General features: G+C 72.9%; 92 protein-coding genes, 1 tRNA gene and 3 pseudogenes (1 of these 96 running past the window's edge). 54 read left to right on the forward strand and 42 right to left on the reverse strand.

Translation table 11 applies throughout. From position 1 onward, the window contains the following. From ACZ7L6_RS35335 to ACZ7L6_RS35390, 12 genes are all read left to right on the forward strand, one after another. Positions 1–10,862, forward strand: a 10,862-nt coding sequence (locus ACZ7L6_RS35335; protein ID WP_471931167.1) for an amino acid adenylation domain-containing protein, incomplete at its 5' end; no start/stop codon positions are given. Between the two features lie 49 nt (positions 10,863–10,911). Continuing rightward, positions 10,912–17,685 (forward strand): condensation domain-containing protein, encoded by a 6,774-nt coding sequence (locus ACZ7L6_RS35340; protein WP_471931169.1) that lies wholly within the window; start codon positions 10,912–10,914, stop codon positions 17,683–17,685. Between the two features lies 1 nt (position 17,686). Beyond that, positions 17,687–17,893, forward strand: a complete 207-nt coding sequence (locus tag ACZ7L6_RS35345) for an MbtH family protein (RefSeq protein WP_471931171.1) — start codon at positions 17,687–17,689, stop codon at positions 17,891–17,893. A 6-nt stretch (positions 17,894–17,899) separates the two neighbouring features. Continuing rightward, positions 17,900–19,219, forward strand: a complete 1,320-nt coding sequence (locus ACZ7L6_RS35350) for a cation:proton antiporter (protein ID WP_471931173.1) — start codon at positions 17,900–17,902, stop codon at positions 19,217–19,219. A 45-nt stretch (positions 19,220–19,264) separates the two neighbouring features. After that, complete coding sequence (locus ACZ7L6_RS35355) at positions 19,265–20,782, forward strand: tryptophan 7-halogenase (RefSeq protein ID WP_471931175.1); 1,518 nt, start codon at positions 19,265–19,267, stop codon at positions 20,780–20,782. Positions 20,783–20,794: 12 nt separating this feature from the next. Then, the gene (locus ACZ7L6_RS35360; protein ID WP_471931177.1) at positions 20,795–21,964 is read left to right on the forward strand and encodes a cytochrome P450; all 1,170 of its coding nucleotides are present in this window, start codon (positions 20,795–20,797) and stop codon (positions 21,962–21,964) included. Positions 21,965–21,972: 8 nt separating this feature from the next. Beyond that, the gene (locus ACZ7L6_RS35365) at positions 21,973–23,235 is read left to right on the forward strand and encodes a cytochrome P450 (protein WP_471931179.1); all 1,263 of its coding nucleotides are present in this window, start codon (positions 21,973–21,975) and stop codon (positions 23,233–23,235) included. 15 nt (positions 23,236–23,250) lie between these two features. Further along, the gene (locus ACZ7L6_RS35370; RefSeq protein ID WP_471931181.1) at positions 23,251–23,508 is read left to right on the forward strand and encodes a ferredoxin; all 258 of its coding nucleotides are present in this window, start codon (positions 23,251–23,253) and stop codon (positions 23,506–23,508) included. Further along, a complete protein-coding gene (locus ACZ7L6_RS35375; RefSeq protein ID WP_471931183.1) occupies positions 23,508–23,786 on the forward strand; it encodes a phosphopantetheine-binding protein in 279 nt (92 codons plus the stop codon). Before ACZ7L6_RS35370 ends, ACZ7L6_RS35375 begins: the two co-directional genes overlap by 1 nt. A gap of 9 nt (positions 23,787–23,795) precedes the next feature. Beyond that, the gene (locus ACZ7L6_RS35380; protein WP_471931185.1) at positions 23,796–25,163 is read left to right on the forward strand and encodes an AMP-binding protein; all 1,368 of its coding nucleotides are present in this window, start codon (positions 23,796–23,798) and stop codon (positions 25,161–25,163) included. A 31-nt stretch (positions 25,164–25,194) separates the two neighbouring features. Next, the gene (locus ACZ7L6_RS35385) at positions 25,195–26,031 is read left to right on the forward strand and encodes a phosphosulfolactate synthase (RefSeq protein WP_471931187.1); all 837 of its coding nucleotides are present in this window, start codon (positions 25,195–25,197) and stop codon (positions 26,029–26,031) included. Beyond that, positions 26,028–26,432, forward strand: a complete 405-nt coding sequence (locus ACZ7L6_RS35390; RefSeq protein ID WP_471931189.1) for a VOC family protein — start codon at positions 26,028–26,030, stop codon at positions 26,430–26,432. Before ACZ7L6_RS35385 ends, ACZ7L6_RS35390 begins: the two co-directional genes overlap by 4 nt. 19 nt (positions 26,433–26,451) lie before the next feature. Here ACZ7L6_RS35390 and ACZ7L6_RS35395 read toward each other — a convergent pair whose 3' ends face one another. Further along, the gene (locus ACZ7L6_RS35395) at positions 26,452–27,516 is read right to left on the reverse strand and encodes an alpha-hydroxy acid oxidase (RefSeq protein ID WP_471931435.1); all 1,065 of its coding nucleotides are present in this window, start codon (positions 27,514–27,516) and stop codon (positions 26,452–26,454) included. Between the two features lie 82 nt (positions 27,517–27,598). Continuing rightward, the gene (gene hppD, locus ACZ7L6_RS35400) at positions 27,599–28,681 is read right to left on the reverse strand and encodes a 4-hydroxyphenylpyruvate dioxygenase (RefSeq protein ID WP_471931191.1); all 1,083 of its coding nucleotides are present in this window, start codon (positions 28,679–28,681) and stop codon (positions 27,599–27,601) included. A gap of 202 nt (positions 28,682–28,883) precedes the next feature. Here hppD and ACZ7L6_RS35405 point away from each other — a divergent pair, with 202 nt between their 5' ends. From ACZ7L6_RS35405 to ACZ7L6_RS35435, 7 genes are all read left to right on the forward strand, one after another. After that, positions 28,884–30,359 carry an aminotransferase-like domain-containing protein gene (locus ACZ7L6_RS35405; protein WP_471931193.1) on the forward strand — a complete coding sequence of 492 codons (1,476 nt, stop codon included), beginning with the start codon at positions 28,884–28,886 and terminating at the stop codon, positions 30,357–30,359. Continuing rightward, on the forward strand, positions 30,356–31,261 hold the full coding sequence (locus ACZ7L6_RS35410) for a prephenate dehydrogenase (RefSeq protein ID WP_471931195.1): 906 nt from the start codon (positions 30,356–30,358) through the stop codon (positions 31,259–31,261). The genes ACZ7L6_RS35405 and ACZ7L6_RS35410 overlap by 4 nt, the downstream gene beginning before the upstream one ends. A 986-nt stretch (positions 31,262–32,247) precedes the next feature. After that, positions 32,248–32,814, forward strand: coding sequence for a hypothetical protein (locus ACZ7L6_RS35415; RefSeq protein ID WP_471931197.1), 567 nt, complete (start codon positions 32,248–32,250; stop codon positions 32,812–32,814). Next, a complete protein-coding gene (locus tag ACZ7L6_RS35420) occupies positions 32,811–34,226 on the forward strand; it encodes a peptidoglycan-binding protein (protein WP_471931199.1) in 1,416 nt (471 codons plus the stop codon). The genes ACZ7L6_RS35415 and ACZ7L6_RS35420 overlap by 4 nt, the downstream gene beginning before the upstream one ends. Further along, a complete protein-coding gene (locus ACZ7L6_RS35425; protein ID WP_471931201.1) occupies positions 34,223–34,966 on the forward strand; it encodes an ABC transporter ATP-binding protein in 744 nt (247 codons plus the stop codon). The genes ACZ7L6_RS35420 and ACZ7L6_RS35425 overlap by 4 nt, the downstream gene beginning before the upstream one ends. Beyond that, positions 34,963–36,210 (forward strand): ABC transporter permease, encoded by a 1,248-nt coding sequence (locus tag ACZ7L6_RS35430; RefSeq protein ID WP_471931203.1) that lies wholly within the window; start codon positions 34,963–34,965, stop codon positions 36,208–36,210. Before ACZ7L6_RS35425 ends, ACZ7L6_RS35430 begins: the two co-directional genes overlap by 4 nt. A 157-nt stretch (positions 36,211–36,367) precedes the next feature. Further along, positions 36,368–36,859, forward strand: a complete 492-nt coding sequence (locus ACZ7L6_RS35435; protein ID WP_471931205.1) for a PPOX class F420-dependent oxidoreductase — start codon at positions 36,368–36,370, stop codon at positions 36,857–36,859. Here the strand turns inward: ACZ7L6_RS35435 and ACZ7L6_RS35440 are convergent. Then, positions 36,850–37,590 (reverse strand): peptidyl-tRNA hydrolase, encoded by a 741-nt coding sequence (locus ACZ7L6_RS35440; protein ID WP_471931437.1) that lies wholly within the window; start codon positions 37,588–37,590, stop codon positions 36,850–36,852. The two genes, ACZ7L6_RS35435 and ACZ7L6_RS35440, sit on opposite strands and share 10 nt — an antisense overlap. 126 nt (positions 37,591–37,716) lie before the next feature. On the opposite strand from ACZ7L6_RS35440, the gene ACZ7L6_RS35445 reads away from it, so the two are divergent. After that, positions 37,717–38,640, forward strand: a complete 924-nt coding sequence (locus ACZ7L6_RS35445; protein ID WP_471931207.1) for an ABC transporter ATP-binding protein — start codon at positions 37,717–37,719, stop codon at positions 38,638–38,640. A 5-nt stretch (positions 38,641–38,645) separates the two neighbouring features. After that, on the forward strand, positions 38,646–39,317 hold the full coding sequence (locus ACZ7L6_RS35450; RefSeq protein WP_471931439.1) for an ABC transporter: 672 nt from the start codon (positions 38,646–38,648) through the stop codon (positions 39,315–39,317). A gap of 42 nt (positions 39,318–39,359) precedes the next feature. Here the strand turns inward: ACZ7L6_RS35450 and ACZ7L6_RS35455 are convergent, their stop codons facing one another. The 9 genes from ACZ7L6_RS35455 to zapE all read right to left on the reverse strand — a co-directional run bounded on the left by ACZ7L6_RS35455 (position 39,360) and on the right by zapE (position 48,395). After that, positions 39,360–39,539, reverse strand: a complete 180-nt coding sequence (locus ACZ7L6_RS35455; RefSeq protein ID WP_433049549.1) for a hypothetical protein — start codon at positions 39,537–39,539, stop codon at positions 39,360–39,362. Between the two features lie 18 nt (positions 39,540–39,557). Continuing rightward, entirely contained in the window at positions 39,558–40,430 is an 873-nt protein-coding gene (locus tag ACZ7L6_RS35460) for a polysaccharide deacetylase family protein (RefSeq protein WP_471931209.1), read from the reverse strand. Between the two features lie 91 nt (positions 40,431–40,521). Continuing rightward, entirely contained in the window at positions 40,522–42,009 is a 1,488-nt protein-coding gene (locus ACZ7L6_RS35465; RefSeq protein WP_471931211.1) for a serine/threonine-protein kinase, read from the reverse strand. A gap of 64 nt (positions 42,010–42,073) precedes the next feature. Then, on the reverse strand, positions 42,074–43,462 hold the full coding sequence (locus tag ACZ7L6_RS35470; RefSeq protein ID WP_471931213.1) for a PhoX family protein: 1,389 nt from the start codon (positions 43,460–43,462) through the stop codon (positions 42,074–42,076). 90 nt (positions 43,463–43,552) lie between these two features. After that, complete coding sequence (locus ACZ7L6_RS35475; RefSeq protein WP_471931215.1) at positions 43,553–44,407, reverse strand: slipin family protein; 855 nt, start codon at positions 44,405–44,407, stop codon at positions 43,553–43,555. A 149-nt stretch (positions 44,408–44,556) separates the two neighbouring features. Further along, positions 44,557–46,014 carry a SulP family inorganic anion transporter gene (locus ACZ7L6_RS35480; protein ID WP_471931217.1) on the reverse strand — a complete coding sequence of 486 codons (1,458 nt, stop codon included), beginning with the start codon at positions 46,012–46,014 and terminating at the stop codon, positions 44,557–44,559. A gap of 14 nt (positions 46,015–46,028) precedes the next feature. Continuing rightward, a complete protein-coding gene (locus tag ACZ7L6_RS35485; RefSeq protein WP_471931219.1) occupies positions 46,029–46,610 on the reverse strand; it encodes a carbonic anhydrase in 582 nt (193 codons plus the stop codon). A 75-nt stretch (positions 46,611–46,685) separates the two neighbouring features. Next, positions 46,686–47,090, reverse strand: a complete 405-nt coding sequence (locus ACZ7L6_RS35490) for a hypothetical protein (RefSeq protein ID WP_471931221.1) — start codon at positions 47,088–47,090, stop codon at positions 46,686–46,688. A gap of 192 nt (positions 47,091–47,282) precedes the next feature. Then, a complete protein-coding gene (gene zapE, locus ACZ7L6_RS35495) occupies positions 47,283–48,395 on the reverse strand; it encodes a cell division protein ZapE (protein ID WP_471931223.1) in 1,113 nt (370 codons plus the stop codon). Positions 48,396–49,131: 736 nt separating this feature from the next. On the opposite strand from zapE, the gene ACZ7L6_RS35500 reads away from it, so the two are divergent. From ACZ7L6_RS35500 to ACZ7L6_RS35520, 5 genes are all read left to right on the forward strand, one after another. Next, a complete protein-coding gene (locus ACZ7L6_RS35500; protein WP_471931441.1) occupies positions 49,132–49,773 on the forward strand; it encodes a pyrimidine reductase family protein in 642 nt (213 codons plus the stop codon). Positions 49,774–49,891: 118 nt separating this feature from the next. Further along, on the forward strand, positions 49,892–50,365 hold the full coding sequence (locus ACZ7L6_RS35505) for an indole-3-glycerol phosphate synthase (RefSeq protein WP_471931225.1): 474 nt from the start codon (positions 49,892–49,894) through the stop codon (positions 50,363–50,365). 185 nt (positions 50,366–50,550) lie between these two features. Continuing rightward, a complete protein-coding gene (murC, locus tag ACZ7L6_RS35510) occupies positions 50,551–51,942 on the forward strand; it encodes a UDP-N-acetylmuramate--L-alanine ligase (RefSeq protein WP_471931227.1) in 1,392 nt (463 codons plus the stop codon). Between the two features lie 13 nt (positions 51,943–51,955). Further along, positions 51,956–52,363, forward strand: a complete 408-nt coding sequence (gene msrB / locus ACZ7L6_RS35515; RefSeq protein ID WP_433049585.1) for a peptide-methionine (R)-S-oxide reductase MsrB — start codon at positions 51,956–51,958, stop codon at positions 52,361–52,363. A 141-nt stretch (positions 52,364–52,504) separates the two neighbouring features. Continuing rightward, the gene (locus tag ACZ7L6_RS35520) at positions 52,505–53,254 is read left to right on the forward strand and encodes a PP2C family protein-serine/threonine phosphatase (RefSeq protein WP_471931229.1); all 750 of its coding nucleotides are present in this window, start codon (positions 52,505–52,507) and stop codon (positions 53,252–53,254) included. Between the two features lie 28 nt (positions 53,255–53,282). Here ACZ7L6_RS35520 and ACZ7L6_RS35525 read toward each other — a convergent pair whose 3' ends face one another. The 4 genes from ACZ7L6_RS35525 to ACZ7L6_RS35540 form a co-directional block, all read right to left on the reverse strand. After that, a complete protein-coding gene (locus ACZ7L6_RS35525) occupies positions 53,283–53,912 on the reverse strand; it encodes a protein-L-isoaspartate O-methyltransferase family protein (RefSeq protein ID WP_471931231.1) in 630 nt (209 codons plus the stop codon). A 120-nt stretch (positions 53,913–54,032) separates the two neighbouring features. After that, the gene (locus ACZ7L6_RS35530; protein WP_471931233.1) at positions 54,033–55,091 is read right to left on the reverse strand and encodes a lysylphosphatidylglycerol synthase transmembrane domain-containing protein; all 1,059 of its coding nucleotides are present in this window, start codon (positions 55,089–55,091) and stop codon (positions 54,033–54,035) included. 221 nt (positions 55,092–55,312) lie between these two features. Then, positions 55,313–57,631 (reverse strand): hypothetical protein, encoded by a 2,319-nt coding sequence (locus tag ACZ7L6_RS35535; protein WP_471931235.1) that lies wholly within the window; start codon positions 57,629–57,631, stop codon positions 55,313–55,315. Positions 57,632–57,634: 3 nt separating this feature from the next. Continuing rightward, a tRNA-Pro gene (locus tag ACZ7L6_RS35540) sits at positions 57,635–57,706 on the reverse strand. A gap of 361 nt (positions 57,707–58,067) precedes the next feature. Here ACZ7L6_RS35540 and ACZ7L6_RS35545 point away from each other — a divergent pair. Further along, positions 58,068–59,558 (forward strand): glycoside hydrolase family 3 N-terminal domain-containing protein, encoded by a 1,491-nt coding sequence (locus ACZ7L6_RS35545; RefSeq protein WP_471931237.1) that lies wholly within the window; start codon positions 58,068–58,070, stop codon positions 59,556–59,558. 10 nt (positions 59,559–59,568) lie between these two features. On the opposite strand, the pseudogene ACZ7L6_RS35550 reads toward ACZ7L6_RS35545, so the two are convergent. Then, positions 59,569–60,788: pseudogene (locus ACZ7L6_RS35550) on the reverse strand (glycoside hydrolase 5 family protein). A gap of 136 nt (positions 60,789–60,924) precedes the next feature. Here ACZ7L6_RS35550 and ACZ7L6_RS35555 point away from each other — a divergent pair. Beyond that, positions 60,925–62,076: a BadF/BadG/BcrA/BcrD ATPase family protein gene (locus tag ACZ7L6_RS35555; RefSeq protein WP_471931239.1), complete on the forward strand. Its 1,152-nt coding sequence runs from the start codon at positions 60,925–60,927 to the stop codon at positions 62,074–62,076. Between the two features lie 80 nt (positions 62,077–62,156). On the opposite strand, the gene ACZ7L6_RS35560 is transcribed toward ACZ7L6_RS35555, so the two are convergent. Next, positions 62,157–63,041, reverse strand: coding sequence for a MurR/RpiR family transcriptional regulator (locus tag ACZ7L6_RS35560; RefSeq protein WP_471931241.1), 885 nt, complete (start codon positions 63,039–63,041; stop codon positions 62,157–62,159). A 160-nt stretch (positions 63,042–63,201) separates the two neighbouring features. On the opposite strand from ACZ7L6_RS35560, the gene ACZ7L6_RS35565 reads away from it, so the two are divergent. Next, positions 63,202–63,966: a sugar isomerase domain-containing protein gene (locus ACZ7L6_RS35565; RefSeq protein WP_471931243.1), complete on the forward strand. Its 765-nt coding sequence runs from the start codon at positions 63,202–63,204 to the stop codon at positions 63,964–63,966. Here ACZ7L6_RS35565 and ACZ7L6_RS35570 read toward each other — a convergent pair whose 3' ends face one another. Then, positions 63,967–64,515, reverse strand: coding sequence for a YncE family protein (locus tag ACZ7L6_RS35570; RefSeq protein ID WP_471931245.1), 549 nt, complete (start codon positions 64,513–64,515; stop codon positions 63,967–63,969). Positions 64,516–64,670: 155 nt separating this feature from the next. Between ACZ7L6_RS35570 and ACZ7L6_RS35575 the strand changes: the two genes are divergently transcribed. Next, positions 64,671–65,252 (forward strand): Rv1733c family protein, encoded by a 582-nt coding sequence (locus tag ACZ7L6_RS35575; protein ID WP_471931247.1) that lies wholly within the window; start codon positions 64,671–64,673, stop codon positions 65,250–65,252. A 57-nt stretch (positions 65,253–65,309) separates the two neighbouring features. Here ACZ7L6_RS35575 and ACZ7L6_RS35580 read toward each other — a convergent pair whose 3' ends face one another. Further along, entirely contained in the window at positions 65,310–66,059 is a 750-nt protein-coding gene (locus ACZ7L6_RS35580; RefSeq protein WP_471931249.1) for a DUF4142 domain-containing protein, read from the reverse strand. A gap of 315 nt (positions 66,060–66,374) precedes the next feature. Between ACZ7L6_RS35580 and ACZ7L6_RS35585 the strand changes: the two genes are divergently transcribed. Beyond that, positions 66,375–69,515: a SpoIIE family protein phosphatase gene (locus tag ACZ7L6_RS35585; protein ID WP_471931251.1), complete on the forward strand. Its 3,141-nt coding sequence runs from the start codon at positions 66,375–66,377 to the stop codon at positions 69,513–69,515. A 62-nt stretch (positions 69,516–69,577) separates the two neighbouring features. Here ACZ7L6_RS35585 and ACZ7L6_RS35590 read toward each other — a convergent pair. Continuing rightward, positions 69,578–70,870 (reverse strand): annotated as a pseudogene (locus ACZ7L6_RS35590) (alpha/beta hydrolase); the annotation flags it as partial. A gap of 329 nt (positions 70,871–71,199) precedes the next feature. Here ACZ7L6_RS35590 and ACZ7L6_RS35595 point away from each other — a divergent pair. The 10 genes from ACZ7L6_RS35595 (at position 71,200) to ACZ7L6_RS35640 (ending at position 82,613) form a co-directional block, all read left to right on the forward strand. Then, positions 71,200–72,456, forward strand: coding sequence for an ATP-grasp domain-containing protein (locus ACZ7L6_RS35595; protein ID WP_471931253.1), 1,257 nt, complete (start codon positions 71,200–71,202; stop codon positions 72,454–72,456). Next, complete coding sequence (locus ACZ7L6_RS35600; protein WP_471931255.1) at positions 72,453–73,298, forward strand: hypothetical protein; 846 nt, start codon at positions 72,453–72,455, stop codon at positions 73,296–73,298. The genes ACZ7L6_RS35595 and ACZ7L6_RS35600 overlap by 4 nt, the downstream gene beginning before the upstream one ends. Beyond that, positions 73,295–74,383, forward strand: a complete 1,089-nt coding sequence (locus ACZ7L6_RS35605; protein WP_471931257.1) for a PLP-dependent cysteine synthase family protein — start codon at positions 73,295–73,297, stop codon at positions 74,381–74,383. The genes ACZ7L6_RS35600 and ACZ7L6_RS35605 overlap by 4 nt, the downstream gene beginning before the upstream one ends. Continuing rightward, positions 74,380–75,417: a dipeptide epimerase gene (locus ACZ7L6_RS35610; RefSeq protein ID WP_471931259.1), complete on the forward strand. Its 1,038-nt coding sequence runs from the start codon at positions 74,380–74,382 to the stop codon at positions 75,415–75,417. The genes ACZ7L6_RS35605 and ACZ7L6_RS35610 overlap by 4 nt, the downstream gene beginning before the upstream one ends. After that, positions 75,401–76,666: an MFS transporter gene (locus ACZ7L6_RS35615; RefSeq protein WP_471931261.1), complete on the forward strand. Its 1,266-nt coding sequence runs from the start codon at positions 75,401–75,403 to the stop codon at positions 76,664–76,666. The genes ACZ7L6_RS35610 and ACZ7L6_RS35615 overlap by 17 nt, the downstream gene beginning before the upstream one ends. A 182-nt stretch (positions 76,667–76,848) precedes the next feature. Continuing rightward, positions 76,849–77,700 carry a class I SAM-dependent DNA methyltransferase gene (locus tag ACZ7L6_RS35620; protein WP_471931263.1) on the forward strand — a complete coding sequence of 284 codons (852 nt, stop codon included), beginning with the start codon at positions 76,849–76,851 and terminating at the stop codon, positions 77,698–77,700. Positions 77,701–77,723: 23 nt separating this feature from the next. After that, complete coding sequence (locus tag ACZ7L6_RS35625) at positions 77,724–79,289, forward strand: ABC transporter substrate-binding protein (protein WP_471931265.1); 1,566 nt, start codon at positions 77,724–77,726, stop codon at positions 79,287–79,289. After that, positions 79,286–80,239: an ABC transporter permease gene (locus ACZ7L6_RS35630; RefSeq protein WP_471931267.1), complete on the forward strand. Its 954-nt coding sequence runs from the start codon at positions 79,286–79,288 to the stop codon at positions 80,237–80,239. Before ACZ7L6_RS35625 ends, ACZ7L6_RS35630 begins: the two co-directional genes overlap by 4 nt. After that, positions 80,236–81,066 carry an ABC transporter permease gene (locus ACZ7L6_RS35635; protein WP_471931269.1) on the forward strand — a complete coding sequence of 277 codons (831 nt, stop codon included), beginning with the start codon at positions 80,236–80,238 and terminating at the stop codon, positions 81,064–81,066. The genes ACZ7L6_RS35630 and ACZ7L6_RS35635 overlap by 4 nt, the downstream gene beginning before the upstream one ends. Next, entirely contained in the window at positions 81,063–82,613 is a 1,551-nt protein-coding gene (locus tag ACZ7L6_RS35640; RefSeq protein ID WP_471931271.1) for an ABC transporter ATP-binding protein, read from the forward strand. Before ACZ7L6_RS35635 ends, ACZ7L6_RS35640 begins: the two co-directional genes overlap by 4 nt. A gap of 130 nt (positions 82,614–82,743) precedes the next feature. Here the strand turns inward: ACZ7L6_RS35640 and ACZ7L6_RS35645 are convergent, their stop codons facing one another. Both ACZ7L6_RS35645 and ACZ7L6_RS35650 read right to left on the reverse strand, forming a co-directional pair. Beyond that, positions 82,744–83,451, reverse strand: a complete 708-nt coding sequence (locus tag ACZ7L6_RS35645) for a DUF2470 domain-containing protein (protein WP_471931273.1) — start codon at positions 83,449–83,451, stop codon at positions 82,744–82,746. A gap of 50 nt (positions 83,452–83,501) precedes the next feature. Next, entirely contained in the window at positions 83,502–84,818 is a 1,317-nt protein-coding gene (locus tag ACZ7L6_RS35650; protein WP_471931275.1) for a hypothetical protein, read from the reverse strand. Between the two features lie 113 nt (positions 84,819–84,931). Here ACZ7L6_RS35650 and ACZ7L6_RS35655 point away from each other — a divergent pair, with 113 nt between their 5' ends. Beyond that, the gene (locus ACZ7L6_RS35655; RefSeq protein ID WP_471931277.1) at positions 84,932–86,158 is read left to right on the forward strand and encodes a molybdopterin-dependent oxidoreductase; all 1,227 of its coding nucleotides are present in this window, start codon (positions 84,932–84,934) and stop codon (positions 86,156–86,158) included. Then, entirely contained in the window at positions 86,158–86,607 is a 450-nt protein-coding gene (locus ACZ7L6_RS35660) for a hypothetical protein (protein WP_471931279.1), read from the forward strand. The genes ACZ7L6_RS35655 and ACZ7L6_RS35660 overlap by 1 nt, the downstream gene beginning before the upstream one ends. Positions 86,608–86,627: 20 nt before the next feature. Here the strand turns inward: ACZ7L6_RS35660 and ACZ7L6_RS35665 are convergent, their stop codons facing one another. Genes ACZ7L6_RS35665 through ACZ7L6_RS35680 form a run of 4 tightly spaced genes read right to left on the reverse strand, consistent with a single transcriptional unit; the run spans position 86,628 to position 89,384 of the window. After that, the gene (locus ACZ7L6_RS35665; protein ID WP_471931281.1) at positions 86,628–87,368 is read right to left on the reverse strand and encodes an FAD:protein FMN transferase; all 741 of its coding nucleotides are present in this window, start codon (positions 87,366–87,368) and stop codon (positions 86,628–86,630) included. Positions 87,369–87,373: 5 nt separating this feature from the next. Further along, entirely contained in the window at positions 87,374–87,607 is a 234-nt protein-coding gene (locus tag ACZ7L6_RS35670) for an FMN-binding protein (protein ID WP_471931283.1), read from the reverse strand. A gap of 18 nt (positions 87,608–87,625) precedes the next feature. Continuing rightward, positions 87,626–88,078: an FMN-binding protein gene (locus ACZ7L6_RS35675; RefSeq protein ID WP_471931285.1), complete on the reverse strand. Its 453-nt coding sequence runs from the start codon at positions 88,076–88,078 to the stop codon at positions 87,626–87,628. A 19-nt stretch (positions 88,079–88,097) separates the two neighbouring features. Then, positions 88,098–89,384: a ferredoxin reductase family protein gene (locus ACZ7L6_RS35680; protein ID WP_471931443.1), complete on the reverse strand. Its 1,287-nt coding sequence runs from the start codon at positions 89,382–89,384 to the stop codon at positions 88,098–88,100. Between the two features lie 206 nt (positions 89,385–89,590). Between ACZ7L6_RS35680 and ACZ7L6_RS35685 the strand changes: the two genes are divergently transcribed. The 3 genes from ACZ7L6_RS35685 (at position 89,591) to ACZ7L6_RS35695 (ending at position 93,007) form a co-directional block, all read left to right on the forward strand. After that, a complete protein-coding gene (locus ACZ7L6_RS35685) occupies positions 89,591–90,298 on the forward strand; it encodes a response regulator transcription factor (protein ID WP_471931287.1) in 708 nt (235 codons plus the stop codon). Next, positions 90,295–91,758, forward strand: a complete 1,464-nt coding sequence (locus tag ACZ7L6_RS35690; protein WP_471931289.1) for a sensor histidine kinase — start codon at positions 90,295–90,297, stop codon at positions 91,756–91,758. Before ACZ7L6_RS35685 ends, ACZ7L6_RS35690 begins: the two co-directional genes overlap by 4 nt. 238 nt (positions 91,759–91,996) lie before the next feature. Beyond that, the gene (locus ACZ7L6_RS35695; RefSeq protein WP_471931291.1) at positions 91,997–93,007 is read left to right on the forward strand and encodes an NAD-dependent epimerase/dehydratase family protein; all 1,011 of its coding nucleotides are present in this window, start codon (positions 91,997–91,999) and stop codon (positions 93,005–93,007) included. A gap of 29 nt (positions 93,008–93,036) precedes the next feature. Here the strand turns inward: ACZ7L6_RS35695 and ACZ7L6_RS35700 are convergent, their stop codons facing one another. After that, positions 93,037–94,149 carry a sensor histidine kinase gene (locus ACZ7L6_RS35700; RefSeq protein WP_471931445.1) on the reverse strand — a complete coding sequence of 371 codons (1,113 nt, stop codon included), beginning with the start codon at positions 94,147–94,149 and terminating at the stop codon, positions 93,037–93,039. Positions 94,150–94,154: 5 nt separating this feature from the next. Continuing rightward, entirely contained in the window at positions 94,155–94,877 is a 723-nt protein-coding gene (locus ACZ7L6_RS35705; protein ID WP_471931293.1) for a response regulator transcription factor, read from the reverse strand. 103 nt (positions 94,878–94,980) lie between these two features. Between ACZ7L6_RS35705 and ACZ7L6_RS35710 the strand changes: the two genes are divergently transcribed. The 6 genes from ACZ7L6_RS35710 (at position 94,981) to ACZ7L6_RS35735 (ending at position 99,668) form a co-directional block, all read left to right on the forward strand. Continuing rightward, entirely contained in the window at positions 94,981–95,718 is a 738-nt protein-coding gene (locus ACZ7L6_RS35710; protein WP_471931295.1) for a glycosyltransferase family 2 protein, read from the forward strand. Next, positions 95,715–96,326 carry a TIGR04282 family arsenosugar biosynthesis glycosyltransferase gene (locus ACZ7L6_RS35715; RefSeq protein WP_471931297.1) on the forward strand — a complete coding sequence of 204 codons (612 nt, stop codon included), beginning with the start codon at positions 95,715–95,717 and terminating at the stop codon, positions 96,324–96,326. The genes ACZ7L6_RS35710 and ACZ7L6_RS35715 overlap by 4 nt, the downstream gene beginning before the upstream one ends. After that, positions 96,323–97,057: a methyltransferase domain-containing protein gene (locus tag ACZ7L6_RS35720; protein WP_471931299.1), complete on the forward strand. Its 735-nt coding sequence runs from the start codon at positions 96,323–96,325 to the stop codon at positions 97,055–97,057. The genes ACZ7L6_RS35715 and ACZ7L6_RS35720 overlap by 4 nt, the downstream gene beginning before the upstream one ends. Positions 97,058–97,132: 75 nt before the next feature. Beyond that, positions 97,133–98,290 (forward strand): ABC transporter ATP-binding protein, encoded by a 1,158-nt coding sequence (locus ACZ7L6_RS35725; RefSeq protein ID WP_471931301.1) that lies wholly within the window; start codon positions 97,133–97,135, stop codon positions 98,288–98,290. Next, positions 98,287–99,000: an ABC transporter permease gene (locus ACZ7L6_RS35730; RefSeq protein ID WP_471931303.1), complete on the forward strand. Its 714-nt coding sequence runs from the start codon at positions 98,287–98,289 to the stop codon at positions 98,998–99,000. The genes ACZ7L6_RS35725 and ACZ7L6_RS35730 overlap by 4 nt, the downstream gene beginning before the upstream one ends. Next, complete coding sequence (locus ACZ7L6_RS35735) at positions 98,997–99,668, forward strand: ABC transporter permease (RefSeq protein ID WP_471931305.1); 672 nt, start codon at positions 98,997–98,999, stop codon at positions 99,666–99,668. The genes ACZ7L6_RS35730 and ACZ7L6_RS35735 overlap by 4 nt, the downstream gene beginning before the upstream one ends. Positions 99,669–99,960: 292 nt before the next feature. Here ACZ7L6_RS35735 and ACZ7L6_RS35740 read toward each other — a convergent pair whose 3' ends face one another. Genes ACZ7L6_RS35740 through ACZ7L6_RS35755 form a run of 4 tightly spaced genes read right to left on the reverse strand, consistent with a single transcriptional unit; the run spans position 99,961 to position 104,390 of the window. Beyond that, the gene (locus tag ACZ7L6_RS35740; RefSeq protein ID WP_471931307.1) at positions 99,961–100,536 is read right to left on the reverse strand and encodes a GTP-binding protein; all 576 of its coding nucleotides are present in this window, start codon (positions 100,534–100,536) and stop codon (positions 99,961–99,963) included. Beyond that, positions 100,523–100,945, reverse strand: coding sequence for a DUF742 domain-containing protein (locus ACZ7L6_RS35745; protein ID WP_471931309.1), 423 nt, complete (start codon positions 100,943–100,945; stop codon positions 100,523–100,525). Before ACZ7L6_RS35745 ends, ACZ7L6_RS35740 begins: the two co-directional genes overlap by 14 nt. Positions 100,946–100,959: 14 nt before the next feature. Next, positions 100,960–101,436: a roadblock/LC7 domain-containing protein gene (locus tag ACZ7L6_RS35750; protein WP_471931311.1), complete on the reverse strand. Its 477-nt coding sequence runs from the start codon at positions 101,434–101,436 to the stop codon at positions 100,960–100,962. Beyond that, entirely contained in the window at positions 101,433–104,390 is a 2,958-nt protein-coding gene (locus tag ACZ7L6_RS35755; protein WP_471931313.1) for a sensor histidine kinase, read from the reverse strand. Before ACZ7L6_RS35755 ends, ACZ7L6_RS35750 begins: the two co-directional genes overlap by 4 nt. 302 nt (positions 104,391–104,692) lie before the next feature. Here ACZ7L6_RS35755 and ACZ7L6_RS35760 point away from each other — a divergent pair, with 302 nt between their 5' ends. Next, the gene (locus ACZ7L6_RS35760; protein ID WP_471931315.1) at positions 104,693–105,649 is read left to right on the forward strand and encodes an ABC transporter substrate-binding protein; all 957 of its coding nucleotides are present in this window, start codon (positions 104,693–104,695) and stop codon (positions 105,647–105,649) included. A 73-nt stretch (positions 105,650–105,722) separates the two neighbouring features. Here the strand turns inward: ACZ7L6_RS35760 and ACZ7L6_RS35765 are convergent, their stop codons facing one another. From ACZ7L6_RS35765 to ACZ7L6_RS35795, 7 genes and pseudogenes are all read right to left on the reverse strand, one after another. Next, complete coding sequence (locus ACZ7L6_RS35765) at positions 105,723–107,111, reverse strand: glycoside hydrolase family 43 protein (protein ID WP_471931317.1); 1,389 nt, start codon at positions 107,109–107,111, stop codon at positions 105,723–105,725. Between the two features lie 183 nt (positions 107,112–107,294). Further along, a complete protein-coding gene (locus tag ACZ7L6_RS35770) occupies positions 107,295–107,879 on the reverse strand; it encodes a GTP-binding protein (protein ID WP_471931319.1) in 585 nt (194 codons plus the stop codon). Further along, on the reverse strand, positions 107,866–108,246 hold the full coding sequence (locus ACZ7L6_RS35775) for a DUF742 domain-containing protein (protein WP_471931321.1): 381 nt from the start codon (positions 108,244–108,246) through the stop codon (positions 107,866–107,868). The genes ACZ7L6_RS35770 and ACZ7L6_RS35775 overlap by 14 nt, the downstream gene beginning before the upstream one ends. Further along, a complete protein-coding gene (locus ACZ7L6_RS35780; RefSeq protein WP_147997842.1) occupies positions 108,227–108,646 on the reverse strand; it encodes a roadblock/LC7 domain-containing protein in 420 nt (139 codons plus the stop codon). Before ACZ7L6_RS35780 ends, ACZ7L6_RS35775 begins: the two co-directional genes overlap by 20 nt. A 524-nt stretch (positions 108,647–109,170) precedes the next feature. After that, a pseudogene (locus tag ACZ7L6_RS35785) lies at positions 109,171–111,447 on the reverse strand (sensor histidine kinase); the annotation flags it as partial. A 218-nt stretch (positions 111,448–111,665) separates the two neighbouring features. Beyond that, positions 111,666–112,661 carry a substrate-binding domain-containing protein gene (locus ACZ7L6_RS35790; RefSeq protein WP_471931323.1) on the reverse strand — a complete coding sequence of 332 codons (996 nt, stop codon included), beginning with the start codon at positions 112,659–112,661 and terminating at the stop codon, positions 111,666–111,668. Positions 112,662–112,903: 242 nt separating this feature from the next. Beyond that, on the reverse strand, positions 112,904–113,707 hold the full coding sequence (locus tag ACZ7L6_RS35795; RefSeq protein ID WP_471931325.1) for an SAM-dependent methyltransferase: 804 nt from the start codon (positions 113,705–113,707) through the stop codon (positions 112,904–112,906). A 123-nt stretch (positions 113,708–113,830) separates the two neighbouring features. Between ACZ7L6_RS35795 and ACZ7L6_RS35800 the strand changes: the two genes are divergently transcribed. Further along, positions 113,831–114,286, forward strand: a complete 456-nt coding sequence (locus tag ACZ7L6_RS35800) for a terpene synthase family protein (protein ID WP_471931327.1) — start codon at positions 113,831–113,833, stop codon at positions 114,284–114,286. A 14-nt stretch (positions 114,287–114,300) separates the two neighbouring features. On the opposite strand, the gene ACZ7L6_RS35805 is transcribed toward ACZ7L6_RS35800, so the two are convergent. Next, positions 114,301–114,708, reverse strand: a complete 408-nt coding sequence (locus ACZ7L6_RS35805; protein WP_471931329.1) for a DUF6114 domain-containing protein — start codon at positions 114,706–114,708, stop codon at positions 114,301–114,303. Beyond that, positions 114,708–115,343, reverse strand: the 3' portion of a protein-coding gene (locus ACZ7L6_RS35810) for a DUF6230 family protein (RefSeq protein WP_471931331.1). 24 nt of this gene lie beyond the right edge of the window; 636 of the gene's 660 nt are visible here — the last part of the coding sequence; its start codon lies off the right edge, out of view; its stop codon occupies positions 114,708–114,710. Before ACZ7L6_RS35810 ends, ACZ7L6_RS35805 begins: the two co-directional genes overlap by 1 nt.

The raw sequence follows: 115,343 nt of genomic DNA on the forward strand, positions 1-115,343 counted from the left end.
TGGTGGGTGCGCCGCCCGACCTGGGGGTGGAGGTACTGGCGGCCGGTGTGGGCGCCGTACTGGACACGCACGCGGTGTTGCGGGCGCGGGTGGGCCCGGGGGCCACCCTGGTGGTGGGCGAGCCCGGCTCAGTGGATCCGCGGGCACTGGTCGTGCGCGCGGACGCAAGGGATGCGTCGACCGGTGATCTGGACGAGATTGCAGGTCAGGCCGCACGCGAGGCGGTGCGGCGGCTGGATCCTTCGGCCGGGGTGATGGTGCAGGCGGTGTGGGTGGACGCCGGGCCTTCCCGCGTGGGCCGGTTGGTGCTGGTCGGACACCACCTGGTCGTCGACGGAGTGTCTTGGCGGATCCTGCTGCCGGACCTGCAGGCCGCCTGCGAGGCCGTAGCCGCGGGCCGGAAGCCCGAACTCGACCCCGTAGCAACGTCGTTCAAGCAGTGGGCCGACCTCCTGACCGAGCAGGCCGCCCAGGACAGCCGAGTCGCGGAGTCGGACGCCTGGGCAGAACTGTCGCGGGTCCCCGATGTCCTGCTGGGTGAGCGGGAGTTGGACCCGGCGGTGGACACGGCCGGGACCATGACGCACCGGTCGTGGACCGTCCCCGCGCAGGACGCGGCCCGGTTGGTGAATGCGGCGCCGGCGCTCTTCCACTGCGGTGTGCACGAGGTGCTGCTGGCGGGACTGGCCGGAGCACTGGCGTGCCGGCGGCCGGAGACGGCGGGCGGCGTCCTGGTCGACGTGGAGGGGCACGGCCGTGAGCCTGTCGCCGGTACGGATCTGTCGCGCACGGTCGGCTGGTTCACCAGCAGCCGTCCGGTGCGGTTGGACGTCACCGGCGTGGATCTGGACGAGGTTCTGGAGGGTGGCGCGGCAGCCGGCCTGCTGCTGAAGGCGGTCAAGGAGCAGGTGCGGTCGGTGCCCGGGGGCGACGGCTTGGGGTATGGGCTGCTGCGGTACCTCAACCCGCAGACGAGTACGGTCCTGTCCGAACTCCCCGCCGCGCAGATCGGCTTCAACTACCTGGGCCGCTTCACCACGGGCGCCTCCACCGAGGAGGTGACCCCCTGGCAGCTGAGCGGGCAGACCGCGATCGGCGGCTCGATCGCAACGCGGACGCCCGCCCAGCACACCCTGGAAGCCAACGCGACCGTCCAGGACCGCGCCGACGGACCGGAGTTGACCGTCACGCTCAGCTGGCCGGTCGGCCTGCTCGACGAGGCGGCGGCGCAGGAGCTGGGCGAGACCTGGGCGCGCGTGCTGAGCGCCCTGGCCGCGCACACGACCAGCCCTGCGGCAGGCGGCCACACCCCCTCCGACTTCCCCCTCGTCCCCCTCACCCGGCACAGCGTGGCGGAACTGGAAGCCCGGGTGCCCGACCTGGCCGACATCTGGCCGCTGTCACCGCTGCACGAAGGCATGCTCTTCCACGCCGCCTTCGACGACGAGGGACCGGACGTCTACCAGACACAGCGCCTGCTGGCCCTCGACGGTCCGCTCGACGCGGCACGCCTGCGCGCGTCGTGGGAGGCGGTCCTTGCCCGGCATCCCGCCCTGCGGGCCGGTTTCCACGAGTCGGCCTCCGGCGGGGCGGTCCAGGTCGTCGCGCGGAACGTGGAAGTCCCGTGGCATGAGGCCGACCTCTCCGGCCTTCCGGAGCCCGAGGCCCTGGCCGAGGCCGAGCGGTTGGCCCGCAGCGACCTGACGCGGCGCTTCGACCTGACGCGGCCCCCGCTTCTGCGTCTGCTGCTGGTCCGTCTGGGCGACAGGCGGCATCGGCTCGCCATCACCTGTCACCACATCCTGCTGGACGGCTGGTCGATGCCGGTCGTCCTCAACGAGGTGTCCGCCGTCTACGCGGACGGCCGTGACACCCCGACCCTGAAGCGGGCGGCTTCCTACCGGGACTACCTGGTGTGGCTCGGCCGCCAGGACAAGGAGGCCGCGCGCGCCGCGTGGCAGCGGGAACTGGCCGGCGCGGACGAGCCGACGCTGGTCGCCCCCGCCGCCGCGGGCAGCTCGCCGGTGACGTCGGACGTCATCTGGGAGGAGTGGTCCCGGGAGCGGACCGCGGAGCTCACCGAGTGGGCGCGCTCGCGGGGCCTGACCGTGAACACCGTGGTGCAGGGCGCCTGGTCGCTGGTGCTGGCCCGGCTGGCCGGCCGTACCGATGTCGTCTTCGGCGGCACGGTGGCGGGCCGACCGGCGGAGCTGCCGGGCGTCGAGTCGATGGTCGGCCTGTTCATCAACACCCTTCCCGTGCGCGTACGACTCGACGCCGACCAGCCCGTGGTGCGGATGCTCACCGACCTCCAGGAACGGCAGGCGGCACTGATCGCCCACCAGCACCTCGGCCTGCCGGGGATCCAGCAACTCGCCGGGCCCGGCGCGACGTTCGACACCATGCTCATGTTCGAGAACTACCCGCGCGGTTCCGTCGCGCTCTCCGGTCCCGGCCGAACGCCCGGCCCGGGGGCGGCCGACGAGGTGACGATCACCCGGCTGCACACCGTGGCGGGCACCCACTACCCCCTGGCGGTGGGTGTCGTCCCCACCGACCGGCTCCGCGTGGTGGTGACCTACCGACCGGACCTGTTCGACCGGGAGCAGGCCGGCCTGATCGCCCGGCGCGTGGTGTGGGTCCTGGAGGAGATGCTGCGCAACCCGCTCGCGCCGCTGGGCCGGGTGGGTGTGCTGGGGGCGGCGGAGCGTGCCGCCGTACTGGGCGGATCGAGTGCGGCGGCGAGCGGGGCCTTGAACGGTTCCGTGCCTTCCGCGTCTTCCCTGCCTTCCGTGCCGGAGATGATCGCCGAGCGGGTGCGGGTGGCGCCGGGCGCGGTGGCGCTGAAGGAGGGCAACCGGGCGCTGTCGTACGGGGAGTTGTGGGCGGCGTCGGGGCGTGTGGCCTCGTACCTGGCGGGCGCGGGCGTGCGCCGCGGTGACCGTGTCGCGGTGGTGATGGAGCGGTCCGTCGAGGTGGCGGTGGTGCTGCTCGGGGTGTGGCGTGCGGGGGCCGCCTACGTTCCCGTGGACGCCGGCTCTCCGGCCGAGCGGATCTCGCTGGTGATGGCGGATTGCGCTCCGGCGGTGGTCGTGTGCTCGGAGGCGACGCGTGCGGTGGTGACCGACGGCACCGGCGTGCGGGTCGTGGTCGTGGACGAGCCCGGCGTCGTGGGCGAGTTGGCCGCCTGCGGGGATGCGCCGGTGGTGCGCGTCGGGCCGGCCGATGTGGCGTACGTGATGTACACGTCGGGGTCGACGGGGATCCCGAAGGGCGTGGCGGTGCCGCACGGGAGTGCCGCCGCGCTGGTCGGCGAGTCTGAGTGGCACGTGGGCACCGACGACACGGTGCTCATGTACGCGCCGCACGCCTTCGACGCCTCCATGTACGAGTTGTGGGTGCCGTTGGCCGCGGGCGGCCGGGTGATGATCGCCGAGCCCGGCATCCTGGACGGCCGGCAGATGCAGGCGTACGTCGCCGACGGCGTGACGGCCGCCTTCGTCACGGCGGGCCTGTTCCGGGCCCTGGCCGAGGAGGCGCCGGAGTGCTTCGCGGGCCTGCGCGAGGTGCTGAGCGGCGGCGACGTGGTGCCCGCCGCGGCGGTCGCCCGCGTGCGGCAGGCCTGCCCGGACGTGGCGGTCCGCAACTGCTACGGGCCGACCGAGGTGACCATGTGCGTGACCTGGCACCAGGTGCGCCCCGACGAGCCGCTGGGCTCCGTGCTGCCCATCGGCGGACCCATGCCGGGCCGCCGTACGTATGTGCTGGATCCCTTCCTCCAACCGGTGCCGCCGGGTGTGACCGGCGAGCTCTACGCAGGCGGTGAGGGGCTGGCCCTGGGGTACTGGGCGCAGCCGGGTCTGACGGCGGAGCGGTTCGTGGCGTGCCCGTTCGTGCCGGGTGAGCGGATGTACCGGACGGGTGATCTGGTCCGGTGGACCGATGGCGGCACGCTGGAGTTCGTCGGCCGTGCGGACGCGCAGGTGAAGATCCGTGGGTTCCGGGTGGAGCTGGGCGAGGTGGAGGCGGCCCTGGCCGCGCATCCCTCGGTGGCCCAGGCCGTGGTGACGGCGCGGACCGACCACACGGGAGAGCTCCGCCTGACCGGATACGTCATCCCGGACGGCCCGAACGCCGTGGACCCCGACCAGGTGCGCGCGCACGCCGCCACCCGGCTGCCCGACTACATGGTCCCCACCGCCGTCCTCGCGCTCGACGCCTTCCCCGTGACAAGGAACGGGAAGCTCGACCGCGCGGCCCTGCCCGCCCCCGAAGCCGCCGAGAAGGGCACCGGACGCGAACCGCGGACGGAGGCGGAGGCGGTTCTGTGCCGGGTGTTCGCGGAGTTGCTGGGGTTGGAGCGGGTCGGGATCGATGACAGCTTCTTCGAGCTGGGCGGCGACTCGATCATGTCGATGCAGCTGGTGGCCCGGGCCCGGCGCGCGGGTCTGGTGCTGAAAGTGCAGGACGTCTTCGCCCAGGCGACCCCGGCAGGGCTCGCGGCACTGGCGGGCACGGCGAGCGACGACGCCGTCGCGGTCGAGTCCGACGCGGGTGTGGGTGTTGTGCCGTGGACGCCGGTGATGCGGGCGTTGGGGGAGCATGCCGCGTCCCCCGAGTTCGCGCAGTGGGCAGTGGTGGGTGCGCCGGCCGGGCTGGGGGTGGAGGTGCTCGCCGCCGGCCTGGGCGCCGTACTCGAGGTGCATGCGGTGTTGCGGGCGCGGGTGGGCGAGGGGGCCACCCTGGTGGTGGGCGAGCCCGGCTCAACAGATGCGCGGGCGCTGGTCGTGCAGGTGGATGCACGGGATGCGTCGGCCGGTGATCTGGACGAGGTTGCGGGCCGGGCGGCACGCGAGGCGGTGCGGCGGCTGGATCCGTCGGCCGGGGTGATGGTGCAGGCGGTGTGGGTGGACGCCGGGCCCGCGGGTGTGGGCCGGTTGGTGCTGGTCGTACATCACCTGGTCGTGGACGGGGTGTCGTGGCGGATCCTGCTGCCGGACCTGCAGGTCGCCTGCGAAGCCGCAGCCGCGGGCCGGAAGCCCGAACTCGACCCCGTAGCAACGTCGTTCCGGGGCTGGGCCGAGCTGTTGACGGAACGGGCGGCTGATCCGGCACTGACCGGTCAACCGGACGCGTGGGCCGAGCTGATGGATGTCCCCGAAGTGGCTCTCGGCGAGCGGGAGTTGGACGCTGCGCGCGACACCGCTGCCACCATGACGCAACGGTCCTGGACCCTTCCTGCACGGGCAGCCGCCCAGCTGGTGAACACCGCGCCGGCGCTCTTCCACTGCGGTGTGCACGAGGTGTTGCTCGCCGCGCTGGCGGGTGCGGTCGTGCGGTGGCGTCCGGAGACGGCGGGCGGGGTGCTCGTCGACGTGGAGGGGCACGGTCGTGAGCCTGTTGCGGGTACGGATCTGTCGCGCACGGTCGGCTGGTTCACCAGCAGCCATCCGGTGCGGCTGGATGTCACGGGCGTGGACCTGGATGAGGTACTGGACGGTGGTGCGGCGGCCGGTGCTCTGCTGAAGGCGGTCAAGGAGCAGGTGCGGTCGGTGCCCGGGGGCGACGGCTTGGGGTATGGGCTGCTGCGGTACCTCAACCCGCAGACGGGCGCGGTCCTGTCCGAACTCCCCGCCGCGCAGATCGGCTTCAACTACCTGGGCCGCTTCAGCACGGTCGCCTCCACCGAGGAGGTGACCCCCTGGCAGCTGACCGGGCAGACCGCGATCGGCGGCTCCGCCGGCCCGGACATGCCTGCGCTGCACACGCTGGAAGCGGCCGCGACCGTCCAGGACACCCCGGACGGCCCGGCCCTGACCGTCATGCTCAGCTGGCCGACGACGCTCCTGGACGAGACGGCGGCGGAGGGTCTGGGCCGGATCTGGCGGGAGACCCTCTTGGGCCTCGCGACCCACGTATCGCCATCGGCGAGCGCACAGCTGGGTGACCCGGCGGTCGGCGCCCCGGCGGTCGGCGGGCACACCCCCTCCGACTTCCCGCTCCTCAGCCTGACCCAGCGGAGCGTGGAGGCACTGGAGGCCCGGGTGCCCGGCCTGGTGGACGTCTGGCCGCTGTCGCCGCTCCAGCAGGGGCTGCTGTTCCACGCGGCCTACGACGACCAGGGCCCCGACCTCTACGAAGGGCAGCGGATCCTGGCCCTGGACGGGCCCCTGGACGTGGAGCGGCTGCGCGCCTCCTGGCAGGCCCTGCTGCACCGCCATCCGATCCTGCGGGCGAGCTTCCACCAACAGGACTCCGGCGGGGCGGTCCAGGTCGTCGCCCGGGACGTGGAACTCCCTTGGCACGAGGTCGACTTGACCGGACTGTCCGAAGCCGAGGCGCAGGGCGGGCTCGACCGGCTGGTGCGGGACGAGCGGTCACGCCGCCTCGACGTGACGCAGGCCCCGCTGCTGCGCCTGACCCTCGTCCGGCTCGGCGAACGTCGGCACGTCCAGATCGTCACCAACCACCACATCGTCACCGACGGCTGGTCCCTGCCGGTCCTCATCGGCGAGGTGTCCGCGATCTACGCGGCGGGAGGTGACGCCCGGGCACTGCCTCCGGCGACGTCGTACCGGGAGTACCTGGCCTGGCTCGGCACGCAGGACAAGGAGGCGGCGCGGGAGGCCTGGCGGACCGAGTTCGCCGGCGCGGACGGGCCGACGCTCGTGGCACCGGAGGAACAGGGCAGGGTGCCCACGGTTCCGGCTCGGGTGGCTTTCGAGTTCACCGAGGAACTCACCGCCGCGGTGGCCGAGTTGGCGCGCGATCGCGGGCTGACCGTGAACACCGTGGTGCAGGGCGCCTGGGCCCTGCTCCTCGCCCGGCTCGCCGGACGGACCGACGTGGTGTTCGGCGCGACGGTCGCGGGGCGGCCGGCCGAGCTGCCGCGCGTGGAGTCCATGATCGGGCTCTTCATCAACACGCTGCCGGTACGGGTACGGCTGGGCGGTGACCAGTCGGTCGTCGAACTCCTCGAGGACCTCCAGCGGCGGCAGGTCGCGCTGATGGCGCACCAGCACATCGGGATGCCCGAGATCAGGCAGCTCGCCGGTCCGGGCGCGGTCTTCGACGCGCTCTTCGTGTACGAGAACTATCCCCGCCCCCGCCTGGCCGAGCCCTCGCCCGACACTCTGGTCATCCGCCCCGGAGGCAGGCCGGAGGACACCGGCCACTATCCGCTCACGCTGATCGCGGTGCCGGGGGACCGGCTGCACGGCGAACTCATCTACCGGCCCGAGGCGTTCGGGCACGACTGGGCGGAGCAGGTGACCGCCTCGCTCGGGCACGTCCTCGAACAGCTGACGGCGAATCCGCAGGCGCCCGTCGCGCATGTCGGCGTGTTGGACCCGGCCCGGCGCGAGCTGGTGGTGGACACGTGGAGCGGCACGCGTGAGCCGGTCGAGGCCGCCCCGCTGCCGGAACTGTTCCGGCGTCAGGTACGGCGCTCCCCGGACGCGGTGGCGTTGGTGTCGCGCGGCGACGCGACGGCTGCCGGTTCCGCGACGGCCGTCCCAGGTGCTGCGGGTGACCTCGATGCCGGCCACCGGACCCTGACGTACACGGAGCTCGAGACGGCCGCCGGTCGCCTGGCCCGCCACCTCGTCGACGCGGGCGTGGGGCCGGAGGTCCGCGTCGCCGTGCTGGTGCCGCGCTCGGAGGCGATGGTCGTGTCCGTGCTCGCCGTGTCCATGGCGGGCGGGACCTTCGTCCCGGTCGATGCCGGGTATCCGGCGGACCGGGTGGCGTTCCTGCTGCGGGACGCCGACCCGGCGGTCGTGGTGTGCACGCGGCAGACCCGGGGCGCGGTGCCCGACGGGTTCCGGGGACGGATCGTCGTCCTCGACGACCCGCTCGTCACCGCGGACGTGGCCCGCCGTGCGGGCGGCCCCCTCGACGACGGGGAGCGGCGCGCGGCCCTGCGCCCGGAGAACGCCGCGTACGTGATCTACACCTCCGGGTCGACCGGCACCCCCAAGGGCGTGGTCGTCACCCACACGGGACTCGCCCACCTCGCCCGGGCGCAGATCGAGCGGTTCGCGGTGCGACCGGACGCACGGGTCCTGCAGTTCGCTTCCCTGAGCTTCGACGCGGCCCTCTCCGAACTGTGCATGGCCCTGCTGTCCGGCGCCTCGCTCGTGGTGCCGGACCAGGACGGGCTGCCGCCGCGGGTGACGCTCGCCGAGGCCGTGCGGGAGTGGGGCGCCACCCATGTCACGGTGCCCCCCAGCGTGCTCGCCACCGAGGAGCGCCTGCCCGCCTCCCTCAGGACGCTGGTGGTGGCAGGCGAGGCCTGCCCGCCGGCGCTCGTGGACCGGTGGGCCGCCGACCGGCGGATGGTGAACGCGTACGGCCCCACGGAGGTGACCGTCTGCGCGGCGATGAGCCGACCCCTCGCCCCCGGCGCCGGCACCGTCCCCATCGGCAGCCCCCCGGCGAACGTACGCGTCTACGTCCTGGACGCCTTTCTCCAGCCGCTGCCCCCCGGAGCGGTCGGTGAACTGTACGTCGCCGGTCCGGGGCTGGCCCGCGGGTACGGCGGACGGCCCGGACCGACCGCCGAGCGCTTCGTCGCCTGCCCCTTCGCGCCCGGCACACGCATGTACCGCACCGGGGACCTCGCCCGCTGGACCGACAGCGGCGAACTGGTCTTCGTGGGCCGCGCGGACGGCCAGGTGAAGGTGCGCGGCCACCGCATCGAACCCGCGGAGGTGGAGAGCGCCCTGACCGCGCACCCCGCCGTCGCGCAGGCCGCGGTGGTGGCCCGCGAGGACCGCCCGGGCGAACAGCGTCTCGTCGCGTACGTCGTCACGCGGGCGCCCGGGGCGGAAGGCGAGGCCTTCGACGCCGAGGCGGGTGGTGCCGGGCACGGTTCCGAGCCGGGCAGGAGCGCGCAGAGTTCCGAGCCGCGCGGTAGCGGGCCGGGCGTGTCGTGGACCGATGAACTGGCAGCCGCCGTACGGGACTTCGCCGCCGCGATGCTGCCGGAGTACATGCTGCCGACCGCCTTCGTGCCGCTCGGCGACCTGCCCCGCACCGCGAACGGGAAGCTCGACCGTGCCGCGCTGCCCGCCCCCGACTTCGCCGGGAGGGCACGGGGACGCGAGCCGCGTACGCCCGCCGAGACGATCCTGTGTGAATTGTTCGCCGACGTCCTCGGCCTGGACCGGGTCGGGGCCGACGACAGCTTCTTCGAGCTGGGGGGCGACTCCATCTCGTCGATGCAGGTGTCCTCCCGCGCCCGGCAGGCCGGACTGGTGGTGACGCCACGGCAGGTCTTCGAGGAGAAGACCCCCGAACGCCTCGCCGTTGTCGCCGCCGCGACCGGCCCGGCCGGACCCGACGCCGAGGACGTCGCCGTCGGCGAGGTGCCCTGGACCCCGGTGATGCGGGAACTCGGCGAGCGGGTCGTCAGCCCCGGATTCGTCCAATGGGTGGTCCTCGGGGCCCCGCCGGACCTCACACGCGAGGTCCTTGTGGCCGGTACCGGCGCCCTGCTGACCACACACGCCATGCTGCGGGCCCGGGTCGCCGAGGGCGGCCGGCTCATGGTCGGCGAGGCCGGGTCCGTGGACGCGGAGGCACTCGTCGTCCGTGTCGACGCACGGGACGCGGCCGCCGACGACCTCTCCCTGGCCGCGGGCGACCTCTCCCCGGCCGCCGACGACCTCGACGCGATCGCGGTCCGTGCGGCACGCGAGGCCGTGGGGCGGCTCGATCCCGCCGCCGGAGTGATGCTGCAGGCGGTGTGGGTGGACGCAGGGCCCGAGCGGAGCGGACGCGTCGTACTCGCCGTCCATCACCTGGCGGTCGACGGCGTGTCCTGGCGGGTGCTCGTGCCCGACCTCGCTCAAGCGTGCCGGGCCGCCGCGGCCGGACGGGAACCCGAACTCGACCCGCCGGTCACCTCGTTCCGGCGCTGGGCGACCCTGCTGGCCGAGCAGGCCCTCGCACCCGAAAGGACCGCGGAACTGCCGCAGTGGACGCGGCTCCTCGACGTCGCCGAACCCCTCATCGGGTCGCGCGCCCTGGACCCGGCGGTCGACACGGCGGCGACCGTGCACCACGCCTCGTGGACTGTGCCCGCGCCGCAGGCGGCCACCCTGACCGCCACCACACCCGTCCTGTTCCACTGCGGTGTGCACGAGGTGCTGCTCGCCGGCCTCGCGGCGGCCGTGGCGTCCGGCCGGGCGGGCGGCGAGCGCCTCCTGCTGGTCGACGTCGAGGGCCACGGCCGGGAACCGGTCGACGGCGTGGACCTGTCCCGCACGGTGGGCTGGTTCACCCGTACCCACCCCGTGCGCCTCGACATCAGCGGCATCGACCTGAACGACGCCCGGACCGGAGGCCCGTCGAGCGGAGCCCTGCTGAAGGCGGTGAAGGAGCAGGCACGGGCCGTGCCCGGCGACGGGCTCGGCCACGGACTGCTGCGGCACCTCAACCCGCACACCGGACCGGCCCTGGCCGCCCTGCCGGCGCCGCAGATCGGCTTCAACTACCTCGGCCGCTTCACCGCGGGAAACCGTCAAGGAGCGCCCACAGACTGGCAGTTGACCGGTGCGATCGGCGGCGGTGCCGATCCGGACATGCCGTCCACGCACACGCTGGAGGCCGGCGCCGTCGTGGTGGACACTGCTGACGGACCCGAGCTCACCCTGTCCCTCGGCTGGCCCTCCGGCGTGCTCGACGACGCCGCCGCCCGACGGCTCGGGCAGGCCTGGCTGGACATGCTCCGCGGCCTTGCCGCCCACACCGCCGGCCCCGCCGCCGGCGGGCACACCCCGTCCGACTTCCCCCTCCTGGACCTGGCACAGAGCCAGATCGAGGAACTCGAAGCCGGGTTCGCCGACGACCAGACGTAGCCGGCCGACGGCCCTGGACCAGAACCCCGCCCTGCCGAGGAGAGAAGCGATGACCCGATCCGCAGTCGAGGACGTGTGGCCGCTGTCGCCGCTGCAGGAAGGCCTGCTCTTCCACGCCGCCTTCGACGACCAGGGGCCCGACGTCTACACCGTGCAGTCGGCTCTCGCCGTCGACGGACCCCTGGACGAAGCACGCCTTCGCGCGTCCTGGACGGCGCTGCTCGACCGGCACGCCGCGCTGCGCGCCTGCTTCCGGCAGGTCAGCGGAGCGCAGACGGTGCAGGTCATCGCGCGGACCGTGACCCTGCCCTGGCGCACCGAGGACGTGTCACACCTGCCCGAGCCGCAGGCCCGCGCCGCCGCGGAGCGCCTCGCCGAGCGCGAGCGGGCCGAGCGCTTCGACCTGGCGACCGCGCCCCTGCTGCGGGTCCTGCTCGTCCGGCTAGCCGAGCACCGCCACCGCCTGGTGATCACCAGCCACCACATCCTCATGGACGGCTGGTCCGCACCCGTGCTGATCGGCGAACTCGCCGCCCTGTACGCGAACGGGGGCGACGCCTCGCTGCTGCCCCGTACGACGTCGTACCGGGACTACCTGCTGTGGCTGGGCAAGCAGGACAAGGAAGCGGCCCGGACCGCATGGCGGGAGGAGCTGGCCGGGGCCGACGAGCCGACTCTGGTCGCGCCGGTCGCCCCCGACCGCCGGCCCGTCTTCCCCGACCACCTCGACCGCGACCTGCCGGACGTGCTCGCCGGCGCGCTGACCGAGCTGGCCCGTACCCGTGAACTGACCGTCAACACCCTGGTGCAGGGCGCGTGGGCCCTGATCCTCGCCCGCCTGGCCGGGCGCACGGACGTCGTGTTCGGCGCCACGGCGGCCGGGCGTCCCGCGGAGCTGCCCGGCGTGGAGACGATGGTGGGGCTGCTCATCAACACCCTGCCGGTGCGGGTGCGGCTCGACGGCGGCCAACCGGCGGTCGACCTGCTGCGGGACCTGCAGGAGCGACAGTCCGCGCTGATGAGCCACCAGCACCTCGGCCTGCTGGAGGTGCAGCAACTCGCCGGTCCGGGCGCGATGTTCGACACGCTCGTGATCTACGAGAACTTCCCCCGGCAGTCCGCCGGACGCGCGGGCCGGGCCGCCGTCGCGCCCGACACCCCGGTGATCCGGCCCGAGGGCTTCGCCCGTGAGGCGGCGCACTACCCGCTGACCCTCGTCGTCGCGCCCGGCGAACGCACCCGGTTCAGGCTCGAGTACCGGCCCGACCTCTTCGACCGGGCCGCCGCCGAGTCCCTCCTCACTTCCCTCGTGGGGATCCTGGAGCAGCTGGTGGCCGACCCGGCCGCGCCGGTGGGCCGCATCCGGGTCACCGCACCGGCCCTGCCCGACGCGAGTGCCGAGCCCGTCGTGACGCCGGTCCGTACGGTGCCCGAGCTGATCGCCGAGCGCGTCGCCGCCGCCCCGGACGCCGTGGCGCTCGTGGCAGAGGAACAGACTCTGACGTACGGCGAGTTGTGGGCGTCCGCAGGACGGCTCGCGGCGTATCTGGCGGACGTGGGCGTGGCCCGGGGCGACCGCGTCGCGGTGGTGCTGGAACGGTCCGCGGACGTGGTGGTGGCCCTGCTCGCCCTGTGGCGGGCCGGCGCCGTCCAGGTACCGGTGGATCCCGGGAACCCGACCGAGCGGGTGGCAGCGGTCCTCGCGGACTGCGGAGCCTCTGCGGTGCTGTGCACGGGTGCGACACGCGCGGTGGTGCCGGAGAGCGCGACGGGCGTCGTGGCGCTCGACGACCCGGGGGTGCGGGCCGACGTGCTTGCGCACGGGGCTGGTCCGGTGGTCCGGGGTGGTGGGCTTGCGGATGGGGCTGATCCGGGGGTGCGGGGTGGCGTGCTCGCGGATGCGGCTGGTCCGGTGGTGCGGGAAGGCGCGCTCGCGGACGGGGCCGATCCGGTGGTGCGGGAAGGCGCGCTTGCGGACGGGGCCGATCCGGTGGTGCGGGAAGGCGCGCTTGCGGACGGGGCCGATCCGGTGGTGCGGGAAGGCGTGCTCGCGGACGGGGCCGATCCGGTGGTGCGCGATGGCGTGCTTGCGGACGGGGCCGATCCGGTGGTGCGCGATGGCGTGCTTGCGGACGGGGCCGACCCGGCCGGGCAGGCCGACCTGCCCGAGCCGGGGACCGCCCCGGCCGCCCTCCCCGTCACCGCGCACGACGTGGCGTACGTGATGTACACCTCCGGCTCGACCGGGGAGCCCAAGGGCGTCGCGGTCCCGCACGGGAGCGTGGCCGCGCTGGTCGGGGAGCCCGGCTGGCGTCTCGCGCCGGACGACGCGGTGTTGCTGCACGCCCCGCACGCCTTCGACGCCTTCCTGTTCGAGGCGTGGGTGCCGCTCACCGTGGGCGCCCGCGTGGTCGTCGCCGGTCCCGGTGTGGTCGATGCCCAGGAGGTGCGCCGGTACGTGGCCGGCGGCGTCACGACGCTGCACCTCACCGCCGGCACCTTCCGGGTGCTCGCCGCCGAGACTCCCGGGTGCTTCTCCGGGCTGAGGGAAGTCCTGACCGGCGGCGACGTGGTGCCCGTCGACGCGGTGGCGCGGGTGCGCGCCGAGTGCCCCGAGGTGGCGGTACGGCATCTGTACGGGCCCACGGAGACCACCCTGTGCTTCACCTGGCACACCGTGCGGCCCGGGGACGAGGACCTCGCCGTGCTGCCGGTGGGCCGTCCGCTGCCCGGCCGCCGGGCGTACGTGCTGGACGCCTTCCTCCAGCCGGTGCCGCCCGGGGCGACCGGCGAGCTGTACCTGGCGGGCGCGGCACTGGCCCACGGCTACTGGGATGCGCCCGGGCGGACCGCGGAGCGGTTCGTGGCGTGCCCGTCCCTGCCCGGCGGACGGATGTACCGCACGGGTGACTTGGCCCGCTGGACGGACGACGGCGAGCTGGAGTTCGCGGGCCGCGCGGACGCGCAGGTGAAGATCCGGGGCTTCCGCGTGGAACTCGGCGAGGTCGAGGCCGCCCTGACCGCACACGCGGCCGTCGCCCAGGCCGTGGCCGTCGCCCGCGACGACGGTCCCGGCGGCCGGCGCCTCGTCGGCTACGTGGTCCCCGCCGCCGGGGAGGCCGTCGATCCCGACCGGTTACGTGAGTACGTCGCGCGGCGCCTGCCCGACTACATGGTTCCGGCCGCCGTCCTCGCCCTGGGCGCCCTCCCGGTCACCCGCAACGGCAAGGTCGACCGCAAGGCGCTGCCCGCCCCGGACTTCGCCGCCCGCACCACCGGACGCGGGCCGCGCACGGCCGCCGAGGAGCGGCTGTGCCGTCTCTTCGCCGAGGTGCTCGACCTGGAACGCGTGGGCTCCGAGGACAACTTCTTCGAGCTGGGCGGGGACTCCGGCCTCGCCATGCGGCTCGCGGGCCGGATCCGTGAGGAGTTCGAGGCCGAACTGCCCATCCGGCAGTTCTTCGGCTCGCCCACCCCCGCCGGGGTCGCCCGCCTCCTCGCCACCCGGGCCCGCCCCGTCCTCGCCGCCGCGGGACCCGACGCGGACGGGGCGGACGCGCCCGTCACCGCGGGCCAGCTGCAGACCTGGCTGACGTCCGCGCTCGACGACGAGGCGGGCGTGGACCGCATCCCGGTGGCCCTGCGGCTCACCGGCGAACTGGACGAGCAGGCGCTGCGCTCGGCCCTGACCGACCTCGCGGCCCGCCACGCCGTCCTGCGCACGGTCTTCCCGGGCACCCGGAGCACAGACCTGCGTCAGCGGATCCTGACCGTGGAGGAAGCGCTGGCCGCCGACCCGCTTCCCGAAGAGGCGGTCGACGAGAAGGAGTTGACCGGCGTCCTCACCGAACGCACGCGCCGCCCCTTCGACCTCTCCCGCCGAACCCCCTGGACGCGGTACCTGTTCGCCCTGTCGGACAGCGACCACGTGCTGCTCCTCGTCGTGCACCGGATTGCTGCCGACGAGGCCTCCGTTGAAGTCCTGCTGCGCGACCTGGCCACCGCCTACACCGCCCGCCGTGAGGGCCGCGTGCCCGAACGGGCCCCGCTGCCCGCGCAGTTCGCCGACTACGCCCGCTGGGAGCGGGAGCTGCTCCAGGGCGAGCAGGCCAGGGAGAGCCTGGCGGGCGACCAGCTCGACTACTGGAAGAACACCCTCGCCGGCATCGACGTCGAACTCCCGCTGCCCGCCGACCGCCCGCGCCCGCAGGTCGCCTCCCACCGGACGGGCGCCGTCCCGCTGCGCCTCGACGCCGACCTGCACGCCCGCCTCGCCGACCTGGCCGAATCCGCCGGCGCGACGCCGTTCACCGTGCTGCACGCCGCGCTCGTGGCCCTGCTCGCCCGGCTCGGCGCCGGCGACGACATCACCGTCGGCACGCTGACCCCGCGCCGCGACGACCCGGCCCTCGAAGGCGTCGTCGGTCCCTTCGCAGGCCCCCTCGCCCTGCGCGGCGACGCCTCGGGGAACCCCACCTTCACGGACCTGCTCGCCCGGGCCCGGGAGACGTACCAGGAGGCGGCCGCGCACCGGGACGTGCCGTTCGAGCGGCTGGTGGACGTGCTCGGCCTGCCGCCCTCCCTGTCCCGCCACCCCGTCTTCCAGGTCATGCTCGACGTACGGGACGACATCGCCGACGCCTGGGACCCCTGGGAGCTGCCCGGTCTGCGCACCGTCCGCCTGGAGACGGGCCCACGGGCCACCGAGACCGACCTCTCCCTCGATCTCGCGGAACGCTATCTGGCCGACGGCGACTTCGGCGGCATCGACGGCCAGGTCCGCTACGCCACCGACCTGTTCGACGAACCCACCGTCACGGCGTTCGCGCACCGCCTGACCCGCGTCCTGGAACAGGCCGCCGCCGACCCGGAGGTACGGCTGAGCGGGCTGGACGTCTTCCTGGACGAGGACGAGCGCCGACGGGCGGTCGACCTCGGCAACGCGACCGCGGCGCCGCTCCCCGAGACCACCGTGGTGGAGCTGTTCGCCGCGCAGGCCGCGCGCACCCCGGCCGCCCTGGCCGTCCTCGACCAGCGGATCCCCGGCATGTACGAGGCGTCCATGACGTACGAGACGCTGGACGCCCTCTCCGACGAGGTGGCCCGGCGTCTGGTGGCGGCCGGCGCGGGCCCCGAGCGCGTCGTCGTCGTGGCGATACCGCCCACTCTGATGCTGGTGATCGCGCTGCTCGGAGTCCTCAAGTCGGGGGCCGCCTGCCGCTTCACCGACCCGGCCCGCCCCTGGGAGGGCGACGACCGCAACCGGCCCGCCGCCCTGCTGTGCGACGCCGCCGGACCCGTACCGGAGGACGCCGACGTCCCCGTCGTACTGATGGACGACCCGGTGACGGGCGGGACGGACGAGGACCGGCCGCCTTCCGACGAAGCGGACTTCCTGTCCCCTCAAGGAAGTTGGGCGGACCCGAGCGGCGCCGAACGGCTCCTGCGCCCCGACCACCCCGCCGTGGTGTTCGACAGCGCGACGCACCCCGGTGCCGCGGCGGTCGTCTCCCACCGCGCCCTGGTCAACCAACTGGCGCACCGAGCGCGGACCGCATCGGACGCGGACCTGCTGCGGCTGGACAGCAGCGCCCCGGCCGCCGACCTCGTGACACCGCTGCTCGCGACGCTGTGCTCAGGAGGCCAGGTGACCCTGGGCACGGCACAGGCGACACCGCCCGGCGCCGGCCAGGGCGCAGCGGAGTTGGGCGGCCTCTGGCTGGAGGACGACGGCGGCACCGGGACGGACGCGAGCGGCGAGCAGCCCTCCACAGGACGCCAGGTAGCCAACACCCGCGCCTACGTCCTGGACGACTTCCTGCACCCGGTACCCCCCGGCGCCCTCGGCGACCTCTACCTCGCGGGCCCCTCACTCGCCCGTGGCTACCTCGGCCGCCCGACCCTGACCGGCGAGCGATTCGTCGCCAGCCCCTTCGGCGCTCCGGGCGAGCGGATGTTCCGTACCGGGCACCGGGCGCGCCGGGACCCGGCGGGCGGGCTCACCCTGCGGGCCGGAACCGACCCCACCACGCGACGCGGTCGCGCGGGCCGGGGCCCCGGCACCGCCCGCGGTGACCTGAACGTCCTGCTGCCGCTGCGCCCCGAGGGCAGCCGCCCGCCCCTGTTCTGCATCCACCCCGGCATGGGGCTCAGCTGGGGGTACGCCGCCCTCCTGCCGTACCTCCCCGGCGACGTACCGGTGTACGGCATCCAGGCCCGCGGCCTCGCCCGCCCCGAGTCACTGCCCGGCAGCATCGAGGAGATGGCCGCCGACTACGCGGGCGAGATCCGTGCCGTACAGCCCACCGGCCCCTACCAGTTGCTCGGCTGGTCCATCGGCGGCACCCTCGCCCAGGCCGTGGCGGCCCGGCTGGAGGAGCTGGGCGAAGAGGTGGCGCTGCTGGCCCTGCTCGACGCCTACCCCAGCAGCTCCGCCCGGTCCCGGATGCGCGGCGAGGAGGGCGGACCGGAGGACGGCTACGCCGTGCTGCGGCAGGACGAGGGCGGCATCGCCGACCTCTACCGCTCGACCGGCCTGAGCGAGCAGTCCCTCGCCAACCTGGAGAAGGTGCTGCGCAACATGGCCGGCTTCACGCCCGACCACACCCCGCGCACCTTCGGCGGCGACCTGCTGCTCTTCGTCGCCACCGAGGACCGCCCCGAGGACCTGCCGTTGACGGACGCGGTCGCCGCCTGGCGGCCCTTCGTCGGCGGACGGATCGAGTCGCACGAGATCGCCGTAAACCACTACGACATGCTTCAGCCCGCGCCCTTGGCGCAGATCGTGCGCGTCGTCACGGAAAAACTCAGGAAGGACTCATGAAATGACCAATCCCTTCGACAACGAGAACGGCACATTCGTCGTCCTGGTGAACGACGAGGGCCAGTACTCGCTCTGGCCGAATTTCGCGGAAATACCCGAGGGATGGACCGTCGCCCACGGCGAGGCCGGCCGCCGGGAATGCCTTGAGTTCATCGAGGAGAACTGGACCGACATGCGGCCCAAGAGCCTGGTCGAGGAAATGCGCTGAGCGCGCATGGACACCGAGTCCATCGCGGCCGTCGCCATCGGTGACGTCGCTCTCATCGTCGTCGCCTCGCGGCTCCTCGGCGGCCTGGCGCGCCGCTTGGGGCAGCCCGTGGTCATCGGGCAGATCGTCGCCGGGATCGCCCTCGGGCCCACGCTGCTCGGGCGGCTGCCCGGCGACCTGACCGACCGTCTCTTCCCGCCGGAGGTCCTGCCGTACCTCACCGTCCTGTCCCAGGTCGCCATCGTGCTCTTCATGTTCGTGGTGGGGTACGAGATGGACCCACGGCAGCTGCGCCGGGGCGGCAGAGCCTCGGCGGCGGTGGCGCTGTGCGCGTTCCTGGTCCCGGCAGGCCTCGGGGCCGGGCTGGCGGGAGGCTTCCCGGGGCTCTTCGCCGCGGTCCGGCCGGACGACGCGGCCGGCCGGCCGTTCGTGCTGTTCATGGCGGTCGCCCTGTCCGTCACCGCGCTGCCCGTGCTCGCCGCCATCGTCCGTGAGCGCGGCCTGGCGGGCACCCCGGCGGGCAGCGTGGCCACCGCCGCCGCCGGACTCATGGACGTGGTGGCCTGGCTCCTGCTCGCCGTCGCACTGGTCGGCACCGGCCACGCCACCCGGCTCGCCTGGCCGATGACGCTGCTGCTGAGCGCGGTGTTCGTGGCGGCGCTCTTCCTCGTCGTACGGCCGCTGCTGGCGCGGTGGCTGGAACGGTCGGGCACGCTGCAGGCCAACCAGCGCACACTCGCCCTGGCCCTCGCCCTCGGCAGCGGCTGGGCCACCGCGGAACTCGGCCTGCACGCCGTCTTCGGCGGTCTGCTCGCCGGCATCGCGATGCCCCGCAGGGACGGCGTGCCCGACGCCGACGTGCTCAGGCCCATGGAGGAGAGCGCCGGCCTGCTGCTGCCGCTGTTCTTCGTCACGACGGGCCTGTCCTTCAACATCGGCTCCGTCGACGGCGACGGCGGCGCCCTGCTGGCCATCGTCCTCGCCGTGGCCGTCCTCGGCAAAGTCCTGCCGGCCTACGGCGCGGCACGGATCAGCGGCATGGACCGGCACGCGTCGGCGCTCGTCGCCACCCTGGTGAACACCCGCGGCCTGACGGAACTGATCGTTCTCAACGTCGCACTGGACGCCGGGATCATCGGCGGGGAACTCTTCACCCTTCTCGTGCTGATGGCACTGGTGACCACGTTCCTCACCGGGCCGCTGATTTCGCTCGTCGAGCGGTCCCGGCGTCGGGCCGCCGCACCGGAAATGGACACGCTTGACGGTCGGACACCGCCATTACGAGACTCGCAGAAGCAGTCGGAATTCCACGGCCGGGAGGGGTGAATCCCCGGTGCGGGAAAAAGCCAACAATGCTGAAGGGGGATGACCTTGCCGGAATCCGAGGAATTCGACGTCGTGGTCGTGGGCGGAGGGCCCGCCGGATCGACCCTGGCCGCGCTGGTGGCCATGCAGGGACACCGGGTGCTGGTGCTGGAGAAGGAGTTCTTCCCCCGCCACCAGATCGGCGAGTCGCTGCTGCCGTCCACCGTGCACGGCGTGTGCCGGATGACCGGGGTCGCGGAGGAGCTGGCGAAGGCGGGCTTCCCGCGCAAGCGCGGCGGCACCTTCCGCTGGGGCTCCAACCCGGAGCCGTGGACCTTCTCCTTCTCCGTCTCCCCGCGCATGTCCGGGCCGACGTCCTACGCGTACCAGGTGGAGCGCTCCCGCTTCGACGAGATCCTTCTCAACAACGCCCGCCGCGTGGGCGCCGACGTCCGCGAGGGCTGCGCCGTCGTCGACGTCGTCGCCGACGACGAGCGGGTCCGCGGCGTGCGGTACACCGACGCCGACGGTGTCGAACGCCGGGCGCTCGCCGCGTTCGTCGTGGACGCCTCCGGCAACAAGAGCCGCGTGTACCAGCGGGTGGGCGGCACCCGCGAGTACTCGGAGTTCTTCCGCAGCCTCGCCCTGTACGGCTACTTCGAGGGCGGCAAGCGGCTGCCCGAACCCAACTCCGGCAACATCCTGTCCGTCGCGTTCCCGAGCGGCTGGTTCTGGTACATCCCGCTCAGCGACACCCTCACCAGCGTCGGCGCCGTCGTACGCCGGGAGATGGCGGAGAAGATCCAGGGCGACCGGCACAAGGCGCTCATGGCGCTGGTCGACGAGTGCCCGCTCATCGCCGAGTACCTCTCGGACGCCCGGCGGGTGACGAGCGGACCGTACGGCGAACTGCGGGTCCGCAAGGACTACTCGTACCACCACACGACGTTCTACCGCCCCGGCATGGTGCTGGTCGGCGACGCCGCCTGCTTCGTCGACCCGGTGTTCTCCTCCGGCGTCCACCTCGCGACGTACAGCGCGCTGCTCGCGGCCCGCTCCATCAACAGCGTGCTCGCCGGACTGGTCGACGAACCGCGCGCCATGCGGGAGTTCGAGGCCCGCTACCGGCGTGAGTACGGCGTCTTCTACGAGTTCCTGCTGTCCTTCTACGAGATGCACCACGACGAGGACTCCTACTTCTGGCAGGCCAAGAAGGTCACCCGTACCGACCGGCCCGAACTGCAGTCCTTCGTCGAACTCATCGGCGGGGTCTCCTCGGGCGACCAGGTCCTCACCGACGCCGACGTCGTCGCCAAGCGCCTCGCGGCGGGCTCCGCGGAGTTCGCCGACGCGGTCGGCACGCTCGCCGGCGACGCCGACGACAGCATGGTGCCGCTGATGAAGTCGTCGGTCGTGCGCGAGGTGATGCAGGAGAGCGGCCAGGTCCAGATGCGCGCCCTGCTCGGCGCCGACGCCGAACCGGAGGCTCCCCTGTTCAGCGGGGGGCTGGTGCCGTCCGCTGACGGGATGTTCTGGCAGGAGACGGGCCGGGCGGCGCGCACCGCCGACGGCGCGGGCGAGTGAGGGGATGCGGGCATGGCGCGGCCGACCGACCTCTCGATGCACAACCGGCGTGACCGTCTCGACCCGCTGCCCGAGCTCACCCGGCTGAGCGCGCGGGCGCCGCTGACCCGGACCGGCCTCACCGACGACCCGTCGGCCGGCACCGGCTGGCTGGTCACCGGGCACGACGAGGTACGCGCGGTCCTGGGCGACACGGAACGGTTCAGCACCCAGTTGCCCGGCGACAGCGGGCGGCCCGCGCAGGTGGGCAACCTCGTGCAGTACGACCCGCCCGAGCACACCCGGCTGCGGCAACTGCTCGCCCCCGAGTTCACCGTTCGGCGGATGCGGGGCCTCGAACCCGCCGTGGACCGGATCGTCGAGGACTGTCTGGACTCCCTGGAGAAGGCCGGGCGGCCCGCCGACTTCATGCGCCACGTCGCCTGGTCCGTGCCGGGCCTGGTGATGTGCGAACTCTTCGGCGTGCCGCGCGACGACCGGGCCGACCTGGCGCGGCTGCTCAAGGTGGGCCGCCCCGCGTTCCGCGGCCGGCGCACCCAGGTGACCGCGGGAGGCGCCTACCTGGCGTACATGGCCCGGCTCGTGGCGCGCAAACGCCGCGACCCCGGCGACGACCTCCTCGGCAGGGTGGTGCGCGAGCACGGCGCGGAGGTCAGCGACGAGGAGCTCGTCGGGCTCGGCGCGTTCGTCATGGGCTCGGGGGTCGAGAACGTGGCGGCGATGCTGGGGCTCGGCGTCCTCGCCCTCCTGGAACACCCGGGCCAGCTCGAACAGCTCCGCGCCCGGCCGGAGCTGACCGACCACGCGGTGGAGGAGCTGATCCGCTACCTCTCGGTGATCCCGACCGCCACCCCCCGCACGGCACGCGAGGACGTGACCCTCGGCGGCCAGGTGATCAAGGCCGGTGACCGGGTGGCCTGTTCCCTGATCGCGGCCAACCGCGGCACCCCGGAGGGCACCGCGGACGGCCTCGACATCACCCGGGACGCCACCTCCCACGTGGCGCTCGGCCACGGCATCCACTACTGCATCGGCGCCTCCCTCGTCCGCATGGAACTGCGCAGCGCCTATCCGGCGGTGCTGCGCCGCTTCCCCGCGCTGCAACTGGCCGTCGACCCGGAGGAGATCCAGTTCCGGCCACAGGCCCCGTACGGCGTGGAAACACTGCCCGTCACCTGGTAGGAGGAGCCATGTCCCAGGCAGCCACGCCCGGCGCGGACACACCGGCCGCGCCCCGGGCGGCCGGCCGCGGCGCGGCGGAGCCCCAGCTCGTCTACGCGCGCCGGGACCGGTTCGCCCCGGCGGCCGCCCTGCGAGAAGTCGCCGCCCGTGGCCCCGTCGTACGGGTCGAGGTCGGGCCGGGCACCGACGGGAAGTCCGTGTGGCTGGTCACCGGCTACGCCGAGGTCCGCCAGGTCCTCGGCGACCATGTGCGCTTCTCCACCCGCCGCCGCTTCGGTTCGAGGACCGCGACCGGCCGTGCCGCCGGCGTCCGGCCCGACCCGATGATCGGCCAGCTCATGGACTACGACCCGCCCGAGCACACCCGGCTCCGGCAGATCCTGACCCCGGAGTTCACCCTCCGCAGGATCCGCAGGCTCCGGCCGCGCATCGACACGATCGTCGGTGAACGCCTCGAGGCCCTGGCGGCGCCCGGCCCGCCGGCCGACCTGGTGCCGGCGTTCGCCCTGCCCGTACCCGGCGCCGTGCTGTGCGAGCTCATCGGGGTGCCCCGCGACGACCGCGACGAGTTCCTGCGCCGCGCCCACGGCTTCCTCGCCGCCGGCCAGGGACGCGGCCGGCGAGCAGCGGTGGGCGAACTCCTCTCCCGCTACATCGCCGCGATGGTGGCACGGCAGCGCCGCGATCCCGACGACGGCTTCCTCGGCATGCTGGTGCGCGACCACGGCGACGACGTCACCGACAAGGAACTGCGCGGAGTGTGCGTCCTGTTGGTGCTGGCCAGCCTCGACAACCTCTCCGGCATGCTGGGCCTCGGGACGCTGCTGCTGCTCGAACACCCCGAGCAGCTGGCGGCCGTCCGCGACGACCCCGGCGCGGTGGACCGCGCGGTCGACGAACTGCTCCGCCATCTCACGGTGCCGCATGCACCGACCCCCCGTATCGCCCGCGAGGACGTGACCGTCGGCGGGCAGCTCATCAAGGAAGGCGAGTACGTCCTGTGCTCGCTGCCGATGGCCAACCGGGACCCCGCCCTGCTGTCCGAGCCAGACCGCTTCGACATCACCCGGCAACCCACCGCCCACGTCACCTTCGGGCACGGCATCCACCACTGCCTGGGCGCGCCCCTCGCCCGCATGCTGCTCGGCGTCGGCTACCCGGCCCTGTTCGGGCGCTTCCCGGGGCTACGGCTCGCCGAGCCCGCGGACACGGTGCCGTTCCGGGTGCACGCGCTCGCCCACGGCGTGGACCGGCTGCCGGTCACCTGGTGAGAGGAGATGAGGGACATGAGCGAGACGGAGACCCGAACGGTGGGGCCGCGCGTCGAGGTCGACCGCAACCGGTGTGTGGGCTCCGGCATGTGCCTGGCCCATGTCCCCGCCGTCTTCGACCAGTCGGACCGGGACGGCAGGGTCCTGCTCGTCGACCCCGCCCCCCGGGCCGGCCTGGTGCCGGCGGTGCGGGCGGCCGCCGACCGCTGCCCGTCCGGAGCGATCACCCTGCACGGGCCCGGTCGGCCGGGCCACGACCTGGAGGAGGAGTGATGGAGCGAGGAGCCCCGGCTGCGCAGGCGGCGACCCTGACGGCCGTACGGGACGTCGTGGCGCCACTGTGGTGCGAGGCCCTGCAGGTGCCCGAAGTGGCCGACGAGGACGACTTCTTCGCCCTCGGCGGTCACTCGCTGGCGGCCCTGCACGTGATGACCACGATCGAGCAGACGTACCAGGTGGAGCTGGGTGGCGTGCGCGACATCTGGGAGAACCCGACCTTCGGTGAGTTCGTCGCGGCGGTCGCGGCGCTCGTCACCGGCCCCACCGAGTAGGCCCCGGCCGTGCGGGCGGAAGACAGGGCGGGCGAGAGCACTTTGGGACTGCTGCCGGCATTGCGCGAGGGCCGGGCCCGCATCGACGTGGCCGGGCAGCGCCTCGAAGGGGACGAACTCACGGGCGCCGTCGGCGCGCTCGCCCGGTCCGTGGCCGGCGCCCGCAGAGTGGCGGTCGTGGCCCGCCCGAGCGTCGCCACCGTTGCCGCCGTCGCCGGAGTCCTGACGGCCGGGGCCACCGCGGTCCCGCTGCACCCGGCGGCCGGCGCGCACGAACGCGCGCACGTCCTGCGCGACGCCCGGGTCGACCTCGTCCTGGACGAGCCCGCCCTGACCGGCCGCGCCGCGCTGCCACCCGAACCGCCCCCGGACGGGACACCCGCGCTCATCCTGTACACCTCCGGTTCCACCGGACCGCCCAAGGGCGTCGTCGTACCGCGCCGCGCGATCGCCGCGAGCCTCGACGCCCTCGCCGCGCTCTGGCAGTGGACCCCGGACGACGTACTCGCCCATGCGCTGCCGCTGTCCCACGTCCACGGCCTCGTCTTCGGCGGCCTCGGCCCCCTGCGCATCGGCTCCCCGCTCGTGCACACCGGCCGCTACCTCGTCCCCGTGCCGCACGCCACGATCTACTTCGGCGTGCCGGCCCTGTGGGGGTCCATGGGCGCGGCCGACCTGACGGAGCTGCGTCCGGCGCGGCTGCTCGTGTCCGGAGCGGACCGGCTGCCCCGCGCGGTGGCCGAGCGCGTCCTGCGGCTGTCCGGGCACCGGATCCTCAACCGGTACGCCATGACGGAGACCCTCGTCATCGCCTCCCCGAGCCTGGCGGACCTGCGCATGGACCCGCCGGCGGGCTCGGTGGGACACCCGGTCCCGGGAATGCAGGTGCGACTGGGCGACATGGATGACGCGGACGGGACGGGCGCGGGCGGCGAGGTCCACGTGCGCGGCAGCGGGCTGTTCTCCGGCTATCTGGGGCGCGGCCCCGCGGTCGACGACGACGGCTGGTTCGGCACCGGAGACCTCGGCGAGTGGCTGCCGGACGGATCGCTGCGGCTGCTCGGCCGCAAGGACACCGACCTGATCAAGAGCGGCGGCTACCGGGTCGGCGCGGGCGAGGTCGAGGACGCCCTCCTCGCCCATCCGGCCGTGCTGGAGGCGGCGGTGGTCGGTGTGCCCGACGACCGGCTCGGGCAGCGCGTCGCCGCGTGGATCGTGGCGGACGACCCGGACCGCGCCGGCCTCGTCTCCTTCCTCGCCGGCCGCCTCGCCCCGTACAAGCTGCCGCAGGAGATCCATGTGGTCGAGGCCCTCCCACGCACCGCGCTGGGCAAGGTCCACAAGGGCTGGCTCGCGGCGGAACCCCCACCCAGGTAAGTCCGAGACCACACAAGGGAGTTGGCAGGTCATGCCGCAGTCCTTCACACCCCGGTCCTGTACGCCGCAGTCGTTCACCCCGCCGGCCGCGCACCGTCCGCTCGAGCTGCCGGTGCGCGAGCCCAAGCCCCGCACCCGCGGGCGGACGATGGTCATCGACCCCGGGGCGCCACTGCGCTGGTTCGAGGACGTCGTGGAGAGCGCCGGAGACCTCATCGACCTGGTCAAGTTCGGCTGGGGAACGGCGCTCGTCACCGCGGGCCTCAAACACAAGACGGAGGTGCTGCGCGAGCACGGCATCTCCTACATGTTCGGTGGCACCCTCTTCGAGAAGTACGTGCTGCGGGGCCGGTTCGAGGACTACCGCGGCCTGTGTCTGGAACACGGCTGCGACCGCGTGGAGGTGTCCGACGGCACCATCGATCTCGCCCCCGAGGACAAGTCCCGGTTCATCACCCGGCTCGCCGCGGACTTCGAGGTGATCTCCGAGGTGGGGTTCAAGGACCCGCACCGCTCCGAGCTGTTCGCGCCGAGCCAGTGGATCGCCGGGATACGGCGCGACCTGGACGCGGGGGCACGCTCGGTGATCCTGGAGGCGCGCGAGAGCGGCACGAGCGGCATCTGCCGGGCCGACGGAGAGCTGCGGTTCGGGCTCGTCGAGGACGTACTCGACGCCGGTGTGCCCACGGAGCTGCTCATCTTCGAGGCGCCCACGAAAACGCTGCAGACCTATTTCGTGAAACGGGTCGGCGGCGACGTGAATCTCGGAAACATCGCCCTGTCCGACGTCATCGCCGTGGAAACCCTGCGGCTCGGCCTGCGCGCCGACACGCTGCTGGACACCGGGGAATTGGAGGTGAACCCGTGAGGAATTCCGCAGACGCGTTCCACATCGCCGTTCCGGCCCACGATCTGGACGCCGCCGCGCGGTTCTACAATCAGCTGCTCGGCTGTCCGGTCGCCCGCCGCTATGCCGACCGCGTCACCTTCGACTTCTTCGGCGACCAACTGGTCTGCCATTACTCACCGGACGAACCGGTCCCGGCCCGCCCGCAGCTGTATCCACGGCATTTCGGGGTGACGTTCAGAGAGTCCGCCGACTTCGACGCGCTGCTGCGCCTGGTCGAGGTGCGGAAGGTGCCGGTCTTCCAGGAGGTGCGGTCCCGGTTCCAGGGAACCGTGGAGGAGCACCGCACGCTGGTCCTGGTGGACCCGACCGGCAACCTCCTGGAGTTCAAGCACTACACCGACCCGCGGATGATGTACTGACCGCGGAGGACGTACCGGCTCACGGCAGCCGCACCGCCCGCAGCTCCCGCGCACCGGCCACCGACGCACACCCGGCGAGCCCCAGCGCGTCGCGCAGCTCCTCGGCCAGCAGGCCGAGCACCCGCCGTACCCCGGCCTCCCCGCCCGCGGCGAGCCCCCACACCGGCGGGCGGCCCACCAGCACCCCCGACGCGCCCAGGGCCAGCGCCTTGAGCACGTCCGTGCCGCTGCGGACCCCGCCGTCCACCAGTACCTCGCAGGATCCCCCGACCGCCTCGGCCACCGAGGGCAGCGCCTCGACACCGGGCAGCGCGCCGTCGAGCTGGCGCCCGCCGTGGTTGGACACCACCACGGCGTCGACACCGAGGCGGGCCGCCCGCAGCGCGTCGTCCGGCGCGAGGATCCCCTTCAGGACGATCGGAAGCCGCGTCACCGACCGCACGTCCTCGACGCACGACCAGGTCAGCCCGGGGGAGAAGGCCTCCGCAGTGTGCGCGGCCACCGCCGAACCGTCCCCGGCGCTCCGGTGGGCCGTCGAGGGCGCGCCGGAGGCCAGATGCGCGGCGCGCACATGGCCCGGCAGGGCGAACCGGTTGCGCACATCGCGCTGCCGGCGCCCCATCCACGGCACGTCCACCGTGAGCACCAGCGCCTCGCAGCCCGCGTCCTCGGCACGGCGGGCCAGGTCCAGGGAGCGTCCGCGCTCGCGCAGCCAGTACAGCTGGAACCACACCCGCCCCCCGGCCGCCGTCACCTCCTCCACGGGCACGCTGCTCAGCGTCGCGACCGTGAAGGGCACACCCGCATCCCGGGCGGCCCGGCCGGTGGCCGGTTCCCCGTCGGGGTGCACCAGCCGCTGGTAGGCGACCGGCGCGACCACCACCGGCATCCGCGCCGGCCGCCCCAGCAGAGTCGTGTCCGTCGTGCACCCGGAGACGTCCCGCAGTACCCGTGGCGTGACGAAGACCCGGTCGAAGGCCGCGCGGTTGGCCGCGAGGGTCAGCTCGCGGCCACTGCCGCCGGCGACGAAGTCCCACACCTCGCGGGGCAGTACGGCCGCCGCGGCCCGCTCGACGTCGTCCAGGTCGTGCCACTCCCGCGGGCCGGGCGAGGCGTCGAGGGCGCGGGACGTCCCCGGCCGCGGTGCCTCGCCCGGCCCGCCCCGGTCAGTGGTCGGCACGCCGTCCCGCCCGTTCCAGTTCCACGGCCTCGTACAGGGCCTTGATGTTGGAGCTGCCGAAGGTCTGCGCGCCCTGGCGCTCGATGACCTCGTGGAAGAGGGTGCGGCGCGGGTGCGTCGAGGCGGTGAAGACCTGGAACAGCTGGCCGCCGTGGTCCTCGTCGACCAGGAGGTTCGTCGTCCGCAGGTCCTCGAGGGTGTGCGCCTTGAGGCCGATCCGCTCGGCCAGCAGGTCGTAGTACGTCCCCGGAGTGCTGAGGAACTTCACGCCGCGCGCCGAGAGCTCCCGCACCGAGCGGACGGCGTCGTCGCTGGAGAACGCCAGGTGCTGGACGCCCGGCCCGTGATGGCTCTTCAGGAACTCGTCGATCTGCCCGGGCTGTGCCTCGGGGTCGGGCTCGATGAGCGTCAGGGTGACCGCCTCGGAGACGGCGCTCTGCACGACCTTGGACTCCATCGCCTGGGCGCCGACGACGATGCGCTCCCGGTAGATCTCCCGGAAGCCGAGGGCCCGTTGGTAGAAGCGGGCGGTCGTGTCGAGCTCGCCCGCGTCGAGGCACACCGCGAGGTGGTCGATCTCCAGGAGCCCCACCTCGCCGCCGGACGTGTCCGGTGCGCCCGGGACCGGCACGAACCCGGCCGGTAGTCCCGGACCTTCACCGGGGGCCCGTTCGACGAGCGTGTGCACCACGTCGCCGAAGCCCGAGACGGCGGCGGTGACGCGCGGCCCGGCGCCTTCGTGCCGGGTGGGCCGGCGCACCGGCTCCGCACCGCGCGCCACCGCCGCGGCGAAGGCCGCGGACACGTCGGCGGTGCGCAGGGCGATGTCGGCGACGCCGTCGCCGTGCGTGGCGACGTACGCCGACGCGGGGTGCTGTGCCGAGGTCGCGGCGGTGAGCACGAGCGTCGTGCGTCCCTGGCGCAGGGCGATGCCGCGGTGGCCGGCGAAGGAGCCGGTGCCGACGACCGTGAAGGCATAGCCGTCGACCCAGGCGGACGCCGCCCGGTCGAGGTCGTCGACATACAACTCGACGTAATCGATGGCGAGATCGGTCAGTAAATCCGTCATGAGAGTCCTCGTGCGCGGAGAGGGTGCGGATTCGAATTTCTCGGACCACCGCCCGAATACGCCCCGCGGACTTGGCTGTTCCATTTCCGTGGGTGTCTTTACCGTCGGACGGCGAGGTCGAATACTTCTGATGCGGCCCCGATCGTACGGAGGTCGGCCGATTACCGCAGCTGTCAAAAATTCCCGATGAAGGACCCAGGTGATGGAAGTCCTGAAATCCGAGATCGTCCGGGCCGAGTTGTCCGCGGCCACCCTGCACGCCTCGCTCGGCGATGCGTCGATGGAGTCCATGACCCTGCTCAACGAGGTCGCGGGCACCTATCCGAACGCGATCTCCTTCGCGGCGGGCCGCCCCTACGAGGGCTTCTACGACGTGTCCCAGATCCACGAATACCTGCGGATCTTCTGCCGGTATCTGAGCACCGAACGAGGGATGAGCGAAACGGAGGTCGCCCGTACGCTCTTCCAGTACGGCGACACCAAAGGGATCATCTCCGACCTCGTGGCGCGCAGCCTCGCCGCGGACGAGGGCATCGACGCCGACCCGGCGTCCGTGGTCGTCACCGTCGGCTGCCAGGAGGCGATGTTCCTGGTCCTGCGCGCGCTGCGGGCGAGCGACCGGGACCTGGTGCTCGCGCCGAGCCCGACCTACGTCGGCCTGACCGGGGCCGCGCTCCTCGCCGACCTGCCCGTCCTGCCCGTGCGGACCGGCCCGGACGGCATCGACCTCGACGACCTCGCCGACCGGCTGCGCGAGGCGCGTGCCGCGGGCCACCGCGTGCGCGCCTGCTACGTCACGCCCGACTTCGCCAACCCGGTCGGAGTGAGCATGTCGCTCGCCGACCGCCACCGGCTCCTCGAACTCGCCGCCACCGAGGACCTGTTACTCCTGGAGGACAACGCCTACGGGCTGCTGAACAGTGCCGCCGAACGACCCCCCACTCTGAAGGCGCTCGACCGGCACGAACGCGTCGTCTACCTGGGTTCGTTCGCCAAGACCGGCATGCCGGGCGCCCGCGTGGGCTACGTCGTGGCCGCGCAGCGGGTCAGCGGAGCGAGCGGTGGCGATTCGCTGCTCGCCGACGAGCTGTCGAAGATCAAGAGCATGCTCACGGTCAACACGGCGCCCATCGCCCAAGCGGTCGTCGGCGGCAAGCTGTTGGCCCACGGCTGCAGCATGGCCGAGGCCAACCGCCGCGAGGCGGAGGTCTACGACCGCAACCTGCGGCAGGTCCTCGACGGCCTCGCCCGCCGCTTCGGCGGACGCACCGGCATCTCCTGGAATGCCCCGACAGGCGGCTTCTTCGTCGTGCTCACCGTCCCCTTCACCGTCGACGACGACCTGCTCGCCCACGCGGCCCGCCGGCACGGCGTGCTCTTCACGCCCATGCACCACTTCTACGGCTCCACGGCCGGCCACCGGCAACTGCGCCTGTCCATCAGTACGTTGACGCCCGACCGGATCGAGGAGGGGCTGGACCGGCTGGCCGCGCTGATAGGCGAGCGGCTCGCCGAGCACGACGGTGCCGAGAGGACCGAGCACGAAGGTGCGGGGGCGGCCGCGCACGAAGGTGCAAGGAGGGCCGAGCACGAAGGTGCAGGGACGGCCGAGCCTCCACATGCAGGGACGGCCGAGCACGAAGGTGCGGGAGTGACCCTCCCGAGTGGTGCGCCGTGACCATCCGCACGCTGGCAGTCGTCGGCACCGGCCTCATCGGCACCTCCGTGGCGCTCGCGGCGAGCAGACACCGCGTGACCGTCTACCTCGCGGACCGGGACGAGTCCGCCCTGCGCGCCGCGGCGGCCCGCGGCGCAGGCCGGCCCGAACTCCCTCCCCATCCCGTCGACCTGGCGGTCCTCGCGGTGCCGCCCAGCCAGATCGCCCCGGTCCTCGCGCAGGAACAGGCACGCGGCCTCGCGCTCAGCTACACCGACGTGGCGAGTGTGAAGGCCCGCCCAGAACGCGAGATCCTCGCCACCGCCCCCGACCCGTCCTCCTACGTCGGCGGCCACCCCATGGCCGGCCGCGAGCGGTCGGGCCCCCTCGCGGCCCGCGCGGAGCTGTTCCGGGACCGCCCCTGGGTGCTCACCCCCACGCGGTTCACCACCAAACCCGCCTTCGACCGGGCCCTCGGGCTGATCGCGCTGTGCGGCGGCATACCCAGGGTGATGCGGGCCCGCGCGCACGACGACGCGGTCGCCCTGACCTCCCACGCCCCGCACCTGCTGGCCAGCCTGATGGCGGCGCGACTGCGGGACGGCCCGGTGCCGGCGGCCCGTCTCGCCGGTCAGGGACTGCGCGACGTCACCCGGATCGCCCGCGGCGACTCCCGGCTGTGGGGCGACATCGTGGAGTCCAACGCCGCGGCGGTCGCCGACGTCCTCACCCGACTCCAAGAGGAGTTGGCCGGCGTGCTGGCCGCCCTGTACGACCTCGCCGAGCCGGGCGACAACGACCCGGGCGGCCCGGGCCCGGAGACCCTCGGCAAGAGCAGGCACACCCTCGTGGACCTGCTGGAGCGGGGCATCGCCGGGGTGGGAGAGCTGTCCGACGACCGGGCCGACAGCAGGGACCACTGACAGCACCGGGCACCTACCTCACGGCTGCCGGGTGAGAGCGTCCACACGGCCGGGATGGCTTTGCGTCGGCACGCTTGCCGGCCGGCCATGACCGGTAGGGCGGCATCGCGGGCTTGGCGCCGACGCCCCTCCCGGCCGGGGGAGCTGCGAGCCGGTAACCGGCCCGGGGCAACAGGCTCGCCGTGCCTGGCTGCGAGGCGCCGCCGGGGGGGCCGTTGGCGTGCCGGGGCGGGCGGCGGGGACCGCACCGCCGCGTCTCCTCACTCGCGCCCATCGCGCCGCCGGTCGGCCCTGCTGGGGAGGTCTGAGACGCGGGGTTGGCGCCGACGAGCCTGTCGGCCGGGGGAGCTGAGTGCTCTTGGTCGGCGCGGGGCAACAGGCTCGCCGTGCCTGGCTGCGAGGCGCCGCCGCGGGGGCCCGTTGGCGTGCCCGGGCGGGCGTCGGGGTCCGTGCCGCCGGGCCTCCTCACTCGCGCCCACCGCGCGGCCGGTCGGCCCCGCGCGGGGGGTTGGGGGCGCGGGGTTGGCGCCGACGAGCCTGTCGGCCGGGGGAGCTGAGTGCTCTTGGTCGGCGCGGGGCAACAGGCTCGCCGTGCCTGGCTGCGAGGCGCCGCCGCGGGGGCCGTTGGCGTGCCCGGGCGGCCGTCGGGGACCGCACCGCCGCGCCGCCACACTCGCCCCCCGCCTGCTGGGCCCCACAGGGCGGAGTCGCGGGCCCAGCGCCAACGACCCTGCCGGCCAGGGGGGTGCCCGTAGCCGCCGCGAGGCTACGGCGTGCCCGGGCGGTCGCCGCAAGCCGCCGCATCGCCCGGGCCGCCGGACTCCCGGCCCGCCCGCGCCACCCCCACCGCCCCACCCCGACCGGCCCGCAGAAGCCGACGACGCCCGCCCCCGGCCCTATCGGTGTGCACGTCTGCGTCAGGAGCCTGTATCCGAGGCGTTTGTTGTGTCCGCGCTGTGACCGGCGCCCGCGTAGAACTTGGCCCCATGTCCACTACTCACAAGCGAACTGCTTCCACCGTGCTCGCGATATCCGCGCTGCTCACCGGCGCGCTCCTGGCAGGCTGCTCCGACGAGGGCTCGTCGACGAACGAGGCGAAGGCGCCCGCCGGCGCCGAGGCGTCACCGACCAGCCCCGAGGACCAGGCACTGGCCTTCTCGAAGTGCATGCGGGACAACGGCGTGGCCGCCTTCCCCGACCCGGAGCCCGGCGGCGGCCTGGCGCTCAGCCCCGACAGCGGCATCGACCCCAACTCGGCCGATTTCCAGCAGGCGTTACAGGCCTGCCGCGACAAGATGCCGCAGGGCCAGGTCGGCGGCGGCGGGGGAGGCGGCGGCGCGCTCGACTCCACGAAGGTCGCCGCCTGGGCGAAGTGCATGCGGGAGAACGGCCTGCCGAACCTCCCCGACCCGGAGATCAACGGCGGCAACATGAGCATCGACTTCGGGGGCAGCGGCATCAACCCCGGCGGCGAGGAGTTCCAGAAGGCGAGGATGGCCTGCCAGGGCAAGTGGCCCGGCGGTGGCCTCACCGGCAGCGGTGGTGGCCAGTGACCGCACCCGACGAGACCCGCGAGCGGGAACACGAGGCGGACAGCGAGGCCCCGCGCCCGTCCGGCGACGCCTCCGGCCCGCCCGGCCCAGCGGGCAACGGCGGCGCCCCGGACTCCACCGTGGCGCTGGAACTGCGCAAGCCGGGCGAGGTGTCGCCGTCGCGCGCCGGGGACCTGGAGGCGAGGGCCACGCCGGACGTGGTCGCCCGCCCCGGTGCGGAGCTCGACACCGCCGTACCGGAAACTGCCCCCGCACGGACGGGCGGTGACGACGGCTCGGCGCCGACGGTCTCCCGCCGGCGCCGCCCCTGGCGCACCGCGGGACTGGTCGCCCTCGCGATCGCGGTGGTCGCCGGAGCCGGTGCCGCGAGCGCCGGGGTCCTCGGCGGAGACGGCGGCGGCACGGACGTAGCCGCCCCCGACGCCCCGCCGAGCACCACGGAGGTGAAGCGCACGACGCTCACCCGCAGCGAGACCGTGGACGGCACCCTGGGCCATGGCGACGTGTCGGCCGTACAGGCTCCGCCCGGCGCGCAGGGCGGCGGCGGGGGAGTCGTCACGTGGGTGCCCGCCGACGGTGATGTCATCGAGCGGGGCGATGCCGTCTACCGGGTCGCGGAGCAGGAGGTGCCGCTCCTGTACGGCTCGATCCCCCTCTACCGCCAGCTGCAGGAGGGCAGCGAGGGCGCGGACGTACGGATGCTGGAGAAGAACCTCGCCGCGCTCGGCCACACGGGCTTCACCGTCGACGACGAGTACACCTCCGGCACGGCCGACGCCGTACGCGACTGGCAGGACGAACTGGGCCGCGAGGAGACCGGAACGGTACGGCCCGGCGACGCCGTGATCGCCGAAGGCGCCCGGCGCGTCGCCGACGTGCGGGCGGTGCCCGGTGCGCCGCTCAGCGGTGCCGTGCTGACCTGGTCCGGCACCGAGCGCGTCGTGAGCGTCGACCTCGACGCCCAGTACGAGGACCTGGTCCACAAGGGCACCAAGGCGACGATCACCCTGCCCGACGACACCACCGTGCAGGCCGAGGTCACCGAGGTCGGCACCCCGACCACCGGGCAGGACGCCAAGCAGTCCGGTGGCGGCTCGGGCAACGGCGGCTCCGGCAGCTCCGACAAGGCCACGCTGCCCGTCGAGCTGAAGGTGGCCGAGCAGAAGAAGCTCGGCAGCTACCAGGCCGCCTCCGTCGACGTCTCCCTCAAGGCGGAGACCCATGAGAACGTCCTCGTGGTGCCCATCAACGCCCTGGTGGCACGCCAGGGCGGAGGCTACGCCGTGGACGTCGTCCGGCCCGACGGCGAGGTGCGGCGCACACCGGTCGAGGTCGGCATGTTCGCGGACAGCATGGTCGAGATCTCCGGCAAGGGCCTCACCGACGGCACGGTCGTGGGGGTGCCCAGGTGACCGGGACACCGGGCCCGGTGGTCGAACTCGCCGGGGTCTCCAAGACGTACGGCGACGTCCGTGCCCTGAAGGACGCCGACCTCGTCATCCACCGCGGCGAACTGCTCGCCGTCGTGGGCCCGTCCGGCTCCGGCAAGTCCACGATGCTCAACATCATGGGCACCCTCGACAGACCCTCCGCCGGCACCGTCCGGATCGACGGGTACGACGTGGCCCGCCTCTCCGACCGGGAGCTGTCCGCACTGCGCGCCCAGACGATCGGGTTCGTCTTCCAGCAGTTCCATCTCGCGCCCGGCGTACCGGCGCTGGACTCCGTCGCGGACGGCCTGCTCTACAGCGGCCGTTCCCGCGGCGAGCGGCGCCGGCTGGCCGAACGCGCGCTGCGCAGGGTGGGGCTCGGCCATCGCCTCTACCACGAGCCGCACCAGCTCTCCGGCGGCGAGAAGCAGCGGGTGGCCATCGCCCGCGCGGTGCTCGGCGACCCACCGCTGCTGCTCGCCGACGAGCCCACCGGCGCCCTCGACTCGCGCTCCGGCGCCGTGGTGCTCGACCTGCTCCATGAACTGCACCGGGCGGGCACCACGGTCGTCGTGATCACCCACGACCGGGACATCGCCGCCTCACTGCCGCGCGAGGTGCGGATCAAGGACGGCGGCATCGAGTACGACACCGCGCGCGCGGGCACCGGCGAACGCACCGGAACGCCCGCGACCGCGGTCCTGCAGGAGGCCACACGATGAGCCTGACGACGCAGCGCCCGCCGCAGGCCGGGCCGGACTCCTCCGCGCGCCCCCGCCCCAAGCCCGCCCGGCTCGGCCCCGCCGACGTCCTGCGGGTCGGCGGATCCGGGCTGCGGTCGAGGCCGCTGCGGGTGTTCCTGTCGGCGCTCGGCATCGCGATCGGCATCGCCGCCATGGTCGGAGTGGTCGGCATCTCCACCTCGAGCACGGAGGACCTCGACCGGCGGCTGGCGGCGCTGGGCACCAATCTGCTCACGGTCACCGCGGGACAGTCGTTCACGGGCGGCACCGCCCATCTGCCGGACGAGTCCGTCGACATGATCGGCAACATCGACGGAGTGACGGCGGTGTCCGCCATCGGCAGGACCGACGCCAAGGTCTACCGCAACGACCACGTCCCCAAGCAGGAGACCGGCGGGCTCACGGTGTCCGCGGCCCGCACGGACCTGCCGCGCAGCGCGGGCGTCGAGGTCGTCGACGGCCGCTGGCTGAACGCCGCCAACACGCGGTACCCCGCCGTCGTCCTCGGTCCCAAGGCCGCCGAGCAACTCGGCGTCTTCCGGGCCGGCTTCGACACCAGGGTGTGGCTCGGCGACCAGTGGTTCACCGTCGTGGGCCTGCTCGCTCCCAACGACCTGGTGCCCGAGCTGGACTCCGCCGCGCTGGTCGGCTGGCCGGTCGCGGAGCAGGAACTGGGCTTCGACGGCTATCCGACGACCGTCTACACCCGCACCGAGGAATCGGCCGTGACCGACGTCCAGTCCGTCCTCGGCCCCACCGCCAACCCGGAGAACCCCAGCGAGGCCAACGTGTCGCGGCCCTCGGACGCCCTGGAGGCCAAGCAGGCCACCGACGACACGCTCAGCGGCCTGCTCCTCGGGCTCGGCGCGGTCGCCCTGCTCGTCGGCGGGGTGGGCGTGGCCAACACGATGGTGATCTCCGTGCTGGAGCGCCGCTCCGAGATCGGCCTGCGCCGTTCCCTCGGCGCGACGCGCGGGCAGATCCGCACCCAGTTCCTGTGCGAGGCCCTGCTGTTGTCCGCGCTCGGCGGGCTCGGCGGCGTCGTCCTCGGCATCGCCGTCACCTCCGGATACGCCGCCTACCAGGGCTGGCCGTCGGTCGTGCCGACCTGGGCGATGGCGGGCGGCGTCGGCGCGACCCTCGTCATCGGCGGCCTCGCCGGCTTCTACCCCGCCGTCCGCGCCGCCCGGCTGCCACCCACGGAGGCGCTGGCGACCACCTGACCCCTGCCCCGGTACCGCGGTGCCCCCGCCGCCTCCATCCCCCGTCGGCGGCGAGGGCACCGCCCGGCCATGCCCGCGTACCGCTCGGCCGCCCCTCACCTGCACAGGCCTGTTCGCGTCCCACCTGGACAGCAGCTCGCTCCCGTACGCTCGCCGCATGACAGAGCCCTCAGAAAAGGCCGGCGACGAAGCCCTCTTCCACCTGCTCGGTCAGCAACGGATCGGCACGCTCGTGACCCTCAAGCGTGACGGCCGCCCCCAGTTGTCGAACGTCGGTTACGCCTACGACCCGGCGGCGCGCCTCATCCGGCTCATGGTCACCTACAACCGTGCCAAGACCCGCAACCTGCGCCGCGATCCGCGCGCCAGCTTCTTCGTCACCACTCCCAACGGCTACGCCTACATGATCGCCGAGGGCGAGGCGGAGCTCACCCCCATCACGACGGACCCGCATGACGCCGTCGCCGACGAACTCGTCGAGGTCTTCCGGGGATTCCGGGGCGAACACCCCGACTGGGAGGGCTTCCGAGGCGCCATGGTCGCCGAACGGCGCCTGGTCGTCAGGCTTCCCGTGGACCGCGTGTACGGGGCGGCCGGCCGCCGCCTGAGCGGCCCCCGGGGCAGTTCCGCGCAGCTGGCTCAGCGGTAGGTCAGGGGGCGTCGTGCCTCCGACGGCAGCGATTTCACCCGGTGATGCCCCTCGACCACCAGAGTCGTCCCGGGCGCGATCTCCGTGAACCCGGCATCACGCACCAACGGCAGCCCGGCGGCGGTAAGTTCACGCCAGCGCGCCGGATCCGCGGTCCGCACGGCCAACGCAAACCCCGCCTCACGCCAGGCGCTCCGCTCCTCGTCCGACAACTCCCACCAGGCGATCTGCGCCGCGTGCCCCGCCTGAGCCATCGCCTTGCCTGCCGACATGTCGAGATGGGGGTTCACCCAGAGCACGGGAGCCGACGGATCGGCGTCCCCGGCCGGCTCCGGATCCTCCAGATGGGTCCCCGACACCTGCAGCTTCGCCAGCTCCTTGGGCCACCCGTCCAACGGCACGGGCGGAAACACCCGCACCTCGGCCGACTCACCGGTGACGGTGATCCCCGGCAACCCCTCCGCCCGCCGCCACTCGGCCCCCCGAGCCCGCCGCACGACCTTGCGGATACGGGCGTCCTCCCAGTCCCGTACGGCCTGCGCCCACTCACCGTCGCCGAGGGACCGCTCGTCGCTGAGCATGATCAGTACAGCGCGGGCGGCGGTCTCCAGAGCATCGGTGCGGGCCGGCGGAGCGTCCCGCTCGATACGCACGACGAGCGGCAGGACGAACTGCGGCGCGTGATCGCGTGTATGGGGCTCGGACCGGAAAGGGCTGTCGTTCACGGAAATCGGATCACTGTTCACGCCGTCCAGTCTGCCAACTCAGGGGCGCGGGACCGCGTCGATGTGCGGCTCCGCCGCGTGGGCGCGACCAGCCCCACCGGCCCGCAGCCGCAATAGGACAAGATGTCCCCCATGCAACGCGATCTTCGTCTGGACAACGTAGGCCGCCGCTACGGCCTACGCGGCCCATGGGTCTTACGCGGCGTCCACCTCACCGTGCCCCCCGGCACACTCACCCGCATCGAGGGAGAGAACGGCACCGGCAAATCCACCCTCCTGCGCCTCCTGGCCCGCATAGACGCCCCCACCGAAGGCGAGATCACCGGCCGCCTCCGAACCGCTTACGTCCCCGAACGCTTCCCCACAGCCCTCCCCTTCACCGCCCTCGGCTACCTGACCCACCTCGGCACGGTCCACGGCCTGTCCCGGCCGGCGGCCATCCGCGCCGCAGGCGAGTGCCTGGACCGCTTCGGCGCCGCCGCCTACGCCCGCACCCCCATGGCGCAGCTCTCCAAGGGCAGCAGCCAGAAGGTCGCCGTCGCACAGGCCCTGCTCGCCGACCCGGAGCTGCTGGTCCTGGACGAGGCGTGGACCGGCCTGGACGCCGCCGCCCGCACCGAGTTGGAGCGTGCCGTCGCCGAACGGACCGTCGCCGGCACCGCGGTGGTCTTCGTCGACCACGACCCGCGCCGCCTCGCCGGGGCACCCGACGCGACGTACACGGTGCTCGACGGCGCACTCGACCTCCGTACCGACCAAGGGACTCCACGACCCACCGGCCCGCACACGACCGTCGTCGTCCAGGGCCCGAGCGGCGCGAGCCTCCCCGCCGAGGCGACCCGCGTCGCCACGACAGCGGACGAGACCACCCCCGGCACCCACCGCCTCACCGTCCCCGCCTCACACTCCGACGTCCTGCTGCGCGCCCTGCTGACCGCCCACCCGCCCTGGCACGTGGTGAGCGTGAGCCAGGAGACACCCATCCCTCCCGACTCCTCCGAACCCACCCAAGCCCCCGAAGCCCCCGAGGCCCCCGAAGCGGAGAGCCGCCGATGACATCGATGACCGCCCTCCTCCGCTACCAGGCCGCCCTGCTGGTCCGCTCGCAGCGCTGGCTGCCGCCGTTCATCCTGTACGCGGCCTTCCTTGCCATCGGCGTGCAGGGCGGCCAGCCCATCCTCGACTCGCTGGGCTTCACGGCCGCGGCCCTGCTGCCCGTGGCCGCGTGGCTGGTGCGGATCTGCGTCACCAACGAGCCGCCCGCCGCCCGCAGCTGCGTCGCCGCGGCGGTCGGCCCGGGGCGGGCGCACCTCGCCGCGCTGCTGGTGGCACTGGCCGCCGCGACAGCCCTGGGCACGGTCGCGACCGTGGCCGTGACGCTGATCAGCGACCCGGCGAGCGCGGACCACGAGACGCGCGTACCGCGGCTTCCGGCGGGCTCGGCCGGGCTGCTCGCCACACTGGCCTGCGCCCTGCTCGGTACGGCCGTCGGCGCGCTCACCACCTGGCCGGTGCTGCGCTCGACCGGTCGCGCCGTCCCGGCCATGCTGCTCGCGGCGCTGCTGTCGGTGGTGGTGACCGGCTCCCCGGCCCATGCGGCGGTCAGCGGCCTGGTCACGGGCTCCCGCTCGGGCACGGTCCCCCTGCCCGTACTGCCCCTGGCGGCGGCAGCCCTGCTCACCGCGGCGGCGATCGCCGCGGCCTGCGCGCTCACGTCCCGCAGATCACCCTGAACACCGGGGCAGAAGAAACCGCGGGTCAGCCGGAACAGCGGGTCACCCCGAACAGGCCGTACGCTGCGCCTCCTGCCACTCGCACACCGGGCAGAGCGTGATCCCCTTGTACGACTCCGGGTACTCCGTGGGCTCCCGGCACAGCACGCACTCCGCATACGGCGGCCCGTCCGCCTTGGGCGGCTTCACCACGTCGGCGATCGTGCAGTAGTCCTCGCTCATACCCCCAGCGTAGGCCGCTCAGGCCCGGCCGCCTGCGGCCCCGATCAGCTCGGACACCTTCACGAACCGGAAGCCCTTCTCGCGCAGCTCGGGCACGATCCTCCGGACGGCCCGCTCGGTCGTCGGAGCGGCACTGCGCGTGCAGTGCATGACGACCACGGACCCCGCCCGCACCCCGTCCAGCACCTCCCGGGCGACCGCGCCGGCGTCCGTCGCGAACGCGTCCGCGCTCACCACGTCCCACTGCACGGCCGTGACGCCGACCGGGGTCAGCGCCTTCAGGGCGCGCCGGTCGTAGCAGCCGCCGGGAAACCGGAAGTACGGCATCGGATCCCGCACCCCCACCTTCCGGAACGCGGCGTACGCCCGCTCCACATCCGCCCGCATCCGTTGCTCCGGGAGGGTGGGCAGCCCGTAGCAGTCGTCGGTGAAGGCGTAGTGGCTGTAGGAGTGGTTGGCGACCTCGAACAGCGGGTCCCGCCCGATGGCCCGGGCCTGCCGGGGGTACTCCTCCGCCCACCGCCCCGTCATGAACACCGTCGCCGGCACCTCCAACGCCCGCAGCGCCGCGACGAGCCCCGGATTGTCGAACCGCTCGCCACGGGCGGCCCGCACGCCCTGGTCCGCGGTCATGTCGGCGTCGAAGGTGAGCGCGACGGCCTTGCCCCCCGTCCGGGGACCGTGCTCGAAGACGGGCGTCAGACCGGCGGGTCCCGGTGCGAGGGTCGGGGGCCTGGTGGCGGGCGACCCGGGCGAGGCGGCGGAGGCCGAGGGCGCCGGCCGAGGAGCCCGCGTCACCCCGGGCTCCTCGGGCCCCGCACAGGCGGCGAGCGCGCTGAGCGCCGCGACCAGGACAAAGACAGCGGTGACGATCCGTACACGAGTGATCACCGCATGAAGGTATGGGTGTCTTCAGGGCATTCCGGCACGTCGCCGGGTGTGCCGGGCCCGTGTCACCCGCCCGGCGGCGGGGGCGGACCTCTCAGTCGGAGCGGGTGCAGCGGCCCGTCGGAGCGGTGGCCGGCGGGCGGCACTGGAAGGCGAAGTCGGCCGGGTCCGTGCTCAGATAGCGGCCGATGCAGGTGTTCGGCGTGGTGCGGCCGTGCTCGGCGCAGAAGTCGAGGGCGGCGCGGCCGTCGGGGAAGGGGCCGGGGGCGTAGAACACCCAGTAGCCACCGCGCAGGGACGCGTAGTCGTCGCTGCGCAGGACGACGGCCTCCGGCACGGACCGGCGGATGACGGCAAGACGACGGTCCCGGGCGGTGGTTCCCGAAGAGACGGGTTCGGAGTGGAGTTGAGCGATCCAGCGGCCGGCCGGCACGCCGGTGGGTGTGTGGGCGGCCGTCGAGCCGGGCGTCGGTGAAGGGGACGACTCCTGGTCCGTCGGACCGGGCGCCGAACTCGTGGCCGGCGGGTTCGTCGGGGCGTCGGACTTGTCGTCTCCGTCCGTGTCTCCGGCGCGCAGCATGAGGGCCAGGGACGTGGCCGCGGCGATCACCACGGCCGCGGTCGTGGCCACCACGAGTGGTGTACGGCGTCGGGGGTCCCGCACCCGCTGCGGAACCGTAGGACGCGGGGTGGCCGACTGGGCGGGGACCGTTGGTGGCGCCGGCATCGGGTGCGGTGCGCCGGCCGTCAGCGTCGGCTGGGCCCAGTGCGGTGTCGCCCCTGTCTCCACCGCCGCCAGCATGGCGTCGAGCCGAGCGGCGTCCGGGCGTGCTGCCGGGTCCCGCACCAACAGGGCGTCGAGCACCGGCGTCAGCGGGCCCGAGCGGGTGGGTGGCGGGAGCGGGTCGTCGAGAACGGCGGCCAGAGTGGCGAGGGTGGTGGGGCGGCGCAGGGGGCTGACGCCCTCGACGCAGACGTACAGGACCACGCCCAGCGACCAGAGGTCGGCGGCCGGGTGGTCGTCGCCGTACCCCCGGATGCGCTCCGGGGCCATGTACTCGGGCGAGCCGACGAGCTCGCCGGTGGCCGTGAGGCCCGTCGTGTCCTGGAGGGCGGCGATGCCGAAGTCGGTGAGGACGGCGGTGCCGTCGGGGCGCAGGAGGATGTTGGCGGGTTTGACGTCCCGGTGCTGGATGCCCGCCGCGTGCGCGGCCCGCAGCGCGGCGAGCACCTGGCGGCCGGTGCGGGCCGCCTCCGCCGGAGTCAACGGGCCCTCGCCCAGCCGCTGTTGCAGCGAGACGCCCGGCACCAGTTCCATGACGATCCATGGATGAGGGTCGGCGTCCACGATCTGGTGGACCGTCACCACATGGGGATGGCTGAGCCGGGCCAGCGCCCGTGCCTCCCGCAGCACCCGCTCGCGCATCACACCGACCGTGTCCGCGTCGGACCGCACCGCCTTGAGCGCGACCTCGCGTTGCAGCACCGTGTCCCGGGCCCGCCACACGGTGCCCATTCCGCCGCTGCCGAGCCGTTCGACCAGCTCGAACCGGCCGTCGACGAGGTCCCCCGGTGCGTTCATGCGGCACAGGTTAGAGGACGTGCCGGAGCGGAGGCCTCCGCGCGCCGGCCCGGGACAGGGGTTGCTACCTGCGCCAGGGCCCCGTCACCGCGAACGTCGTACCCGGCGTGTAGCAGTTGACGTACATCGTCTCGCCGTCGGGCGAGAAGGTCACCCCGGCGAACTCGCCCCACTCCGGCTCCTGCGGGGTCCCCAGGTTCTGGGCGTTGCGGGCCATCGCGTACACATCGCCGCGCCGGGTCACGCCGTAGACGTGCTGGGTGCCGTTGCCGTCCTCGCACACCATCAGGCCGCCGCTGGGGGCGAGGCAGATGTTGTCCGGGGACTCGCCGGGGAGCTGGACGTCCGTGTCGGGGCCAAAGACGATCACCAGGGTGAGGCGGCGTGCGCCGGGCTCGTAGCGCCAGATCTGGCCGTAGTGGTCCGCCGCCGAGCCCTCCGCGCTGTGGGCGAAGGAGGAGACGAAGTAGACGCTGCGGCCACCCCAGTAGCAGCCCTCCAGCTTCTGCGCGTGCGTGATGCCCTTCGGGCCGAAGTCCTGGAGGCGCACGGGGGTCTGGGCGGCGAGCGGATCGGGTACGTCCACCCACTCGATGTGCTCGAAACTGGCGCCCGGCTCCTGGATCGAGGAGAGGTCGGGCACGCCCGGCACGCGCATCGCCTGGAGGCGGCCGCCCGCGCGCAGGGAACCGAGGCCGCCGAGCGGCGCGTGGGGGAGGAAGCGGTAGAAGAGGCCGAAGGGCTTCAGGAAGGCGTCCTCGGTCTCGTAGACGATGCCGTTTCTCGGGTCCACCGCGATCGCCTCGTGCTGGAAGCGGCCCATCGCGGTCAGCGGCACCGCGCCGGAGCGCTGCGGGTTCTCCGGGTCGACCTCGAAGATGAAGCCGTGGTCCTTGGTGTAGCCGTTGGTGCCGGCCTTGTCCTCGGTCTCCTCGCAGGTCAGCCAGGTGCCCCAAGGTGTCGGTCCGCCCGCGCAGTTGACGGCCGTACCGGCGATGGCGACGCGCTCGGACAGGACACGGCCCCGTGAGTCCAGCGTCAGCGCCGTACAGCCGCCCTTGCCCGCCGGGTCGTAGGTGAGTCCGGCGACGGTCGGGACGGGGAGCTTCGCGGTGTTGCGGTTCTCGTGGTTGCGTACCAGGTGGACACGGCCTTTTCTCCCGGCGAGGGCGGTCATGCCGTCGTGGTTCGAGGGGACCAGGCCCTCCCCGGAGCGCAGCCGGTCGCCCTCGCGGGAGAGGACCTGGTAGCGGAAACCTTTCGGCAGGTCGAGCAGGCCCTTCGGGTCGGGAATGAGGGGGCCGTATCCGGTGTGGCCCAGGCTCTGTGCGGCGGCGGTGCCCGCGAAGAGTTCGGTGAGGTTTCCGGCGAAGGCGATCGAGACGCCCAACGCGCCGGTACGGGCCAGGACCTGACGGCGTGTCGTGCGGTCATCGGTCATGTTCTCGGACATGGGGCAACCTTCCTGCTGGCGGACAGGAACTGTGACCCCGCCGTGTCTATCACTTGGGGCGAGTCGCGGGAACCACGCGCGTAGCACGTGTCACTTCTCCGCGGTGTTCTCGGTGGAGTCCGCGGCGCTCCCGGTCGCGAGTCCGGTGTGCTCCGGGGACGGTTCGACGGCCCGGTAGTCGGGATGCTGCGCGCCCTTCTCCAGGAACCGCAGCAGCTCCACCGGGATCGGCAGCACCAGCGTGGAGTTCTTCTCCGCCGCCACCGCCATCACCGTCTGCAGCAGGCGCAGCTGGAGGGCGGAGGGCGCGTCGGCCATCTGGTGCGCGGCCTCGGCCAGCTTCTTGGAGGCCTGCAGTTCGGCGTCGGCGTTGATGACCCGGGCCCGCCGCTCGCGGTCGGCCTCCGCCTGCCGGGCCATGGAACGCTTCATCGACTCCGGCAGGGACACGTCCTTGATCTCGACGCGGTCGATCTGCACGCCCCAGCCGACCGCCGGGCTGTCGATCATCAGCTCCAGGCCCTGGTTGAGCTTCTCGCGGTTGGACAGCAGATCGTCCAGATCGCTCTTGCCGATGATCGAGCGCAGTGACGTCTGCGCCATCTGGGAGACCGCGAAGCGGTAGTCCTCGACGTTGATGATCGCGGCCGACGCGTCCACGACCTTGAAGTACACGACCGCGTCGACCCGCACGGTCACGTTGTCGCGGGTGATGCCTTCCTGGGCGGGGACGGGCATCGTCACGATCTGCATGTTGACCTTGTGGAGCCGGTCCACGGCGGGCACGATCAGGGTGAATCCCGGCTGGCGTACCTGCCCTCGCAGACGTCCGAGCCGGAGGATCACGCCGCGTTCGTACTGCTTGACGACCCGTGCGGCAGCCGCGAGATACACGAGCCCCGCCACGCCGACACCGACAGCAGCCCCCAGCAGCTCCTCGACCATGACGACCTCCTCGCCGAGAGGCCCGTTGCGTATGCTCCTGTAACGATATGCCCGGTGTCTGGTCCGGGGCCACGCCGGCCCCGGACCAGGTCATACACCGTCCGTCATGCGCCTTCCGGTGTCATGGGCCGTCCGATGTCGTACGCCCGTCAGGGCGCCGTGACCCGCACCGGCTCGGTGCCCGCGGAGCTGTGCCGCTCGGCCCAGCTCTCCAGGGCCGTACGGCAGGCGTGGTCGAGGTGGTGCAGTCCGGACAGGTCCAGCTCCACCGGGCGGTCCTGGGGCAGGGCCTCCAGGCTGTCGAGGATCTTCGGCAGCCTGAGGAAGGTCGCGTTGCCCGACAGGTACGCCTGGATCGGACCGGCGCCCTTGTCGATGACCTCCAGCTTCACGTGCGAGGCCTCCCAGGCGGTCTTGGCCACCGACAGGGCCAGACCGATGAGCACGCCCTCGAACATGTTCACCGCGACGATCGCGACGGCGGTGACGACGAGGATCAGCGCCTCGCCCTTGTGGGCCCGCCACAGCGCCGAGATCTGCTGGAACGGGATCAGCTTCCAGCCCGCGTGCACCAGGATGCCGGCGAGCGCGGGGATCGGGATCAGCGCCAGAGCCCACGGCATCGCGACGGCGAACAGCAGCAGCCACACACCGTGCAGCACCCGGGAGGCCTTGGTCTTCGCGCCCGCGTTGACGTTGGCGGAGCTGCGCACGATCACCGCGGTCATCGGCAGCGCGCCGAGCGCACCGCACACCGTGTTGCCCACGCCCTGGGCGATCATCTCCTTGTTGTACTCGGTGCGCGGACCGTCGTGCAGCCGGTCCACGGCCGCCGCGCTGAACAGGCTCTCCGCGGAGGCGATCAGCGCGAAGGCGATGATCGTGCCCCAGATCGCCGGGTCGGCCAGCTCACCGAGCGCCTCGGCACCGGGCGGCTGGACGACGCCGAGCAGGCCCTCCACCTGGACGGTGGCGACCGGCAGACCGAAGGCGAGGGAGACGACCGTGGCCAGGACCACCGCCGCGAGGGCGCCGGGCACGGACTGCACGGCCTTCGGCATCTTCTTCCACAGCACGATCACGGCGATGGTGCCCGCGCCGATCGCGAGGGAGGTCAGCGCCTCGGTGCTGCCGAGCGCGTCGGCGAACGCCCCGGGCAGACCCACGAGCTTGCCGATACCGGTCTCGGGTGCCTTCAGGCCCGCCGCCGCGTAGATCTGGCCGGCGATGATCACCAGACCGATACCGCAGAGCATGCCCTCCACGACGGAGACGGATATCGCCCGGAACCAGCGGCCTATCCCGGAAAAGCCCATGGCCAGCTGGAGCAGACCGGCGCACAGCACGATCACCCCGAGCGTGGCCACCCCGAACTCGCTGACGGCCTCGAAGACCAGCACCGTCAGACCGGCGGCCGGCCCCGACACCTGAAGGCTGCTGCCGCGCATGAGCCCGGTGACGAGGCCGCCCACGATGCCGGTGACCAGGCCGAGTTCGGCCGGGACACCGGAGGCGACGGCCACGCCGACGCACAGCGGCACGGCGACCAGGAAGACGACTATGGAGGCGAGGAAGTCCTGCCTCAGATAAGGGAACTTGGACAGCATGGTCGTCAGTCCCCTCAGAGCGTCTCGAACGTGTCGGACTGCGGGCGGTGCGTGCGCACGATGCCGGTGTGGACCTCGTAGTACCAGCCGTGCAGCCGGAGTTCACCCGACTCCAGGCGCTTGTCGATGCACGGGTACGACCGCAGTCGCAGCAACTGGGCGAGGACGTGGTTCTGGACGCCCTCGGCGACGGTCGGGTCGGCCGTGTCGGAGCACTTGGGCTCGTCGGCGGCGTTCGTCAGCCAGTCGCGCACGGCCGGTACGGCGGTCAGGTCGTCGCCGCGCACCAGCGCGCCGATGGCACCGCAGTGGGAGTGGCCGCAGACCACGATGTCGCTGACGCCGAGAACTTCCACGGCGTACTCGATGGTGGCCGCCTCGCTGGTGGGGTGCTCGGAGGCGTACGGCGGGACGATGTTGCCCGCGGTGCGCAGCTCGAAGAGCTCGCCGGGGCGGGCGCCCGTGATGAGGGCCGGGACGACCCGGGAGTCGGAGCAGGTGATGAACAGGACCTGCGGGGACTGCCCTTCGGCCAGTTTGGCGAACTCCTCAGGGCGCTGTCCGAAGGTACGGGCGTTGTCGATGAGGGGCTGCATGTGTGGTGACTCCTCCTGGCGCGCGGCTGTGGCGCGTCGGGGTTTACATGACAGGTGGGGGGACTGCTCTGCTTCTCAGCAGCGGAAGACCTGAAGCGCGGCCGGGGTGCGGGACGCCGAGGATCTCGACGTGCGCTGGTGCGAGGTGCCGGATCCGGCCGGTTCGTGCTCGGACACGGGGTCCCGGGTGAGCAGGGGCCGGTGGGGCGCCTCGGGCCCGGAGTCGGCGACGCGCTGACGGTCACGGGTACGCAGTGGACCGGTCGGGTCCCCGTCGCCCGACGGTATGAGGTGACGTGACGTCAGGACTTCGTCGCGCAACGCCTTCCCGGAGAGTTTGATTCCGGGCTGGGCCTTGGCCTCTGCCTGACTGACCGTGTGCGCGTGTGCGAAGGACGCGGCGGGTGCGAAGAACTGGAGGGCGAGCAGGACGGCGGCGAGGAGCGAAACCACGGTCCGGGCCGTCGTACCTCGGAACATGAGCCTCCCTCCAGTCAGTCCACACCTCTTGCGCGAGCCAACACTTGGTCAACCGTTGGTCAAGAAACACATTAGCCCGGCAAAGTTGTTTGCAGGGTTAACTTAACGTTTCGAGCTGAAGAGAGCCTGAAATGCGAGGGTGAGATGGCTTGAACTCCCCCTTGACATGGGGGAGTTGACAAGCTCGAGGCGTCAGGCGGTGACGAGGCCCTTGGCGTCGCGGGCCAGGGCGGTGAGGCGCGAGATGGCGCGGAAGTACTTCTTGCGGTAGCCGCCCTTCAGCATCTCCTCGCTGAAGAGCTTGTCGAAGGGCAGCCCCGAGGCCAGGACGGGGACTTCACGGTCGTAGAGCCGGTCCGCGAGCACGACGAGCCGCAGGGCGGTGGACTGGTCCGGAACGGGCTGTACGTCGGTGAGGCACACGGCCTTCAGGCCGTCGGTCAGCGCGCCGTAGCGGCTGGGGTGGACGCGGGCCAGGTGGTCCAGCAGGTGCGGGAAGTCGTCGAGCGAGGCGCCCTCGGTGGCGTACGCCGCCTTCGTCACCTGTTCGTCGGAGAACGGCGCCGGCGCCTCGGGCAGGCCGCGGTGGCGGTAGTCCTCGCCGTCGATGCGCAGCGGGTGGAAGTGTGCCGACAGGCCCTGGATCTCGCGCAGGAAGTCGGCCGCCGCGAAGCGGCCCTCGCCGAGCTTGCCGGGGAGGGTGTTGGAGGTGGCGGCGAGCGCGACGCCCGCGTCGACGAGCTTGCCGAGCAGGGTGGAGACGAGGACGGTGTCGCCCGGGTCGTCCAACTCGAACTCGTCGATGCACAGCAGCCGGTGGCCGGAGAGCGTCTGCACCGTCTGCTGGAAGCCGAGGGCGCCGACGAGGTTCGTCAGCTCCACGAACGTGCCGAAGGCCTTGAGGGACGGCTCGGCCGGGGTGGCGTGCCAGAGGGAGGCGAGCAGATGGGTCTTGCCGACGCCGTAGCCGCCGTCGAGGTACACGCCGCGGCGGCCCACCGGGGCCTTGGGTGCCTTGCTCCTGCCGAACCCGAGGAAGCCGCGCCTGCCCGTCTTGCCGGCGCCGCTGGCGTGCGCACCGCCGAGCCCGCCCGCGAAGCCCTCCAGGACGCGGACCGCCTCGGTCTGGCTCGGCTGGTTCGGGTCCGGGATGTACGTGCTGAAGCGGACCGAGTCGAAGCGCGGCGGCGGCACCATCTCGGCGACCAGCCGGTCCGCGGGGACGTGCGGCTCGCGGGCGCACAGGGACACCGGGCTCGCTTCGGCTATCGGGCTCGGCTGGGACGCGGCGGAGGAGGACGACACGGTTCACCATGCTAAGCGCCGTGCCACACTCCATGACATGCGACGCCTGTTCCCTGTGACCGATGAAACAGCAGCGAGGGCCTCCGGCGGTTCCGCCGGGGACGACGGGGTTGGAGCTGCCGAAGGGGGGCTTGGGACCGGTGGGTCCGGTGGTGGGCCTTCCAGGGCCGGGGCCATTCCGGGAGCCGGTGGGGCGGCGGAGGGGGGCGCTGATCAAGGGCCCGCTGCGCCGGTGGCCGGTGAACCCGGCGGGGAGTCCGCGCGTGAGGATTCCGGCGACGCCTCCGGGTCCGGTGCGCCCGGCGGCGCACGTGATGAAGCAGGCGCGGGAATCCGCGGGGCGGGCCCCGGCGCCGGAGACACCGGGCGGACGGTCGGCCGTCGGGAGGGGGCCGGGGGTGCTGGGACGGCCCCGGCAGGCGGTGGCCCGAGCGCCGACGCCGCTTCCCCCGCACTCGGCGCTGCCCCGGCGGGCGGGGCGGCCGCAGGTGGTGGGCCGGCGGCCGCCGGGGAAGGGGCCGCGCCCCCTGGATCCGGTGCTTCCGGCTTCGAGACGACCGGGCTTCCGACCTTCGGCGCGTCCGGCATCGGCGGGGACCGCCGGGAGGCCGTCGCGGCGAAAGCCCTGCCCGGGGCCGATCTGGTCGACCGGGAGTGGAGCCTTGACGAGCTCGCCGCCGCCTATGCCTACCCGGAGCCGGGGTCCGGCGGTCGGCAGCCCTGGTTGCGGGCCAACATGGTGTCCACGCTGGACGGGGCCGCCCAGCACGACGGGCGTTCGCAGCCCATCTCCTGCGCGGCCGACATGCGGATCTTCGGGACGCTGCGGGGGCTGGCGGACGTCGTGATCGTCGGCGCCGAAACGGTACGCCTGGAGGGGTACCGCCCGGCACGCACGCGTGCCGAGTTCGCGCAGGCGCGTGAGGCGGCCGGACAAGGGCCCGCGCCGGCCATCGCGGTGGTGAGCGCGAGCCTGGAGCTGGACTACAGCCTTCCGCTCTTCACCTCGCCGGCCGTCCCCACCCTGATCCTCACGGGCGCCGCCGCGGCACCGGACCGGATCGCGGCCGCCGAGAAGGCCGGCGCACAGGTGGTGATCGCCGGTGACGGCGTCGGTGTGGACCCCGTCCGTGCCGTCCAGGCACTCGCCGAGCTCGGCCACACCCGGCTGCTGACCGAGGGCGGACCACGGCTGCTCGGGCAGCTGGTGGCCGCCGGAGTGCTCGACGAGCTCTGCCTGACGATCTCCCCGATGCTCACCGCCGGTGACGCCCAGCGCATCGCCGGAGGGCCCTCGTTGGCGGTTCCGAAACGGTTCGAGCTGGTGTCCCTGCTGGAGGAGGGCGGTTTCCTGTTCGGGCGGTACCGGCGGTCGTGAGGACGCTGGTCCGGTAAACGGCGGAATCAGCCGTTCCGCTTGGCTTCCGCCGGGCACACTGGATCTCGCAGCCCCCGTGCGCGCACGGGGCAGGATGGTTTCCGCAGAAGGGGCTCCCGTGTTCACAAGCGTTCTGATGATCGAGAAGGCCCTGACGTCCGCCGACGTGGAGTTCGTCACCACCTTGCACGGGGACGAGCAGGTCGCCTTCCATGTGTTGCTCCAGCCGCGGGGCGAGCAGGCCGACAGGCTGTTGCGAGCCATCGACGACATCGCGCTGGGCGAGCTGGACGAGGCGGTGCGGGAAGGGAAGACGCCGGAGGGGGAGGAAGCGCTGACTACGGGGCAGCGGGCGCTCGAGGTGTCCCTCACGGCGCTTCGTGCCTCCGGCGGTTCGGCGGAGGGGCGGCTTGTCGAGGATCACCCGCTGGATGTGCTGAGGGGTGTGGTGGAGGAGGTCGGGGCCGATGAGGTCATCGTGCTGACCGATCCTCATTACGTGGAGGAGTTCTTCCACCGGGACTGGGCGTCGAGGGCTCGGCACAAGGTGGGGGTGCCGGTGCTGAAGCTCTTCTCGCACAGCAGGGCGTAGGGGGCTTTCGGGGGAGCGCCGTAGGGGCTGGTGAGATCTCCCGGCTGCGGGTGGTCTGTGGTTGCTCGCGCAGTTCCCCGCGCCCCTGAGTCGGCACAGTGCCCCGCGCCCCATTGCTCAACGTCCGCCGGAGTACCCAATAGGCTGGGGCCTCATCGTCGTATCGCAATCCTGGGAGAACACGCATGGCACCCGGCATTCCCACCGCCATGGACCGACCGCACTTCATCGGCATCGGCGGGGCCGGAATGTCGGGGATCGCGAAGATTCTGGCGCAGCGTGGGGCGAAGGTGGCGGGCAGTGATGCCAAGGAGTCCGCGACCGCCGAGGCGCTGCGGGCGCTCGGGGCTAGCGTGCACATCGGGCACGCGGCCGAGCATCTCGCGGCCGATGCCACGTGTGTCGTCGTCTCGTCGGCGATCCGGGCCGACAACCCGGAGCTGGCGCGGGCGGCCGAGCTGGGGATCCCCGTCGTCCACCGGTCGGACGCACTCGCCCGGCTGATGGACGGGCTGCGCCCGATCGCCGTCGCCGGTACGCACGGCAAGACGACCACGACGTCGATGCTGGCGGTCTCCCTGACCGAGCTGGGCCTGAAGCCGTCGTATGCCATCGGCGGTGACCTCGACGCCCCCGGTTCCAACGCCCTGCACGGCGAGGGCGACATCTTCGTCGCCGAGGCGGACGAATCGGACCGCAGCTTCCACAAGTACGCGCCCGAGGTCGCGATCGTCCTGAACGTCGAGCTCGACCACCACGCCAACTACGCGTCGATGGACGAGATCTACGAGTCCTTCGTGACGTTCACCGACCGCATCACCGAGGGCGGCACCCTGGTGATCTCGGCGGACCAGGAGGGGGCTCGGGAGCTGACCCGGCGGGTCGCGGCCTGTGACGTGGAGGTGGTGACGTACGGCGAGGCGGAGGACGCCGACGTGCGCGTCCTGTCCGTGGTGGCGCAGGGGCTGAAGAGCCAGGTCACCGTCGTTCTGGACGGCCAGGAGCTCACGTTCACGGTCTCGGTCCCCGGCCGCCACTACGCCCTCAACGCCGTGGCCGCTCTCGCCGCCGGCGCGGCGCTCGGCGTCCCGGCCGCCGAGCTGGCCCAGGCGCTGGCGGCCTACACCGGCGTCAAGCGGCGCCTCCAGCTGAAGGGCGAGGCCGCGGGCGTCCAGGTGATCGACTCCTACGCCCACCACCCGACCGAGATGAGCGCCGACCTGGAGGCCATGCGCGCGGCCGCCGGTGACGCCCGGATCCTGGTCGTCTACCAGCCCCACCTCTTCTCCCGCACGCAGGAACTGGGCAAGGAGATGGGCGAGGCCCTCGCGCTCGCGGATTCGTCGCTGGTCCTGGACATCTATCCCGCCCGCGAGGACCCGATCCCCGGCGTCACCAGCGACCTGATCATCGAGGCGGCCCGGGCGGCGGGCGCCGAGGTGACCGCCGTGCACGACACGTCCGAGGTGCCCTCGCTGATCGCGGGAATGGCGAAGCCCGGTGATCTCGTTCTCACCATGGGCGCGGGCGATGTCACCGACCTCGGCCCGCTCATCCTGGACCGCCTGTCGAAGTGAGGGGCAAGGACTCATGTCGTACGACGTCGAAAAGCCGGACGAGCAGTGGCGCACGGAGCTGACCCCGGCCGAGTACGCCGTCCTCCGCGAGGCCGCAACGGAGCCCGCCTTCACCGGTGAGTACACCAACACCAAGACGAAGGGCGTCTACTCCTGCCGTGCCTGCGGTGCCGAACTCTTCACCTCCACCACCAAGTTCGAGTCCCACTGCGGCTGGCCCTCCTTCTACGACCCGAAGGACACCGACGCGGTGGAGCTCGTCGAGGACCGCTCGCACGGCATGGTGCGCACCGAGGTGCGGTGTGCCCGGTGCGGGTCGCATCTCGGGCACGTGTTCGAGGGTGAGGGGTATCCGACGCCGACCGATCAGCGCTACTGCATCAACAGCATCTCGCTGCGGCTGACGCCGGACGAGGGCTGACGCGGGACGAGGGCCGAGGGGGAGGGGCTCCGCGGGAGTGGGGTCCGGCCCCGTTGGCACGCCGGATGCCGGTGTTCCTAGACTCGTAGGGGAGCTCCGACCCTCGGCGGTCTGCCCGGTGCGGGAAGGCGGTGGCGCTGCATGCCGTACGTCGCTGTGAGTGCGATCAGTCATCCCGGCCTGCTGCGCGAGCGCAACGAGGACAGCCTCGTCGCCGGCCCCTGGACGCTGTGCGCCACCGTCACCGAGAATCCGCAGACCCTGATCTTCCCGCTCGGCACGCCTTTGGCCGTCGCGGTCGCGGACGGGCTCGGCGGGCATCCCGGCGGCGATGTGGCCAGCGCCCTCGTCGTCCGCCGGATCGCGGCGCTCGGTCCCGCGCTGAGCAGCGAGGTCGCCGTCCGTGACGCCCTGAACCTGTGCAACCGTGCCGTGTACCAGGCGGCCGGCGGGGAGCAGGGAGGCGACCTCGCCGGCATGGGCTCGACGGTCGCCGGCGTCGTCGTACAGCCCGACTCGCTGCTGGTGTTCAACGTGGGCGACAGCCGGGTCTTCGCCGCCTCGCGCGGCGACGGGCTGCGCCAGCTCAGCGTCGACGACAGCCCGCCGCACCCGGCCGGGCAGACCACGTCCCTGGTCACCCAGTGCCTGGGCGGCTCGCTCGCCTACCGTGCCGTCGAGCCCCATGTCTCGACCGAGTCCATGGAGCCGGGCGAGCGGTACCTGATCTGCTCGGACGGGCTGACGGACCCGGTTCCGACGGACGTACTGGACAAGGTGCTGCGGGAGCACGACGACGGTCGCGCGGCCTTCGAGCTGTGGAAGGCGGCCATCGAGGCGGGCGGGCCCGACAACATCACGGTGGCGGTCGTACGCGTCGCCGACGAGTGACCCCCGGTCGTGGAAGTGAGCCTGTCTCTCAAGGTGGATCGTCTTCGTCCTGCGGATATCCGTGCCGGCCGTGCAGCCGGACGAAGCGGGCCGCCGTCAGCGTCCGCCACGGCTCCAGGCCCGACTCGGTGCGCAGGAAGCAGACGACCCGCTCGTGTCCGCCCGGGCCGATCGGCTGCACCAGGCGGCCCGACGGTCGTACCTGCCCGACCAGCGGGGCGGGCACCTCGGGGAACGCGGCCGACACGACGACCGCGTCGTACGGCGCCCGGTCCGGCACTCCGCCGCTGCCGTCGCCGACCCGCAGCTCGACGTTCCGTACGAGCTGTCGCGTGAGGTTGGCGCGGGCCCGGCGGGCGATGTCCGGCCGTATCTCGATGCTGACCACGTCGGCGGCCAGGCGGGCGAGCAGCGCGGTCTGGAAACCGAGACCGGTGCCGATCTCCAGGACGTGCTCGCCGCCGTTCAGAGCAAGGCTCTCGATCATCATCGCGGACAGCGACGGCTGTGTGGTGACCTGCCCCTGCCCGATGGCCACCGGCACGTCACGGTAGGCGTCGGCGGCCTGATCGGCCGGCACGAAGGCCGCCCGCGGCGTGGTCCGTACGGCTTCGAGCAGCCGTTCGTCCAGGATCCCGGCGGTTCTGAGGGCCCGCACGAGGTCCTCTGGATCCCTGGGTACGGAGGTCAGGGGGCTCACGGGGCTCACGGGCGGATCACCACCGATGCTGCAGGCCGAGGCGGCCGTGACCTCATCGTAGATCGGGCATGGGACCGGTCAGAGGATCTTGCGCTGGACCAGGACCGACAGCACGAGCGCGCCCGGCAGCGCGGGCAGCCAGACCGTCAGGACGCGGTAGCCGATGACGGTGGCCGCGGCGAGGCCGATCGGGGCGCCGAAGGTGACCATCGTGAAGACGAGGGCCGCGTCCACGGGGCCGATGCCGCCGGGTGCGGGCACGGCGCCCACCGCGGTGCTCGCCAGGAGGAGCGCGAGGGTCACCTGCGTCCAGGACAGCGGCAGGCCGAGGGCGAAACCGACCGAGGCGATCACGCTCGCCTGGAGCAGCGGGGTGGCGGCGGCCCCGCCCCACAGGGCGAGGACGCGGCTGGGCCGGGTGTGCAGGATCCGCGCGTCGGTCAGGGCGGTGCGGACGAAGCAGACCACAGGGCGCCGCAGCGGTCGTACGGCCGCCGCGAGGACGCCCGCGGTGCCGAGGGCGGCCGTCACGCCCACGGCCACCAGGAGCACGGTCCGCTCGTCCGGGACGAGTTCGCCCAGGTGCAGCAGATCGGGGAAGGCCACCAGGAAGCCGAGCAGGACCAGCGTCTTCGCGAGCGGCTTGACCAGGGAGTACAGGGCGAGTGAGGCGGTGCCCCGGGTCAGGGAGATGCCCTGGCCCTGGAGGAAGCGCAGGGTGACGGCGTGGGCGCCGATGCTCGCCGGCAGCACCTGGTTGGCGGCGCCGGCCGCGAACTGCGACGCGAGCAGCAGGCCCGGCGGCAGCCGCTCCGGCAGGGCACCCTGGCGGACGCACGCGGCGGCCACCCAGCCCATGCAGGTGAAGAACAGACCGGCGAGCAGCCACCACGGATCGGCGGAGGCGAGCCGCGCGGCCCCGTCCCGGAAGGCGCGCCAGTCGGCCGCCGCCCAGGCCCCGATCAGCAGGAGCGGCAGCAGGGTCAGGGCGTGGCGGGTGAGACGGGCGGGGGAGAAGCCGGGCGGGGCGGACGCGGGAGCGACGGTACGGGGAGCGAGGCGCACGGCCGGAGCGGGTGCGGGTGCGGGCGCGGCGGGCAGCGGTCCGGGGAGATCGCTGAGCGGGAGCGAGGACACAGCGGGGTCGTCCTTCCGCGTCACGCCCGCGGGGGATGCGGGACGGGACGGCTAGAGGGCGAGGCAGGAGGGACGACGAAAACGTGCCCGCCCGGCGTGACGCCGCGGTGTCCGGAAACCGAAGGGGCGTCGGCGGGCGGGCGACGCGGACGGGGTGCTGCCCCGCCCGCCCCCGCCCCTCACCGCATCACCCCCGCCCCTCACCGCATCACCCCCGCCCCTCACCGCATCCAGTGCCCGTCGGTGCTCCACCCCAGCAGGCGCCGGGCGCGGCCTCCGTCCGCCGTTCCGTCGCCGCCGAAGCTGCCGCCCTCGGCGACCAGGATCAGGCCCGCCAGAGCGGGGGCCAGCCGGGTCGTGACGTGGGTGGGGTGGCGGGCGGTCTCCTCGTCCAGGCCGGCGACGAAGCGCCGCTGCTCCTCGGGCGGGCACAGGGACAGCTGGAAGAGCATCTGGCGCCAGGCGTACGCCGCGTCCTTGATGGTGGCCAAGGGGCGGGGGTTGTGCTGCACACGGGCGGTCAGCCGGCACACCGTGCCGAAGCTGCGGCGTGCCAGGTCGGCCCAGCCGGGCTGCGGGGCGATGCCCACGCGGTGGACGAGCGTGGCGAGGTTGTGCGTCGTGAGGATCTGCGCCTGCTCGATGACCTTGCCGTTCGCCGCCACGGACCAGGACCGGATCTCCGTCCCGGCGCGCTCGGCGCACAGCCGCGCGAAACCGGGAGACGTACGGGGGCCCTGCGAGCGGCTCAGGGCGGCGCCCGTCTCGGCGATCGCCAGGTTGCGGATCGCGGTGTAGTCGATGCCGTAGTAGCGCTCGTACAGCGTGCCGCCGAGCAGCTCGGCCGCGATCCGCGCCGCCGTGAGGAACTTCGGGCTGAACGAGCCCATGAAGATGTCGGCGGCCAGCTCCTCCACGAACGGGGCACCCAGGTCGCACTGGCGCTCGAGCACGCCGAGCTCGCGGACGAGCGGGTTGGGCAGGATCGTGCCGGGGAACGCCTGCACGGCCAGCTCGCCCAGCTGCCGCAGCACGCCGAGCGCACCGTCGCCGTCCGGCTGGCCCACCGTCGCGGCGCGCTGCCCGGACACCGCCCTTACCCAGGGCAGTTCCTCGACGCGGACCTGCCGCTCGAAGTTGAGCAGCAGCAGCGAACGGCGGTTGCGGAACGCCCGGTAGTTCGCGGTCATCAGCGCCCGCAGGGTCGCGTCGCGGTACGCCTGCGCGGTGGTGGCGGCGACCAGCTGCGGCACCAGTTCGGCCATGACCTCGGCGGACGGGACGACGCCCCGCTCCACGAGGGTGCCGATCGGCGCGGTCAGCGCGGCCTCGACGACCTGGCGGATCGCGGGCGGTACGGCCGCACCGGCGGGCAGGCCGGTCTCCCGGCTCTCCTCCCGCGTCACCGCGGCGACGAGCGGGTCGACGTCGGTGACACCCGCCTGCTGGGGGAGTACGGCGAGCCGGCGCAGCACCAGCTGGGCCAGGGCGTGGTGGGAGGGGAGCGCCGCCTGCTCGGCCTGGCGGCGGCGCAGGGCCGTGTGCGGCGCGGAACCGGGCAGGCCGCGCCGCCGCACCATGGACTGCACGGCGTGCCGCAGCAGACCGAGCCGGCGGGCGTTCAGCGGTCGTCCGGCGACGGTCTCCTCGAGTGCGCCGAGCAGAATCCCCAGGTTCTCCTTGGGGTTGCGGTGCTTGGTGCAGAGGGTGTGCTCCGCGGCCAGCAGCCGGTAGCGGTCCAGCAAGGCGGCGCCGCGCGCCGACCACTCCGCGTCCGGGGCGCGTTCCAGCACCCGGCCGTCCCGCGCCGTCTCCAGCCAGTGGGCGAGCAGCTCGTCGCCGAACGGCTGCCATACGGCGAGCGCCTCGCGCTGGGTCTCGACGGCGGCGTTGGGCCGCCGCCGGACCAGGGTGTCGACGACATCGGAGACGGTGTGCCGGTGGACGGGCGTACCGGCCTCCGCCGGGTCGGCCTGCGGCGCGGCGCCGTCCGCCGGGCGCGGCAGGAACCGCAGGCGGTCGGCGAACGGCTCCAGTTCGGCCGCGAGGTCCAGCGCGGCGTCCGTCTCGCCGTGCCGCACCAGCCAGGCCAGGGTGAGCACCGCGGCCTCCTCGGGTACGCCGATCTCGTAACGGCCGCTGTCCAGCAGGGCCCACAGCCAGGCGAGTCCCGGCTCGGTCAGACAGTGGGCGAAGAGCGCACGCCGCTCGGCCGGCACCGCGAAGCTCCGCGCGGTCTCGGTCTCGTACGGCTGGAGCGGGCCGCCCGCGCTCGCGGTGCCCGTGGCGAAGCCGCCGCGCACCACCTCGGGCGTCACCCACGCCGGCAGGTCGGCCACGGGGGTGCGCGAACCGATCGTCAGCCGGCCCGCGGCCATGCCCGCGAGGACCGCCCGCCAGCGCTGCCCGCGCACCTCGGCGCGGCGCCGGGTGTCGGCGTCGTCGTGGGTCAGCGCGGTCGTGAAGGCCTTGGCCAGCTGGGCCGCCGCATAGGAAGGGGCGGCCGCGGTGAGGGGCTGCTGCTCAGCGTTGTCGTCCATAAGCCGACGTGGCAGGTTCCGCCCCTGCGCCCTCCGGGTCCCGAGCCCGGTGCTCTGCTGCTGAGCTACACGTCGATGACGGCAGACGGTAGGCCCGGGGGTGATCCTCATACAACCGGATTTTGGGTCGACGGCATCTGCCCGTGGGGGATCGACCGAGGCTCGGCCCGTCAGCCGCCTCGGCCCGCGGCTCGCCGCCTGCGACGGTATGTACCGTGGGGCCGGGGCCGGGGCCGGGGCCGGGGCCGGGGCCGGGTCGCGGGCCGGCGGGCGGGCCAGACGCCAGACGGCTGGGAAGACGGTGCTGATCGGCGGGTCGGGCTTGCGCGAAGGGGCCTCGTATGTCGGCGTGAAGCTGCCCGCACAAGCCGAACCGGTGAATCAGCCAGCCACCAGAAGGTTGACTTACGGCTGACCGAGCCAGAGCATTGCCGGGGTGAGCCACTTCGAGCACGTCTCTCTCCGGGCGACCGCCGCACTCCCCGCCGACCTGGACGAAGCCGCCCACCGCTGTCTCGTCGCCGGGTTCGACGGGACCGCGAGCGTGCCGGACGTCCTCAAGGAGCTCATCGACCGCGGGCTCGGCGGCGTCATCCTGTTCACCCGCAATGTGCGCGAGGCGGAGCAGGTGCGCCGCCTCACGGACGAGTTGCGGGCCATACGCCCGGACCTCCTCGTCGCCATCGACAACGAGGGCGGCGGCATCGGTCACCTGGTCAGTGCCGGCGCTCCGGAGGTCCCCGGCTCCTACGCCCTCGGCGTCGTCGACGACCCGAACCTCACCGCCCGCTGCGCCGACGCCCTCGCCGGGCATCTCGCCACCCTCGGCATCACCGCCTCCTACGCCCCCGTCGCCGACCTCCAGCACCGGCCGGACAACCCGATCGTGCGCACCCGCTCCTTCGGCGCCGCCCCCGAGCTCGTCGCCCGCCATCTGCGCGCCTGGATCACCGCCACCGAGGCCCGCGGCATAGCCTCCTGCGCCAAGCACTTCCCCGGCCACGGCGGCACCGTCACCGACAGCCACCACGGCATGGCGGTCGACCCACGGCCGTACGACGAGTTGCGCGCCGACCTCGAACCGTTCCGCGCGGCCGTCGCCACGGGTGTGCCGATGCTGATGAGCGCCCATGTCGTCTTCCCGGCGCTCGACCCCAACCGCCCCGCCACCCTCAGCCGCCGCATCCTGGGCGACCTGCTCCGCCACGACCTCGGCTTCGACGGCGTCCTCGTCAGCGACGCGCTGGAGATGAAGGCGATCGCCGACGCGTACGGCGAGGCGGCCGGCGCGCGCATCGCCCTCGCCGCAGGGGCCGACCAGGTCATCGTCGCCGTGGGCGACCTGGACGTCACGCTGGCCTGCCGGGACGCGGTGCTCGACGCGCTGCGGACCGGCCTGCTCGCCCAGGAGCGCATCGAGGAGGCCGCGGGGCGGGTACGGCGGCTCGCCGCACGCTATGCGACCCCGCCCGGCGAGGTGGCCGGGTGGGACGCGGAGGCCGGTCTCACGGCCGCGCGGCGGGCCGTACGGAGCCGGGGCGTACCGCCCGCCGTGCGCGGCGCCCATGTCGTCGACCTGTTCCCGCCACCGCATCCCGCGCTGAACTGGGGAGGCGAGGACCTGCTCACCGAGGTGCGCGCCGTCGACCCCACCGCGACGGGGACGGCGGTCACCGGGGAGTGCGGCGCGGATCCGGACGCCCTCGTCGACGGAATCCTGCGCCGCTGCGGAACCGCGCCCCTGATCGTCGCCACCTGCGAAGCCGGGCTGCATCCCTGGCAGGCACGGCTGCGCGACGACCTGCTGGCCCGGCGGCCGGACGCGGTACGGGTGGACACCGGGCTGCCGGAGGGCGGTGCCCTGTGCTCGTTCGGGCGCGGGCGCGTCAACCTGCGGGCTGCCGCCGAGGCGCTGGCCGGCGTCTGAGGAGGGGCGCTCAGGACGGCCGTACGACGTCCTTGATCCCCCGCGCCGCCAGGTACTCCGCGTCCTGCGCCCGCTCCGCCAGGACCACCGCCGGGCGAACCCCTTCCGTCCGCAACCGCATCCACGCCTCGAAGTACGCGCCGCCCGGACCGGACACCGACCGGGTGCCCGGCGTGCAGTCCAGGATCAGGGCGGTGTCGCGCGGCGGCGCGGAGTGGTTCGCGGTGCGCAGGTCGGCGACGGTCTCGGCGAGTGCCTCGGCGATGGGCTTGGGGCGGCCGGAGGAGTCGAACAGGCCCAGCGTGTACTCCAGTTCCGGGAAGTCGGCCAGCGACCGGTCCACGTCGTGGGAGCACCACCAGGTCACGCCCCACAGCCCGGCGCACTCGGCCGCGTTCCGTACGGTGGCGCGCGCGAAGTCCGGCGCGTCGGCGGCCGGGATGTGCGGTTCCGGCGCGCCCGTCTCCTGGACCCAGACCGGGCGGTCGGGGTCGGTGGCGTACGCCTTGGCCAGCTCGGTGCCGTACTCGGCGAGATGGTGGACCTGCGGGGAGCGGGGGCCGTAGCGGCGGGCGCAGTCGCCGGAGAACACCCACGGGTGGACGGTGGTCAGATCGCCCTTGCGGGCCGAGGCCTCGGGGGTGAAGGGGTGGTCGTCGCCGTACCAGGCGGCGTCGTACGCCGAGTGCGTGACCAGCCCGCCGCCCGCGCCGAGCCCGTCCCGGGCGGCGGCCAGCAGGGTGTCGAGACAGTGGTCGACCTCGTCCGCCGTCACCGGGTTGTGCTCGACCAGGTTGTTGAGCTCGTTGCCGAGCTGGAGGCCGATCAGGTTGGGGCGGCCCGAGAGAGCACGGCCCAGCGTGCGCAGGAGGGTGGCCTGGGCGTCGATGGCCTCCGGGTCGGTGAAGACGTTGCGGTGGTGCCAGCTGCGCGTCCACTCCGGGTAGAAGTCGAAGCTCGACAGGTGCCCCTGCACGCCGTCCACTAGGACGCCGAGACCTGCCTCGCCGGCCAGGTCGACGAGGCGGGCGAGCTGGTCGACGGCGGCGGTGCGGACGAGGGTGCGGTTGGGCTGGAGCAGCGGCCAGAGGTGGAAGACGCGGACGTGGTCGAGGCCGAGGCCCGCTATCTGGTCGAGGTCGGCACGCGCGCGTGCGGGGTCGAAGTCGTGCCAGGAGTGGAACCAGCCGTGGGGGGCGTGTAGTTGACGCCGAAGCGGAGCGGGTGGATGGGATCCTCCTCGGGTCGGGGCCTGCCCTCGGGCGGGCCCGGCGCTTGTCCGGCTGCTGTCCGGCCGCTTGTCCGGCTCTTGTCGGCCGTATCGGGCTCTTGTCCATTGCGAATGTATCAACCACCATGGTGGCCGATGAATAGTGATTTGAACCAGGATTTGGCCGGGCAGACACCGGCGTACGTCGTCGGCCTGGACGCCGGCGGCACCCGAACCCGTGCCGTCCTGGCGCCCCTGCGCGAGGGCGATCCCGAGGGCGAGGGCGTCGGCGGGCCGGGCAACGCCCTGACCGTGCCCGGCGCCCAGCTCACCGAGCACCTCGTCGAGGCCCTCGCCCACGCCGTCCCGGAAGCACTGCGCAGCCGTGTCGTGGCCGTGGCGGGCGGGTTCGCGGGCGCCTCGCGGACCGCTCCGGACGAGCCGGGCCGCGTCAAGGCGCACGCCGCGCTCACCGTCGCGCTGAGCCGGCTGGGCATCGACGCCGACTCGGTCGAGATCCACAGCGACATCGAGGCCGCGTTCGCCTCCGCGCCGGGCCATCCCGCCGACGGGCTAGCCCTGGTGGCCGGCACAGGTGCGGTCGCGGCGCGCATCACCGCACGCGCGTGCACCACGACCGCCGGCGGGGACGGCTGGCTGCTCGGCGACGACGGCGGCGGCTTCTGGATCGGACGCGAGGCGGTACGGGTGGCGCTGCGCATGGCGGACGGACGGGGCGGGCCGACGGCGCTGGCCGCGTCGGTAGGGCGGGCGCTGGGCGTGCCGGAGGACGTCCTGCCGGGTGGCGGTCCGGGGTTGTACACCGGAGAAACCTCGACGTCGTATGCCGGAGAACCCCCGATGTCGTATGCAGGAGAATCCCCGACGTCGTACGCCGAAGGACCCCGGACGTCACACGCCGAAGAACCCCGGACGTCGCACGCCGGAAGATCCTGGACGCGGGCCCGGCGCGAGGCCTACCGCATGCATCTGCTCCCGGCCGTCATGGCCGAGCCGCCGGTCCACCTCGCCCGGCTCGCGCCCCTGGTGACGGAGGCCGCCCGGGACAAGGACGCCATCGCCGCCGGGATCCTCGACACGGCTGCCGACCACCTCACCGCCACGCTCCGCGCCCTCGAGCCGAGCCCCGGCGAGCGGATCGTCGCGACCGGCGGCCTGCTCGGTCCGGACGGACCGCTGACCGCACCGCTCACCGCCCGGCTGCGCCCCCTCGGCCTGACCCTCGACTGGGTGGCCGACGGCTCCCAGGGCGCCGTCGCACTCGCCCGTCTGGGGTACGAGGAATGAGCGAACTCGCCGCGCGGCGGCGCCCGACGACCAGTCGCCAGCCAGAACGGGCCAGAGGACGGGCCACGGGCGAGCCAGGATCACCGGGCCCGGCGGTTCTTCACCGCGTGCTGCGGGGTGATGTGGTCGGTCAGCGCGAGGGAGGCACTGGCGCGCTGGTAGGAGACCTGGCCGACGCGGACGTAGAGGCAGTCGACGATCATCAGGACGGAGTGGCGGCCGCCGATGCTGCCGGTGCGGAAGCTGGTCTCCGAGGTGGACGAGATGAGCCGGATGTCGGCGGCCTTGGCCAGCGGCGAGCGCGGGTCGGTGGTGATCGCGATGGTGGTGGCGCCCCGCTCCTTGGCCATCTCGAAGGGTTCGAGGGTCTCGCGGGTGGCGCCGGAGTGGGAGATGCCGATGGCGACGTCGGCCGGCGTGAGCAGGGCCGCGGAGGTGGCCGCTCCGTGCACCTCGGTCCAGCCGCGGACCTGGCAGCCGATGCGGAACAGCCGCGTCTCCGTCTCCTGGGCCACCGCGCCGCTGCCGCCGACGCCGTACACGTCGATGCGGCGGGCCCTGGCGACGGCCTGGGCCGCGCGCTCCAGCGCGTCGAGGTCGATGCGGTCGATGGTCTGCTGGATCGCGCGCAGGTCCGCGCTGCCGACGACCTGGACGACCCGCTCCAGGCTGTCGTCCGGTGAGATGTCGGGGCCGATCTCGGCCGAGCCCCAGTCGGAGACCTCGCCGCGGCCGCGCTCCTGGGCCAGCTCGATCAGCAGATGCTGGTAGGAGTCGAGCCCGATGGCGCGGCAGAAGCGGGTCACCGTCGCCTGGGAGGTGCCGGTGCGGCGGCCCAGCTCGGCGGCCGAACAGTGGGTGACGGCGGCCGGATCCTCCAGGATCAGCTCGCCGACCTTGCGGAGCGAGCCGGCCAGCCGGGGCAGCTCGGTGCGGATCAGTGTGGTGACGTCCGTCGGGGGCATGGGAAAGAAGGTACCAGCCACCGTATGCAGCGCAGATTGAATACCAGGACCGAGGCCGCCGCCTCATGGCCGCTCATTGCCCCTGTCATCCGGTGTGTGATTTATTGATTCACCGATGGAGTAGCTCGAGGTGGTTCAATCCACCAGTGGGGAGTGACCCGTGTCCGACGAGTCCGTGAGCGCCCGGCGCTTCGCGCGCGAGAGCATGGCCGTCCTCGACCGTATGACCGAGTCCGCCCGCGACGAGGTGGCACGGGCCGCCGGACTGATCGCCGACTGCGTGCGCGCGGACGGCGTGATCCAGGCCTTCGGCACCGGCCACTCCCAGGCCGTCGTCCTCGAACTCGCCGGGCGGGCAGGCGGGTTGGTGCCGACGAACCGGCTGAGCATCGCCGACCTCGTCCTGTACGGCGGCGAGTCTCCGAGCGTCCTCGACGACCCGCTCCTGGAGCGCCGGGCCGGGGTCGCCGCCCGGATCTACGACCTCGCCGCACCGCGCCCCGAGGACCTCTTCGTCGTGATCTCCAACTCCGGCGTCAACAGCGTCATCGTGGAAATGGCCCTGCACGCCAAGGAGCACGGCCACCGCGTCCTCGCCCTCACCTCCCTCACCCACACCCGCGCCGTCCCGGCCGGACACGCGAGCGGCAAGAAGCTCGCCGACCTTGCCGACGTCGTCCTCGACAACCGGGCCCCGCGCGGCGACGCGCTGCTGGAGCTCCCGGACGGCGGGGCGGTCTGCGCTCTGTCCACGCTGACCGGCGTGATGCTCGTCCAGATGGCCGTGGCCGAGGCCTCCGCCCTGCTCCTCGCCACCGGGGAGCGCCCGCCGGTGTACGTCTCGGCCAATGTGCCGGGCGGCTTCGAGGGCAACCTGGAACTGGAGAAGCGGTACGCCGGACGGATCCGGCGCACCGCGAGCTGATCACTCCACGGGCACCGGGGTCAGTGCGACGGCCGGCGGACAGGCGCCGGTCGTCAGCGGTGACTTGACGGTGCCCGTCGCCGTGTCCACCGGCACGAGGGTGTTCCCGTCGGCGGTGGTGACGTATGCCGTGCTCCCGTTCCAGTCCAGGGCCACGTCGAAGGCGGACCTGCCGACCGTGATCCTCTTCCCGGGGGCGCCGGTCACCGTGTCGACGGGCGTGACGTGGTCCCCGGTGCTGGGACTGACCCACAGGGTTCGCCCGTCCGGGGACGGGCCGAGCCCGTAGGCCTGGCCGGTGACCCGGAGCGTCGGCTCGGTCTCGTTGGTCGCCGTGTCGATCGGAGTCACCGTCGGGCCACCTGAGTCGGACACGTACATCGTCTTCCCGTCCGGTGCGGCGACGACGTTGAAGGGGCGCGGGCCGACGATGCGCCGGGCGCCGGCGTCGCGCAGCACTGAGGCGACGAGGCGCCGGGCGGAGGGATCGGTGTGCGGGCCGACGACCTCGACGACCGTGTCCGGGACGGCGAGCCGATCGGGGCTCATGGACCGATGGAAGCACGATCCTCCCGGGTGATTGGATCCACCCGGAGATGCTAGATGTGCTGAATGCATCATTCAATGACGCCCGCGGGAGCGCAGGCCGCCACAAGGGGCGCACACTGGAATACAAGGCCGTCGGTGCTCAAGGGGGTGTCGGCATGGCTGCGGCAAAGTCTGCGAGGGTGCGGCTGTGGCGGTGGCGGCGCAGCCCGCTGAGGCGGCGCAGTGACCTCGTCGAGGCGTGGGTCGTGCTGTGCGGGTGGCTGTTCGCGCTGGCCGGTGCCCTGTTCGCGGGGCTGGCGGCGGCGGACGCGGTCGTGCACTCGGCCGAGGAGCAGCGGGCCGAGAGTCGCAAGGTGACGGCCGTACTCGTGAAGGACGCGGAGGACCCGGGGGCCTCGCGCGTCACCACCGACCATCTCGTGTGGGCCACCGTCCGCTGGACCGACCCGGACGGCACGACCCGCACGGACGACGCGCGGGTGCCGCCCAAGACGCACGCCGGCAGCAAGGTCGAGGTGTGGACGGACCGTAACGGCGCCGTCGTCAACGAGCCGCTGTCCGAGAGCGAGATCCTGCTGCACTCCGTCGCCGGAGGCGTGCTGGCCGCCGGGGGCACGGTGGGTGTCGTGCTCGGGTGCACCTGGACGGTGCGGCTGGGGCTGGAGCGGCGTCGGATGGAGCAGTGGGCCGCGGAGTGGGAGCGCATGGACACGCCGTGGGGGTGGAAGACGGGCTGATACCCCGCCCCCCGCCCGGCACGACGAGCACGTCTCAGCAGCGGCCCACCGCCGGCCTCATTTGACGTCCGCGCTCGGCAGCGCCGTCGGGGACGCGGTGTTCAAGTCCTCCAGCCCCTTGGGGATGGCGAGGGTGAGGATCGGCGCGCCCGGTTGGGGTGCGGGTGGCGTGAGCTGGTCCTTGGGGAGCTTCGGCGGCGTGGTCTGCTGGAAGTTGTTCGTGTCGAAGTTCACCATGCCCGTCTTCTCCAGGACCGTCATGTGGTCGAGCACGGTGTCGTTCGCCAGGTCGGCCAGCTGACGGACCAGGGTGTTCTGCGTCGTGCCCCGGATCTTCGCGATGACCGGGAAGATCTGCCCATGCGTCACCCGCATGATCGCGACACCGGTGGCGTCGAACTCCTTGCCCGTCTTGGAGTCCACCGTCGCCACGAACTGCTGCTGCTGCGGGCTGGCCTGGTTGGGCAGCGTGATGTTCAGCTGGGACGCGATCTTGCGGCAGGCGAGGTCGAGCCGGGCATGTCCGACGACCAGGTGCTTGCCGGCCTCCTTCATCTCCGGGGTCGTCCCCCGCTGCATCGCCATCATGCCCAGCGGGTGCTCCCACAGGCCCGCCGCGCGGACCTTGACCACGAAGTCCCGGTCGGCCTCGGTCAGCGGGCCGTACTGCGTGTTGGCGATGACGCGGTCCTGGCTGACAGACGTGGTCTCCACGCCCAGCATGGCGGGGTAGGCGAGGGCTGAGAGGGTGAGGACGAGGGCGCCTCCCACGAAGACGGTGCCTACCATGCGGCGCGAGATGGGCATCGTGACTCCTGACGTGAACGGCTCGGTACGCCAGGAGGTACGGATGGAACGCGCGAAACAATCATCGCCGCGGGAAAAAAGTTGCGGCGCGCTGCGCGTCGTCCCGCACACGCACGGGATCACCAGGGCTCGGTGAGGGCCGCGTTGTGTCGTCTGTCCTCTTCATCGGCGTCGTAGCCGGTCACGCGGCCCCGGGGGCTGGGCCAGCCGTTGTGAGGCACATCACAGAAGGGCTAGGGTGATAGCGCTTGGCAGCCCACCGGGCCGTGGGCCGAACGGCGGCGCGCGCGACCGGGACGGCTCCAGGCGAGGGAAGTGATCCCGTTGACCGTCGCCTGGGACGACATCGGCGGGCTCGTCGATGCCCATGAACGATTCCTCGCCGGCTCACCGGTGGAGTCGGACGTCCGGGACTCCGTGCTCGACTCCTGGAAGCGCTGCCGCTCCGCCGGGCTGGAGCCGCACCGGCTGCTGGTCCGCTACACCGCCGACGTGGCACTGGACGACCGCTTCCTGCGCGCTGCCGACCCGGTCCTGTCGGGCCTCACCGCGTCGCTCGCCGGTGAGGGCATGACCATCGCGCTCTGCGACGCACAGGGCCGCATGGTCCAGCGGCTCGGTGGCGGCCAGGAGCTGTGCGAGCGCCTCGACGCGGTGCAGTTCGCACCCGGGTTCGACGCCTCCGAACCGGTCGTGGGCACCAACGGCGTCGGCACCGCCCTCGCCGAGCGCGGGCCGGTCTACGTCGCCGGCCGTGAGCACTTCGCCGACTGTCTGCAGCCCTTCGCCTGCGCGGGCGCGCCCGTGCGGGACCCGCTCAGCGGGCGCATCGAGGCCGTCCTCGACCTGACCTGCCTGCGCGACCAGGGCGACCCGGCCATGGTCGGGATGGTGCGCGAAGCCGCCCGGAACATCGAGGCCCGGCTGCTGGAGCAGGCCACCGAACGCGAGCGTGCCCTCCTCGCCGCGTACCGGCGGGCCGACGGCCATGCGCGGGGCTGGCCGAAGCAGCCCGAGTCGCTGCCGCCCGGCCATGACGGTGGCGCCCTCGGCCGGCTCGACCTGGCCGTACTGCGCGAGAAGGCCGAGGAACTCATCGCCTCACCGCACCGCACCCTCGACGAGGTCGCCCTGCCGAGCGGCCGGACGGCCATCCTGTTGCGCCGGCAGGTCCTGGGCGCGGCGGGGGAGAGCGGCGTCGCGGTCGAGGCCCGCGTCCTCGGCGGCCCGCGCCTGAGGCATGTCCGCCCGGCGCCGTCGGGCACGCCGGCTCCGGTGGCCTGGTCGGCGCAGGGCACGGTCGCCTCCGCCCCGCAGGGCAAGGCCGGGTCGGCGGCGCGGGCGCCGGCCCCGTCGATCACGTCGGTGCCGGCCGTCGGCGCATCGGCCGTGCCTTCACCGCCGTATGCGCCTCCGGCGGCTTCGGTGCCCGCCGTGGCCGTGGGACCCGCATCCGCCGAGCCCACGCTGTACGGGACCGCGACGGCGCCCGCATCCCCCTCGGCTCCGCCCCGCTCCGCGCCGGAATCCGCCGAAGCGACCCGCGCGCCGGACCGGACCGCAGCACGGCCCGCACCGGAAACGGCCGCAGCGCCGCGCACGGTCGTACCGCCGCAGCCGCCCGCCACGCCCGCCCAGGAGACGCACACCGACGGGACCGGCGCCGCCCGCACCGCCGTGTCCCCGCCCCAGCCCGCCACCCGCCCCGAACCGGACGGCGACGGCGGCGCCGAGGGGTGGCTGCTGCTCGTCGGTGAGCCCGGGGTCGGCCGGCTGGCCGTTCTCGCGCGGCGGCGGCTGGAGTTGCTGCACGACGCGAGCGTGCGGATCGGCACCACCCTCGACGTCACCCGCACCGCGGAGGAGCTCGCCGAGGTGACCGTCCCCCGGTTCGCCGACTTCGTCGCCGTCGACCTCCCGGACCCGGTGCTGCGCGGCGAGGAACCGGAGGCGCTCGGCGGCCGGGCGGCGCTGCGCCGGGTGGCCCTGCGGGCCGTGCGCAAGGATCCGCACCACCTGTACGACGTCGGCGACCTCGTCGAGTACGTCCCGTCCACGCCACAGGCCCGCTCCCTGGAGACGCGGCAGTCCGTGCTGGAACCCGTCCTGGCCGAGGCGGGCGGCTGGATCGCGCAGGACCCCGAGCGGCTGGAAGGGGTGCTCGCGGCGGGCATCCATTCCCTGATCACCGTGCCGTTGCGGGCGCGTGGCACGACCCTCGGTGTGGTCAGCTTCTACCGTTCGCTGCAGCCCGCCCCCTTCGAGGACGACGACCTGTCCCTCGCCCAGGAGCTGGCCGGCCGCGCGGCGATCTGCATCGACAACGCCCGCCGCTACACCCGCGAGCACAACACCGCCCTCACCCTGCAGCGCAGCCTGCTGCCCCGCGGCCGCCCCGAGCAGAGCGCCGTCGAGGTCGCCTACCGGTACCTGCCCGCGCAGGCCGGGGTCGGCGGCGACTGGTTCGACGTCATCCCGCTGTCCGGCGCCCGCGTGGCCCTGGTGGTCGGCGACGTCGTCGGCCACGGGCTGCACGCCGCCGCCACGATGGGCCGACTGCGCACCGCCGTCCACAACTTCTGCTCCCTGGACCTGCCGTCCGAGGACGTCCTCACCCACCTCGACGACCTGGTCGGCCGGCTCGACCGGGGCGAGGGCTGGGCCGCGGAGAGCACGCCCGACTCCGGCATCGTCGGCGCCACGTGTCTGTACGCCGTCTACGACCCTGTGTCCCGGCACTGCACCCTGAGCCGTGCCGGGCACCCGCTGCCCGCCGTGGTCGCCCCCGACGGCACGGTCGAATTCGTGGACCTGCCGTCCGGTCCACCGCTCGGGCTCGGCGGCATGCCCTTCGAGACCGTCGAGCTGGAGCTGGCCGAAGGCAGCCAACTCGTGCTCTACACCGACGGTCTGATCGAGGACCGGCACCGTGACATCGAGGCCGGCATGGACCAGCTGCGTGCCCTCCTGGCCCGCGCCGACCGTCCGCCGGAGGAGACCTGCGAGGCCATCCTCGACGCCCTGCTCCCCGACCGCCCCGTCGACGACGTCGCGCTGCTCGTCGCCCGCACGCACACGCTGGGCGCCGACCGGGTGGCCCAGTGGGAGCTGCCCAGCGATCCGGCGGTCGTGTCCCGTGCGCGGACCGCGGTCACCGACCAACTCGCCGCCTGGCACCTCGACGAGCTGGCCTTCACCACCGAGCTGATCGCCAGCGAACTGGTCACCAACGCCATCCGCCACGCCACCGGGCCCGTGCAGCTGCGGTTGCTCCGCGACCGCGCCCTGATCTGCGAGGTCTCCGACGGCAGCAGCACGTCGCCGCGGCTGCGGCGCGCCCGGAGCACGGACGAGGGCGGGCGCGGGCTGTTCCTGGTCGCGCAGCTCACCGAGCGGTGGGGGACGCGGTACGCCCCGAACGGGAAGGTCATTTGGACGGAGCAGCCGTTGCCGTGACCGCCGCTCAACGATGCCCGCAGCTGGACAACCGGCAACCCTGGCCCCGTGCATCGCACATCCTCCGCCGGCACCACCCCGTCCACCAGATACGCCCCCACCGTCCCGTCCACGCACCCGTTCCCCCGGCTCGCGAACACGCCGTGCGAGTAGTCGTCGTCGAGGGTCACCAGGCGGGAGCCCGGCAGCACTTCCCTCAGCCGCCGGGCCCCCTCGATCGGGGTCACCGGGTCGTGCGCGGAGGCGACCAGCAGGACCGGTGGGGCGGCGGGGCTGCCGAGCGGGGTGCGGTGCGCCGGGCGGTGGTGCCAGTAGGCGCAGGCAGAGGCCTCCATGCCGGTCAGGATCGGCTGCGGGTCGAGGCGCCGTGTCCGGCGGATGTCCGCCACGATCTCGCGCGCCGTCGGCCCCGGCCCGTCCGCGCATTTCACGATCCGGTTGGCCGCCTCGTAGTTGCGGGAGTCCGGGCTGTCGAAGGCGGAGGCGGGGCGAAGGCCCTCGGGGCTGCCGTCGGTGAGGTAGGTGCGCATGCCGTCCGCCAGGGCCGCCCAGCGCTCGGTGCGGCCCAGGGCACGGTAGACCGCGCGGTCGAACTCCGCCGGGCCGAAGCCGTTCACCGGGTGGGCGGCGAGTCCGTGCCGCACGCGCAGATACGACCGCCGTACGGCGTCCGCGTCGCCGCCCAGCCCGAAGCGCTCCCCGTGCGCGGCCGTCCAGACGAAGAAGGTGTCGCGGGCCCGCAGCAGTGCCCGGTTCTGGAGGACGTCGAAGTCGTACCAGTCCCAGGGGCCGACCACGCTGTCCAGCACCATGCGGCCCACCCGGTGCGGAAAGCGGGCCGCGTAGGCCGCGCCCAGGTAACTGCCGTACGAGACACCGAGGAAGCTCGTCCGCGGCTCGCCCAGCGCGGCGCGGATCGCGTCCATGTCGTATGCCGTCTGCTCGGTGGACAGGTACGGCAGGACCTTGCCCGCGCCGGCCGCGCAGTCGTCGGCCAGGTTCCGCAGTGACCCCAGGTACCCGCGCTCGCCCGCCCGGCCCACCGGCACCGGGTCGGCGCCGGGGCTGTCGAACAGACCGCCCATTGCCCCGCAGCCGACCGGCGTGCTCCGGCCGACCCCGCGTGGGTCGAAGCCGATGACGTCGTACGAACGCCGCACGTACTCAGGGAGTTTGGCGCGCTTGGTCACGGCGTAGGGGAGCCCGGAGCCGCCCGGGCCGCCCGGGTTCACCAGCAGGACGCCGCGCCGCTCGGCCGGAGTGCCGGTGGCGGGGACGCGGGAGACGGCGATCTCGATGTGGGGGCCGGTCGGGTTCTTCCAGTGGAGCGGGACGCTCAGGCTGCCGCACTCCACGCGGGCCGGGGCGGGCGGCCGCGGGAGGGACGCGGGGCAGGCGCCGAAGGTGACAGAGGCCCCCGCCGCCCGTGCGGGCGCGGCGGTGGGGAGCAGGGCGGCCGCGGCCGCGAACGCACACAGCAGGGCGGCCGGGTGAGCCGGAAGGGAGGAAGGACGGGACAAGGGGCGGGACAAGGTCTCTCCGATGCAGAGGGAGCAGAGTAAGAACGGGGTAGCAAATGAAAATGATTATCGATAACGTGTGCCCGTCAAGTCCGGCACCCCTCCGACCGAGGGGCGTCCCGGGCTGCCCTGACGACTGAAATCGCGGCACGAAAAGGGGAGTTGTGGCTCATCTGCTGGTGGTAGAGAGCTGGGTCGGGTCGATGAGCAGGCTGCTGCCACGCGCGATCCGGGAGGGCGGACACGAGTTCACCTTCCTCACCCGGGACCTGCATCACTACCTGCGCTCGGCGCCCGAGGGGACGGCGCACCCGCTGCTCGGCTTCCGGCACGCGCTCACCGCGGAGACCAACGACATCGACGCCCTGCTGCCCGAGGTGGCGCGGCTGCACTCGGTCCTGGGCTTCGACGGAGTGCTCACCTCCTGCGACTACTACCTGCCGACGGTGGCCCGGATCGCCGGGCACCTGGGCCTGCCCGGCCCGGGCCCCGAGGCGGTGGAGAACGCCTGCCGCAAGGACGCCACCCGCCGTGTCCTCGCCGACGCGGGTCTGCCCGGACCGCGCTTCGCCGTGCACGAGGAGTGGGCCGACCTCGCGCGGGCCGCGCGGGAGATCGGCTACCCGCTCGTCGTCAAGCCGGTCGACCTGTGCGCGGGCATGTACGTGCGGCGCGTAGACGACGAGGCCCAACTCGCCGAGGCGGTCCGGGCCCTGGCCGACTTTCCGGTCAACGCCCGTGGGCAGCGGCGCACCTCCGCCGTGCTCCTCGAAGAGCTCCTCGACGGCCCCGAGGTGAGCGTCGAGACCGTGTCGTACGGGGGTGCGGTGCACGTGGTCGGCGTCACCGACAAGAGCATCGGCGGAGCGCCCGCCTTCGTCGAGACCGGCCACATGTTCCCCGCCGCCCTGCCGCTCGCCGACCTCGACGCCGCCGAGCAGACCGCGCTCGGCGCGCTCAAGGCGCTCGGGCTGACCGACGGTGTCGTGGCGCACACCGAGATCAAGCTGACCTCAGCCGGGCCGCGTGTCGTCGAGGTCAACCCGCGGCCCGCCGGCAACCGCATCACCGAGCTCGTCCGCCATGTCACCGGCATCGACCTGGCCGCCGCCTTCGTGGACGTCGCCCTCGGCCGCGAGCCCGACCTCCGGCGCACGGACACCGGGCTGTGCAGCGCCGCCATCGGCTTCCTCGTCCCCGACCGCGCCGGCACGCTGGAAGCCCTCGACGGGCGCCGACTGGCCGACCGCCCCGAGGTGCTGGAGGTGCAGCTCGCCGAGCCCGGCAAGACCGTGAAGGCGGCGGGCAGCAACAACGAGTACCTGGGCCACGTCATGGCGGGCGACGCGGAGGGCCCCGGCGCCCGTGACCGTGTCGAGGACCTGCTGACCGGGCTGCGCGCGGGGCTGGTGATCCGATGACCGCCGCGAGCGCCTCGCCGACGGCGCCCTGCCGGACGTACGACGAACTCGTCGCCCGCGTCCGCGCCGGCGCCCTCGGACCCGACCCGCGCAGCCGGCGCATCGCCGTCGCCTTCACCACCCGGCAGGCCGTACGGCACGACGGGCGCGGCACCGGCTACCGCAACGAGGTCCTCAGCCTGCGCCTCGCCGAGGCCGTCGGCTCCTGCGCGGTCGAGCCCGGTGAACTGCCCGACAGCGCGCTCGACGACTGTGTGGGAGCCGACGTGGCGGAGCTGCTCGATCATCCGCTGCTGCCCGTCCGTGTCGCCGCACTCGACGCCTACCTGATGCATGTCACCCCGCACACCCTCGCCGACGGGGCCCGCCCCGTGCCGCTGTCCGCCGGGTCCTCGCTGGAGAAGTCCCGGGCCCGCGCCAAGGCCGTGGTCGAGCTGCTCGATCTGCCGGCCGGGGCGACCGTCCTGCTGGTCGGGGTGGTCAACTCCCTTCTGGAACAGTTGCGTTCGCGAGGGCTCGGATACGTCCCGTGCGACCTCAAGGGCGGTGTGACCGAGTGGGGCGAGCCGGTCGTCACCGACGCGCTCACCGCCGCCTCGCGCTGTGACGCGCTGCTCGTGTCCGGGATGACCCTGGGCAACGGCAGCTTCGAGCCCCTGCGCGAGCACGCGCTGCGGCACGGCAAGCAGCTGGTGATGTTCGCGCAGACCGGCAGCGCGATCCTGCCCCGCTTCCTGGGTCAGGGCGTGAGCGCGGTGTGCGCGGAGCCGTACCCCTTCTTCTGGCTCGACGGCGGGCCCGGCGTCGTTCACCGGTACCGCTGTCCCGGGGGTGCGCGATGACCGCCACCGCCGTACTCCCCACCGCGCGCCCGGAGTTGCTCGCCCTGCTCGGCCGTACCCCCGTCGTCCGTGTCACCACCGACCTGCCCCACGCCCACCCCGGTTTCTGGGCCAAGCTCGAAGGGCTCGCGGCGGGCGGCATGAAGGCGCGGGCCGCCGTGTCGATGCTGCTCGGCGCGCGAGAGCGCGGCGAACTGCGGCCCGGCGCCCCGGTGGTGGAGTCCACCTCCGGCACCCTCGGTATCGGGCTCGCCTTCGCCGGGCAGGCGCTCGGCCACCCGATCGTGCTGGTCGGCGACAGTGAACTGGAGCCGTCCATGCGCCAGTTGCTGCGAGCCCACGGCGTGAGACTGGAGCTCGTCGACCGCCCGGCACCCCAGGGCGGCTGGCAGGCCGCCCGCCTCGCCCGGCTGCGCGAACTGCTCGCCGAACTCCCCGGCGCCTACTGGCCCGACCAGTACAACAACCCCGACAACACCGCCGGCTACGCCTCCCTGGCCGCCGAACTCTGCGCCCAGCTCGACCACTTGGACATCCTGGTGTGCAGCGTCGGCACCGGCGGCCACAGCGCCGGCGTCATCGCCCCGCTGCGCCGGCACTGGCCCGGACTACGGCTCATCGGCGTCGACGCCACCGGCTCCACGATCTTCGGCCAGCCCGCGCGCCCGCGCCTGATGCGCGGCCTCGGCAGCAGCATCCACCCGCGCAACGTCGCCTACGACGCCTTCGACGAGGTCCACTGGATCGGCCCCGCCGAGGCCGTGGACAGCTGCCGACGGCTCGCCCGGGGATGCTTCGTCAGCGGCGGCTGGAGCACCGGGGCCGTCGCGCGGGTCGCCGCCTGGGCGGCCTGCGTGCACCCGGGTGCGGTCGTCGCCACCGTCTTCCCCGACGGACCGCACCGCTACCTCGGCACCGTCTACGACGACGACTTCCTCGCCGCCCACGGCCTCGACCCGGCCGGCGCCGCCACCCGGCCCGTGGAGATACCGCACCCGTACGCCGCCGAGGCGAGCGGCTGGGTGCGGTGCACGCGGGTGGCGGACCCACTCAAGACGCTCCATCCCCTGGAAGGGACTCAGTGAAGGCCAGTCTGCGCACCGTGCGTCTCGAACTCGCCGAGCCGTTGCGCATATCCCGCTCCACCATGACCGCGCGCGACGCCGTGTGGCTGGCCGTCGAGCACGACGGAGCGACCGGATACGGCGAGGCCGTCAGCAGCGTGTACTACGGGCTGGACGCCGGCACGCTCGTGCGGCTGATCTCGGCCGTCGGTCTGGAACGGTTCGCCGATCCCGAGAGCGCCCTGGAGGCCCTGCCCTCGGCTGCCGTACCGCCCGCCGTCGTCGCCGCCGTCGAGTCCGCGCTGCTGGACCTCGTCGGCAAGCGGGCCGGTGTGCCCGTCCACCGCCTGCTGGGGGCCGGGACGTCGTCCGGCGTCGCCACCGCACGCACCATCGGCATCACCTCGCTCGCACACGCGGCCGCCGAGGCCCGCCGCCTCGCCGCGAACGGCTTCCAGGTCATCAAGGTGAAGGCGGGCACCCCCGACCCCGAGGACGACGTGGAGCGCGTACGGGTCATCCGTGACGCGGCCCCTCGGGTGCGGCTGCTGCTCGACCCGAACGGAGCCTGGAGCGTGGCGGAGGCCGAGCGGTTGCTGCCCCGGTTCGCCACGCTCGGCGTCGAGGCCGTCGAACAGCCACTGCCGCCCGGTGACCCGGACGCACTGGCCGCCCTCGCCGAGAAGTCGCCACTGCCCGTCATCGCCGACGAGGACGCGGTGAGCGTGGACGACGTACGGCGGCTGGCCGGGCGCGTCCACGGCGTCAACGTCAAGCTCGCCAAGTGCGGGGGCGTCCGAGCGGCCCTGCGGATCGCCGAGCTGATCGAGGGCAGCGGCACCGAGCTGATGCTCGGCTGCCTCACCGCCAGCACCCTCGGCCTCGCACCCGCCGTCCACCTCGCCGACCGGGCCCGCTGGGCCGACCTCGACGGCCATCTGCTGCTCGCCCACGACCCGTGGACGGGGATCGGCGGCGCCGACGGGTTCGTACGCGCAAGTTCCCTGCCGGGGCTGGGCGTCGAGGAGGTGACGGCGCATGAGGACGTGGCATGAGATGCGCGGCTTCCCGCTCGCCGTCCAGCTCCTCCTCGTCAACCAGCTCGGCGTCAACACCGGCTTCTACCTCCTCATCCCGTACCTCGCCACCCACCTCGGCGAGAACCTCGGCATGTCCGCGGCGGTCGTCGGGATCGTCCTCGGCGTGCGCAACCTCAGCCAGCAGGGCCTGTTCATCATCGGCGGCTCGGCGTCGGACCGGCTCGGGGCGCGGGGCGTCATCATCGCCGGGTGCGCCCTGCGGACCGTCGGGTTCGCGCTGTTCGCCCTCGGTGACGGGCTGCCGGTGCTGCTCGCCGCGTCCGTGCTCAGCGGGCTCGCGGGGGCGCTGTTCAACCCGGCCGTGCGGGCGTATCTGGCCCAGGAGGCGGGCGAGCGCAAGGCGGAGGCGTTCGCACTGTTCAACGTGTTCGCCACGACCGGCGCGCTCATCGGCCCGCTGCTCGGCAGCGCCCTGCTCCTCGTCGACTTCCGTACGTCCGCGCTGACCGCCGCCGGCATCTTCGCCGTGCTCACCGTGGCCCAGGCCCTCGTGCTGCCCGCGCGGAAGGTCGAGCCCAGCGGCAACAGCGGGGTCCTCGCGGACTGGCGGGAGGTGCTCGGCAACCGGGCCTTCCTGGCCTTCGCGCTCGCCATGGTCGGCATGTTCACCCTGGAGAACCAGCTGTACCTGCTGCTGCCCGACGGGGCGAGGGAGGCCACCGGCTGGGCCGGGGCGGCGGGCATCGTCTTCCTCGTCGGTACGGTCGCCAACCTGACGCTGCAGCTGAGGATCACGACGAGCCTCAAGTCCCGTGGGGACAGGTCGCGTTGGATCGCGGCCGGGCTCGCGGTGATGGGTCTGGCCTTCCTGCCGCCGGCCTTGGTGGCGGGCGCGGAGTCTCCCGGGTGGCTGGACGCCGGGCCCGTCCTGCTGGGCGCGCTGCTGCTCTACCTCGGCGTCATGGTCGCCTCGCCGTTCGTGATGGAGCTGATCCCCCGCTTCGGCCGCCCAGAGCTGACCGGCACCTACTTCGGGATCTTCTACGTCGTCTCCGGGATCGCCGCTGCCGTGGGGAACACCGTCGTCGGGTGGGCCATGGACGCGGGGGAGAGCGGTGGCCCCGCGTGGCTGCCGTGGGTGTGCTGCGCCGGCTTCGGACTGGCCTCGGCGGCCGGTGTTGCCTGGCTGCGCCGACTCGGAGCGCTGCCCGCGGATCCGGACCCGGCGGCTCTGGTGCAGGCCGGCGAGAGGAGCACGGCGTGAGTGCGGTGCGCTCGGGAGGAGGAGCGGAGCGGCGCACAGCCGGCAGCGGAGGAACTGCCGGCACCGAGCCGGGTGGGCATGCGCCAGGCGTGTCCGAGCGCACGGCGACGGTCGCAACGGCGGGCTCGCGGACAGGCGAGGGCCGGGGGGCGACCGCCGGACCGGCCGGCCGGGAGGCAGGCATGACCGCCGCGGCGCAGGGCGAGGAGGGCAGCCTTCTCGCCGGCGGCCCGGGCGGCAGCCGCAACCTCCTCACCGACAACCCCGCCCTGTACGAGGCCCGCTTCCCCGACCCCGACCGGCTCGCCGGACGCTGGGCCGAGGACTGCCTGCGCCGGCACGGCGCCGGGCGACGCGTGCTGGACATGGGCTGCGGCACCGGCCGCGACGCCGCCCACCTGCACGCCGTCGGCCGTACGGTGACCGGCGCCGACCTCTCCGAGACGATGCTGGCACACGCCCGCGCCCACCACCCGGGACCGGCGTACGTCCGCGCCGACCTGCACGGCTTCGACCTCCGGGAACTGGGCGGGATCCCCTTCGACGCCGTCGTCTGCCTGGACAGCTCCCTGCTGTACTGCCACACCAACGACCAGCTCGACGGCTTCCTCGCCTCCTGCCGCCAAGCCCTCGCGCCGGGCGGGCTGCTGGTCGCGGAGATGCGTAACGGGGCGTACTTCCTGGGCCGGACGGACCTGCTCGACGCGCCGTCCGTCAACTCCTTCACCTGGCAGGGCACGGCCTACCGGTCCACCACCACCCTGACCGTCGACCGCACCGCCCAACTCCTGTGCCGTATCCGCGCATGGGCCGCCGACGACGGATCACCGCCCGTCGAACAGCGCTCCGCCTGGCGCCTGCTGTTCCCGCAGGAGCTGCGGTACTTCCTCGCGGCGCACGGCTTCGACGTTCTCGAACTCCACGACGGCCCCGGGCCGCGCACCGAACCGCCTTGGCGGCCGGGTGACCTGCCCGGCACCTCCACCGACAGTGACCGGCTGCACGTCGTCGCGCGCCGCTCGCACACCAACTGACACGCCGACACGAAGGACCACTCATGTACGACGAACGCTTCCCCGGCCTGCGCCGCCGCGGCTTCCTCGCCGCCACCTCGGGCGCCGCCGCCCTCGCCCTCGTCGGCTGCGGCGGCGGCACGGACGACAAGGCGGACAGCGCGTCCGGCACCCCCAAGCGCGGCGGCCGGCTGCGTGCCGCGTTCGCCGGGGGCGGCGCGAGCGAGACCCTCGACCCGCACCTGGCCAACCTCTTCGCCGACGTCGCCCGCGCCAAGGCCCTCTTCGACAAGCTCGCCGACTACGGCGCCGACCTCTCCGCCCAGCCACGCCTGGCCGAGAAGTGGGAGTCGAACAAGACACTGGACCGCTGGCAGGTGACCCTCCGCCAGGCCACCTTCCACAACGGCAGGCCCGTAACCGCCAAGGACGTCCTCTACAGCTACCGCCGCATCGCAGACCCCAAGCAGGCCTTCCGCGCCAAGGCGTCCCTGGAGCCCATCGACCTCGACGCCAGCCGTGCCACCGGCGAGCGGTCGATCGAGTTCGTCCTCAAGCGGCCCACCGCCGAATTCCCCAACATCCTGGCCGCGTTCGGGGCGTACGTCGTCCCCGAGAACGCCACCGAGTTCGACAAGAAGCCGGTCGGCTCCGGCCCCTTCCGGTTCGTCTCCTTCGCGCCCGGCCGCTCCGCCGTCCTCCGCCGCTACGACGACCACTGGGACGGCGCCCCGCTCCTCGACGAGATCGAGTTCGTCGTCGCCAACGAGGAGTCCGCCCGCGTCAACGCCCTCCTCGGCGGCCAGGTCGAGTACGCGCACGAACTCAACCCGACCACCGCCCGCGCTCACGAGGGCAAGGGCCAGATCGAGATCGTCCGGCTGCGGGGCAGCGCCATGCAGGCGTTCTGCATGAAGACCGACCGGGCCCCCTTCGACGACAAGCGGGTCCGCGAGGCCTTCTTCCTGATCGCCGACCGCCAGGAACTCGTCGACGGCGCGCTCTCGGGTGCGGGTGTGGTCGGCAACGACCTGTTCGGCAAGGGCTACGAGTACTACGCCGACAGCCTCCCCCAGCGCGAGCAGGACCTCGACCGGGCCCGCGCCCTGCTCAAGCAGGCCGGCGCCGAGAAGCTCAAGGTCAGCCTGGACACCTCGGCCGTCGCCGCCGGGTTCACCGAGGCCGCCGGGATCTTCCGCGACCAGGCCGCGAAGGCGGGCGTCACGATCGACGTGAAGATGGGCAGCAAGGACTCCTACTGGAGCGACATCCTCGACAACGGCACCCTGTGCTGCTACCGCTCCGGCGCCATGCCCATCGAGGCCCACATCTCCCAGCGCCTGCTCACCGACTCCACCACCAACGCCACCAAGTGGCACCACAAGGACTTCGACGCCCTCTACCAGCAGGCCCAGTCCACCCGCGACAAGACGGAACGGGCCGCCGTCTACGAGCGCATGCAGCGCCGCCTGTACGCCGAGGGTGGCTTCCTGGTCTGGGGCTTCGCGGACTGGATCATCGGAACGGCCCGCACGGTGAAGGGAGTCGAGACCAAGGCGCCCGCCAACACCCTGGACTGGGCCCGTTTCGACAAGGTGTGGCTGGCGTGAGCGGACTTCGCTCTTTCGTCGCCCGGCGGGTGCTCCTCGGCGGCGCGCAGACCGTAGCCGTCGTGCTCCTGGTCTTCGCGCTTACCGAGGCCCTCCCGGGCGACGCCGCAGTCGCCCTCGCCGGCGACCAGCCCGACCCCGCCCGCATCGCCGCCATCCGCGAGGCGATGCACCTCGACCGCCCGGCATACGAGCGGCTGGCCGACTGGGCGGCGGGCTTGCTGCACGGCGACTTCGGCACGTCCCTGACCTCCGGCCGCCCCGTCACCCAGTACATCACCGACGGCTTCGGTCCGACCCTGCTGCTGGCCACGCTCACCCTCGCACTCCTCGTCCCGCTCGGCTTCGGCCTCGGCGTGCTCGCCGCCCGCCACGAGGGGCGCCTCGTCGACCGGCTGGTCAGCTCGGCGACGCTGGCCGTGTACGCCGTCCCGGAGTTCGCCCTCGGGGTCCTGCTGGTGACGCTCCTCGCGCTGAAGCTGGCCTGGCTGCCGCCGACCGCACTCGGCTACGGCACCGACCTGCTCGGCCATCCGGCGGCGCTGGTCCTGCCGGTGCTGGTCCTGCTGTCCCGCCCGGTGTGCTCGCTGTCCCGTCTGGTGCGGGCCGGCATGGTCGACGCCCTCGCCTCCCCCTACGCCGCCCACGCCCGCCGCTACGGCGTCCCCGGCGCCCGGGTCCGCTACGCCCATGCCCTGCCGAACGCCCTCGCGCCGGCCGTGCAGCAACTCGCCCGCACCGTCGACTGGTTGCTGTGCGGGGTCATCGTCGTGGAGGCCCTCTTCGTGATCCCGGGCCTGGGCTCGGTCCTCCTCAACGCCGTGGCCGAACGTGACGTACCGGTGGTGCAGGGGCTGGCCGTGGTGTTCGGCGTGCTGACGGTCGTCCTCAACCTCGGGGCCGATCTGGTCGCCCACCGGCTCACTCCGCGAGCGGGGGTGGCCGCATGACGACGTATCGCCGCTTCGCGCTCGGCCTCGCGGTCATCGCCGTCCCCCTCGTCCTCGCGCTCCTCGGACCCCTGTTCACTGGCGACCCCGGCCCTCGCGCCACGTCCTTCACCCCCGGCGGCGACCACTGGCTCGGCACCGACTTCGTGGGCCGCGACGTGTGGCAACAGGTCCTGCTGGGCGGCCGGACGGTCGTGGTCACCGCGCTGGCCGCCACCGCGCTCGCCTATCTCGTCGCCGTCCCGGTCGCCCTCATGAGCGCGCTCACCCGCCTCAAGTGGCTGGAGGAGCTGCTGATGCGGCCGCTGGACGTGCTGCTCGCCGTACCGTCGCTGCTGCTGATCCTGCTGGTGGCCTCCGTGCTCTCGCCGGGCTCCGCCGGGCTCGCGCTGCTCGTGGCGCTGGTGAACGTGCCCGACGCGGCCCGGATCGTGCGGGCGGCCGCGGGGGAGGCCGCCGCACGCCCCGCGGTCGAGGCGCTGCGGATGCAGGGGGAGACCTGGTGGCGGATCGCCGTCGGCTACGTCGGCCGGTCGGCGCTGCGCACCCTCGCCGCCGACGCCGGGATCCGGCTGACCGGCGTGCTGTACCTGGTGTCGACGGCGGCGTTCCTCGGGGTCGGCGTCGCGCCGGACGCCGCCGACTGGGCGGTCATGGTCGACCGCAACCGCACCGGACTGTTCGTGCAGCCCTGGGCCGTGGTGGTGCCCGCGCTGCTGATCGTGGCGCTGACGATGGGCACCAACCTGCTCTTCGACGCCGCGCTGCAGAAGAAGGCCGCCTTGGAGAAGAAGGCCGACTCGGACAAGAAAGGACGACGTCCGTGAGCCGGGCAACGGGTGATGCCGTCGCCGAGATCCGCGGCCTGCGCGTGGAGATCGACGGCCGGGCGATCGTGGACGAGGTGAACCTGCGGGTGCCGCCCGGGAAGGTGAGCGCACTGGTCGGCGCCTCCGGCAGCGGCAAGACGACGACCGGCCTGGCGCTGCTGGGGGAGTATCCGCCCGGCGCCCGGGTGACGGGCGAGGTACGGCGGCCGGGGGACGGCCCGGTGGGCTACGTGCCCCAGCACCCCGCCGCCGTCCTCAACCCGGCCCGCCGCGTCAGCGCTTTCCTCCACGACATCGCCCGCCCCCAGGTGCGCCACCTGCCCCGCCCCGAACGCCGTACAGCGGCCCGCGCACTGGTCCTGCGGGCCCTGTCCGACGCACAACTCCCGGATTCCGAGGCACTGTTGCGGCGCTACCCGCACCAGCTCTCCGGCGGCCAGCAGCAACGCGTCGTCCTCGCCCAGGCCCTGCTGCTCGGCGCCCGCGTCATCGTCGCCGACGAACCCACCACCGGCCAGGACGCGTTGACCAAGAGCCGGATCGTCGAGCAGCTGGCGGCGGTCGCGGCGCGCGGCATCGCGATCGTGCTGCTCAGCCACGACCTGGACGTCGTACGCGCCCTCGCCGACGAGGTCCTCGTCATGCGCGCGGGCCGGGTCGTGGAGTCGGGCCCGGTGGAGCGGCTGTGGGAGGCGCCCCGCCACGAGTGGACCCGTCGTCTGCTCGACGGACAGCGCGCGGTGCCGCCGGCCGGAGCGGACACGGACGCGGCCCAACCGGTCCTGGAGGTGCGGCACTTGACCGCCGTGCACGACCGCCGGACCGCCGTCCTGCACGTCCCGCACCTCGCCCTCCGCCCCGGCACGAGTCTGGCCGTCGTCGGCCGCTCCGGCAGCGGCAAGACCACGCTCGCCCGCTGCCTCGCCGGCCTCCACCGCGACCACGACGGCGAGATCCTGCTCGACGGCACGCAGCTGCCGCGCAGCCTGCGCCACCGCAGCAGCGCCCAACTCGCCGCCGTTCAGTACGTCTTCCAGGACGCCCGCGCAGCCTTCGACGAGCACCGGCCGGTCCTCCACCAGGTGGCCCGTACGGCGGTACGCCTGCGCGGCACCGACGAACGGACGGCGACGGACGAGGCGACGGTCACCCTGAACCGCCTCGGACTGCCGGAGGACCTGGCCCGCCGCCGCCCCGCCGAACTCTCCGGCGGCGAACTCCAGCGCGCCGCCCTCGCCCGCGCCCTGCTCGCCCGCCCCCGGGTGCTGGTCTGCGACGAGGTCACCTCCGGCCTGGACACGGTCACCCGGCGCGGCATCCTCGACGTCCTCGCGGGGCTGGTGGGCGAGGGCGAGGACCTGTCCCTGGTCCTCATCACCCACGACCTGGACACCGCACGCCTGGCCCACCGCATCGCCGTACTGGACGCGGGCGAGCTGGTCGAGGAGGGGTCGGCACATGACCTCCTGACGCAGCCTCAGCATCCCTTCACCATCTCCCTGATGGAGACGACGGAGCGCTTGGAGGCGGGGACCCGGGGGTGAGTGCTACAGCCGACCTCCGGAGGCCAGGCGCCGAGGAGACGGGAAGGTCTCGGCACGGGTGGTCCGGAGGCCGGCGGCTTTGGGGTGCGTCCCGCTGTGGGCGGCTCTGCGCCCCGGCCTTTGGGTGGCCCTACGACCCGGTCGGCAGGCGTCGGCGGCGCGGGCGGGCGGTGGCCTCCGCGAGCAGCGCGTGGATCTTGCGCACCGCATCTCCCGGGTGAGTGGCCGGGGTTGGGAAGGGCAGGCGGGTGTCGTGGTGGGCGTCCGGTGTCTCCACGCGGAGCACCAGGCCGTGCCGGTCGAGCCGCAGTGGCCGTACGCCGCTCGCGCCGAGCTGCAGCCGGGGCGGGAGCAGGCGGGCGAGCGGGGCCACGGTGTCGGCGTGGGCCGCGTCCAGCCGGGCCAGCATCTCCGCCTCGTGGGTGGCCAGCGGATCGGGGGCGGCCAGGCTCAGTTCGTCGAGGCCGACGACGGCCGTCCCGTCGCCCTCCGTGAGCACGGCCCGGGCCGGGTGGAACACCAGGGCTTTCGGGCCGAGCGCGGTGAGCCATCCCCCCAGCGTCAGCCGGGCGCGCACCCGGTCGCGTACGGCCACGGGGGCGACGTCGGTGAACTCCACCAGGGCGGCCAGGTCGCCGTGCGGTGCCACGGCGAGCTCGGCTGCGAGGTGGGCGTCCGGAGGGTTCTGCAGGAGCAGCCGTGCGGCGGCGTCCACGGTGTGCAGGCCGATCAGCTCGACACGGTGGCCGTGTGTGGTGACGGTCAGCGAGCCGGCCGCCGAGAGCACCGAGCGGGCACGCTCGGCGGGCGTCGGCTCAGGGCAGGTGGCAGCAGACATGGGAACCTTTCGAGTTAGGTAAGGCTAACCTTAGCTCGTCTGGTGTGTCCTCACCAACCCGTCAGCAAAAGGTGATTGACGAGCAACGCGAGCACCGCCTGCGCCGCGAGCCAGGCACGCGCCCCCGGCAGCAACGCGCACGCGGGCAGCAGCCACAGCGCGAACGGCAGCCAGATCCGCTCCGTCTCCGCCTTGCTCATCCCGGACAGGTCGGCGACGAGGAGGGCGACGAGCGCGCCGAGCACCAGGAGCGCCAGGCGTACCTCGGCCCGCTCCGTGCGCCGGACCAGCGCCACGACCGCCCGCCGCAGCCCCGCCACCGTCGCGAGGCCCACGATGACGACCGTGCATGCGAGGTTGGCCCACACCCAGTAGCCGTACGGCCGCACCCCACCGGCGCCCTGGTGGTAGCGGGTGACCAGCAGACGGTACGCCTCCCACCAGTCGAAGCCGATGACGGCGAACGCGACGGGGATCACCAGGAAGCCGGCCAGCAGGAAGGGGAGGGGGCGGACGCGGTGGGAGCCCAGCAGCAGGACGGCGGCGGCGACCACGGCGAAGAGCGTCAGGCCGTACGAGAGATGGACCGTCCAGCCGAAGAGGAGCCCCGAGACCAGACCTGTCCACCGCGGCCGTTTCCCCGTCACCGCCAGCGCGAGGAACGCGACCGCCCACGCGGCCACCGCCGCGAAGTACCCGTCGGCCGAGGTGCCCACCCACACCGCCGCGGGAGCGAGCGCGAGGAAGGGCGCGGCGCGGCGGGCGAGGCGCTCGTCGGCGAGGGCGCGTACGGCGACGAGGACCGCGACCGCGGCCGTCGTACCGATCGTGATGCACCAGGTTCCCGCCCAGCCGCCCCCGCCCAGGCCGAGCCGGTCGAGGAACACGAAGGTGAGGGTGGCGCCCGGCGGATGGCCGGCGACATGGGCGGGCCAGTTGTCCGGCGACTCGAGCAGGATGTGGCCGGAGAAGTCCCGCAGAGCGGCGGGGATGTCCCGGAAGCGGTCGATGACCCGGAGATACTCGTGCGGGGTCGTCAGCTGCCCCGCGACACCCTGGTACCAGCCGTCGACCAGGGCGAGGGACCAGGTCCAGGCCAGGCCGGTGGCCCAGGTCGCCAGGAGCAGGGGGCGCCACGGCAGCCGCACCGCGAGGGAGGGGCCGTACGCCACCACGGCCGCCGCGACGGCGAGCGCGGCCGGAGTGCCGGGGCCCAGGTGCGGATCCCAGTCCGCCAGCAGCGGCGGCCAGTTGACCCGGAGCGTGCCGTACCGGTGCTGCATGACGGTGCCGACGACGACTGCGGTCACGACGAGCAGCGCGCCGGCCGCTGCGGTGGACAGGTCATGGCGGAGGTCGCGGTTCACGCCAGAACGCTAGGGCGGGCGCCGTCCTCCGGACGGCTGACAGGCGCGGACGTCAGGGATTCGTCATGGTTCCCGCACCCTTTCATGGGGTGCACCGGACCTACCGTCGGGGCATGTCACGGTCTCCCTTCTCCCCCTCCTTCTGGCGCAGCCCGCTGCGCGGCCCCTGGCTCACCTCGGTGCTCGGTGTCGTGCTGCTCGGCGGGATCACGGTGCTGTTCGTGACGGGCCTGGTGTCCTACGCCGCCTACAACCCGAACCTGTCGCCGGTGAACGACAAGACCCCCGACAAGGGGATCCTGGGCTTCTACCTCTTCTCCTGGCCGACCGACCCGCACTGGCTGTACCGGCTCAACCAGGGCGTCCACGTCACGCTCGGCATCACGCTCGTCCCCGTGCTGCTGGCCAAGCTGTGGTCGGTCGTACCGAAGCTCTTCACGCTGCCGCCCGCACGGTCGGTCACGCACGCCCTGGAACGGATCTCGCTGCTGCTCCTGGTCGGCGGCGCGCTGTTCGAGTTCGTCACGGGCGTGCTCAACGTCCAGCTGGACTACATCTTCCCCGGCTCCTTCTACACCCTGCACTTCTACGGGGCGTGGGTGTTCTTCGCCGCGTTCGTCGTGCACACGGTGCTGAAAATGCCCATGGCCTGGCGCAACCTGCGGCAACTGCGCGAGGAGAAGACGGAGTTGGTCTCGCCGGATCCCGCCGAGCCGACCGTCTCCCGGCGTGGCGCCCTCTGGTTCCTCGGTGGTGGCTCGCTGCTGCTGTTCGCCACGACCGTCGGCCAGAACTTCGACGGGGCCCTGCGCCGGACCGCCCTCCTCGCCCCGCACGGCGGCGCCGAACCGGGCAGCGGGCCGGGCGGCTTCCAGATCAACAAGACGGCCGCATACGCGGGGATCCGCGCCGCCGACACGAACGAGGAGGCGTGGCGGCTGGTGGTCGTGGGGCGGGACGGGCGGACGGTCCGTCTCAGCCGTGCCGATCTGCTCGAACTGCCGTTGCACAGCGCGGCGCTGCCCATCGCCTGCGTGGAGGGCTGGTCGACGTCCGACCAGTGGTGGCGCGGCGTACGGCTGCGGGACCTGGCCGCGCTCGTCGGCCACGACGGCGACCCGCCCGACGTCCTCGTGGAGTCGCTCCAGCGACGCGGCGCCTTCCGCCGGGCCGCCCTGCGCGCCAACCAGGTCGCCGATCCGCGCTCCCTGCTCGCCCTCTCCGTCAACGGCGAGGACCTCACCCCCGACCACGGCTACCCGGCCCGGATCATCGTGCCGGCCGCGCCCGGCGTGCTGAACACCAAGTGGGTGGCGCGGATGACCTTCGGAGACCTGTGATGCGTCTGCCTCGGCCGGTGATCGGCAACCCTCTCCAACTGCTGTTGCTCGTCAGCTCGTTCGCGCTCGCGGGATACGCGGGGGTGCGACTGCTGGAGGACGACTGGTTCGGGGTCGCGCTGTGGTTCGTCGGCTCGGCGATCCTCCACGACCTCGTCCTGCTGCCGCTGTACGGGACCGCGGACCAGGTGCTGCTCCGAGGGTGCGAGGCGGCCGGACGCCGGACGTGGGTGCCGTACGTCCGCGTCCCCGCCGCCTTGTCCCTGCTGCTCCTGCTGATCTGGTTCCCGCTGATCAGCGGCCGGGTGGCGGACCGCTACGCCTCCGCCACCGGCCTGTCGACGGACGGCTTCGCGGCCCGCTGGCTGCTGATCACCGCCGTGCTCTTCGGCGGCTCGGCGGTGGTGTTCGTCCTGCGTCGGCGCAGGGCGGCGAAGAAACGGGCTTGAGGTGCCCGTCTCCGGCTCGCTCACGCCGCCCGCGCCTGCGCGGACGCCACCGGGAACCCCTCCGTACGGAACACCCGCCGCTCGGCGTCCACCGCGAACACCTCGCAGCCTTCCCGTGCGGCGGCCCACTCGACGCCCTCCGCGCCCATGGCGAACGCGGCGGTCGCCACGGTGTCCGCCACGGTCAGGGACGACGCCACGACGGTGAGGGACAGCAGCCCCGTCGCCGGACGCCCGGTGCGGCCGTCGATGATGTGGTCGCCGCGCTCATAGCGAGCCGACGTCGCTATCGCCCCGTCGGTGAGCTCGGCCACCGTGCACACCTTGTCGGCCTGCTCGGGGTGCCGTACCCCCACCCGCCACGGCCCGCCGGAGGCGACCACGTCACCCCCGGCGTTGAGGACGAAGCGCCGCGCCCCCGCAGCCTTGAGCAGCTCGGCCGCCCGCTGCACGGACCAGCCCTTCACCACCGCACACGGATCCAGCCCGCGCCCCGGCAGCCGTACGTCGAAGGCGCCGCCGGTGGCGACCCGGTACTCCTCGCACAGCCCCAGCACCTCGTCGAGGTCGGCGCTGACGTCTGCCCGCGCGATCTCACCCCGGTCCAGCCGGCACACCTCGCTGTCCGCCCTGAACGGGCTGAACCGGGCGTCGACCTCGCGCAGCCACGCGAACAGCGCGTCGGCGGTGTTCTGGCCGACGTACTCGTCGTCGACCCGCAGCGAGACCGGGAACCCCATGACGTGTTCGACTCGGTGCATGACGATCAGCCCTTCGCGTCGATGGCGGCCTGGAGGGACTCCTTGTAGCCGTCGCTGGTGATGGTGGCGCCGGAGACCGTGTCGATGTCCGCGCTCTGGGCTTCCAGCGTCTGAGCGATCAGTTTCGGCACGGCCGCCGTCGTCTGCGGGTGGTTGGGCTGCTGGAGCATCTTCACGGCCGAGATCTTGTCGCCGTCGAAGGTCACCTGGACCTGCACCGGGCCCTTGTCGGTGGTCACCGTCGAGCCGTCGACCGTCTACGTCTGCGAGGCGGCGGACGAGGAAGAGGACGCCGACTCCGCGTTCCCGTCGATCGCGGCCTGGAGGGACTCCTTGTACCCCTCGCTGGTGATCGTGGCGCCGGAGACCGTGTCGATGTCCGCGCTCTGGGCTTCCAGCGTCTGAGCGATCAGCTTCGGCACCGCGGCCGTCGTCTGGGGGTGGTTGGGCTGCTGGAGCATCTTCACGGCCGTGATCCTGGTGCCGTCGAAGGTCACCTGGACCTGCACGGGACCCTTGTCGGTCTCCACGGTCGAGCCCTTGACGACCGTGCCGCCGGGCCCGGACCCCGCGGCGGCGGAGGACGACGCCGAGGGTGCCGAGGCCGGTGCGGCGGCCTCCGTGGTGGCCGTGCCGAGAGACGGCTCGTAGCGCCAGACCGGGATCAGGCCCGCGACGCTCAGAACCAGGACAGGTATTGCTCGCTTCACGGTGTCTTCCCCGTCCTTCTCAGCCGGCCAGGCTGAAGCGCTCGAAGTGGACCTGCTGCTTGGGCACGCCCAGCTCGCGCAGGCTGCCGATGACCGCGTTCATCATGGGCGGCGGTCCGCACAGGAAGACGTCCCGGTCGGTGATGTCCGGAACGAGCCGCTGAAGCTCGGCCGGGGCCAGCTTGTCCGGGCTGACGGGACCGGTGACCAGATGCAGTTCGGCGCCCTTGGCGTGGGCGAGCTCCACCAGCTCGCCGTACAGGACGGCGTCCCGGTCCGAGGCCACCCGGTAGATCACGACCGCGTGGCCGTGCAGCTCCTCAAGCAGGGCCCGGATGGGGGTGACGCCGACGCCGCCGGCGATGAGGACGGCCTCGGGGCGGGTGCGGTGCAGCGCCGTCAAGGCGCCGTACGGGCCCTCGGCGAAGACGCGCGTGCCGACCTTCATGTGCCGCAGGGCCGCCGAGCCGTCGCCCGCCGCCTTCGCGGTCAGCCGCAGCGTGCGGCCGTCGGGGGCGGCGGACAGGGAGAACGGGTTGGCCTGCCACCAGCGGTCCTTCGTCAGGAACCGCCACAGGAAGAACTGACCGGCCCGGGCGGGCAGCTTGTCCAGGTCACGGCCGGTGACGTAGACGGAGACGACGTTGTCGGACTCGGGGACGACGGCCGAGACACGGAACTGGTGGCGCCAGTTCCGCCACAGCGGCAGGACGAGGCGGCCCACGAACACCGCGCCCAGCGCCACACCCCACACCGCGTACCAGTACGCCGTGGCGGCGGAGGACGAGGTGAAGGACGTACCGACCGCGACCTGGTGCGTGAACGCCAGGACCACCGCGACGTACGTGTACAGGTGGATGAAGTGCCACGTCTCGTACGCCAGCCGCCGCCGCGCGAACCGGGCGGAGACGACACCGATCACGATGATGATCCCCAGCGCGACGACGGCGCGCAGCACGCCCTCGACCGTCTCGGCGAGGTCGACCAGCTGGTTCACCGGGTCCAGCGAGGACGACTCGGCGTAGCCGAAGGTGATGAACACGGCGTGCGCGAGCAGGGCCCACAGGACGCTGAAGCCGGTCCAGCGGTGCCAGGAGGTCAGCCGGTCCATGCCGATCCGGCGGTCGAGCCACGGCAGCCGGGCCACCAGCAGCAGCTGGAACGCCATGAGCAGCGCGCCGAACAGGCCCGTCAGGCGCCCCAGCACGATGAGCGTGTTCGAGGCGAAGCCCGCGGCGAAGAAGAAGTAGAGCACCGCGGCCACGTTCGCGGCCAGCACGGCGTACAGGCCCGTGCGGGCGACCACCCTGGGGCGTATCGCCGCGGGGGGCGCAGGGGGCGATTGGACGGTCGTCGTCACGGGCGACAGCTCCTTGATCTCGTCTGTGGTTACCGAGCTTGTCCGGACGGAGCTGTCGAAAAGCTGTCGTACTTCTTTCAAGTGTTTATCGATGTGGTCGCGGGCCCCCACCCGCCCCGGAGGACCGGTGCCGGGTGCCGCAGTATGAACGGGTGGAGAAAGTACGCCTGCTGGTCGTGGACGACGACCCGCCCATCGCCGACCTCGTCGCGACGGTCGCCCGCTACGAGGGCTGGGAGGCGGTCACCGCGAACTCCGGCGAGGAGGCGCTGCGGCTGGCCGCCGAGTTCCACCCGGACATCGTGGTCCTGGACCTGATGCTGCCGGACGTGGACGGCTTCGGCGTCCTGGACGGGCTGCGCGCGGCCGGGACGATGGTGCCCGTGGTGTTCCTCACCGCCCGCGACGGCGTCGCCGACCGGGTGGCCGGGCTGACCCGGGGCGGTGACGACTACCTGGTCAAGCCGTTCGCCGTGGAGGAGCTGATGGCCCGGCTGCGGACCGTGCTGCGGCGCAGCGCCGGGCCCGGCTTCCAGCGCTCGGTGCTGCGGGTGGGCGACCTGACGATGGACGAGGACACCCGCGAGGTGCGCCGCGGCGACAAGCTGCTGACGCTGACGCCGACCGAGTACGAGGTGCTGCGCTATCTGATGCGCAAGTCACCGACCGTGCTCACCAAGGCGCAGATCCTCGACCATGTGTGGGAGTACGGCTTCGGCGGCCGCTCGAACGTCGTCGAGCTGGTCGTCAGCAGGCTGCGCCGCAAGCTCGACGAACCCGATGAGTCCGCCGCCGGCAGGGCGCCGCTGATCCACACGGTGCGCGGCTTCGGGTACGTGATCCGGCAGGCCGCCGAGTGATCGGGTGGCTGCGGCGGACGTACGGCAGGCTCCGGCTGGGCACCAGGCTCGCGCTGGGGCTGGGCGCGCTGGCACTGGTCGTGTTCGCCGTCGTCGGCACGGCCCTGACGACGTACATGCGGGACTACCTGTCGAACCAGCTCGACACGCAGCTGGCGCAGGCCCAGGTCGCCCAGTCCAAGAGCCTCGAGGACTACGGCACACTCTCGGGCAAGAAGTACTACAGCTGGTTCTACGCCGTGTACGACGTGTCGGACGGCACGGCCGAACTGCGCAGGCCCGAGGATCCCGCCGACCTGCCGAAGGACGTCGACGACTTCACTTCCCTGGCCCGGGCGCAGACCGTCGCGCATGAGGAGCTGCTGCGCACCGAGCACCTGAAGGGAGCGGGCCAGTACCGGCTGCGTGCCTGCGAGGTCGAGCCCGGCGTGGTCCTGGTCAGCGCGGCGCCCATGGAGGACATCGAGGACACCGTGGGCCAGCTGATCACCATCCAGGTGGTCACCTTCGTCCTCGCGCTGCTGGCGCTCGTCGTGTTCGGGCGGGCCATGCTGCGGCGCGGCCTGCAGCCGCTGAGCGACATGGCACACACCGCCCGTGGCATCACCTCGCACGACCTGACGGACTCCGCGCGGCTGCCGGTGCGGCACGACCGGCGCGGCGGCGGGCCCGAGGTGGAGGAGCTGCGCACCGCGTTCAACACGATGCTGGAACACATCGACGACTCCCTCGCCGTGCGCGCGGAGGCGGAACAGCGCCTGCGCCGCTTCGTGGCGGACGCCTCGCACGAGCTGCGCACCCCCCTGATGTCGGTTCGGGGCTACGCCGACCTCTTCCAGTACGCGGCCGCCAACGCCCCGGAGGAACGCGACAAGCACCTGGCGCGCCTGCGAGCCGAGGCGGCCCGGATGGGCTTCCTCCTCGACGACCTGCTCCTGCTCGCCCGCCTGGACGCGGCGGAGGTCGAGACCCCCCTCCGCCCACAGGAGGCGGACCTGGTGGAGCTGGTCGAGCAGGCCGCCGACGCCTTCCGCGTCACCCACGCCGACCATCAGCTGACGGTCACCCCCGGCCCCGCCTCCCTGAAACTGCGCCTGGACCCCCAGCGCATACGCCAGGTCCTCGACAACCTCCTCACCAACGCCGCGATGCACACCCCGGCCGGCACACCGGTGTCCGTGTCCCTGTCGCTGACGAACGGCACCGCCCAGGTCCGCATCGCCGACGCAGGCCCAGGCATCCCGCCCACCGACCGGGAACGGGTCTTCGACCGCTTCTACCGCGTCGACAAGGCCCGCAGCCGGGACCGGGGCGGGAGCGGGCTGGGTCTGGCCGTGGCGCAGTCGCTGGTACGGGCCCATGGCGGCCGGATCGACCTGAGCAGCGAGCCCGGGGCGACAGTGTTCACGGTGACGCTCCCACTGACGCCGGCCGGCAACACCGGCCCGTCCGGCGTTTGAGGACGAGCCCGCAACCTCTCGACGCCGACCGGCATCTTTCAGCCCGTCCGGCGTTTGAGGACAAGGCCCTTTCGGGGCCGACGGGGGTCCAGGGGGCGGAGCCCCCTGGCGGGGTCGAAGGGGCGGAGCCCCTTCAGGATGGGAATGGGTAGGGGCGGCGGGGGCGAAACACTTACGGACCCGTGACGTGAGCGGCATCGAGCAGCCCCGCCGCCCCTGTCAGCCCTAGCGTGAGCGCATGCGCGTACTGGTCACCGGCGGTGCCGGATTCATCGGGTCCCATGTCGTCGAGGCGCTCGCGGCGCACGGCCACGAGCCCGTCGTGTACGACGTCCGCGCCGACCCCGAGTCGGACGTGCGCAACCCCTACTCCCTCAACCATGCCCTGACCGGCGTCGACGCCGTGTGCCACCAGGCCGCGATGGTCGGCCTCGGCATCGGCTTCTCGGACGCCCCGGAGTACGTCTCCCGCAACGACCTCGGCACGGCCGTGCTGCTCACCGCCATGGCCGAGGCGGGCGTACGGCGGCTGGTCCTCGCGGGGTCGATGGTGGTGTACGGGGAGGGCCGGTACGAGTGCGCGCGGCACGGCATCGTACGGCCGGGCCCCCGCTCCGTCGCCGACCTGGACGCGGGCCGGTTCGAGCCGCCCTGCCCGGAGTGCGGCGCCGACCTGTCGCCCGGGCTGGTCGGCGAGGACGCCCCGGTCGACCCGCGCAACGTGTACGCGACGACCAAGCTCGCCCAGGAACACCTGGCGGCGGCATGGGCGCGCGCGACGGGCGGCACGGCGGTGTCGCTGCGCTACCACAACGTCTACGGCCCGGGCATGCCCCGTGACACCCCCTACGCCGGCGTCGCCTCCTTCTTCCGCTCGGCCCTCGCCCGCGGCGAGGCACCGAGGGTCTTCGAGGACGGCCGCCAGCGCCGGGACTTCGTGCACGTACGGGATGTGGCGGCCGCCAACGTGGCCGCGCTGGAGGCGACTTCGGCAGCACTGCCGGAGGGCGCCCTCACGGCGTACAACACCGGCAGCGGCGACCCGCACACCGTCGGCGAGATGGCCCACGCGCTCGCGGCGGCGTACGGCGGCCCCGAGCCGGTCGTGACCGGGGAGTACCGGCTGGGCGACGTACGGCACATCACGGCGGACTCGGCGCGGCTGCGCACGGAGCTGGGCTGGAAGGCCGAGGTCGGGTTCGCGGACGGGATGCAAGAGTTCGCGCGGGCCGGGCTGCGGGAGGCGTAGCCTCATCGGACCGGTGGTGCTGCCCGCCTTCATGAAGCGGCGGCGGGCAGCACCACCTCGAAGCGGCAGCCGCCGGGGACGTTCTGCACCGTGGCCCGCCCGTCGTGGGCCTCAACGATGCCGCGCACGATGGCGAGGCCGAGCCCCGCCCCCGCGGGAGGCGTCCGGGCGTGCGAGCCGCGCCAGCCGGTGTCGAAGACGCGTGGCAGGTCCTCCTCGGGGATGCCGCCGCAGCCGTCCGTGACGGACAGGACGACGCCTTCGGGCGAGCGCTCGGCGGCGACGGCGACGGTGCCGTCGGCGGGCGTCCGGCGAATCGCGTTCACCAGCAGATTGCCCAGCACCCGGCTCATCTCCTTGCCGTCCACCTCCACCGGAACGGGTTCGACCCGGTCACCGACCAGCCGTACGCCGTGCTCGCGCGCCAGCGGGTCGGCGCCCGCGAGCGCGTCACCGACGAGGTCGTACAGGGAGATGCGGCTCGGGCTCAGCGCCAGCGTCCCCGCGTGGATGCGGGACAGCTCGAAGAGGTCGCCCACCATGCCGTTGAGGCGCTCCACCTCCATCCGGATCTGCTTGAGGTAGCGGTCGGGGTCGGCGGCGACCCCGTCCTCCAGTGCCTCGGCCATCGCGCGCAGGCCGGCGAGCGGGGTGCGCAGATCGTGGGAGATCCAGGCGACGAGCTCGCGCCGCGAGGACTCCAGGGCGCGCTCGCGCTCACGCGACTCGGCGAGCCGGGCGCTGGTCGCCTCCAACTCGCGGCTCAGCGCGGCCAGTTCGGCCGTGGCGGGCCCGTCGGGCGAGGTGAAGTCGCCGCGGTCGCCGAAGGAGCGGGCGGCGAGCGCGAGGGCGTGACTGCGGGCGGCGACCCAGCGGCCGAGGAGCAGGGCGGTGGCCAGGGAGACGATCGCGGCCATGGCGACGACGGTGGTGACGACACGCAGGTCGTGTCCGTTCAGGAACATCGCCTGCGCAACGGCGAGGGTGCCCGCGAGCATCGCGCTCACACCGACGCCCGCGACCACGGCGAGGTGCGCGATGAGCGAGCGGCGCCGGATCATCAGCAGGACGCAGGCGCCGACCAGGCCGGCGGCCGCGGCGCCGACGAAGGCGAAGAGGGCGATGAGGAGGGTGTCCTTCACGGTCATCACCCCTCGATGCCGGAACCGGTGGCGTCGAACCGGTAACCGACGCCCCAGACCGTCTGGATCAGCCGGGGGCGCGCCGGGTCGTCCTCGACCTTGCCGCGCAGCCGGCGGACATGGACGGTGACCGTCGACAGGTCCCCGAACTCCCAGCCCCATACCTCGCGCATCAGGTCCTCACGGCTGTAGACCCGGCCGGGGTGGCGCAGGAAGAAGGCGAGGAGGTCGAACTCGCGGATGGTGAGGGCGAGTTCGCTGCCGCTCTTCACGGCACGTCGGGCCGCCGGGTCGACCGAGAGCCCGCCCGCGCGGAGCGTGCCCGACGGCTGGACCGGGCGGGTGCGACGCAGCACCGACTCGACCCGCAGGACGAGTTCACGGGGGCTGAAGGGCTTGGTGACGTAGTCGTCGGCGCCGACCTCCAGGCCGAGGATGCGGTCGTCCTCGTCGCCGCGCGCGGTGAGCATGATGACCGGCACGGGCCCGTGGCCGCGTATCCGCCGGCACACCTCCAGGCCGTCCATGCCGGGCAGCATCAGGTCCAGGACGACGAGGTCCGGCCAGTGCGCGGCGGCCCGGGCGAGGGCGTCGAGGCCGTCACCGGCGCGGTCCACGACGTATCCGGCGCGGTCGAGGTACCCGGTGACGACCTCGGCGACGGTGGGATCGTCGTCGACGACGAGGACCCGGGCCCCGGCCTGCGCGTTCGGCTGTTCATGCTCCATGCCGCCAGCGTCGCACCCCACGCGCCCGCGCGGCGCCGTCCGGCTCCGACGTCCTTGTTTCGTAAGGAGCCGTAATCCGATATGCCCCTTTCGTGCTCGTAGGGTGAAAGCCGTGACGACCTCATCACCACGAGCGAGTGAACCTCACGCGGCGTCCGTGGACGTCGTGCTTCCCTGTCTCGACGAGGCCGAGGCGCTGCCCCGGGTCCTGGAGCGCATCCCGCCCGGCTGGCGTGCGCTCGTCGTGGACAACGGCTCCACGGACGGTTCGGCCGGCATCGCGCACGCCCTCGGCGCGACCGTCGTACGGGAGGCGCGGCGCGGTTTCGGCGCCGCCTGCCATGCGGGCCTGACCGCGGCCACGGCGGACATCGTCTGCTTCTGCGACTGCGACGCCTCGCTCGACCCGGGCGACCTGGTGCCCTTCGTGCGGCGCCTCGTGGCCGACGAGGCCGACCTGGTCCTGGGTCGCCGCCGACCCCAGCGGCGCGGAGCCTGGCCGCCGCACGCCCGCGCGGCCAACCTCGCCCTCGCCTGCCTCCTGCGCCGCCGGACCGGCCTGCGCCTGCACGACGTGGGTCCCCTGCGCGCCGCCCGCCGCGAGCCGCTGCTCGCCCTCGGCCTGACGGACCGGCGCAGCGGCTACCCCCTGCAGATGGTCGTGCGCGCCGCCGACGCGGGCTGGCGGATCGCCGAGTACGACGTGCCGTACCGCCCGCGCACGGGCGCCTCGAAGGTGACGGGGACCTGGCGCGGCACCTGGCAGGCGGTGCGGGACATGAGCCGGGTGCTGGCCGAGCCACCGGCCGGCCCGAACGTCCGGGAAGGGGCCCGCTCTTGACCACGCTCCTCGTCATCGCCAAGGAGCCCCGGCCGGGCCGGGTGAAGACCAGGCTGACGCCGCCCTTCACGCCCGAGGAGGCGGCCGCGCTCGCGGAGGCCTCCCTCGCGGACACGCTGGAGGCCGTGGCGCGGACGCCCGCGCGGCGCCGGGTGCTGGTGCTGGACGGAGCGCCCGGCCCCTGGCTGCCGCCGGGCTTCGACGTCGTACGGCAGTGCTCGGGCGGTCTCGACGAACGGCTGGCCGCCGCCTTCGCGGGCTGCGACGGCCCGGCGCTGCTCGTCGGCATGGACACCCCGCAGGTGACACCGGAGCTGCTGACCGTGGACTGGGCGGACTGCGACGCGTACTTCGGCCCCGCCGAGGACGGCGGCTTCTGGGCGCTGGGCCTCGCCGCACCGGACCCGGCACGGTTGCGCGGCGTACCGATGTCGACGCCGCACACCGGGGCCGTACAGCGGGAGCGGCTCGCGGACCTGCGGGTGCGTGACCTGCCGCGCCTGCGGGACGTCGACACGGCGTACGACGCCGACCTCGTCGCCAAGTCGGCGCCGGGCGGACACTTCGCGACGACGCTGGCGCGCCTGATCCCGGCGGCGGGCCGATGAGCACCGTCCGGATCCCCGTACAGTCCGGCACAAGAGACGCGACCGAGGACCGCCCCTGGTCCGCCGACCCCTACGCGCGCGCCCTGAGCACCGGCCGGGGCCCCCTCTTCCTGCGCCGCCCGGACGGCTGGCTGCTGCCGCTGGACGTGGAGCGCTGGTGCGCGGACGCCGACGCGGCGGATCTGGAGGTGCTGCGGCGCTGCGAGGGCGCGGTGCTGGACGTCGGGTGCGGGCCCGGGAGGCTGGTGGCGGCGTTGGACCGGCAGGGGCGGCGGGTGCTCGGCATCGACGTCAGCGAGGCCGCCGTCGCACACACCGCACGGCTCGGTGGACCGGCGTTGCACCGCTCCGTCTTCGACCCGCTCCCCGACGAGGGCCGCTGGGGCACCGCCCTGCTCATCGACGGCAACATCGGCATCGGCGGCGACCCACGGGCCCTCCTCGACCGTATGGTCCAACTGCTCTCGCCGCGCGGACTGTTGATCGCCGAAACGGTGCCGGACCTGGACCTCGACGAGCGGGTCCAGGTCCATGTCACCGATGCCCGGGGCGCCACCGGCACCCTCTTCCCCTGGGCCCGGCTCGGCACGCCCGCCCTGCTGCGGCACGCGGAGCGCGCCGGCTGGCGTGTCGTCGATCAGTGGCGGGCAGGCGGCCGTTCCTTCACCGCCCTGCGCAGTGACCGGCGTCAGCCAGGTCACAGCAAAGGTTCCGCAACACAAGAGGTCTAGACTCGGCCCTCAACGGCCCGGAGCCCGTGGTCGAAAGCGGGCGAGAACTGCCAAACCCGAAGGGCATTCGGCGTTTTGATACGGATAGATTCAGTCACCAAGCGGTACCCGGACGGCACGGTGGCGGTCGACCGGCTGTCGCTGGACATACCCGACCGCTCGATCACCGTTCTCGTCGGGCCCTCGGGGTGCGGGAAGACGACCACCCTGCGGATGATCAACCGGATGGTCGAGCCCAGCGAGGGCACCATCCTCCTCGACGGCGTGGACATCCAGCAGCAGCCCGTCAACACCCTGCGCCGGTCCATGGGGTACGTCATCCAGAACGCCGGGCTCTTCCAGCACCGCACGATCCTCGACAACATCGCGACCGTGCCCCGCATGCTCGGCTGGGGCAAGGAGAAGTCCCGGGCGCGGGCACGGGAGCTGATGGAGCGGGTCGGCCTCGACGGGACGCTCGCCAAGCGGTACCCCTACCAGCTCTCCGGCGGCCAGCAGCAGCGCGTCGGTGTGGCGCGGGCGCTGGCCGCGGACCCGCCGGTGCTGCTGATGGACGAGCCGTTCTCCGCGGTCGACCCCGTGGTCCGCAAGGGCCTGCAGGACGAACTCCTGCGCATCCAGGAGGAGTTGGGCAAGACCATCGTCTTCGTCACCCACGACATCGACGAGGCCGTCAAGCTCGGCACCATGGTCGCCGTGATGCGCACCGGCGGCCATCTCGCCCAGTTCGCCCCGCCCGCCGAGCTGCTGTCCCACCCCGCCGACGCGTTCGTGGAGGACTTCCTCGGCGCCGACCGCGGCATCCGGCGGCTGTCGTTCTTCCCCGCCGCCGGGCTGGAGCTGCTGACCGCGCCGGTCATGGCGGTCGACGCCACCGCCGAGCAGATCGCCGCGTACGACGGCGCGGACGCCCCCTACCTCCTCCTCACGGACCCCGACGGCAAGCCCCTCGGCTGGAGCGAGCCGCAGAACCTGACCGCCGGGGAGATCGAGCCGGAGGAACTCCTGCCGTACGGGCGGCCGTTCGTCCCAGGCACCGACTCGCTGCGCGCCGCGCTGGACTGCGCCGTGCTCTCGCCGACGGGGTGGGCGGTCGCCGTCGACGCCGACGGACGGGTGACCGGTGTGGTCTCCCAGCAGACCATCGCCGAGGCGATCCGCGGCGCCCACGCGGAGGGCCGTGACGCCGACGGACGCGGCGAGGGACGTACGGACGTGAAGGTCGCCGGATGAACTGGGACCGCATCTTCGACATCCCCAGCGACCTCCAGCACAGCTGGCTCGGCCTGGTCGGGCTGCACTTGCGCGAGGCCCTGCTGCCGGTGCTGGCCGGGCTGCTGATCTCGCTGCCGCTGGCCCAGCTGTGCGTGCGCTTCCGCTGGCTGTACCCGCCGGTGCTGTGGGTGACGACCGTGCTGTACGCCGTTCCCTCGCTGGCCTTCTTCGTCCTTCTCATCGACTACACGGGCCAGACCGAGCTCACGGTGATGATCCCGCTCACCGTCTACAGCCTCGTCGTCCTGGTCCCGGCGATCGTCGACGGCGTCCGCTCGGTTCCGCAGGAGACCCTCGCCGCCGCGACGGCCATGGGCTTCGGCCCCGTACGCCGCTACCTCCAGGTGCAGTTGCCCATCGCGGTGCCCGCGATCATCGCCGGGCTGCGTGTGGCGACCGTGTCCAGCATCAGCCTCGTCAGCATCGGCGCCCTCATCGGGAACCAGGGCGCCCTCGGCAACCTGATCAACGACGCGAACATCTACAACCGGCCGGAGCTCGCGGTGAACGCCGTGCTCAGCATGGCCCTCCTGGCCATCCTCGCCGACGGCCTGCTGGTCGTCGTACGCATGCTGCTGACGCCGTGGATGCCGCGCCGAGCCCGCACCACACCGAAGGCCGACCGGCCCGACCCGGCCGCCGCAGCCCTTAAGGACGCAGCCCGGTGAACCTGCTGCACTTCATCAGCGACTTCTTCAACGACAGCGCCCACTGGAGCGGCTACGACGGCATCCCCACGCGCGTGGGCGAGCACGTCCAGTACACCCTGCAGGCGCTCGGCATCGCCGCCCTGATCGGACTGCCGGTCGGCCTGATCACGGGTCACTACGGGCGCGGCGGCAACGTCCTCGCCCTGATCGCCGTCGCCGGGCGTGCCCTGCCCACCTTCGGTCTGCTGGTGCTGATGACCCTGCTGGTCGGGTTCGGCATGGTGAACGTGATGACCCCGCTGGTCGTCCTCGCCGTCCCGCCGATCCTCGTCACCACCTACGAGGCGATGCGCTCCGTCGACCCGTCACCGGTCGACGCCGCGCGGGGCATGGGCATGAGCGAGGCCGGAGTCCTCTTCCAGGTCGAACTCCCCGCCGCCCTCCCCCTGATCCTCAGCGGCCTGCGCTCCGGGGCCATCCAGATCGTGTCGACGGCCACCGTCGCCGCGTACGTCAGCCTCGGCGGGCTCGGCCGGTACATCATCGACGGCCTCTACCAGCGCAGCTACGAGAAGGTCGTCGGGGGCGCCACGCTGGTCGCCGCGATGGCGCTGGCGACGCTGGCGGTGTTCTGGGCACTGGGCCGGATCGCGGTGTCGCCGGGGGTACGCCGGAGCGCCTCTTAGGGACGCGGGGCTGCTTCGCAGGGTGATTCAAAGCTGCCCGACACGATGGGCGCCGAGCGGCTCGGCTCCCTCGCCGACCGGCCCGAGGATCCCCTGGCCACCTCGCTCCACGAGTGCGGCATCGCGAACCTCGGCTCCAACGCCGTGGCCGAAGCGGACGCGAACGGCGGCGCACACGCTACGCCGGCCCGGTCACCGGCAGTGTCCACCTCCCGGCGTGCGCCGACTGCACCGAGTACTCCAGCGAGTCGGAGGGCAGCACCCTCCTGAGCCTGTGCCGGACGGTGCTGCGTCACCCTCCGGTACGGGCCAGCGCCACTTCCAGTACGACCAGCAGCGCGTCCCGCACCGAGCCGCGCTCCCGCGCGTCGAAGACCACCACCGGCACCCCGTCCGTGACGTCGAGCGCCCAGCGGACCTCCTCCAGGCTGTGCTCGACCTTGCCGTCGAAGGCGTTGACGGCGACCGCGAACGGGATGCCCTTGTGCTCGAAGTAGTCGACGGCGGCGTAGCAGTCGTCGAGGCGGCGGGTGTCGACGATGACGAGCCCGCCGACCGCGCCCTCGACGATGTCGTCCCACATGAACCCGAACCGCTCCTGCCCGGGCGTGCCGAACAGGTACAGCTTCAGGGTGGGGTCGATGGTGATGCAGCCGAAGTCCATGGCCACGGTCGTCGTGGTCTTGCGCGGGGTGTGCGTGAGGTCGTCCACGCCCGCCGCGACCTCGGTGATGGCGGCCTCGGTGGTCAGCGGCTCGATCTCGGAGATCGAGCCCACGGTCGTGGTCTTGCCCACGCCGAAGCCGCCCGAGATCACCATCTTCACCGGCAGCGGCGGTCGTACGGTGGCCGGTTCAGTCGGTGTCACTGAGTGCCCCTCGTGCGTCGGGGATGGCGCGCAGGCCGTCGATGACCCTGCGCAGAACGGATGCGTCGTGGACGACGCCGGAGTCGGGCACGTGCACCGTCAGCTGCCCCGCGGCGCGCAGGTCCTCGGCGAGGACGCGCACCACGTTGAGGTGCAGCCGCAGCCGGGCCGCGATCTCCGCGAGGGACTGCGGCAGCCGGCAGACGGCGACGATGTCGTGCTGTTCGAAGGCGAGCCGGTCGAGCGCGCCGAGCCCCTCGGCGGTGGCCACCACCTGGGTCTCGAGCGGCATCGTCCGGTCGGACGGGCTGGGTGCCACCCGACCGGAGGTCACCAGGAACGGCCGTACGGCGGAGGCGGGATCGACGGGTCCCGCGTCGGGGCCCGGGGGTGGGGAGCCGTCCGCCATGGCCCTGTCCGTCCTCAGCGGGCCGACGCGGCGCCGACGCTGTTCTTCAGCTCCAGCACGAGCTGCGGGCTGAGGGCGGCGCCGACGCGGTTGGCGAACACGGTCATCTCGTAGGCGATGTTGCCCAGCTTGGCCTCCTTGTCGGTGACCACGCCGAGCACGGCGCCGCTGCCGATCGCGGAGACGAGGACGTGGCCGCCCTCCAGGTCGATGATGACCTTGTTGAGGCCGCCGAGGCCGTAGTTGCCGGAGGCACCGGCGGCCAGGCTGGTGATGCCGGAGACGATTGCGGCGAGCCGCTCCGAGTCGGCGTGCTCACGTACGTCGGAGACGGCGATGAGCAGTCCGTCGGACGAGACGGCGATGGCGTCCACCACGCCGGCGGTCTCGGTCGCGAAGCGCTTCAGCAGCCAGGTGAAGTCGGCTGCGGCGGCCTGCAGTTCGGCCGGCGTGGCGCCTTCCGCCGGGGTACCACCTGTCGACGTGCTCACTGCTCCGCTCCTTCCGGGGGGTCGTTCTGTTCTTGCGCAAGGGGGGTCGGGGGTACGGCCGGGGCGGAGTGCTCTCCGGGGCCTGTGCGGGTGCCAGTGCCAGTGCCGGTTCCGGTGTCGGTAACCCCGCTGCCGGCCCGGCTGTCGCGGTGCGCGCGTTCCACGGCGGCCTCGAACTCCTCGATCGCGGCCCGCACGGCCTCGGCGTCGACGATCCGCACGCCCTGCGGCGGCGTCGCGTGCGAGGCAGAGGCGTCGGCATTCGTACGGATGGTCGCACCCCGCACGCGGCGCCGCAGGGGGCGGGCGGCGGAGGACGACTCATCCGGTCGGCCTGCGTGAGCCGAGGGGCGCTGGTCGGCCCGGGCGCGCGGTGAGGGATCGGGCTGGTCGGCCCGGGCGCGCGGTGAGGGATCGGGCTGGTCGGCCCGGGCGTGGTCGTCGGCCTGGGGTTGATCGACCACCGAGGTGTTCTCGCTGGAGGCCCCGGGGTGCGATGGCGTCCGATGGGGCTGGGACCCGGAGGGCGCTGCCGCCTTCGGTTCGGCACCCGGCGTGACGGACTTCGCCGCGTCCCCCACGTTGGGCTGCCGCTTGGATACCCGGCGGGGGAGCGGTCGCGTTTCGTCCGCGTCCGGACGTACGGCGTCCGTGGGCGCGACGGCCGACGACCGGGGCCCGGAGACAGAGGCCGAGGGGGTCGTGGTGCCGGGCAGCGAGCCCATGGGCGAAACCGCGCGGGCGCCGTCGTCCGCCTCCAGCGCGCCGACCGCACCCGCCTTCAGCCCGCTGACGGCCCCTGCCCCCGTCGCGCCGACCGCACCTGGCTCCGCGCCGCCGGACATCGACGACTCCTTCGTCCCGGAGCCGCCGGCAGCCGCCACCTCCGCAGCGCCGGTCGCCGCGGCCTCGGCGCGCCCGGACACGGCCGCGGGCTCGGTCGTCGAGTTGCCGGTGCCCCCCGCCTGCGCGGCATCACTCGCCCCGGCCCCGGCACGGCCGGCGACCGCCGCCAGTGCCGCCGTGGGCGTCGCCCCCGTCGTGCTCCCCGTCACCAGCAGCGACGACGGCACCGTCACCTCGGCCGTGACGCCGCCGCCCGGGGTACGCGACAGCGTGACCGCGATGTTCCAGCGGCGGGCCAGCGTGCCGACCACGAACAGGCCCAGGACCTTCGTCGGTACCAGGTCCAGTCGCTCGCGGCGGATCAGGCGGGCGTTCTCCTCGTCGAGGCGCTCGGGGCTCATGCCCAGGCCGTGGTCGGTGACGACGATCACCGCGTCACCGTGCTCGCCGTTGGCCACCGTCACCTCGACGGGGCTGCCCTCCGGCGAGAACGACACCGCGTTCTCCAGGAGTTCGGCCACCATCAGCGTGAGGTCGCCGATGACCTCGGGTTCCACCACGGCCTCGGTCCGCGCGCGCAGCTCCACCCGCTGGTAGCCCTCGATCTGGCCGAGTGAGGCGCGTACGAGGTTGGTGAGTGCGGTGGGCCCGGCGTCGAGGTCCGCCTCGTGGATGCCGGCGAGCAGCATCAGGCTGTCGGCGTTGCGGCGCAGCCGGACCGCGATGTGGTCGATGGAGTAGAGGCGTTCGAGGAGCGCGGGGTCGGTCTCGCCCCGCTCGACCGCGTCGATCAGCGCGAGTTGACGTGACGTCAGGTTGCTGACCCGGCGGCCCACGTTGCCGAACATCTCCGCGACGTTGCGCCGGCTGAGCACCTGCCGCTCCAGCAGCGCGGCCGCCATCGTCTGCACCTGGTTGAACGTCTCGGCGAGCTCACCGATCTCGTCGCGCGCCGTGACCGGCATCGCGCGCAGCCGCGGCGGACCGTCGTCCTCGGTGTCGTCGTCGGCCACCCGGGCCAGCTCCCGCTCGGCGACGACGGCGACCTGCCGCGCGGCACCCGTGAGGGCCACCACCGGGCGGACCACCGAGCGGCGGACCAGCATCGCGAGGACCAGCCAGAGGGCGAAGCCGAGCAGGGCGAGCCCCAGCAGCAGGACCGCGCGCCACGCCGCCTCCTCGGAGGCCTCGTCCGCCTGGTCGGCGATCTGGCCGATGAGCGAGGTGGTGATCGCCAGCCGGGTGCCGGCCTGGTCCCGGTAGGCGGGGTAGGAGTCGAGCGCCTCCGCGAGCGACGTGCGGATCTCGGCCGGCGAGCCGCCCTGCACCGACCCGGGGTCGATCTGCAGCTCGGCGAACTGCCGGCTGACGACGCTCTGCGCGGCGGTGTACTTGATGCCGTTTAGCTGGGCGGCCTGCGCATCGGTGGCGAACCGCGCGAACCGGTCGGCCTGGTGGGTGTACTCGTCGTAGGAGCCGATGGCGCCGATGAACTCGAGGAGCGCGTTGGAGTCACCGGTCGACGCGGAGAAGACGCCGGTCTCGAAGGCGCTGTGCGCGACGCCCGCCCGCAGCAGCGAGTCGAGCAGGTTGCCGGTGAAGGTGCTCGCCAGATCGGGGTTGCGGTCCAGCCCCAAACCGTCGATCAGTCCCAGTGTGGCGTGGGTGTACGCGGGGTCGATGTTCTCCGCGGGCAGATACTGCTGCTCGACGGTCTCGCGCAGGCTGCTCAGGCCCTCGACCCCGCGCAGCGCCTGCGCCTCGCTCTCCGGCAGCGCGTCCCCGAAGGCGTCGCGGACCCGCTCGATCTGGGCGTCCACCAGGGACTGCGCCGTGCGGTAGGCGGCGGACGAGGGCCTGTCGCCCTCGGCGGCCTCGTGCCGCACGGAGAGCAGGACGGCCTGCTGGTGTTCGGCCGCCAGCCGGTCGACGAGGGTGGCCACCTCGGCGCTCTCCCGGACCAGCCGGGCGGCGTCCGCCGCGTTGCGCGACTGCGCGGTCTGGTCGGCGATGAGGTAGGCGAGAAGGATGGCCACCGCGGTCAGCGGCACGCCCACGAGAAGGTTGAGTTTGCGCCGGAAGGGCCAGCGGACGGCGAATCCGCGCATACGTGCCTCCTTCGTGGCGTCACTCGGCGCGCGAAGGCTTCACGTGACCGGTGTTGATCAGGTCAATTGCGGGGAGACTACAGTCTCTTGCAGGTCATGACCGAAACCGAACATCAATATTCCGTTACAACCCCCTGTGCCACAACCGTCCCGCCTTCACATGGCCGGACAACTGCCCGTTCTTCTGGGACCAATCGTGACCGGGCTGCTCTTGACTGACCAAGACGTGGCTGGTTTGGATCAGTGGGGAGCTTCGAGAGCTCCGCAGCTTCTCCCCACTCGCCGAGTCCGGAACGGGAATCGTGACTTTCACCCCCTCACGCAGCAGGTCCCTCAGGAACCATCCCGGCGCGGCCGCCGTCGCGCTCGCCGCCACGGCGGCGCTGCTGGCGGGATGTTCCTCTTCCGACGACCAGTCCGACCCCCTCGCCGGGGACAAGCCGAGCGGTGACACCGTCGTCGTCGGCTCGAACAACTTCGCCGAGAGCATCCTCCTCGCCGACATCTACGGCGAGGCCCTCAAGGCCAAGGGCATCAAGGTCACCTACAAGCCAAACATCGGCAGCCGCGAGACGACGTACGGCCTGCTGCGGAACGGCTCCGTCACGGTCCTGCCGGAGTACAACGGCTCGCTGCTCGCCTACCTCGACTCCAAGGCGGAGCAGAAGTCCGCCGAGGCCGTGAACGCCGCGGTGAAGGCCAAGCTGGACCCGAAGCTGACGCTGCTGGAGTCGTCGCCGGCCGAGGACAAGGACTCCGTCAGCGTCAACGCCGAGACGGCGAAGAAGTACAAGCTCACCTCCGAGTCCAGCCTCGAGGACCTCAAGGACATCGCCCCGGACCTGGTGATCGGCGGCTCGCCCGAGTTCCAGACCAGGCAGCAGGGCCTGAAGGGCCTGGAGTCCGAGTACGGCCTGAAGTTCAAGTCCTTCAAGGCGCTGGACGCGGGCGGCCCGCTGACTCAGGCGGCGCTGGCGAAGAACACCGTGCAGGCGGCGGACATCTTCACCACGGACCCGACCATCACCAAGGAGGGCTTCGTCGTCCTGAAGGACCCGAAGAACCTCTTCGGGTACGCCAACGTGACCCCGCTCGTCTACAAGAGCGGCCTCTCGAAGGAGGGCGTCGAGGCGCTCAACGCGGTCTCGGCCAAGCTGGACACCAAGACGCTCCTCGACCTGGACTCCCAGGTCCAGCTGGAGAACAAGGACCCGCTCGACGTGGCCAAGGCCTGGCTGAAGTCGGCCGGTCTGGGCTGACGTCCTCCACGGCGGGGTGGTGGCCGGTCGGTGACGACCACGACCCCGCCGTACGACTGACTGCCGCGGCTGCTCAGTAGCCGACCTGGAAGGTGGCGTCCTGGCGCTCGGTGGCCGTGGAGACCGGGTCGATGCGCAGGGCGTAGTCCGCGTGCCGGATGTAGCGGGTCGGGAAGTTGTACGAGCGGAACGACGCCCACGAGGAGTCGGCGAGCCCGGCCGCCCGGTAGAAGGTCGCGTCCGCGGCGAACGCCGACGTGCCGTCGTTCTCGTCGAGGCGCAGGGCGTAGCTGTAGTGCCGCAGGTACCGCGTCGGGTAGTTGACCGACTGGAACGAGACGCCGGCGGAGTCGGCGAGGCCGGGCACCAGCTTCCACAGCGAGTCCTTGTACGGCTCGATGGGGTACTCGTCGATGCGGCCCGCGTAGTTGGAGTGGCGGACGTAACGGGCCGGGTAGTTGTACGACTTCAGCCGGTTCCAGCCGGGGGCGCCCCACTTGGCGACGAGGTTGTCGTACTGGGCCGCGGTGATCGTCGTGATGCCGCAGTGCTTGGAGTTGACCGGCTGGGTGTACGTCCGCTGGTCGAGTGCGGTCCAGGTGCCCGCCGCCAGATCGGTGGACTGCCAGGCGTAGAACACGCCGTTGGGTGTGTAGGTGTCGCCCCAGAGCCAGTAGGTGCCGGACGTCAGGGACTTCACGACGGTCGGGGCCTCGGTGCCGCCGTGCGACACGGCCGTGCTGAAGGGCGTGAAGCTGCCCGGGTTCAGCGAGGTGGACCGGGCGCCCACGAGCGTCCCGTTCCTCTTGAAGTAGAGGTAGTTGACGCCGTTCACGCCCACCGTCATGTCGCCGTCGATCACGTCGTAGCCGGGGTCGAAGAAGACCTGGGGCGCCGAGACCGAGACGAAATCGGTGGTGTAGTTCACCATGATCACGTTGTGGCCGCTCGAGTTGACCGACGAGTAGATGATCGCGTACTGACCGCGGCCCGCGTCCCAGAAGGCCTCCGGCGCCCAGCTGTGGGTGACCATGTCGTGCAGTTTCAGCCGGTGGTAGCCCGTGAAGGTGCGCAGGTCGGTCGAGTTCCAGACGTGGATGTACTGGCTGTTGTAGTTCCAGTCGGTGCCCTTGAGGTCGGTGGCGAGCACCACGAACGTGCCGTCCTGCTTGCGCAGGACGAACGGGTCGCGAAGGCCCCCGGCGCCCTCGGTGGGCGTGACCACCGGGTTGTTCTGGTTCAGCGGCATCCAGCGCAGCCCGTCCGTGCTGACCGCGAGGTGGAGGCCGTAGTCGGTGCCGTCCCCGAGGTTGGTCGACTCGGTGAAGTAGCACATGACGTACGCCGAGTCGGCGGCGTGCGCGGTCCCGGCGCCGAGGGCCAGCGCGCCCGTGGCGGCCACGGGAACGGTCGCGGCCATGCCGAGGAAGCGGCGGCGGGAGAGGTGGGTGGCGTCGGTCATGTGTGCTCCATGGGGGGTGGGGTTGAGGTGGGGAATGAGGGGGGCGAATTGGTCGATATACCGAACGAAGTTCGGTTAATCGATCAGAAGGTAGGGAGGCGGTGCTCACGGGTCAATCGTCCTGTCACGCTTGGCGGATTCCCGCCATCCGCCTGTGAGTTCACTGAGCCCTGTGCGGAACGGCTACGCCGTCTTCGCCGCCGCTATCAACTGGTCGATCAGGGCGATCAGTACGTCCCGGCACGACTCGCGCTCCCGCGCGTCGCACAGCAGCACCCGCACATGCTCCGGGAGGGCCAGGGCGTCCCGGATGTCCTCGGCGGGGTAGGGGTGTTCGCCGTGGAAGCCGTTGACGGCGACGACGAAGGGGATGCCCCGGCGCTCGAAGAAGTCGATCGCCGCGAAGCTGCACTCCGGCCGCCGGACGTCCACCAGGACGACGGCCCCGAGCGCGCCGACCGCCAGGTCGTTCCACATGAACCAGAACCGCTGCTGTCCGGGCGTACCGAACAGATACAGCACCAGCTCCCGGCTGATGGTGATCCGGCCGAAGTCCAGGGCCACGGTCGTGGCCCGCTTCTCCTCGATGCCGTTGAGGTCGTCGATGCCCAGGCCCGCGACGGTCAGGGGCTCCTCGGTGCGCAACGGGGCGATCTCGCTGACCGATCCGACCATGGTGGTCTTGCCGACTCCGAAACCGCCGGCGATGAGGATCTTGACCGTGTCGGGCGGCGCGAGTGCCGTCGCGGTGGTGTCAGAGCCGGCCAAGGCCGTCCCTCACTTTCTGCAGCAGGTCCAGGTCCGGGGTGCGGGGGGTGACGGGGTGCGGCGGGTGCACGGTGATCAGGCCCGCCTCCAGCAGATCGCAGAGCATGATGGCGACCACGCTCACCGGCAGGTCGAGATGGGCCGCGAGCTCCGCGACGGCGATGGGCCGCGCGCAGCGCCGCAGGATGCGCGCCTGCTCGGGCTGCGGACGCGGCGCCTGCTCCGGCGGCGGATCCACCGCCGTGACCGTCGTGATCAGCGTGAAGTCGGTGCGGCTGGGCCGGGTCCGGCCGCCGGTCAGCGTGAACGGACGTACCAGCCGGCCCGCCGTATCGTCTCCGCCCACCTCACGCGCCCGGGCCGACATGGGCCCGCGGTGCCGCCGACAGGTGCTCGCCGATCTTCTTCACCAGCATGTTCATCTGGTACGCCACCACGCCGACGTCCGCGCCCTGGTTGGTGAGCACGACGAGATGGGCGCCCGGTCCGGCGGAGGTCAGGATCAGATAGCTGTTGGCCATCTCGATCAGCGCCTGGCGCACCGGGCCGCCTCTGAAGTCCATGCTGACGCCCTTGCTGAGGCTCATCAGGCCGGACGCGGTCGCCGCCAGCCGCTCGGCGTCGTCGCGCAGGAACCCGGTGGACTTGCTCACCACCAGCCCGTCCTCGGAGAGGACGACGGCGTGGTTGACGTCGGCGACCCGCTCCACGAGTCCGGTGAGCAACTGGTCGAGCTGGGTGTCCGTGGCGGGGGTGGGGCGTGTCATGGCGATGTCCTTCATGAGCGGTCGGCGGACGGGGTGGAGGACGGGGGAGCGGCGGCCCGGGAAGAGGCGGCGGAGTCGGCCGCGGGCGGCTCGTCGGAGGCGGCGACGTCATCACGCGCCCGACGCGCGACGGGAACCCGCCGCCCCACGCCCTCGGACGCGTCCGGCGCGTGGTCGCCGCCGTCGTCGCGGGCTCGGGGCGTGCCGGCCTGGAGCCGGGCCGGGGTGGCCGGGCCCTGGTGGTCCGTGGACGCGAGCACGTCCGCGACCTGGTCGCCGCTGTCGTGGCGGTCGTCGAGCGTGCCTTGCTGGGGCTGGGCGGGGGCGGCGGGGCCTTGGGGGTCTGTGGTGGCGGGTGCGTCGGGGGTCTCGTCGCCGGTTTCGTGGCGGGCTCGGGGCGTGCCGGTCTGGAGCTGGGCGAGGGTGGCGGGGCCTTGGTGGTCCGTGGTGGCGGGTGCGTCGGGGGTCTCGTCGCCGGTTTCGTGGCGGGCTCGGGGCGTACCGGTCTGGAACTGGGCGAGGGTGGCGGGGCCTTGGTGGTCCGTGGTGGTGGGGGCGTCCGGGGTCTCGTCGCGGGCCTGGAGTGTGCCGCGCTGGAAGCATGCCAGGGAGGAGGCGGCTTGCTCCGCGGTGAACTCGTCCGTGTTTCCGGACTGTTCGGCGGGTGGGGCCTCTTCCCGGAGCTCGGCGGCCAGGCTGGTCTGCGGGACACGGCGGGGGAGCGGCGTGAGGCCGTCGCGGCGCGCGACGGGTGCCGGGGCCGGGTCGGGGGCGGTGCGGGCCGGGACGACAGGGCGGGGCTCCCGTACGGGCTCCTCCGGTTCGGCGGCACCGGCGTGCTCCACCTCCTCCGGGTCCGGGACGGGCACGTCCCGCACCACGACGTCGTGCGGGATCAGGACGATCGCCGTCGTGCCGCCGTACGGCGAGGACCGCAGGGTGACCGCGATGCCGTGCCGCTGGGCGAGCTGCGCGATCACGAACATGCCGAGCCGCAGGTCGTCGGCGAGCGCCACCACGTCGAACTGCGGAGGCTCGGCCAACTGGGCGTTGAAGGAGGCGTAGTCCTCCTCGGACATGCCGAGGCCGCGGTCCTCGACCTCCACGGCCAGGCCCTTGGCCACCATCGCTGCCCGCACGGTGACCGGCGCGGGCGCGGGGGAGTACAGCGTGGCGTTCTCGATGAGTTCGGCCAGCAGATGGATCACGTCCGCCACCGCGGGCGGCGCGAGATGCACCTCCTCCTCGGTGTGCACCTCCACCCGCTGGTACTCGGCGACCTCGCCGACCGCACTGCGCAGGATGTCGATCAGCGCGACCGGCTCGCTCCAGCTGCGCCCGGGCCGCTCGCCGCTGATGATGACGAGGTTCTCCTCGTAACGGCGCAACTGGCTGGCGGTGGAGTCCAGTTCGTACAGTCCCTTGAGCACCTCGGGGTCCTGGTGCGCGCGCTCCAGCGCGTCGAGCTTGGTCAGCTGCAGATTGACCAGGTTCTGGCTCTGCCGGGCGATGCCCAGGATGACCTTCTGGAAGCCGCGCCGGGTGTCGGCGAGTTCGACGGCGGTGTGCACGGCGGTGCGCTGTGCGGTGTTGAACGCCTTGGCCACCTGCCCGAGTTCGTCGTGCCCGTAGTCCAGCGGCGGGGTCGCCAGCTCCACGTCGACCTTCTCGCCCCGCTCCAGCCGGGCCACCACATCGGGCAGCCGGTCGTGCGCGAGACCCAGGGTCGCCTCGCGCAGGCCCCGCAGCCGCCGGGACAGCGAGCGGGTGATCCGCCAGGACATCCCGACGCACAGCAGCAGGGCGACCAGACCGCCCGCGCTCAGGACGGCGGCCTTGATCAGCAGGCCGCGCGCGTTGTCGGCACTGCGCTGCAGCAGCCCGGCCGTCTGCTGCTGGATCAAGATCGCGTACTGGTCGGAGACCTCGATCAGCGCGGCCCGCCACTGCTTCTGCACTTCCGGGATCGCGATGTCCCCGCTGTCTCGCGCCGCCAGCCGCGCCGCGAGCACCCGGTCCTCGACGGACTCAAGGGTCCGCCACTGCGCACTGCGCAGGATCCGCTCGGTGTCCGCCTTCGCGCTCCCGGTGAGCGAGGGGAGGATCTGGTCCTCGACGAGCCAGCGGCGGGTGTTCACCAGTTCCGCGAACTCGGTCCACGTCTTGTCGTCCATCCCGCCCGCCGGACCGGCCAGGGTCAGCAGCGCGTCCTCCTGGGACACCAGCTCGGCCGCGTGCTCCAGCGCGACGAGCGGACCGGCCTGAGAGGTGAGGTCGCCGTCGTCGACCTGGGAGAGCTCCTGGAAGGCATGGATCTGGTCGTCGATGATCGACGTGTACTGGCCCAGCGCCTGCACGGCGGTGATGTCGGTGGGGTTGTCCACCTGGCCCCGGTAGTACTCCAGGCTGCTCACCGACGCGACGACCGAGTACAGCCGGTCCTTGACCCGGGAGGGTGCCTGCTGGATCTCGTCCGACTGGCCGAGGAGTTTGGCGACGGCCTTGTCCGTCTTGCGGCGCTGCTCGTCCAGTGCCTCGCGGGCCGCCTCCTGGCGCGACGCCAGCCATACGGCCGAGTAGCTGCGCTCCTGCTGCAGCGCGAGCGTGGCCTCGGTGCCCATGGCCCCGGTCGACTTGCTCAGCCCGGTCTGCGCGCGGAGCCGCAGCCCCTCCGAGAACATCTGGGCCGTCGTCACGCTCCAGACGGCGGCGAGCGTGACGCTGGGCACCAGCGCCAGGAGGATCAGGGAGAGACGTATGGAGCCGATGCGGCGGCGCCGGGGACCTGTCCGTGGAGACATTGTCGTCCTAGGGCGATCAGCGGAGGGCGGGGGTGGTCAGCGCGGAAGCGGATGGCGGATGGCGGAAGGAAGGGGGAGGGAGCGGAAGGTGGACGAGCGCGGGGGGTGACTGCGTGTCCGGTACGTCACAGGGGGTGCGCAGGATGCTATCCGTACATGTGAGCGTCCGCGTCACGCGTGACCGAATCTTTGGTGACACCATTGGCGGAAGTGTCCGGTCAGCGGGTGCCGTTGGCGGCGAACTTCGCGACCGCGGCGACGTTCGCCTTGGTGACGAACGCCGGCCCGGTGAGGACGGGGGCCTCGCCGCCGCCGAGGGTGTTGCCGTTGGTCCTGTAGAGCCAGAGCGAGTCCACGGCGAGATAGCCCTGCAGATACGGCTGCTGGTCGACCGCGAACTGGACGTCCCCGTCCTGGACCGCCTGTGCCAGTTCCTTGTTGAGATCGAAGGTCGCGACCCTGGCCTTGCTGTGCGCCTCGTCGGCCGACTTCACCGCTGCCAGCGCGAACTGCGCGCCCAGCGTGACGACTTCGTCGATGCTCGGGTCCTGGCTGAGCCGGGTCGCGACGGAGTCGGTCACCGCGTCCATGTCGGTGCCGTCCACGTAGAGGTTCTCGGTCTCGCCGCCGAACGCCTTCTTCACGCCCGCACAGCGTGCTTCCAGGGCGACGTTGCCGCGCTCGTGGATGACGCACAGCGCGTGCTTGACCTTGAGATCGTCGAGCTTGCCGCCCACGGCCCGGCCCGCGACGCTCTCGTCCTGGCCGAAGTACCCGAGCAGCCCGGCGGACTGCCACTTGTCTATACCGGAGTTGAGGCCGACCACCGGTATGCCGGCTCTGCGGGCGTCGGCGACGGGACCCGTCATCGCCGACGGCTTGGCGAGGGTCACCGCGATGCCGTCGACCTTCCGCCGGATCGCGTCCCGCATCAACTCGGCCTGGCCCGCCGGGTCGGAGTCGCTCGCATAGGTCAGATCGATGTCGTCCTTGGCGGCCGCGGCCTGGGCACCCTTCTGCACCAGCTCCCAGAAGGCGTCCCCCTCGCCGCCATGGGTGATGAGGGCGACCTTCAGCCGTGCGGTGCCGGCCGCGTCCGCGCCCGACGCCTCGTCGGTCCCGCCGAGGGCGGAACAGCCGGCCAGCAGCAGACAGGCGGCGGCCGTGAGGGCCGCGACGCGAGCGAGAACGGGGGAGGGGGGTGGAGTCTTCATGAGGGTGCGGCACCTCGCTGTGCGGCCGAGCCGGAGGAACGAACGAGAGCACGGCCGACGTCGAACGGGGAGTTCGCCGACCTGGTGAACTCTCGCTGGGGCGGAGCCAATCGCGTGTGACCACCGGTAGTCAAGTGTGCAAACACACCGCGTAAGTCGTTGCTGCCACATCGTGATGAACCGCTGGCGGGAGGCCGGACCCGGGGCCGTCCCACCCGCACCGCTTGCGCCCGCAAACAGGCTCAACCCGGCTTGCGCGCCACCGCCCCGTACATCGCGATGTCCTCGTCCCGGATCACCGCGGTGCCCGTGCCGTCCGGACGCCACTTGTGGACCTGGACGATGCCCGGCTCGACGAGGTCCAGACCGCTGAAAAACTCCCCTGCTTCGTCGAGGGTGCGCAGCCGCATCGGCATGCCCCGCGCCGCGTACTCCCGGGCGACCCGCCCGACCTCGTCCGGCGCGAACTCGGCGGTACCGATGGACATCGCGAGGCAACTGCCCTGTGGCAGCGGCTCCAGCAGCCGTCGCACGATGCCCACCGCGTCGTCCTCGTCCAGCAGGAAGTGCACGATCGCGATGACGGTGAGCGCGACGGGTTCGCTCAGATCGAGGGTCTCGCGGAACGCGGGGGAGTCGAGAACGGCCGCCGGATCGAGCATGTCGGCCTCGATGTACGCCGTCTTCCCCTCGGGCGTGCTCGACAGCAACCCCTGGGACAGCTTGAGGACGAGCGGGTCGTTGTCGACGTAGACGACCCGTGACTCGGGCGCGACCGACTGGGCGATCTCATGGAGGTTGGGGGAGGTCGGAATCCCCGTCCCGATGTCGAGGAACTGCCGCATCCCGGCCTCCCCGGCGAGATACCGCACGGCCCGGTTCATGAAGTCGCGGTTGGCGCGCATGTGAACGGGCAGCGCGGGCCATTCACGGACCATGGCGTCGGCGGCTTCACGATCGGCGGGGTAATGGTCCTCGCCGCCGATGATGTAGTCGTAGATGCGAGCGGAGTGGGCGTGCTCGGTGTCGATGTCGCTGGCGGTCATGAGGGCCTCCGGAGCGGTACGAGCGTCTCCAAGTACACACGGACGCCCCACGGTTGACGTTCACCGCTCCGGCTCCGGCGTCAGCCGTCATACCTCTTGACGTCAGCCGCCATACCTCTTGAGGTGGAGGAGCTTGCCGTACTCCTGGCCATTCTGGTCGCCGCGCTCGACAACGACCGTCACTCCCACGCGCGGGAGGCCGATCGCCGGCAGACCGGACAGAACATCTTCAGCGTCCTCATGGCCCACCACGACCACTCCCTCGCCGGAGCCGTCGACGAGGCCATCGCCCTGCGGGACGCCGTGCTGGAGCGCTTCCTCGGCCTGCGCGCCCTGATCACACCGCGCGCGAGCGCCCCGCTCCGGCAGTACCTCACCGGCCTCGGACACGGCATCCGCGGCAACATCGAATGGGGACTGCACGTCCCGCGCTACCTCACCCGTGACGCCCCCGACCGCCAGGCCCGGATTCCGGCCCGGACAGCCGGCGACCACTGGACGGACACCCCTCGCCGCAGCCGACAGGACCCCCGGTACCTGCCGTCCATCGCGTGGTGGTGGAAGGACCCGGCCTTCTGAGGTCCTGCTCGAACTCAACCGGATGCCACGGCGCTTCGCCGCTGCCTACGGCCTTTACGGGGCTCCTGATCAGGCAACCAGCCGAAGGCGAGGCAACTCCCCACAACCCCCAGGAGAAGCCCCACGAAGAAGCCGCCCAGGTTGGACGTGAGCCAGGTCCCCAGCGACAGCAGGACAGCCGTGATCGAGTAGAACAGCCGCTGCGCCGGATTGAAGAGGATCAGCAGACCGAGCAACAGCATCAGGGCCGGCAGCAGATACCCCGCCAGCCCCTGCATCCCGACATGAAGAACGACCTTCAGCGACGCCTTCATGGTCAGCAGGATCTCCGCCCCGCCCAGGGCGAGCAACAGCCCGCCCCAGAACGGCCGGTCGGCCCGCCAACGACGGAGGGCCGACCTGAACTCCGTACGCCCGCTCATCAGCAACCCGAGTCGCTGAAGCGGAGTTTCAGGCCGGGAAGCTTGAACACCCCGGCGGTCGTGGCGTAGTTGGTCTGCCGCAGGTTGGCGATGCGCACGGTGTCCGCCTGCTGACTGAAGACACCGATCGGCCCCTTCACCCCGGCCTTGGTCAACGTGCTCGCATCGTTGCCGATCTCGATGTTGTTGAACGCCGCGTCACCCGACAGCTCGGTCGAGTCGGTGGTCAGATCGCTCGCGGTCACCTTCTCGGCCCCACCACCCGCGGTGATCAGCAGGTTCGTGCCGCCGAGATCGACGCTCTGGCACAGCTTCGTGAGCGTCGCACTCTTGATCGCGGACGTGACGACCAGCACCTGGCCGCCGGTGTTCCCCTCGTTGGGGCTGCCCGGCGCCATCTGGTCGAGGCCGCCGAACTGCTCGAACCCGGTGCCGTTGAGCTCGGTCGCGGTGACCGTGAAGGGCATGCCGGAGATGGCGAACTGGACGCCCAGCGCGCCCTCGGCGGTGAGGACGGCGAGGGTGCCGGCGATCAGGGTGGCCGGCACCGCCATCACGGCGGCCCGGCGCGCCCGGACCCGGCCGCGTCTCGCGGGGCCGTCGGGGGTTTCGGATGCTTCGGAAACGGAACCGCT

The sequence above is a fragment of the Streptomyces sp. NPDC107522 genome (assembly GCF_055657525.1).

Excerpts from the sequence above, each read along its gene's own strand:
- ACZ7L6_RS35340 (WP_471931169.1), top strand. The coding sequence starts at position 10,912 with ATGACCCGATCCGCAGTCGAGGACGTGTGGCCGCTGTCGCCGCTGCAG.
- ACZ7L6_RS35345 (WP_471931171.1), top strand. The coding sequence starts at position 17,687 with ATGACCAATCCCTTCGACAACGAGAACGGCACATTCGTCGTCCTGGTG.
- ACZ7L6_RS35350 (WP_471931173.1), top strand. The coding sequence starts at position 17,900 with ATGGACACCGAGTCCATCGCGGCCGTCGCCATCGGTGACGTCGCTCTC.
- ACZ7L6_RS35360 (WP_471931177.1), top strand. The coding sequence starts at position 20,795 with ATGGCGCGGCCGACCGACCTCTCGATGCACAACCGGCGTGACCGTCTC.
- ACZ7L6_RS35365 (WP_471931179.1), top strand. The coding sequence starts at position 21,973 with ATGTCCCAGGCAGCCACGCCCGGCGCGGACACACCGGCCGCGCCCCGG.
- ACZ7L6_RS35370 (WP_471931181.1), top strand. The coding sequence starts at position 23,251 with ATGAGCGAGACGGAGACCCGAACGGTGGGGCCGCGCGTCGAGGTCGAC.
- ACZ7L6_RS35375 (WP_471931183.1), top strand. The coding sequence starts at position 23,508 with ATGGAGCGAGGAGCCCCGGCTGCGCAGGCGGCGACCCTGACGGCCGTA.
- ACZ7L6_RS35385 (WP_471931187.1), top strand. The coding sequence starts at position 25,195 with ATGCCGCAGTCCTTCACACCCCGGTCCTGTACGCCGCAGTCGTTCACC.
- hppD (WP_471931191.1), bottom strand. The coding sequence starts at position 28,681 with ATGACGGATTTACTGACCGATCTCGCCATCGATTACGTCGAGTTGTAT.
- ACZ7L6_RS35405 (WP_471931193.1), top strand. The coding sequence starts at position 28,884 with ATGGAAGTCCTGAAATCCGAGATCGTCCGGGCCGAGTTGTCCGCGGCC.
- ACZ7L6_RS35415 (WP_471931197.1), top strand. The coding sequence starts at position 32,248 with ATGTCCACTACTCACAAGCGAACTGCTTCCACCGTGCTCGCGATATCC.
- ACZ7L6_RS35430 (WP_471931203.1), top strand. The coding sequence starts at position 34,963 with ATGAGCCTGACGACGCAGCGCCCGCCGCAGGCCGGGCCGGACTCCTCC.
- ACZ7L6_RS35435 (WP_471931205.1), top strand. The coding sequence starts at position 36,368 with ATGACAGAGCCCTCAGAAAAGGCCGGCGACGAAGCCCTCTTCCACCTG.
- ACZ7L6_RS35445 (WP_471931207.1), top strand. The coding sequence starts at position 37,717 with ATGCAACGCGATCTTCGTCTGGACAACGTAGGCCGCCGCTACGGCCTA.
- ACZ7L6_RS35450 (WP_471931439.1), top strand. The coding sequence starts at position 38,646 with ATGACCGCCCTCCTCCGCTACCAGGCCGCCCTGCTGGTCCGCTCGCAG.
- ACZ7L6_RS35455 (WP_433049549.1), bottom strand. The coding sequence starts at position 39,539 with ATGAGCGAGGACTACTGCACGATCGCCGACGTGGTGAAGCCGCCCAAG.
- ACZ7L6_RS35465 (WP_471931211.1), bottom strand. The coding sequence starts at position 42,009 with ATGAACGCACCGGGGGACCTCGTCGACGGCCGGTTCGAGCTGGTCGAA.
- ACZ7L6_RS35470 (WP_471931213.1), bottom strand. The coding sequence starts at position 43,462 with ATGTCCGAGAACATGACCGATGACCGCACGACACGCCGTCAGGTCCTG.
- ACZ7L6_RS35475 (WP_471931215.1), bottom strand. The coding sequence starts at position 44,407 with ATGGTCGAGGAGCTGCTGGGGGCTGCTGTCGGTGTCGGCGTGGCGGGG.
- ACZ7L6_RS35480 (WP_471931217.1), bottom strand. The coding sequence starts at position 46,014 with ATGCTGTCCAAGTTCCCTTATCTGAGGCAGGACTTCCTCGCCTCCATA.
- ACZ7L6_RS35485 (WP_471931219.1), bottom strand. The coding sequence starts at position 46,610 with ATGCAGCCCCTCATCGACAACGCCCGTACCTTCGGACAGCGCCCTGAG.
- ACZ7L6_RS35490 (WP_471931221.1), bottom strand. The coding sequence starts at position 47,090 with ATGTTCCGAGGTACGACGGCCCGGACCGTGGTTTCGCTCCTCGCCGCC.
- ACZ7L6_RS35500 (WP_471931441.1), top strand. The coding sequence starts at position 49,132 with ATGGTGTCCACGCTGGACGGGGCCGCCCAGCACGACGGGCGTTCGCAG.
- murC (WP_471931227.1), top strand. The coding sequence starts at position 50,551 with ATGGCACCCGGCATTCCCACCGCCATGGACCGACCGCACTTCATCGGC.
- msrB (WP_433049585.1), top strand. The coding sequence starts at position 51,956 with ATGTCGTACGACGTCGAAAAGCCGGACGAGCAGTGGCGCACGGAGCTG.
- ACZ7L6_RS35520 (WP_471931229.1), top strand. The coding sequence starts at position 52,505 with ATGCCGTACGTCGCTGTGAGTGCGATCAGTCATCCCGGCCTGCTGCGC.
- ACZ7L6_RS35535 (WP_471931235.1), bottom strand. The coding sequence starts at position 57,631 with ATGGACGACAACGCTGAGCAGCAGCCCCTCACCGCGGCCGCCCCTTCC.
- ACZ7L6_RS35555 (WP_471931239.1), top strand. The coding sequence starts at position 60,925 with ATGAATAGTGATTTGAACCAGGATTTGGCCGGGCAGACACCGGCGTAC.
- ACZ7L6_RS35560 (WP_471931241.1), bottom strand. The coding sequence starts at position 63,041 with ATGCCCCCGACGGACGTCACCACACTGATCCGCACCGAGCTGCCCCGG.
- ACZ7L6_RS35570 (WP_471931245.1), bottom strand. The coding sequence starts at position 64,515 with ATGAGCCCCGATCGGCTCGCCGTCCCGGACACGGTCGTCGAGGTCGTC.
- ACZ7L6_RS35575 (WP_471931247.1), top strand. The coding sequence starts at position 64,671 with ATGGCTGCGGCAAAGTCTGCGAGGGTGCGGCTGTGGCGGTGGCGGCGC.
- ACZ7L6_RS35580 (WP_471931249.1), bottom strand. The coding sequence starts at position 66,059 with ATGCCCATCTCGCGCCGCATGGTAGGCACCGTCTTCGTGGGAGGCGCC.
- ACZ7L6_RS35600 (WP_471931255.1), top strand. The coding sequence starts at position 72,453 with ATGACCGCCGCGAGCGCCTCGCCGACGGCGCCCTGCCGGACGTACGAC.
- ACZ7L6_RS35605 (WP_471931257.1), top strand. The coding sequence starts at position 73,295 with ATGACCGCCACCGCCGTACTCCCCACCGCGCGCCCGGAGTTGCTCGCC.
- ACZ7L6_RS35615 (WP_471931261.1), top strand. The coding sequence starts at position 75,401 with ATGAGGACGTGGCATGAGATGCGCGGCTTCCCGCTCGCCGTCCAGCTC.
- ACZ7L6_RS35620 (WP_471931263.1), top strand. The coding sequence starts at position 76,849 with ATGACCGCCGCGGCGCAGGGCGAGGAGGGCAGCCTTCTCGCCGGCGGC.
- ACZ7L6_RS35625 (WP_471931265.1), top strand. The coding sequence starts at position 77,724 with ATGTACGACGAACGCTTCCCCGGCCTGCGCCGCCGCGGCTTCCTCGCC.
- ACZ7L6_RS35635 (WP_471931269.1), top strand. The coding sequence starts at position 80,236 with ATGACGACGTATCGCCGCTTCGCGCTCGGCCTCGCGGTCATCGCCGTC.
- ACZ7L6_RS35645 (WP_471931273.1), bottom strand. The coding sequence starts at position 83,451 with ATGTCTGCTGCCACCTGCCCTGAGCCGACGCCCGCCGAGCGTGCCCGC.
- ACZ7L6_RS35655 (WP_471931277.1), top strand. The coding sequence starts at position 84,932 with ATGTCACGGTCTCCCTTCTCCCCCTCCTTCTGGCGCAGCCCGCTGCGC.
- ACZ7L6_RS35660 (WP_471931279.1), top strand. The coding sequence starts at position 86,158 with ATGCGTCTGCCTCGGCCGGTGATCGGCAACCCTCTCCAACTGCTGTTG.
- ACZ7L6_RS35665 (WP_471931281.1), bottom strand. The coding sequence starts at position 87,368 with ATGCACCGAGTCGAACACGTCATGGGGTTCCCGGTCTCGCTGCGGGTC.
- ACZ7L6_RS35695 (WP_471931291.1), top strand. The coding sequence starts at position 91,997 with ATGCGCGTACTGGTCACCGGCGGTGCCGGATTCATCGGGTCCCATGTC.
- ACZ7L6_RS35705 (WP_471931293.1), bottom strand. The coding sequence starts at position 94,877 with ATGGAGCATGAACAGCCGAACGCGCAGGCCGGGGCCCGGGTCCTCGTC.
- ACZ7L6_RS35720 (WP_471931299.1), top strand. The coding sequence starts at position 96,323 with ATGAGCACCGTCCGGATCCCCGTACAGTCCGGCACAAGAGACGCGACC.
- ACZ7L6_RS35730 (WP_471931303.1), top strand. The coding sequence starts at position 98,287 with ATGAACTGGGACCGCATCTTCGACATCCCCAGCGACCTCCAGCACAGC.
- ACZ7L6_RS35745 (WP_471931309.1), bottom strand. The coding sequence starts at position 100,945 with ATGGCGGACGGCTCCCCACCCCCGGGCCCCGACGCGGGACCCGTCGAT.
- ACZ7L6_RS35755 (WP_471931313.1), bottom strand. The coding sequence starts at position 104,390 with ATGCGCGGATTCGCCGTCCGCTGGCCCTTCCGGCGCAAACTCAACCTT.
- ACZ7L6_RS35765 (WP_471931317.1), bottom strand. The coding sequence starts at position 107,111 with ATGACCGACGCCACCCACCTCTCCCGCCGCCGCTTCCTCGGCATGGCC.
- ACZ7L6_RS35775 (WP_471931321.1), bottom strand. The coding sequence starts at position 108,246 with ATGTCGGCCCGGGCGCGTGAGGTGGGCGGAGACGATACGGCGGGCCGG.
- ACZ7L6_RS35780 (WP_147997842.1), bottom strand. The coding sequence starts at position 108,646 with ATGACACGCCCCACCCCCGCCACGGACACCCAGCTCGACCAGTTGCTC.
- ACZ7L6_RS35790 (WP_471931323.1), bottom strand. The coding sequence starts at position 112,661 with ATGAAGACTCCACCCCCCTCCCCCGTTCTCGCTCGCGTCGCGGCCCTC.
- ACZ7L6_RS35795 (WP_471931325.1), bottom strand. The coding sequence starts at position 113,707 with ATGACCGCCAGCGACATCGACACCGAGCACGCCCACTCCGCTCGCATC.
- ACZ7L6_RS35805 (WP_471931329.1), bottom strand. The coding sequence starts at position 114,708 with ATGAGCGGGCGTACGGAGTTCAGGTCGGCCCTCCGTCGTTGGCGGGCC.